The organism is Brevibacillus brevis (assembly GCF_022026395.1).
Lineage (GTDB): Bacteria > Bacillota > Bacilli > Brevibacillales > Brevibacillaceae > Brevibacillus.
On record NZ_CP041767.1, the window covers coordinates 5,267,672 to 5,383,014 of the forward strand.

At 47.7% G+C, this 115,343-nt stretch carries 111 protein-coding genes, 1 pseudogene and 1 riboswitch (2 of these 113 running past the window's edge); of the genes and pseudogenes, 18 read left to right on the top strand and 94 right to left on the bottom strand.

Annotated elements, in window-relative coordinates; translation table 11 throughout:
• The 30 genes from FO446_RS24985 to FO446_RS25130 form a co-directional block, all read right to left on the bottom strand.
• A protein-coding gene (locus tag FO446_RS24985; protein WP_237899406.1) for a DUF2634 domain-containing protein crosses the window boundary here: on the bottom strand, nucleotides 1–121 show its start. The gene continues 314 nt to the left of window position 1, outside the view; the window shows 121 of its 435 coding nt (coding positions 1–121); it begins with the start codon at nucleotides 119–121; its stop codon lies off the left edge, out of view.
• Nucleotides 121–369: a hypothetical protein gene (locus FO446_RS24990; RefSeq protein ID WP_106785453.1), complete on the bottom strand. Its 249-nt coding sequence runs from the start codon at nucleotides 367–369 to the stop codon at nucleotides 121–123. The genes FO446_RS24985 and FO446_RS24990 overlap by 1 nt, the downstream gene beginning before the upstream one ends.
• A 3-nt stretch (nucleotides 370–372) precedes the next feature.
• Complete coding sequence (locus tag FO446_RS24995) at nucleotides 373–1,326, bottom strand: XkdQ/YqbQ family protein (RefSeq protein ID WP_237899408.1); 954 nt, start codon at nucleotides 1,324–1,326, stop codon at nucleotides 373–375.
• A gap of 15 nt (nucleotides 1,327–1,341) precedes the next feature.
• Nucleotides 1,342–1,932, bottom strand: coding sequence for a hypothetical protein (locus FO446_RS25000; protein WP_237899409.1), 591 nt, complete (start codon nucleotides 1,930–1,932; stop codon nucleotides 1,342–1,344).
• Nucleotides 1,929–4,307, bottom strand: a complete 2,379-nt coding sequence (locus FO446_RS25005) for a hypothetical protein (RefSeq protein WP_237899410.1) — start codon at nucleotides 4,305–4,307, stop codon at nucleotides 1,929–1,931. The genes FO446_RS25000 and FO446_RS25005 overlap by 4 nt, the downstream gene beginning before the upstream one ends.
• Nucleotides 4,308–4,534: 227 nt before the next feature.
• Nucleotides 4,535–4,921 (bottom strand): phage tail assembly chaperone, encoded by a 387-nt coding sequence (locus FO446_RS25010; protein WP_047069578.1) that lies wholly within the window; start codon nucleotides 4,919–4,921, stop codon nucleotides 4,535–4,537.
• A gap of 15 nt (nucleotides 4,922–4,936) precedes the next feature.
• A complete protein-coding gene (locus FO446_RS25015) occupies nucleotides 4,937–5,389 on the bottom strand; it encodes a hypothetical protein (protein WP_007723453.1) in 453 nt (150 codons plus the stop codon).
• Nucleotides 5,390–6,727, bottom strand: a complete 1,338-nt coding sequence (locus FO446_RS25020; protein WP_221868319.1) for a phage tail sheath subtilisin-like domain-containing protein — start codon at nucleotides 6,725–6,727, stop codon at nucleotides 5,390–5,392.
• 2 nt (nucleotides 6,728–6,729) lie between these two features.
• Nucleotides 6,730–6,921, bottom strand: coding sequence for a hypothetical protein (locus FO446_RS25025; RefSeq protein ID WP_173611183.1), 192 nt, complete (start codon nucleotides 6,919–6,921; stop codon nucleotides 6,730–6,732).
• The gene (locus tag FO446_RS25030) at nucleotides 6,921–7,418 is read right to left on the bottom strand and encodes a hypothetical protein (RefSeq protein WP_229088171.1); all 498 of its coding nucleotides are present in this window, start codon (nucleotides 7,416–7,418) and stop codon (nucleotides 6,921–6,923) included. Before FO446_RS25030 ends, FO446_RS25025 begins: the two co-directional genes overlap by 1 nt.
• A 21-nt stretch (nucleotides 7,419–7,439) precedes the next feature.
• The gene (locus FO446_RS25035) at nucleotides 7,440–7,577 is read right to left on the bottom strand and encodes a hypothetical protein (protein ID WP_173611182.1); all 138 of its coding nucleotides are present in this window, start codon (nucleotides 7,575–7,577) and stop codon (nucleotides 7,440–7,442) included.
• 200 nt (nucleotides 7,578–7,777) lie between these two features.
• Complete coding sequence (locus FO446_RS25040; RefSeq protein ID WP_173611181.1) at nucleotides 7,778–8,431, bottom strand: hypothetical protein; 654 nt, start codon at nucleotides 8,429–8,431, stop codon at nucleotides 7,778–7,780.
• Nucleotides 8,432–8,681: 250 nt separating this feature from the next.
• Nucleotides 8,682–8,879, bottom strand: a complete 198-nt coding sequence (locus FO446_RS25045; RefSeq protein WP_173611180.1) for a hypothetical protein — start codon at nucleotides 8,877–8,879, stop codon at nucleotides 8,682–8,684.
• The gene (locus FO446_RS25050) at nucleotides 8,876–9,103 is read right to left on the bottom strand and encodes a hypothetical protein (protein ID WP_017251813.1); all 228 of its coding nucleotides are present in this window, start codon (nucleotides 9,101–9,103) and stop codon (nucleotides 8,876–8,878) included. The genes FO446_RS25045 and FO446_RS25050 overlap by 4 nt, the downstream gene beginning before the upstream one ends.
• Nucleotides 9,049–9,387: an RNA polymerase sigma factor gene (locus FO446_RS25055; protein WP_173611179.1), complete on the bottom strand. Its 339-nt coding sequence runs from the start codon at nucleotides 9,385–9,387 to the stop codon at nucleotides 9,049–9,051. The genes FO446_RS25050 and FO446_RS25055 overlap by 55 nt, the downstream gene beginning before the upstream one ends.
• 374 nt (nucleotides 9,388–9,761) lie before the next feature.
• Nucleotides 9,762–10,238 carry a DinB family protein gene (locus FO446_RS25060; protein WP_173611178.1) on the bottom strand — a complete coding sequence of 159 codons (477 nt, stop codon included), beginning with the start codon at nucleotides 10,236–10,238 and terminating at the stop codon, nucleotides 9,762–9,764.
• A gap of 28 nt (nucleotides 10,239–10,266) precedes the next feature.
• Nucleotides 10,267–10,824 (bottom strand): DNA-3-methyladenine glycosylase I, encoded by a 558-nt coding sequence (locus tag FO446_RS25065; RefSeq protein ID WP_237899411.1) that lies wholly within the window; start codon nucleotides 10,822–10,824, stop codon nucleotides 10,267–10,269.
• A 123-nt stretch (nucleotides 10,825–10,947) separates the two neighbouring features.
• A complete protein-coding gene (gene map, locus FO446_RS25070) occupies nucleotides 10,948–11,691 on the bottom strand; it encodes a type I methionyl aminopeptidase (RefSeq protein ID WP_173611177.1) in 744 nt (247 codons plus the stop codon).
• 136 nt (nucleotides 11,692–11,827) lie between these two features.
• Entirely contained in the window at nucleotides 11,828–12,643 is an 816-nt protein-coding gene (locus tag FO446_RS25075) for an alpha/beta fold hydrolase (protein ID WP_173611176.1), read from the bottom strand.
• 94 nt (nucleotides 12,644–12,737) lie between these two features.
• Entirely contained in the window at nucleotides 12,738–13,067 is a 330-nt protein-coding gene (locus tag FO446_RS25080) for a DUF2085 domain-containing protein (protein ID WP_173611175.1), read from the bottom strand.
• A 5-nt stretch (nucleotides 13,068–13,072) separates the two neighbouring features.
• Nucleotides 13,073–13,288: a hypothetical protein gene (locus FO446_RS25085; protein ID WP_217367232.1), complete on the bottom strand. Its 216-nt coding sequence runs from the start codon at nucleotides 13,286–13,288 to the stop codon at nucleotides 13,073–13,075.
• Between the two features lie 104 nt (nucleotides 13,289–13,392).
• Entirely contained in the window at nucleotides 13,393–14,916 is a 1,524-nt protein-coding gene (locus FO446_RS25090) for a YcdB/YcdC domain-containing protein (RefSeq protein ID WP_237899412.1), read from the bottom strand.
• A gap of 70 nt (nucleotides 14,917–14,986) precedes the next feature.
• Entirely contained in the window at nucleotides 14,987–15,808 is an 822-nt protein-coding gene (locus tag FO446_RS25095) for a PepSY domain-containing protein (protein WP_221868315.1), read from the bottom strand.
• A 12-nt stretch (nucleotides 15,809–15,820) separates the two neighbouring features.
• Nucleotides 15,821–17,185, bottom strand: coding sequence for a HAMP domain-containing sensor histidine kinase (locus tag FO446_RS25100; RefSeq protein WP_237901093.1), 1,365 nt, complete (start codon nucleotides 17,183–17,185; stop codon nucleotides 15,821–15,823).
• 3 nt (nucleotides 17,186–17,188) lie between these two features.
• Complete coding sequence (locus FO446_RS25105) at nucleotides 17,189–17,875, bottom strand: response regulator transcription factor (protein ID WP_173611173.1); 687 nt, start codon at nucleotides 17,873–17,875, stop codon at nucleotides 17,189–17,191.
• Between the two features lie 96 nt (nucleotides 17,876–17,971).
• Nucleotides 17,972–19,312, bottom strand: a complete 1,341-nt coding sequence (locus tag FO446_RS25110) for an SLC13 family permease (protein WP_217367241.1) — start codon at nucleotides 19,310–19,312, stop codon at nucleotides 17,972–17,974.
• Between the two features lie 56 nt (nucleotides 19,313–19,368).
• Nucleotides 19,369–20,553 carry a glycerate kinase family protein gene (locus tag FO446_RS25115; protein WP_237899413.1) on the bottom strand — a complete coding sequence of 395 codons (1,185 nt, stop codon included), beginning with the start codon at nucleotides 20,551–20,553 and terminating at the stop codon, nucleotides 19,369–19,371.
• 144 nt (nucleotides 20,554–20,697) lie between these two features.
• Nucleotides 20,698–21,696 (bottom strand): ABC transporter permease, encoded by a 999-nt coding sequence (locus FO446_RS25120; protein ID WP_173611170.1) that lies wholly within the window; start codon nucleotides 21,694–21,696, stop codon nucleotides 20,698–20,700.
• Between the two features lies 1 nt (nucleotide 21,697).
• Nucleotides 21,698–23,188, bottom strand: a complete 1,491-nt coding sequence (locus FO446_RS25125; protein ID WP_237899414.1) for a sugar ABC transporter ATP-binding protein — start codon at nucleotides 23,186–23,188, stop codon at nucleotides 21,698–21,700.
• Nucleotides 23,189–23,281: 93 nt separating this feature from the next.
• The gene (locus FO446_RS25130; RefSeq protein ID WP_173611168.1) at nucleotides 23,282–24,304 is read right to left on the bottom strand and encodes a sugar ABC transporter substrate-binding protein; all 1,023 of its coding nucleotides are present in this window, start codon (nucleotides 24,302–24,304) and stop codon (nucleotides 23,282–23,284) included.
• 383 nt (nucleotides 24,305–24,687) lie between these two features.
• Nucleotides 24,688–24,807: riboswitch (SAM riboswitch) on the bottom strand.
• A gap of 201 nt (nucleotides 24,808–25,008) precedes the next feature.
• Here FO446_RS25130 and FO446_RS25135 point away from each other — a divergent pair.
• Nucleotides 25,009–26,262: an ATP-binding protein gene (locus tag FO446_RS25135; RefSeq protein ID WP_173611167.1), complete on the top strand. Its 1,254-nt coding sequence runs from the start codon at nucleotides 25,009–25,011 to the stop codon at nucleotides 26,260–26,262.
• Nucleotides 26,263–26,420: 158 nt separating this feature from the next.
• Here FO446_RS25135 and FO446_RS25140 read toward each other — a convergent pair whose 3' ends face one another.
• The 4 genes from FO446_RS25140 to FO446_RS25155 all read right to left on the bottom strand — a co-directional run bounded on the left by FO446_RS25140 (nucleotide 26,421) and on the right by FO446_RS25155 (nucleotide 31,053).
• On the bottom strand, nucleotides 26,421–28,130 hold the full coding sequence (locus FO446_RS25140; RefSeq protein ID WP_173611166.1) for a hypothetical protein: 1,710 nt from the start codon (nucleotides 28,128–28,130) through the stop codon (nucleotides 26,421–26,423).
• A complete protein-coding gene (locus FO446_RS25145) occupies nucleotides 28,114–28,659 on the bottom strand; it encodes an RNA polymerase sigma factor (RefSeq protein ID WP_069851796.1) in 546 nt (181 codons plus the stop codon). Before FO446_RS25145 ends, FO446_RS25140 begins: the two co-directional genes overlap by 17 nt.
• A 21-nt stretch (nucleotides 28,660–28,680) precedes the next feature.
• Nucleotides 28,681–30,210 (bottom strand): hypothetical protein, encoded by a 1,530-nt coding sequence (locus tag FO446_RS25150; RefSeq protein ID WP_237899415.1) that lies wholly within the window; start codon nucleotides 30,208–30,210, stop codon nucleotides 28,681–28,683.
• Between the two features lie 99 nt (nucleotides 30,211–30,309).
• Nucleotides 30,310–31,053, bottom strand: coding sequence for an IclR family transcriptional regulator (locus FO446_RS25155; RefSeq protein ID WP_221868310.1), 744 nt, complete (start codon nucleotides 31,051–31,053; stop codon nucleotides 30,310–30,312).
• A 187-nt stretch (nucleotides 31,054–31,240) separates the two neighbouring features.
• Between FO446_RS25155 and FO446_RS25160 the strand changes: the two genes are divergently transcribed.
• From FO446_RS25160 to FO446_RS25175, 4 genes are all read left to right on the top strand, one after another.
• Nucleotides 31,241–32,116 carry a dimethylarginine dimethylaminohydrolase family protein gene (locus tag FO446_RS25160; RefSeq protein ID WP_237899418.1) on the top strand — a complete coding sequence of 292 codons (876 nt, stop codon included), beginning with the start codon at nucleotides 31,241–31,243 and terminating at the stop codon, nucleotides 32,114–32,116.
• A 223-nt stretch (nucleotides 32,117–32,339) separates the two neighbouring features.
• Nucleotides 32,340–32,594, top strand: a complete 255-nt coding sequence (locus FO446_RS25165) for a FeoA family protein (protein ID WP_173611162.1) — start codon at nucleotides 32,340–32,342, stop codon at nucleotides 32,592–32,594.
• The gene (locus FO446_RS25170) at nucleotides 32,591–33,322 is read left to right on the top strand and encodes a FeoB small GTPase domain-containing protein (RefSeq protein WP_237899419.1); all 732 of its coding nucleotides are present in this window, start codon (nucleotides 32,591–32,593) and stop codon (nucleotides 33,320–33,322) included. The genes FO446_RS25165 and FO446_RS25170 overlap by 4 nt, the downstream gene beginning before the upstream one ends.
• Nucleotides 33,300–34,706: a ferrous iron transporter B gene (locus FO446_RS25175; protein ID WP_173611160.1), complete on the top strand. Its 1,407-nt coding sequence runs from the start codon at nucleotides 33,300–33,302 to the stop codon at nucleotides 34,704–34,706. Before FO446_RS25170 ends, FO446_RS25175 begins: the two co-directional genes overlap by 23 nt.
• Before the next feature lie 84 nt (nucleotides 34,707–34,790).
• Here FO446_RS25175 and FO446_RS25180 read toward each other — a convergent pair whose 3' ends face one another.
• The 3 genes from FO446_RS25180 to FO446_RS25190 form a co-directional block, all read right to left on the bottom strand.
• Nucleotides 34,791–36,170 (bottom strand): hypothetical protein, encoded by a 1,380-nt coding sequence (locus tag FO446_RS25180; protein WP_173611159.1) that lies wholly within the window; start codon nucleotides 36,168–36,170, stop codon nucleotides 34,791–34,793.
• Nucleotides 36,167–36,733: a sigma-70 family RNA polymerase sigma factor gene (locus tag FO446_RS25185; protein ID WP_370646716.1), complete on the bottom strand. Its 567-nt coding sequence runs from the start codon at nucleotides 36,731–36,733 to the stop codon at nucleotides 36,167–36,169. Before FO446_RS25185 ends, FO446_RS25180 begins: the two co-directional genes overlap by 4 nt.
• A gap of 111 nt (nucleotides 36,734–36,844) precedes the next feature.
• Complete coding sequence (locus FO446_RS25190; protein ID WP_173611157.1) at nucleotides 36,845–37,585, bottom strand: GNAT family N-acetyltransferase; 741 nt, start codon at nucleotides 37,583–37,585, stop codon at nucleotides 36,845–36,847.
• Nucleotides 37,586–37,728: 143 nt separating this feature from the next.
• Between FO446_RS25190 and FO446_RS25195 the strand changes: the two genes are divergently transcribed.
• Together FO446_RS25195 and FO446_RS25200 are read left to right on the top strand one after the other, a co-directional pair.
• A complete protein-coding gene (locus FO446_RS25195; RefSeq protein WP_173611156.1) occupies nucleotides 37,729–38,901 on the top strand; it encodes an NAD(P)/FAD-dependent oxidoreductase in 1,173 nt (390 codons plus the stop codon).
• A 46-nt stretch (nucleotides 38,902–38,947) separates the two neighbouring features.
• Entirely contained in the window at nucleotides 38,948–39,814 is an 867-nt protein-coding gene (locus FO446_RS25200; RefSeq protein WP_173611214.1) for an RNA polymerase sigma-70 factor, read from the top strand.
• Between the two features lie 65 nt (nucleotides 39,815–39,879).
• Here the strand turns inward: FO446_RS25200 and FO446_RS25205 are convergent, their stop codons facing one another.
• The 8 genes from FO446_RS25205 to FO446_RS25240 form a co-directional block, all read right to left on the bottom strand.
• A complete protein-coding gene (locus FO446_RS25205) occupies nucleotides 39,880–40,446 on the bottom strand; it encodes an SMI1/KNR4 family protein (protein WP_173611155.1) in 567 nt (188 codons plus the stop codon).
• A 30-nt stretch (nucleotides 40,447–40,476) separates the two neighbouring features.
• The gene (locus FO446_RS25210) at nucleotides 40,477–41,049 is read right to left on the bottom strand and encodes a histidine phosphatase family protein (protein ID WP_173611154.1); all 573 of its coding nucleotides are present in this window, start codon (nucleotides 41,047–41,049) and stop codon (nucleotides 40,477–40,479) included.
• A gap of 101 nt (nucleotides 41,050–41,150) precedes the next feature.
• Entirely contained in the window at nucleotides 41,151–41,297 is a 147-nt protein-coding gene (locus FO446_RS25215) for a hypothetical protein (protein ID WP_173611009.1), read from the bottom strand.
• A 653-nt stretch (nucleotides 41,298–41,950) separates the two neighbouring features.
• Entirely contained in the window at nucleotides 41,951–42,793 is an 843-nt protein-coding gene (locus tag FO446_RS25220; RefSeq protein WP_173611153.1) for a PRD domain-containing protein, read from the bottom strand.
• Nucleotides 42,794–42,964: 171 nt separating this feature from the next.
• Nucleotides 42,965–44,344, bottom strand: a complete 1,380-nt coding sequence (locus tag FO446_RS25225; protein ID WP_173611213.1) for a sucrose-specific PTS transporter subunit IIBC — start codon at nucleotides 44,342–44,344, stop codon at nucleotides 42,965–42,967.
• Nucleotides 44,345–44,513: 169 nt separating this feature from the next.
• Nucleotides 44,514–45,815: a glycoside hydrolase family 68 protein gene (locus FO446_RS25230; protein ID WP_173611152.1), complete on the bottom strand. Its 1,302-nt coding sequence runs from the start codon at nucleotides 45,813–45,815 to the stop codon at nucleotides 44,514–44,516.
• Nucleotides 45,816–45,895: 80 nt separating this feature from the next.
• Nucleotides 45,896–47,236, bottom strand: coding sequence for a glycoside hydrolase family 68 protein (locus FO446_RS25235; RefSeq protein WP_173611151.1), 1,341 nt, complete (start codon nucleotides 47,234–47,236; stop codon nucleotides 45,896–45,898).
• Between the two features lie 33 nt (nucleotides 47,237–47,269).
• Nucleotides 47,270–48,592, bottom strand: coding sequence for a glycoside hydrolase family 68 protein (locus tag FO446_RS25240; RefSeq protein ID WP_173611150.1), 1,323 nt, complete (start codon nucleotides 48,590–48,592; stop codon nucleotides 47,270–47,272).
• Between the two features lie 754 nt (nucleotides 48,593–49,346).
• Here FO446_RS25240 and FO446_RS25245 point away from each other — a divergent pair.
• Both FO446_RS25245 and FO446_RS25250 read left to right on the top strand, forming a co-directional pair.
• A complete protein-coding gene (locus tag FO446_RS25245) occupies nucleotides 49,347–49,916 on the top strand; it encodes a DoxX family protein (RefSeq protein WP_173611149.1) in 570 nt (189 codons plus the stop codon).
• Nucleotides 49,917–50,149: 233 nt separating this feature from the next.
• On the top strand, nucleotides 50,150–51,781 hold the full coding sequence (locus FO446_RS25250) for a peptide ABC transporter substrate-binding protein (RefSeq protein WP_173611148.1): 1,632 nt from the start codon (nucleotides 50,150–50,152) through the stop codon (nucleotides 51,779–51,781).
• 55 nt (nucleotides 51,782–51,836) lie between these two features.
• On the opposite strand, the gene FO446_RS25255 is transcribed toward FO446_RS25250, so the two are convergent.
• The 20 genes from FO446_RS25255 to FO446_RS25350 all read right to left on the bottom strand — a co-directional run bounded on the left by FO446_RS25255 (nucleotide 51,837) and on the right by FO446_RS25350 (nucleotide 74,323).
• Nucleotides 51,837–54,050, bottom strand: a complete 2,214-nt coding sequence (locus tag FO446_RS25255; protein WP_237899421.1) for an AAA family ATPase — start codon at nucleotides 54,048–54,050, stop codon at nucleotides 51,837–51,839.
• 13 nt (nucleotides 54,051–54,063) lie between these two features.
• Nucleotides 54,064–55,272: an MFS transporter gene (locus FO446_RS25260; protein ID WP_237899422.1), complete on the bottom strand. Its 1,209-nt coding sequence runs from the start codon at nucleotides 55,270–55,272 to the stop codon at nucleotides 54,064–54,066.
• A gap of 1 nt (nucleotide 55,273) precedes the next feature.
• Entirely contained in the window at nucleotides 55,274–55,753 is a 480-nt protein-coding gene (locus FO446_RS25265) for a DUF6530 family protein (RefSeq protein ID WP_173611145.1), read from the bottom strand.
• Between the two features lie 23 nt (nucleotides 55,754–55,776).
• Nucleotides 55,777–56,136 (bottom strand): GIY-YIG nuclease family protein, encoded by a 360-nt coding sequence (locus FO446_RS25270; protein WP_173611144.1) that lies wholly within the window; start codon nucleotides 56,134–56,136, stop codon nucleotides 55,777–55,779.
• Between the two features lie 229 nt (nucleotides 56,137–56,365).
• Entirely contained in the window at nucleotides 56,366–56,830 is a 465-nt protein-coding gene (locus FO446_RS25275) for a GNAT family N-acetyltransferase (RefSeq protein WP_237899423.1), read from the bottom strand.
• A gap of 12 nt (nucleotides 56,831–56,842) precedes the next feature.
• On the bottom strand, nucleotides 56,843–57,973 hold the full coding sequence (locus tag FO446_RS25280; protein WP_173611142.1) for a mandelate racemase/muconate lactonizing enzyme family protein: 1,131 nt from the start codon (nucleotides 57,971–57,973) through the stop codon (nucleotides 56,843–56,845).
• Nucleotides 57,970–59,469: a serine hydrolase domain-containing protein gene (locus FO446_RS25285; protein ID WP_232773994.1), complete on the bottom strand. Its 1,500-nt coding sequence runs from the start codon at nucleotides 59,467–59,469 to the stop codon at nucleotides 57,970–57,972. The genes FO446_RS25280 and FO446_RS25285 overlap by 4 nt, the downstream gene beginning before the upstream one ends.
• Before the next feature lie 8 nt (nucleotides 59,470–59,477).
• Nucleotides 59,478–61,118, bottom strand: coding sequence for an ABC transporter substrate-binding protein (locus tag FO446_RS25290; protein ID WP_173611141.1), 1,641 nt, complete (start codon nucleotides 61,116–61,118; stop codon nucleotides 59,478–59,480).
• 154 nt (nucleotides 61,119–61,272) lie between these two features.
• Entirely contained in the window at nucleotides 61,273–62,586 is a 1,314-nt protein-coding gene (locus tag FO446_RS25295) for a helix-turn-helix domain-containing protein (protein ID WP_173611140.1), read from the bottom strand.
• Nucleotides 62,587–62,606: 20 nt separating this feature from the next.
• Entirely contained in the window at nucleotides 62,607–63,611 is a 1,005-nt protein-coding gene (locus FO446_RS25300) for a dipeptidase (protein WP_173611139.1), read from the bottom strand.
• 17 nt (nucleotides 63,612–63,628) lie between these two features.
• Entirely contained in the window at nucleotides 63,629–64,735 is a 1,107-nt protein-coding gene (locus FO446_RS25305; RefSeq protein ID WP_173611138.1) for an aminopeptidase, read from the bottom strand.
• Nucleotides 64,736–64,756: 21 nt separating this feature from the next.
• On the bottom strand, nucleotides 64,757–65,719 hold the full coding sequence (locus FO446_RS25310; protein WP_173611211.1) for an ABC transporter ATP-binding protein: 963 nt from the start codon (nucleotides 65,717–65,719) through the stop codon (nucleotides 64,757–64,759).
• Nucleotides 65,716–66,705 carry an ABC transporter ATP-binding protein gene (locus tag FO446_RS25315; RefSeq protein ID WP_173611137.1) on the bottom strand — a complete coding sequence of 330 codons (990 nt, stop codon included), beginning with the start codon at nucleotides 66,703–66,705 and terminating at the stop codon, nucleotides 65,716–65,718. The genes FO446_RS25310 and FO446_RS25315 overlap by 4 nt, the downstream gene beginning before the upstream one ends.
• Before the next feature lie 37 nt (nucleotides 66,706–66,742).
• Complete coding sequence (locus tag FO446_RS25320) at nucleotides 66,743–67,597, bottom strand: ABC transporter permease (RefSeq protein ID WP_221868297.1); 855 nt, start codon at nucleotides 67,595–67,597, stop codon at nucleotides 66,743–66,745.
• 1 nt (nucleotide 67,598) lies between these two features.
• Nucleotides 67,599–68,534 carry a nickel ABC transporter permease gene (gene nikB, locus FO446_RS25325; protein WP_173611135.1) on the bottom strand — a complete coding sequence of 312 codons (936 nt, stop codon included), beginning with the start codon at nucleotides 68,532–68,534 and terminating at the stop codon, nucleotides 67,599–67,601.
• Between the two features lie 232 nt (nucleotides 68,535–68,766).
• A complete protein-coding gene (locus FO446_RS25330; RefSeq protein WP_237899424.1) occupies nucleotides 68,767–70,653 on the bottom strand; it encodes an alpha/beta fold hydrolase in 1,887 nt (628 codons plus the stop codon).
• 59 nt (nucleotides 70,654–70,712) lie between these two features.
• The gene (locus FO446_RS25335; protein ID WP_237899425.1) at nucleotides 70,713–71,285 is read right to left on the bottom strand and encodes a TetR/AcrR family transcriptional regulator; all 573 of its coding nucleotides are present in this window, start codon (nucleotides 71,283–71,285) and stop codon (nucleotides 70,713–70,715) included.
• 308 nt (nucleotides 71,286–71,593) lie between these two features.
• Nucleotides 71,594–72,439, bottom strand: coding sequence for a DUF2785 domain-containing protein (locus tag FO446_RS25340; RefSeq protein ID WP_237899426.1), 846 nt, complete (start codon nucleotides 72,437–72,439; stop codon nucleotides 71,594–71,596).
• Nucleotides 72,436–73,164 (bottom strand): alpha/beta fold hydrolase, encoded by a 729-nt coding sequence (locus FO446_RS25345; RefSeq protein ID WP_237899427.1) that lies wholly within the window; start codon nucleotides 73,162–73,164, stop codon nucleotides 72,436–72,438. Before FO446_RS25345 ends, FO446_RS25340 begins: the two co-directional genes overlap by 4 nt.
• On the bottom strand, nucleotides 73,145–74,323 hold the full coding sequence (locus FO446_RS25350; RefSeq protein ID WP_232773996.1) for a DUF4272 domain-containing protein: 1,179 nt from the start codon (nucleotides 74,321–74,323) through the stop codon (nucleotides 73,145–73,147). The genes FO446_RS25345 and FO446_RS25350 overlap by 20 nt, the downstream gene beginning before the upstream one ends.
• Nucleotides 74,324–74,459: 136 nt before the next feature.
• Between FO446_RS25350 and FO446_RS25355 the strand changes: the two genes are divergently transcribed.
• Complete coding sequence (locus FO446_RS25355) at nucleotides 74,460–75,563, top strand: suppressor of fused domain protein (protein ID WP_237899429.1); 1,104 nt, start codon at nucleotides 74,460–74,462, stop codon at nucleotides 75,561–75,563.
• 172 nt (nucleotides 75,564–75,735) lie between these two features.
• On the opposite strand, the gene FO446_RS25360 is transcribed toward FO446_RS25355, so the two are convergent.
• The 6 genes from FO446_RS25360 to FO446_RS25380 all read right to left on the bottom strand — a co-directional run bounded on the left by FO446_RS25360 (nucleotide 75,736) and on the right by FO446_RS25380 (nucleotide 82,693).
• Entirely contained in the window at nucleotides 75,736–77,703 is a 1,968-nt protein-coding gene (locus FO446_RS25360; RefSeq protein WP_237899431.1) for a M6 family metalloprotease domain-containing protein, read from the bottom strand.
• A gap of 354 nt (nucleotides 77,704–78,057) precedes the next feature.
• Nucleotides 78,058–78,183: a hypothetical protein gene (locus FO446_RS28975; RefSeq protein ID WP_255688830.1), complete on the bottom strand. Its 126-nt coding sequence runs from the start codon at nucleotides 78,181–78,183 to the stop codon at nucleotides 78,058–78,060.
• Nucleotides 78,184–78,371: 188 nt separating this feature from the next.
• The gene (locus tag FO446_RS25365) at nucleotides 78,372–80,060 is read right to left on the bottom strand and encodes a YcdB/YcdC domain-containing protein (RefSeq protein WP_237899433.1); all 1,689 of its coding nucleotides are present in this window, start codon (nucleotides 80,058–80,060) and stop codon (nucleotides 78,372–78,374) included.
• Nucleotides 80,047–80,595, bottom strand: coding sequence for an RNA polymerase sigma factor (locus FO446_RS25370; protein ID WP_137032335.1), 549 nt, complete (start codon nucleotides 80,593–80,595; stop codon nucleotides 80,047–80,049). Before FO446_RS25370 ends, FO446_RS25365 begins: the two co-directional genes overlap by 14 nt.
• 84 nt (nucleotides 80,596–80,679) lie before the next feature.
• Complete coding sequence (locus FO446_RS25375; protein WP_237899434.1) at nucleotides 80,680–82,203, bottom strand: YcdB/YcdC domain-containing protein; 1,524 nt, start codon at nucleotides 82,201–82,203, stop codon at nucleotides 80,680–80,682.
• A 109-nt stretch (nucleotides 82,204–82,312) separates the two neighbouring features.
• On the bottom strand, nucleotides 82,313–82,693 hold the full coding sequence (locus FO446_RS25380; RefSeq protein ID WP_173611127.1) for a winged helix-turn-helix transcriptional regulator: 381 nt from the start codon (nucleotides 82,691–82,693) through the stop codon (nucleotides 82,313–82,315).
• A 174-nt stretch (nucleotides 82,694–82,867) separates the two neighbouring features.
• Here FO446_RS25380 and FO446_RS25385 point away from each other — a divergent pair, with 174 nt between their 5' ends.
• Nucleotides 82,868–83,530 (top strand): NAD(P)H-dependent oxidoreductase, encoded by a 663-nt coding sequence (locus tag FO446_RS25385; RefSeq protein WP_173611126.1) that lies wholly within the window; start codon nucleotides 82,868–82,870, stop codon nucleotides 83,528–83,530.
• A gap of 117 nt (nucleotides 83,531–83,647) precedes the next feature.
• On the opposite strand, the gene FO446_RS25390 is transcribed toward FO446_RS25385, so the two are convergent.
• On the bottom strand, nucleotides 83,648–84,847 hold the full coding sequence (locus tag FO446_RS25390; protein ID WP_221868290.1) for a hypothetical protein: 1,200 nt from the start codon (nucleotides 84,845–84,847) through the stop codon (nucleotides 83,648–83,650).
• A 175-nt stretch (nucleotides 84,848–85,022) separates the two neighbouring features.
• Between FO446_RS25390 and FO446_RS25395 the strand changes: the two genes are divergently transcribed.
• Entirely contained in the window at nucleotides 85,023–86,339 is a 1,317-nt protein-coding gene (locus tag FO446_RS25395) for an MBL fold metallo-hydrolase (protein ID WP_221868289.1), read from the top strand.
• Nucleotides 86,340–86,539: 200 nt separating this feature from the next.
• Nucleotides 86,540–87,190: a hypothetical protein gene (locus FO446_RS25400; protein ID WP_173611123.1), complete on the top strand. Its 651-nt coding sequence runs from the start codon at nucleotides 86,540–86,542 to the stop codon at nucleotides 87,188–87,190.
• 55 nt (nucleotides 87,191–87,245) lie between these two features.
• Here the strand turns inward: FO446_RS25400 and FO446_RS25405 are convergent, their stop codons facing one another.
• On the bottom strand, nucleotides 87,246–88,013 hold the full coding sequence (locus FO446_RS25405) for a hypothetical protein (RefSeq protein WP_237899435.1): 768 nt from the start codon (nucleotides 88,011–88,013) through the stop codon (nucleotides 87,246–87,248).
• Between the two features lie 176 nt (nucleotides 88,014–88,189).
• Here FO446_RS25405 and FO446_RS25410 point away from each other — a divergent pair, with 176 nt between their 5' ends.
• The gene (locus FO446_RS25410) at nucleotides 88,190–89,047 is read left to right on the top strand and encodes an SDR family NAD(P)-dependent oxidoreductase (protein WP_173611121.1); all 858 of its coding nucleotides are present in this window, start codon (nucleotides 88,190–88,192) and stop codon (nucleotides 89,045–89,047) included.
• 37 nt (nucleotides 89,048–89,084) lie between these two features.
• Here the strand turns inward: FO446_RS25410 and FO446_RS25415 are convergent, their stop codons facing one another.
• On the bottom strand, nucleotides 89,085–89,594 hold the full coding sequence (locus FO446_RS25415) for a DUF2165 family protein (protein ID WP_173611120.1): 510 nt from the start codon (nucleotides 89,592–89,594) through the stop codon (nucleotides 89,085–89,087).
• A gap of 272 nt (nucleotides 89,595–89,866) precedes the next feature.
• Here FO446_RS25415 and FO446_RS25420 point away from each other — a divergent pair, with 272 nt between their 5' ends.
• Nucleotides 89,867–91,330 (top strand): MocR-like pyridoxine biosynthesis transcription factor PdxR, encoded by a 1,464-nt coding sequence (locus FO446_RS25420; protein ID WP_173611119.1) that lies wholly within the window; start codon nucleotides 89,867–89,869, stop codon nucleotides 91,328–91,330.
• Between the two features lie 221 nt (nucleotides 91,331–91,551).
• On the opposite strand, the gene FO446_RS25425 is transcribed toward FO446_RS25420, so the two are convergent.
• From FO446_RS25425 to FO446_RS25460, 8 genes are all read right to left on the bottom strand, one after another.
• On the bottom strand, nucleotides 91,552–92,508 hold the full coding sequence (locus FO446_RS25425; RefSeq protein WP_237899436.1) for a carbon-nitrogen hydrolase family protein: 957 nt from the start codon (nucleotides 92,506–92,508) through the stop codon (nucleotides 91,552–91,554).
• A gap of 67 nt (nucleotides 92,509–92,575) precedes the next feature.
• Complete coding sequence (locus FO446_RS25430) at nucleotides 92,576–93,148, bottom strand: SCO family protein (RefSeq protein ID WP_173611117.1); 573 nt, start codon at nucleotides 93,146–93,148, stop codon at nucleotides 92,576–92,578.
• 15 nt (nucleotides 93,149–93,163) lie between these two features.
• Nucleotides 93,164–93,490, bottom strand: a complete 327-nt coding sequence (locus FO446_RS25435) for a c-type cytochrome (protein WP_173611116.1) — start codon at nucleotides 93,488–93,490, stop codon at nucleotides 93,164–93,166.
• A gap of 121 nt (nucleotides 93,491–93,611) precedes the next feature.
• Complete coding sequence (gene cyoD, locus FO446_RS25440; protein ID WP_237899437.1) at nucleotides 93,612–93,944, bottom strand: cytochrome o ubiquinol oxidase subunit IV; 333 nt, start codon at nucleotides 93,942–93,944, stop codon at nucleotides 93,612–93,614.
• Complete coding sequence (gene cyoC, locus FO446_RS25445) at nucleotides 93,945–94,541, bottom strand: cytochrome o ubiquinol oxidase subunit III (protein WP_173611115.1); 597 nt, start codon at nucleotides 94,539–94,541, stop codon at nucleotides 93,945–93,947.
• Entirely contained in the window at nucleotides 94,541–96,514 is a 1,974-nt protein-coding gene (locus FO446_RS25450; protein ID WP_237899438.1) for a cbb3-type cytochrome c oxidase subunit I, read from the bottom strand. Before FO446_RS25450 ends, cyoC begins: the two co-directional genes overlap by 1 nt.
• Nucleotides 96,515–96,549: 35 nt before the next feature.
• Nucleotides 96,550–97,455, bottom strand: coding sequence for a ubiquinol oxidase subunit II (gene cyoA / locus FO446_RS25455; protein ID WP_173611113.1), 906 nt, complete (start codon nucleotides 97,453–97,455; stop codon nucleotides 96,550–96,552).
• 200 nt (nucleotides 97,456–97,655) lie between these two features.
• The gene (locus FO446_RS25460; RefSeq protein WP_173611210.1) at nucleotides 97,656–99,113 is read right to left on the bottom strand and encodes an aminotransferase class I/II-fold pyridoxal phosphate-dependent enzyme; all 1,458 of its coding nucleotides are present in this window, start codon (nucleotides 99,111–99,113) and stop codon (nucleotides 97,656–97,658) included.
• Nucleotides 99,114–99,342: 229 nt separating this feature from the next.
• Here FO446_RS25460 and hisC point away from each other — a divergent pair, with 229 nt between their 5' ends.
• Together hisC and FO446_RS25470 are read left to right on the top strand one after the other, a co-directional pair.
• On the top strand, nucleotides 99,343–100,458 hold the full coding sequence (gene hisC / locus FO446_RS25465) for a histidinol-phosphate transaminase (RefSeq protein ID WP_237899439.1): 1,116 nt from the start codon (nucleotides 99,343–99,345) through the stop codon (nucleotides 100,456–100,458).
• Between the two features lie 190 nt (nucleotides 100,459–100,648).
• Nucleotides 100,649–101,944 (top strand): MFS transporter, encoded by a 1,296-nt coding sequence (locus FO446_RS25470; RefSeq protein ID WP_237899440.1) that lies wholly within the window; start codon nucleotides 100,649–100,651, stop codon nucleotides 101,942–101,944.
• A gap of 75 nt (nucleotides 101,945–102,019) precedes the next feature.
• On the opposite strand, the gene FO446_RS25475 is transcribed toward FO446_RS25470, so the two are convergent.
• Both FO446_RS25475 and FO446_RS25480 read right to left on the bottom strand, forming a co-directional pair.
• Nucleotides 102,020–102,202 (bottom strand): hypothetical protein, encoded by a 183-nt coding sequence (locus tag FO446_RS25475; protein WP_007723975.1) that lies wholly within the window; start codon nucleotides 102,200–102,202, stop codon nucleotides 102,020–102,022.
• 12 nt (nucleotides 102,203–102,214) lie between these two features.
• Nucleotides 102,215–103,045: a hypothetical protein gene (locus FO446_RS25480; RefSeq protein WP_173611111.1), complete on the bottom strand. Its 831-nt coding sequence runs from the start codon at nucleotides 103,043–103,045 to the stop codon at nucleotides 102,215–102,217.
• Between the two features lie 563 nt (nucleotides 103,046–103,608).
• Here FO446_RS25480 and FO446_RS25485 point away from each other — a divergent pair.
• Nucleotides 103,609–103,905, top strand: a pseudogene (locus FO446_RS25485) (hypothetical protein); the annotation flags it as partial.
• Between the two features lie 69 nt (nucleotides 103,906–103,974).
• Here the strand turns inward: FO446_RS25485 and FO446_RS25490 are convergent.
• The 10 genes from FO446_RS25490 to FO446_RS25535 all read right to left on the bottom strand — a co-directional run.
• Nucleotides 103,975–104,553: a DUF5050 domain-containing protein gene (locus tag FO446_RS25490; RefSeq protein WP_229088176.1), complete on the bottom strand. Its 579-nt coding sequence runs from the start codon at nucleotides 104,551–104,553 to the stop codon at nucleotides 103,975–103,977.
• Between the two features lie 140 nt (nucleotides 104,554–104,693).
• The gene (locus tag FO446_RS25495; protein WP_173611110.1) at nucleotides 104,694–105,668 is read right to left on the bottom strand and encodes an ABC transporter ATP-binding protein; all 975 of its coding nucleotides are present in this window, start codon (nucleotides 105,666–105,668) and stop codon (nucleotides 104,694–104,696) included.
• Complete coding sequence (locus FO446_RS25500; protein WP_237899441.1) at nucleotides 105,665–106,711, bottom strand: ABC transporter ATP-binding protein; 1,047 nt, start codon at nucleotides 106,709–106,711, stop codon at nucleotides 105,665–105,667. The genes FO446_RS25495 and FO446_RS25500 overlap by 4 nt, the downstream gene beginning before the upstream one ends.
• Entirely contained in the window at nucleotides 106,687–107,667 is a 981-nt protein-coding gene (locus FO446_RS25505) for an ABC transporter permease (protein WP_173611108.1), read from the bottom strand. Before FO446_RS25505 ends, FO446_RS25500 begins: the two co-directional genes overlap by 25 nt.
• The gene (locus tag FO446_RS25510; protein WP_173611107.1) at nucleotides 107,664–108,635 is read right to left on the bottom strand and encodes an ABC transporter permease; all 972 of its coding nucleotides are present in this window, start codon (nucleotides 108,633–108,635) and stop codon (nucleotides 107,664–107,666) included. Before FO446_RS25510 ends, FO446_RS25505 begins: the two co-directional genes overlap by 4 nt.
• An 86-nt stretch (nucleotides 108,636–108,721) precedes the next feature.
• Complete coding sequence (locus tag FO446_RS25515; protein ID WP_173611106.1) at nucleotides 108,722–110,467, bottom strand: peptide-binding protein; 1,746 nt, start codon at nucleotides 110,465–110,467, stop codon at nucleotides 108,722–108,724.
• Nucleotides 110,468–110,671: 204 nt separating this feature from the next.
• On the bottom strand, nucleotides 110,672–111,727 hold the full coding sequence (gene ltaE, locus FO446_RS25520) for a low-specificity L-threonine aldolase (RefSeq protein WP_173611105.1): 1,056 nt from the start codon (nucleotides 111,725–111,727) through the stop codon (nucleotides 110,672–110,674).
• A complete protein-coding gene (locus tag FO446_RS25525) occupies nucleotides 111,724–112,980 on the bottom strand; it encodes an ATP-grasp domain-containing protein (protein WP_173611104.1) in 1,257 nt (418 codons plus the stop codon). The genes ltaE and FO446_RS25525 overlap by 4 nt, the downstream gene beginning before the upstream one ends.
• Nucleotides 112,955–114,007 (bottom strand): PLP-dependent cysteine synthase family protein, encoded by a 1,053-nt coding sequence (locus FO446_RS25530; RefSeq protein WP_221868283.1) that lies wholly within the window; start codon nucleotides 114,005–114,007, stop codon nucleotides 112,955–112,957. The genes FO446_RS25525 and FO446_RS25530 overlap by 26 nt, the downstream gene beginning before the upstream one ends.
• Nucleotides 113,997–115,343, bottom strand: partial view of an argininosuccinate lyase gene (locus FO446_RS25535; protein ID WP_237899444.1) — the 3' portion only. 180 nt of this gene lie beyond the right edge of the window; 1,347 of the gene's 1,527 nt are visible here — the last part of the coding sequence; its start codon lies off the right edge, out of view — the gene reads right to left on this strand; its stop codon occupies nucleotides 113,997–113,999. The genes FO446_RS25530 and FO446_RS25535 overlap by 11 nt, the downstream gene beginning before the upstream one ends.

Genomic DNA, 115,343 nt, shown 5'->3' on the forward strand with positions numbered 1-115,343 from the left:
AACGACCATCTGGCCCCTGCATCAATTGTTTAGTGGTCCAGTCGAATTTATATGTCCATGGAATCGGGTTATCTGGAGATTGAACCAGTTGTATTTCGTCTCCGTTCAGCTCTGGAAACATTACTCCACCACCCCAAGCAGGAGGTATTGTTCGTTGTTGCATCGCAACAAGGCTACTTTTTTGCCCACATCTTCTGGCAACAATCGGGCAGAACGCAGTACAGACAGCTCATACGGCTCCAAGGGTGTAGGGTCCTCGTCCAACTTTACAGACAGAGGCGACAGCGACAAAAGCTTGCCAAACTCCCCTTGCGTATTCTCAATGCCGTCCTGCGCGTGCCCTCTCAGTTTTGCAATAACGGAATGCATCCCTTACGTCCTCCTTTCCAATTGGAGATCCATTGTGTATTGACCGCCCTGCCAGCGTACCTGGCAGTTAGTGACGATCCAATCTGTGATGGTTTTATTGTCTTTTTCCATGATTTTTATGAGCCAACCAGCGCGTAGTCTAGCAGCATTCTCATCCTCGTGCCTAACCGAAATGGAGCGTGTCTTGGGAATTTTGGACAACTCTGCAAGCTGCTTGGCTGCCATTCCCGCTACATTTTTGTCCTCACCTGCGTCGATGACTTTTTGCATGCGACCGATTTGTTTGACCAAGCTATCATTAGATTTCGTTGCACTGCTCACGACCCGATCATCCCGGTAGCGCTCTACTGTTACAACGGTGTATACATCCTCGATACTCTCTCCCGTCGAGCTACTTGCGAGTAAACTAGCCTTGAACATCGGGATAATACTGTTTTTCCCCTCAGGCAGTACCGTCAGCTTATCGCGCTGGTATTGCACGAAATAGCGGATGCCCGTCTTTTCATAGGCTTGCTCTGTCAGTGATGTAAAGAGAGACGTGTATGATTGTGATGAGATTCTCTCTTTGACCGTAAAGCCGAACGCCGGGCAGCTAAAATTGATACCTGCCGACTTGATAATTCGCGCAAGCTCTGTCCCTGCATCCCCGTCCAGCTTGAGTCTGGAAATTTCGTTTTTTTGCAAATACCAGCCGAGCTCGTATGCTGTTGCGGATAAATCTCCTGTCCGATCATCCCGGTCAAAACGAACGAGCGGGCCATGGAAAAGCTGCTGGGATTCTTTTAGCTCTGCACCTGCAAAGAGCATCAAAAAACCCGCCGATTGCAACGGCGGGCCTTCCTTGATTCTCACATCACAGTTTTGAGCAATTTGTCCCCTGGCCGAGGACCAGGAGAGCTCGGTAACGGCTGGGGTCAGGTCATAGCGGGTCTGTTCTTTTCCGTAAATGACTTTCATTTCGTCTGCCCTCCGTTACATTCTGTTTTCTCTTTCTAGCTTTTCGTGAATCTCTCTTTTCCTATCTTCCAACTTTTTGCTATCTATCCGTGGAGCCGCTTGCTGCTTCTTCGTCTTCTTTGCTACCTTCCCACTCGTGTTCGGGCGAGCTGGCTGCTGTTTCGTAATGACCGCCCCGGGGGATAGAAGCTGCGTCTGATTGCTCCACGTAATGAATTCGTCTTTGACAAACAGCGGCAGTTCAATCGTTCCGTGAAAATCGACGTTTTTTCCTTGGAATTTTCCGTCACATTGCCCGATGAGCACATTCCACGCCAAATCAAGCTCGTCTATAGTCAAAAGCGCTTCAGAGCCCGTTAAGCGATCCAATCCAGCAAGCCACTGTCTAGGCCCTTGATAGCCCTGTACCTCGATATAGGGAGCCGTGCTGTCTCCGGGTAAGATGAAGTCAAAGGAGATAGACTTTGGGCGTCTGGAAGAGATGCGGTTGCCGGACAATAATGTAATCGATGTCGTGCTTTCGATGTCGTTGCCATAGCCGCGAAACTGGATTTCCGCAGGTGTGACAGGAAATGTCAGCCTGTATTTGCCTTGAAGGCGGATCATGTCGTTACCCCTCCCCTCGTCTCTAGTGCATCCAGCAGGGAGCGCTCGATGATGTCTTTGATTCTCTGCGCGACAGATGGATCGCTGAGCATTTTCAACATGGTTGGGATATCCTGTAGTACGCCTTGTACGTGTAATGGGACTGAAATTTGCGGAATGGTGATGGAGACGGGCTGTTTTGGCATGCTGCTAACAGGTGAACGATTTGGCATCGAAGCAACTGCTGGGATTAAGGGTTGTATACTAACCGGTTGTGGAGGAGACGTGTCCTGCCACCATGATTTGACCCAATCGTATAGGGCTCCACCTGCCATTGATCCACCGATATTGCCACCGACACCACCAGCCAAACCGCCGACGAATGAACCAGCTCCAGGTGTAGCGAGTGAACCAAGGGCTGCTCCGGCGAGCATTCCCACTCTTCCTCCAGCCCAGCCACCGACGGTCTCCGCCCCAAAACGAGCGGCAACGTCAAGTTTGTTGTCCGATGTGAGAACTTCTTCGAGACTTGTTAAGGTTCCGAGGTAGGGCACCTTTTTCTGCCCGAAGTTAAACTTGTCCAGAGGCAAACGCTTGAACTGTTCCATAAATTTGTCTTTGAGTTTACCTGGGTGCAATTCTTCAAGCTTATTCATGAATCCATCCTTGAGTTGGTCGAATGACAAGCCCTTGAACTGCTCCACAAGCTTGTCTTTACCCAGCCACAATCCCTCAAGCCCAAGTCCTTTCATGAGTCCATCTTTGAGCTTATTCGGGTGCAATTCTCCAAGCTTATTCATGAACTCACCCTTGAGTTTGTCTAATGACAAGCTATTAAACTGCTCCATAAGCTTGTCTTTACCCAACCACAGTCCCCCAAGCCCAAGCCCAAGGCCCAACATGATTTTACCTGTCCGCCCACCTTTGAGCTTCCCCAAAGGAAAGCGTTTCATGAACTGGTCTTTTAACTGATCTGCTAACTGGTCTATGACCTCACTCGTACGTCGTCTCCTAGGAGTATTCGTGTTACGTCTATTTTTTGAAGAGGAACCTGATTTACGGTTATTACGGTTATTCCCCTTACAACAGCAGCAGTTTTTCCCGTCAGTTGCTCCTTGAGGAAACTTTTCTATCGTTGTCCGAAGATCTTTGAATTTTTTCAGTTGAGATGTCGTATGAATGTTCAGAGCACTACCAAGGAGTAGTAATCCTCCGGCAAAAATCGCAGTACCTTTTATCGACTCGTCCAAAGAGTTAAATGAACTCATTACTCCTTCAGCTGCTTCCGAAATCCCTGTATTTATCTCAGACATTTGTTCAGCGTACAGAGTCGCGATCTCCATGGCCTCGTTTCTCGCCATCGCTTGTGCCTGCCCAGGTTTGAAATAAACATCGTTCTGTGCAGACAGCTTATGCGCATTCACTGCTTCATTCCCTACTTTATATGCGCTCTCTTTCCCCATTTCCGGCACAAAAGCCCCTGTAAATATATCTTTTACTTCTCGCAGACCCTTCGCCACGTCAACTCCGGCATCGCCTGTCAAAGCATCGAATGCACGTTGTTGTAACGTTTGATCCTGGATGCTAGAAAAAGTCATCAGGAGTTTTCCAAGGGCGATATTTATTGTTTCTTTCTCCCCTGTTGCGAGACTTCGATTCAGCGTTGCTATATCTTGGGCGGCCTTGGCCTTTGCATCCTTCTTATTTTGAGCCTTGTAATGCTTCTCAAGAATTGCGGCGAGATCACCATTATCCGACATCTTCATTGCATTCTCATACAACGCACCATACGTTTTAAAATCATTCAAAAGGTTCCCTATTGAAACATAGGTAGCGGCCATTTTTTCAGGCGTATTCAGCAATTTGCCATTCTGAAGGTTGAAGTGAGCCAGAGACTCCACAAATTTTCCAGTCGCGGCTCCCCCTCCCTTGTTGCTTAAATACTGAACCGCATTTGACTGCCTAACGGTACTTTCATCACCAGTAGAAATCTCAATGGAGCTCATCATTTTCATGATGTCATCTTCCGTAAACCGCGTCGTGTATTTCAGCATGCCTGCTTTTTCTGCATACTTTAAACCATTGGTTGCATGCACAAGTTCAGCTTTGGCCATGAGGCTGTATGCTTGATCTTTCTTTATATCCGGGTTGAGTTCACGTATTTTTATGGAAGTCTCTTCTATCTTCAGGAGTTGCTCATTACCTTTGCCACCAGCTTCAAAAAGTGTCTTTTCTCTTTCTGTCGCCTGAGCTTCTTGGGCAACCGAACTCAGCGTTGTTCCAAGAGCTTTTTCGATCATCGGAGTTAGTGAGCCCAGAAGTCCTTTTTCGAATTCGTCATATTTACCTACTATTCCGCTATAAGCATCAAACGTTTCCATCATTGTTCCTGCCATTCTTTCACCTCCTTGTCCTCTCAGATGTCTACGCCCAGCAGAACCCGAAAAAAGCCGGGAGACCTACCCCCCAGCTCTTTCCTCATCCTCCGCCTCAATCATCTGACAAGCAAAAATAAACAGCTTCTGCTTGTACAAATCGACTTCGTACTCGAGTAGATCCGACGGGCGGCCTCGGCCTTTTAGAAAAGCGCGGCAAATATGCCAAGCCTCCCCGTCAGATCGGATTAGTTTTTTGCTTCTTCAATGGCTTCTTCTTCCGTCTGGGTTGCATTCACTTCACGGACCGCATTGAGCAGCTTGGTGTAGCCTTCTGGATTGTCGCGGAAAATTTTCTCGACGAGCTCGTACTTGGTGCCGACCTTGTACGCTTTCTTGAGCTCTTCCTGATTCCAAGGGAAATCGTGCTCGGTGGCTTTCACCAGACGTGCATCGTTGTACAGGAACCAGTCGGTTTTCTCGCCTTTGTCAGCCATGCGTTCGCAATCGCGCAGCTCGGACAAATTCAGTTGACGCACCTTCCACTCGTCACCGTCGATGGTTACGGTAATTTCTTTTCGCGGAGCTTGTTCATTAGCCTTGGCCAAAAATTTCTCGAGTTTGTTTTTGTTCATGTGGATTAAACTCTCCTATTCCGTGTAGGTTGGCAATTCATCGAGGTAGTCCGGCTTTTCGATGGACATCCCTTTCAGGTCGTAGGTCGCGTGATCGTTGCCGTCTGCTTTGGCTTCCCACAGCGTAATTTCGTCTGGGTTCAGCACGATATTGGAAATGCGGACGCGTTCGGAGTTACCGGCTTCCTTGTCCAGCGTCTCGCCGATCAGGAATGGGAGGACTGGGGTTTTGCCTTGAGTCAATTGATCGACGCAGTAGTATTTCAACGCAGCGTTGGTTGCGGTAATTTTCAATGTCACTTCTACATGCCAGTCGTTGACGGTCTGGATTTTTCCTTTTTGCAGGCGATTCGTGTCGCCGTACTCTACCTTGAGCACCATTTTTCCTTCCAGAGTACCGAAGATCGGGTCTCCGTTTTCATCGTAAATTTGGCAGTTCTTCAGTTTAATATCGCGTGCAATAGCCAATTACAGCACCTCCCAGTCAATGTCAAAGTATTCGATGGCATCAAGCGGCTTCGCAGACAAGAGGAAGCCACGGCGATCCCCGATGCCGTTCTTCTTATCCGTAAATGTCCAGCCCGTATCAATGGCGCCCTGCTGCTCGCGAACGGTCATGTACGCGTTGACGGCAGAGACAAATACCGCCCCGCCCAAATCGTTGTTGCCGAGCTTGCCTTTGTATTTCTTGCCGACTTGGCTGATGTCGTTGACGATCTGATCCAGCGTCATGCTCACACGGATTTTGCCGTAGTCCTCGCGCTCATGCGTACCAAGGACCGCCAGCGTATTGACGGCGCTCTCGATGATGTACACATCCCCGTCGCGGGTTGCGATCAGCGTACCGGAGCCGAGCGCACTCAAAATATCGGTGTGGCCCCAATCCTTGAGCGCTTTTTTCAATGGAACGACGACAGCCGTCAGCGATTCATGCGCAGGTGTCGCGGCGATCATACCCGCCACCCATGCTGCCCACTCCAGACTGCCGTATACTTTTCCGTTGTTGTGTTGACCAGCGATAGCACTGTTCACAACAAAACGGGCATTTTGCGCCACAGACCGCTCGATGTGCTTCGCCATGTTCTCGTCGTCCGTCGCTTTTCCGCCGATTACCAGTGTACTGAGCTTCTTGTTTTGTGTACGACGATCGCTCATGAATTGCTTCGCTGCCGCTTGTACAGCCGCATCGTCAAAAGGCAGATACATCGTGTCAAAATCAGCACCGGACACAGCCATGAACAGCTTAGTTGAGTCAGCTGCGGTAAGCGCTACTGTGCCACTTTTCGCTCCTGTCAGGGCTGTTTCTGGCACGATTGTAACGGCAGTCTCGCCCAGTTTTTTCACACGCACATAGTTGGATTGGCTCGTTTTCGCTGCCAACTCATTCGCATCCACAAACGAAAACTTCTCTGTTTGCAGCGGACCTGTTACCTGGAGTTCCTTCTTGCCTGGCTCGGACGTCGAGGCAGTAATCATAACCTTCAGCTCGTTACCTACCAAACCCGGATACAGAGCCTCGACTCTGATTGCATCCGCTTGCTCATACGCTGCTTTTGTGGCTGTGCCATTCGTCATGCGGTACGCGAGAATCGTCGCGCCGCCTTCTGCTGCCAGCTCCACGGTATCGACCTTGCCAAATGTGTGGGCAAGTCGCTCCTCAAAGCTCCCCAGCTTGACGAGCTCATCTGACGCGCCCCACTCTGCTTGATACGGAACCAGTACGACACCGCTCTTCGGTACTACACGTTCTTTTGCTTTTGCGATCAGTTCGACCGTTACACCCGGACGTTCACGTTGAATGGTCATGTTTACACCCCGCCTTTGTATTTGGTCAGTCGGCTCTTCACTTGTCCTTCTGCCAGTAGTTGATCATCTGCTTCAGAAAAAAGAGCACCTGCTACCTCGAACCGTTCGGCTCCAAGATAAGCGGCGCTCTTGATCCACGCTTGTTTGGTTTGCACAAGCTCTGGGGCCTGTGCTTGTTGTTCTTTTCGTGCCACTATGATCGGACCCCCTCTACATCAAATTCATTGATTTTTTCTGTGGCTGCTCTCTGCACCGCCACGTTGTAGGTGAACTGGAACGCGATCTCCGTCCGGTCCTTTTTATCCCGCCAAATACGCAAGGTGGAGCTGTCGATCTCGATGGACAATCCAGACGATTTGCCTTGATAGCTAAATTGATTTTGGCGAAGAAGCTCACGCAGCGGCTCAGCCGAAAGCGGCTGGTAGACGCCTGCTACCCTTGGATAGTGGAGGACGATGGCTGCTTCTGAGACAACCTGATAGGAAGTGAGGCTTCTTCCTTCTTCACGGACCCCTTGCGTCAAAAGAAACGCGATAGGCGGCTGAAATCGCTGCGCCATCCAGTCGTCCACATTTACAACAGTAGCCAGCTCTGGATACGCTTCCTTCACCAGTTCAATGAGAACGGCTAGCTCACGATCCATCCAGCTTCCACCTCCCATACTTGTGGTATTCTCTTCTGTCTTCGTCACATGACTCTTCCCCCCACTATTTCACTTCATTTGGCAAGGCATCCACGGCAAATACCCGCCGAGCAGGGAGCGAGTAGCCTGTAGCTTTGAACTCGCAACATCGTGTGGCGCCATCGCCATTTTCCCCGCTCGCCGGGCATTTGAGCCGTCGGCGTACATAAAAAGCCACCCGATAGCTTCTTCGGATGGCTCGTATCTCTCTTACTTGTTTCGCTTGACTCAAGTATAACTGATTCGGAGGAAAAACCGGGAAAATGACCCGATGTGTCAGGAAGTGTCAACCTTTGTCAACCTCAATCATACTTGTGAAAATGAAAAGAAGCTGTCATCTTCCAGACAGCTTCTCATCTATTAAATCATCATCCGGTCTGCTGAGCCTGATCACCATACATCGCCCATGCCATCTTCATCACCGCACTGCGCTTGATTTCATAATACCGCTGACGGGACACACCGATTTCTTTGGCAATCAGATTGTTCTTGTCGCCATCCAGCAAAGCCTCGACCACCAAGCGTTCCTGCTCCCCCGGAATCGTCTCTACCGCTTTATTGATCCGCTCAATTTTATCCTGCAAATTTTGCAGCCTTTTCCACTTTCGCTCCCGGCGTACAACCTCCGCGTGCGTCTTATCTCCCGTGGTGCCCTTTCCTTTTGGCATGCCTGCATCCAATCCATACTGAGAGACCATTCCTTCCCCCGCCTCGCGCAAAAAACGCTGGATACGAACGATCTCGATTTGCATGTAATTATAGTCGCGGATTTCTTCCTCGGCTTTCTGTAGAAAATCTACAATGGGTGCTTGCTCACTCAGCCGGACGAAGCCTTCTTTTCTAGCGGATACTGTCTTTTGCTGCCCTTTTGCCTCTTGATCCCGCATGTACTTGTCCCACTCCGGGCAAGAATCGATTTTTCCTACGTGCTTATCATGAACCTGACAATGTGATTTCTTTCCCCAGCACGTTGCCGGACAAACCTCGCATACTGCTTCCATGAAAATATCTTTGCTGATCAAGGCACTATTCCCCCTCGGTCATATATATGAAGTCCGTATGATTGCTTATCGGTTTTCGTTGACTCTTGCGTCTTTTCTTAATCTTTGAGACAAACCAATCTGTCCGATAATGACTCCGACCAATAAAACAGCTGCTCCGATTAATGCTGCTTCTATCATTTCGTACGTATCTCCTTTGCATCGTCATTTTCTTGTATAATGAAAGGGGGCAAAGAGGATACTCACCAGTTGTATTCTTTGCCCCAAGCATTCAACGGGGATTCCGATCGTCAGTCGGAGTCTCCTTTTTTTGTTCCAGTTGCTCTTTCTTTTTCTCTTTGTTTGCCTTTAATTGCAGATTGAACAGATTATTAATCCGAATCTGCAAATCCACCTGCTTAAACGTGACGATTAAAGCAAGGAAGCACACGACAACCGCGAGAACCTGAACGTAATCAATCGTCATCATAGCATCACTTCTCCACTGCGGATCGCTTCGAGCATCGCGGTTTTCATTTCTTGCATGCTCTCTTCGCGAGGTAGTTTGATAAAGGAAGCGAGGTACTCCATGTCAGGAAGCAGAAAGTCGAGGATCGTCAGTACAGCCCGATTATCTCCTGACTGTGCTTTTTGGAGGGTCAGGCTGAACGAGTCAGCTTCTCGGCCAATTGGCGCAAATATTTGTTTTTGCATTTACTCACTCCTTGTCTGGTCATATTCAGTTTTTTGGCTACCTGTTCTTCTGTCATTCCTTGTAGGACGACCTGCTTGATAATAATCCGGGCTTTTTCTGGGAGTTGCATCAACACCTCCTGAACATACAGATCCGACAGATTGTCCTCGATCGCTTCCGTTCCCCGCATCTCCTCTTTGATCACCGTCTCCCTGTACAAACGCTTCTTGGCGGCGTACTGCAATCGCCAAGCAATCCTCTTGAGCACTTTTCTGCAATGCTCTTTCAACTGCTCATCTGTCACTTGCTTCACCTTCTGTCTTTTTCATCCGGAAATAGGAACATTCGTTCTCTTGTAGTACAAGTATCTCATACTGATGTAATAAGTTCAAGTTCTTTCTACCAGATTTTTGGAGATGATTTTCCAGGTTGATCCACTGCATAATTTTCAGAAGAAGACATCAAAAAAGCACGTTCCCGAGTGGAGATCGTGCTTGTGTAGAAGTATGAAATTATCCTTATATAACTGATGTTCCCACTCTATAAAAGTACATAATTCTCATACTTTTTGGTTTTATCTGCCCATCACGCTTGAAATATCTTATAAAAATAAAAAAGCAAGCCCCTCTCGCATCCATAGCAGAAGAACTTGCTTGCTTTTCTATCTTTCGCACTCTCTTAATCCCAAATATTCGGACGTTCAACACCCATCGTTCTCATATAATCTAGCAGTTGACCGGTATGTACCGACTCATGATAAGCGATTCGCAGCAGCATGTCTCCAAGTGTGCGGACATAGCCTACATCGGATCGATCGATGCGGACACTCTCCAAGTCACTCTTGGACAGCCCTCTGACGAAGCGGAGAAACTCTTCTCGATACGGTTTCGCAAAGGCCAAATCTTCTTCTACGCTCGAAAACTCTTTGGTTTCATACGGATTGGGGATGTCAGACAAGGCGGCGCTTCCCCGTTGGATCAAAATCTGGTGATACAAAAACTCACCCTCGATGACATGGCGAATCATTTCTCCGCACGTGAACGCTTTATCGTCAGGCTTCCAGTTCAGCATTTCTGTAGGGATTGCCTTCCACACCTTGATGCTTCTACGTCTTACTTCCTCAAAGTTTAAGATTAAGAGATCATTTTCGTTCATGCCATTCTCCCCTCCCCGTAAGCTCGTCCTAGTTTTTTTGATAGAGATCACATGTCGCTACGTGATCATTGACCATGCCGACTGCTTGCATAAAGGCGTAGCAAATGGTTGAACCGACAAACGTAAAACCGCGCTTTTTCAGGTCCTTGCTCATCTTGTCGCTGATTTCGGTAGAAGCAGGCACATCCTTCATTTCCTGAAAATGATTATGGATCGGCTTTCCGCCTACAAACGACCAAAGATAGCTGCTAAAGGACCCAAACTCCTCCACAACCCGCAAATACGCGTGGGCGTTCTTCACGACGCCGCGAATCTTCAGCCTGTTTCGAACGATGCCTTCGTCTGTCAGCAATTGCTCAATTTTGGCTTCATCGTATTGAACGATTTTCTCCGCTTCAAAGTTATCAAACGCTCTTCGATAATTTTCCCGCTTCTTCAGGATCGTGTACCAGCTCAGTCCAGCCTGTGCGCCTTCCAAATTCAAACATTCAAAGAGCAACCGATCCTCATAGACAGGAACTCCCCACTCGTGATCGTGATAATCCATATAAATAGGGTCCTGATTCACCCAGCCGCACCGATTCATGGAAAGAAGCCTCCTCTACGAAATGCGAACATATATTCCTATATAAAGAATATACAATCATTGGGTATTCTGCAAGTTTTTCTTTACAAAAAAAGACCTCATCCATCTGAGGTCTCCCTGCAATCAAGCCGTTAAAATAATTGGCTTCCCTTTCGTCACAACGATGGTGTGCTCGTATTGAGCTACGTAACTCTTATCAGGCGTAATGAGCGCCCAACCATCCCTGCCATCGTCCACATATTCCGTCCCCGTTGAAATGAATGTTTCAATGGCCAATACGAGACCTTCTGTGAGCAAGCGTCTGTCCTTTTTGTCATAGTAATTCAAAATGTAAGCAGGCTCTTCATGCAAGCTTTTGCCGATGCCATGACCCGTAAGGTTTTTGACCACTGTAAAGCCTTTTTTCCTGGCCTCCTGATGAACAATGCGACCAATCTGGCTAAGCTTCGATCCCGCCTTTGCCGCATCCAATGCCTTGTACAGCGACTCCTCGGCGCATTCGCATAAGGATTGTTTCTCGGGCTCACCTTCCCCTACCACGATGGAAGCACCTGTATCGGCAAAATATCCATCCAGCTCCGCCGAGACATCAATATTGATGATATCGCCATTTTTCAAGACTGTATCATCAGGAATGCCGTGGGCAACAATGTGATTGACACTGATGCACGTATTCCCTGGAAAATCATACGTGATATTCGGTGCAGAACGCGCGCCGTATTTTGCCAAGATCTCTCCGCCAATCCGGTCGAGTTCTTTTGTTGTCACGCCTGCCCGCACTGCTTTTATCATCGCCTCTCTTGCTTCAGCGACAATACTACCGATCCGCTTCAAACAGATCAAATCATGTTCATTTTGAATTGACATGTGATTCCCTCCTGTCTACGAATGTAATTATTCCCCTTTTCTACTCCTACATTGGAACATTTTTCATCACCAATCGCAACCCGCAGAAAAAACAAAGAACCCCAGAAGCACCCTCTGCGGCTCTTATCTTACGAAGCTAGGCTGGATTCAGTGCATACATTCTGTGTGCTATTGTCGACTGCTTTTGAATAAACCCGATGGAGATTCGGTTAAATTCTTCCGGCTGATCGACATTGACGACATGACCGCAGTCAGCGACTAGACTCAACTGTGCATATTGCCTTTTTTTCACACGCATCTGGACGAATGGCAAAAACATATGGTCTTCGTCCCCCATAATGAACAAGGTAGGGATGGGAGGCTCTTTATCAAAGAGGGTTCCCAGGAAACGATTAATGCCTTTAGTCAGCTTGAACCATCTCTTGAATTCCTTTTGACAAAGCTTTTTGGCTTCGCGGATAAACAAGGAACGCGATTCTTTATGACGCTTGTTCGGCATGATCACCCATGCGAACAGTCGATACAACCACATGTACGGGATGAAATGTTTGACCATATTCCCCAGCGTGATTAATACCTGCGATCGAACGTTCATGTGCGTCACAGCCCCTGCCAAAACCATAGAACGCATTCTGTCCGGGGCCTGCTCCGAAATAATCTGCACAATAATCGTCCCCAAAGAAATCCCCACAAAATGGGTGGAAACGATTTTTAAATGATCCAAAACCTCAATGATATCTCTGCTGACATCATCAAAGGTGTATGTTTTAAACAGCTTGCCCGGGATGTTTTTAGATTTTCCGTGACCACGCATATCTACTAGAAGAACATTGAAATTCTCTTTGTATGCCTTAAGTTGTTTATACCAAATCGACGAGCTGCCCCCTGCCCCATGGACAAAAGTCACCCATTCGCAATCCTCACCACGTATGTATGTCTTATAATGGATCACTTATATCCCCCCACCAGTATTATATAGGAGGGATGTCCCCGGTGAAAGGATTAGCATAATATTGAAATTTTTGTGTACATAGAGGCATATCGCTTCACCCCAGTCTCTCTACTAAAAACCAAACGACATTGGAAATGAGCAAAGACTGTCCGATTCCAAAACTGAACCCTGTGAAAAAGCGCAGTTTGTTATTGCTTGTTCGCCACTTCCAATGTTGGGTAAAGCCATCAATCAGCATGGGCAATAAAAGCAGTCCAATGAAATAGTAAGAGGTCACGATATGCATTCCTGCAAAAACAGGCGCCAGCAAGTATCCAGCTAGGATCGAAACACACCTGGCACATAGCGGCATTTTCTTGCCACCGATAGAAAAGGAACGATCTGCTCGTCGATGACAGGGAATCCACTGCGTATTCATTTTCATCCCCCTCAATCTGGCTTGCAATCGCAATCGGTTGCATCACAATTCGGACAATCAACGGGAAGATGGCTGCAATCTGGCGAGCAATTTTTACGCTTTTTCCGGTTTGTCGAATAATAGAGGATCATGCTAATCAAAACAAGCAAACCAAGTATGATCAAGACTCCTCCTGTAACATAATCCCCTTGATACAGAAATACGCCTCCCGCTATCCATGCGATCATGCAAAGCGTTAATCCAAGAAAAAACAGATACACCCTCTCCCTTCTTCTCTTTCTACGAGAAAGCGTACCTGCAGTTTCACTGTGCGTTACGAAAGAGAGTGAAGTCATCGACCCGGCTGATTAGTTATGGCGTCGACATATTTATACCGCTCTGTACGTGCGTATGTAAGCCGATAGACGGGGATCGGAACAGATGCTTTTTCTCTTCTATTTGTATCTCTGTCCTCAACCTGCACATATTCCAGTTCCACATCAAATAAGCCTACGAAACTCTCCGCGGCTTCCCGAGCAGACACACAAGTGACTGGATCGGGAATCTCCTTGTTTTGGCGTACATCGTGCTTGTAAAAACCCGTTACCTGGCCTGTCCAAGGATTCACTTTTACGTTGTAAACTCGATTGGTGAGAACAATCCCTTGTCGGCGCTCATAGAAGTAATAGGTATTTCCGGTACCGCGCAAATAAAAAAGCTCAAAATAGTGCAGCTCGGTTATTCCCCGCTCGATGTATTTCTCCAAAAAGCTCTTTGCGATTTGCAAAGCATCTTGGAATGAAAGGCGCGGCGTTTCATATTCCATTTTTTGATTAACTGTAAAGGCAAGTAACTCGTTGGTCGTTTGATTGAGTGTAACGCACACAAAATCAGGGTCGTAAATGGTTTCAGCGTCCTCAGCTTCTGGTAAAGGCCAGTAATAATGAATAGTAGGAGGCCACTCAGGATCTGACGCAGCGTCAACGAATTTGAAAGATCCACTCCTTGGATAGTAAGTTATTCCATCCTCATTCGGAGTCACGATTGTCGCTCTTTTAATCTCTGAGTGAGTTACATCTATTTGAAAATGTTCCTTCAGCCATAGCTCGATCTCCTGAATGTCTGTGAAAAAAATAGATTCCCCTTGAGGAACTACGGGAATAACCTCGGAGTGGTTCTCTACAAGTCGTCTGCCCCCTATGACTGTCTTTGCTGGTTGTCCTGTCTCCGCATGAATGACTGCATAGGCTAGCGGTACCTCATCAGGAATGTACTTTAGCTGCCCTTCCTCCTGTTCATCGCATATGAGCATCATGTTGTTCTGAAATAAAGCTAGGTACGCTTGTTTCGCCTCATCCTTTGTTATGATTTGCGGCTTAGTCGGTTTATCTTTTCGATCAAAATCATGAAATCCGCGGTAATAGATACCTACTAAATTTCCGAACTCGTCTAAAGCTATCCGCAAATGTACTCCTGAGAGCGGAATCCCATGAAAAAAATAACGATAGTACAGCTCCCATTGTTTTTTCTTACGATACTCTCTCAAATTCGCTGTATGATCGCTCACCATCTCTTTCAGATGATCCCCGTATAATTTTTCCGCCACTTCCATAGCTCGCTCGGTTGCCGACTCGGCATCGATCCTCTCACCATATGCAATCGACTCTCGGTATGTTCTATCCAAGTCGAATTCCATCACATATCCCGTTTCTTTGTCTATTTCCAGTTCTGTGTCATCATGACCTACTTTTATCTCCCAAGTTCTCCACTTATCGTACGTTTCGATTTGCAGATGAGACATTTCACGCAACTCTGGAAACAAACCAAACCATCTCTCCATCGTCTCCCGAACTGCTTCTGTTGGAAATGTAATCATTTTTTTCCCTCCCGAACGAAAAAACCGTCAATGCAGACACTGACGGCTTTCTCTATTTAAATGTGTAATCCTAATCATCATCACCATCATCAAGATCATCGTCGTCGGTGTCATTGGTGTTCGTAGCATCACTTGAAGATATATCCGCCGGAGCACTGCCGTTTTTATCCGCTGGTGTCTGATCATCATCGTCGTCATCATCGGTAGAGCTATTGTCGATAGTCGTAGTCGAGAGCACTTTTCCGGTAATAGCATGTATGCGTACGTCTACCGTTTTCGAGTCTTTTTCCGTGATCACCCGATAGACGGCTCCACTCTTTGTCTCGATCAAATCAACATCATCGATCTTGCCGCCACTTGTTCTTTCTGTCGCAATCTGTTTCGCTTGCTGTTCCGTAATTTTGGTCTGTGACTGCGCTGGTGGATTCGAGCCTTGATTTGGCTTCGGCTGCTGCTGTGTTGGGGTTGTAGCTGGCTTGGTCGCGTTGCCAGAAGCATCTTTCCCAGCGTTATTAGGTTGCTGTGCTGTGCTGGCTGTCGGAATTGAACCCGGCTGTATTGGATTCGTCGTCGTTTCGTTTGCCTTCGGCTGCGCAGTGGCTGCGACCAAGGATAGCTCCTTCAAATCAATAATTTCGCCCGTATGTGCATTCACCATCACACTATATGTTCCACGCTCATTGAGGAGCTGGAGATTGTAAATGCTGTTTTCTCCTACATTTGTCATGGAGATTGATTCAATCTTCCCCGGGTAGCGGGCCGTCACGATCTGTTTGACTTCCTCCGCTGACAATGACCGCAAATCCATGCTCGCGAAGATCCGTTGCATGCCAAATGCTGTAGTGACCAACAGAAAACTCGCCAGCAGCCCTATTTTCCACTTTTTATTCATACGTACCTCCTGCTATTTCTTTGCCTGCCCTGGCAGAAAAACGGTCACGAGCGTCCATTTCCCTTCTTCGCTATCCAGGGCAATATCGCCTTGATGGGCATCGACGATCTGTTTGGCAATGGAAAGACCGAGTCCTACGCCCCCTGTTTCACGGCTGCGGGCTTTGTCTACACGGAAGAAACGATCAAAAACATGCTGCAAATCTTCCTTGGGAATCCCCATTCCGTAGTCCTTCACTGAGAAAAATGGACGCTCCCCTTGAATCCCCACCTCAACCTCAATTTCATTGGAGCTGTATTTCATCGCATTGTCGAGTAAAACGACGAGCACTTGTTTTAGTTTTTGTTCATCGGCCATCACCGGAACCGATTCGTGGCTTGCGCCCAGTTGAAAGGCTCTGCCATACGCATTGGTCAATTGTGCAATGGTCGTTTGGCACATCGGGATCAAGTCGATTTCTTTGACATCCAGATTCCATTCGGCACTATTGTTTGCAAGAAGGAGCATTTGATTGGTCATATCCTTCATGCGCACGGCTTCGGAATAGATCGCTTCCACCGACTCTGCCAGAACCTCCGGCTTTTTCGTCCCCCAACGCTTCAATAGCTTTGCATAGCTTTCTACTACGGTCAGCGGCGTTTTCAATTCATGGGAAGCATCAGAGACGAACTGCTGCTGCTTCTCGAAGTTTTGCTGCAATAAATCCATCATCTTGTTAAAGGTACTTCCTAACGCATGCAATTCATCCCTGGATGTGTGCTCAAGCGGTATTTTCTTAAAAATACTGCGCGCTTGAATGTCTTCCATCGTTTGAATCATCGAGTTGACTGGTCGCAAAATCAGGTTGCTCAACATATGCCCTGCAAAAAAAGCAGGAATCAGCACGAACAACGAAGCAAATAGCAGAACATTTTGCAGCAGGCTCAAATTTTCTTGCAAACCGGCAATACTTTCAATGACTTCTAACGTGACAATTTTTCCATTCGTCCAAATGATCGGGACCTTGACGTATGCGTATTTCGCTCCGTTGACATCGAAGACACCGTCACTCGTTTTTCTATCAAAAATGGGCTTCGGTGCCGGGATTGGCTGCGTGCTGTCTACTTCCTGCGTGACGATCGCTCGCGATTGTTGATCGATAATCCGGATCATCCCGTTCGGTGGCAAATACGGCTGCAAGAGCGTAGCAGGGTCGAAACTTTCTACACCAATCTGATTGAGTCCACTCTGAATGTGCAGAACTTCTCGTTGCAGACGATCCAGTTCTCCGTCTGTTGTCACTTTGTAGAACATGAAGTAAATGAAGCTGTTGACCATGAGCAACAGAAGCAAGAGTGCGACCGTGGAGAACAAATGAATTTTATTTTTGATTTTCATCATCTACCCCTTCAGCATATAACCAACGCCTCGTACTGTATGCAAAAGCGGGGTTTCATACCCTTGGTCCACCTTTTTACGCAAGTAACGGATATACACGTCAACGACATTTGTGTCTCCGAAATAATCAAATCCCCATACATGTGTAAGAATCTGTTCACGATTCAGAACTTGGTTTTTATTCTGCATCAAATAAAGCAACAAATCGAATTCACGCGGCGTCAGCTCGATCTGGCTGGACCCTCTCGTCACTTCCCGCGATTTTTCATCCAGGCTTAAATCCGCTACTTCTACCTTGGAGCTGGCTTCCACTTTTCTTGTCATCTGGGACAAGCGGAGGCAGGAACGGATGCGAGCCAGCAGTTCTTCGATTTCAAAAGGTTTCGTGATGTAGTCGTTCGCTCCTTGATCGAGTCCATTTACTTTGTCTACGACAGCATTCCTGGCCGTCAACAAAATGACTGGCGTCGCGGAGTCCTTTACCCGAATCCGACGAAGCACTTCTATGCCTGACAAACCTGGCAGCAGTACATCGAGCAAAACCAAGTTCCATCCGCCTTGGTTGTATTGTTCCAGCGCCTCGAGCCCTGTTTTTGCGATCTCACTTTCGTAACCTTCGTATTCCAGTTCTAATTGAATCACACGAGCAATTTTCTCTTCATCTTCCACAATTAATATTCGCTCCGACATGTAATCCTCCTAAGCCTTGCTCCATTATCCAGATGAGTTTAGCAAATATTGGCTGTGGATCAAAGAGTAATCCGTACGAAAGATATCATTTTTTACTTATATCGATAACCCCACCCACTGCCAGTACGCGTAATAAAAGACGATCATCAGAATTGCGTGGGCTGCCCCTGCATACAAGCTCAACCGCAGCAAATCCTTAGGCAAAAAGGTCTCCTTGCCGCTTTCCTGGAACATGAGCAATGCTTTGGAGCTGACATGGAAGGTCAGGCAGTAGTTCATGCCGACGATTCCTAAGAACAAAATGGTCACTTCATTCAAATCAAGGCTGCTCGCAAAGTAGAGAAGCGGTGGTACAAGAATGACGGCTCTCGTTGTATGCGATGTAATGTACAGATGGGAGGTCAGTGTCAGCAAGGTAATAACCACAATGATCAGAAGGGATGATTCCCCTTCCAGATGCTCTGTGATCGTGAACAGCTTTTTCATGATCCACTCTGCCGCGCCGCTCTCCAACAACGACTTTCCGAGTGCAATCGCTGCCCCTACAAACAGAATCAGATTCCACGAGACAGACTGTACGCCATCCTTCCATTTCATGACACCCACATTCGGCAATGTCAAAAGAAAGGCGCCAACGACTGTCGTAGTTGCAATCTCGATTCCGTGAAAACGCTCTGTCAGCCAGAAAATGACCATCGCCCCGATCACGGCAACCGTATATTTTTCGTTGCGGGACAAGGTAAGGGAGAGCTTTTTGCTCGCGAGTGGGCGCTGCATCTCGTCTTTGGTGAGAAACAGAGCCAGAACAATCCGGCAAGTCACGATGCTGGCCACTACTCCAAACGGCAGTCCCCACAACAGCCATTCCGCGAAGCTAATCCCTTCCCCATTGAACTCCTTCAGCATATCGAGCGCGATAAAATGGGAGCCTGCTCCGATCATAGTGGAGCTCGTCGATACTAAAATAATCGTCGGAATCAGGATCGCCATGGCTTTCGTGATTTGCTTGTTCCCGATTTCGGAGGTCAGCGAGTGAAAAACAGGCAGTAGCACCGCTGCGCGTCCAGAAGTAGACGGGATAAAGAAAGCGAGAAATTGAACGACGACCGTCAAGAGCCAAAACAAGCTTTTGACATTCTTTGCGCGGCTCACAACCAGATCTGTTAGTTTCCCTGCCAAGCCGGTCACTTGAAGCGCACCGCCGAGAATGAACGAGCCAATCATTAACCAAATGACATCGGAGGCGAGCGAGTCGAACAAAATTTCCTGGTCAGCCGTTCCTGTCACGACGAGGAGTAATACGGAGCCAATCGCTACATAGGCGGAGTTCAGCGAGGTGGTCGTCCACAGGATCACGGCGACACAGAAGCAGAACAAGCTCCATTTGGCTTCCAATGTCAGGGAAGACGGCAGCATAAGCAGTAATTCAACGAACATTATCAGGACAATCGGAAGGACCCAGGCAGGTCTTTCCTTTGCGACGGTCTGTGCAATCACGATACTTGCTCCTTCGCCATTAAACGATTTGCGAGCTGCAAGCCCACCATGATGGTTCGCATGGAGCTTTCCGAGCAATCGGTCAACCATTTCTGTGCATGTATAAATGCTTCTTCCAACGTAGACGGCATCGGCAAAATACTCGTGTACGCGTCAATTCCGTGCTCATAATTAAGTCGGGCACCTTTGCCAACAGTCCCCACCAAAGCCACTACCGGCAGGGCATGCTTCTTCGCCCGCTTCGCCACTTCCACCGGAATTTTTCCACGCGGTGTTTGAAAATCAATGCTTCCTTCCGCCGTAAACACAAGGTCTGTCTCTTGAAGCATCCGATCCAAATCAATGTACTTCATGATGATGTCGTAGCGTGGATAAAGATTCGCACCCGTGAGAGCATGCAGTCCGGCACCCAAGCCACCCGATGCACCACTGCCCGGCATTTCTCTGACGTCGATCCCGAAATCCCGCTTAATGATAGACGCGAATTGTTCGAGTGCTTCTTCCAGCTCAACCACTTGCTCAGGCGTCGCTCCCTTTTGCGGTCCAAACACACGGGCGACTCCATTATCCCCACACAGTTTGTTAAACCAGTTGCAAGCCACATCGATTTGCACCTGCTCGAGTCGTTTGTCCATCCCGGAAACATCGATTTTCGTTACTTTTGCCAGCGAGATACCGCCTTCAATATCGATTTCTTGACCGCTTGCATCCAAAAATCTCGCGCCAAGTGCTTGCGCCATGCCTGCCCCGCCATCGGAAGTACCAGAATCGCCGCAGCCTAGCAAAATACGCTCTGCCCCCATGTCCAGCGCCGCTTTGATCAATTCACCGACGCCATGTGTCGTCGTTTTGCGCGGGTCACGCAAGCTCCTTGGAACCAGTCGTAGTCCCGCTGCTGCCGCCATCTCAATCACAGCCGTTTGACCTGTCGTCTTTGATCCGAATATTCCGAAATGGGAAGGAATCTTTTCCCCTACAGGGCCTGTTACTTCCTTATCGATTATCGAGCCATTCGAAATTTTCACAATCGCTTTTGTAAAGCCTTCTCCTCCGTCTACCATCGGCAGTGTCTGTACTTGGGAGAGCGGGAGCACGCGCAGAATTCCTTCTTTCATGCACTCAGCGGCTTGCTCAGCATCTAAGCTTTCCTTAAAGCCCGAAGGCACAACGAGTATACGCATAAAAACAACATCCCTTCTCTTTATTTGAATTTGCTTTCACATTGGTCTCACTTGAGTAAGACCAATACTAAGCTTCAAAAAAGAGAAGGGAATAATAGGAAGATGAGAAGTTGATGAGAGAAAAGCAAGAAGAACGTTACGATTCTAAGCGTTTCGTTTTCTGCGCAGTTGATAATAGGTCACAGCCAGGGCAAGCGCCAAAACCGTCCCCTTAATAATATCGTAAGCATAATACGGCAGATTGAGCATCGTCATGCCGTTGAGTAGTACTCCGATCAGAATGGCTCCCACAAATGTACCGAATACGTTTGGCTTTCCTGCACCGAAAACGGAGAAGCCTACGAAAGCAGCCGCTACTGCATCCATCAGCATGGAGCCGCCACTGCTCACCTGCCCGGTGCCGATCCGTGCTGCCAAAAGCATCCCGCCCAAGCCTGCAAAAAGAGCAGAAAGCACATATGCCAAGGTACGATAGCGATTCACAGGAATCCCCGACAGACGGGCTGCTTCCAAATTGCCGCCTGTCATGTACAGCATCCGTCCCTGTCTCGTATAGGTCAAGTACACATGCGTGATCGCGACAAGTAGAAAGGTCAGGATAACCGGAACAGGAACGGAGAGAATTTCTCCTTGGCCCAGCCACAGGAACCATTCCTGAAATTTTCCCGGAGCTTGCGAGCCGTCCTGCATCGGCATGTTTGCGTAGATCGAGTAGCCTTGGGAATACGTCATATGAATACCGTTGACGATGTAGAGCATCGCCAGAGTAGCCAGCAAATCAGGAATGCGAATTTTCACGACCAAGAACGCGTTGATCAGCCCGACGAGCAAGCTGAGTACAATCGGAACAACCAGTGTCGGGAAGACTCCCTGTTCGTACCAAACCATCATCGAAGCAGAAACGACCGTGGTCAATGAAACCGTCGATCCTACAGACAAATCAAAGCCTCCGACAATCAGCGAAAACGTAACGCCAATCGCGACAAATGTCACAATCGAGATGGAGCGAAGAATGTCCGTCAAGTTGTCGTACGTGAAGAAATACGGGTTAGTCAAGCTGAATAACAACATGACAATAACGATGACTGCAACCGTTCCGTATTTGTAAACAAAATCAAATAAGCTAAACTTTTTATCTGCCACGTTACTCACCTCCGCTTGCGTAGTACATAATCAACTCTTGTGTTGCTTCCTCGCGACTCAATTCCTTCACGATCTTGCCCTCGAACATGACGAGAATCCGATCTGCGATCCCGATAACTTCCTGAAACTCACAGGAGAAATACAGGACGCCCTTTTTCTGCTCGGCAAGATTTCCGATCAGGCGGTAAATATCGCTTTTCGCTCCGATATCCACTCCTTTTGTCGGCTCGTCAAACATAAAGAGGTGAGCGTTTGTATCCAGCCATTTACCGATCGCGACTTTTTGCTGGTTTCCGCCGCTGAGAAAACCGACCAACTGCTTGATATCGGCTGCTTTTACACCAAGGCGCTGCACCAGCTCTTTTGCGTTAGCCGCTTCCGCCCCTCTTTTGATAAACCCCAGCCAGGATTTCTTTTTCAACGAGGCGACTGACAGATTGTTCTGCACGGACTCCTCTACAAAAATGCCCTCTTTGCGCCTTTCCTCCGGGACGAGTACGATTCCGGCATCGACGGCGTCTTTTGGCGAGTGCAGTTGGATACGTTTTCCATGCAATCGAATGGCTCCAGCCTTTGCTTCATCTGCACCGAAGAGCAATCGGGCGAGCTCAGTCTTCCCTGCCCCGACTAGACCGACGACACCCACGATCTCTCCCTCGCGCACCTGCAGGTCGACTCCGCGTACTTTGCCGCCAGCCACACCTGACGCCTCAAAAATCGTTTCCCCAATCGGCACTTCGAGCTTCGGGAACTCCTCGTCAAAGCTTTTGCCCAGCATGTTCGCAATCACTTCGTCCATGTTGGTATTCACCGTGTCTGTGGTCATGACGTGCTGTCCATCGCGCATGATCGTGATCCGATCACAGATTTCAAAGATTTCCGGCAGGCGGTGGGAGATATAAATGATCCCGACTCCAGCTTTTTTCAACTGCGCAATGATTTGAAACAGCCGCTCGCTCTCCTTCGTGCTCAACGGCGCTGTCGGTTCATCGAAAATAACGTACTTCCCCTTTTGGACGGTCGCCCGTGCAATCAAAATCAATTGCTTTTCCGACAGCGTACATTCCTCGACGAGCATCCTCACCGGAATGGAAAAGCCGAAGTTTTTTAAAATCTGCTCCGTTTCGTTGTACAAGCTCTGCCAGTTGATCAGTCCTTTGGTTTTCGCCTGGACGAGCTGGTCCGCCAATATGTTTTCGGCGACGCTCAAATACGGGATCAAGGCGGTGTCCACTTCCTGATATACACATTGGATGCCCTGTGCTTTGGCATCCTGCGGCGAATTGATCGTCACAGCCTGTCCATCGATGGTGATCGTACCGCCATCTGCCTGATACGCTCCCGTGAGGATTTTCATCAGGGTACTCTTTCCCGCGCCATTGGCTCCGAGCAGTGCGTGAACCTCTCCTGCACGCACCTCAAAATTGACGGATCGCAGGGCAGGAACCCCAGAAAATTGCTTCGCCATCCCTTTCATCTGCAATGTGGACATGTTTCACACCTCCTGTTTACCTGCGTGTTCCCACCTCTATAAGGAAAAATCCCGTTGACGGTTACAGCTCAACGGGAAAAGCCAATTTGGTTCTTACTTGCCCCACTCTTTTACGTATTGGGACAGGTCGCCCATCGTTACTTTTTTATCCTTCGGCAGGTCCTCTTGTTTCACCAGCACTGGGGTTAGCTTCACGTTGTCTGGCACCTGCTCGCCTTTGATTTTTTGGAACACGGTTTGGGCATGGATGCGTCCGATATTGGATGGGTCTACTGCTGCCGTCGCTGCCCACGGAGAGTTTTCCGCCTGGATCATTTGCAGATCCTCATCGCTCAAATCGATGGAGTATACTTTGATTTCCGTACGGCCTGCTTGCTGGATGGCGCGTGTCGCCCCTTTGGCAAATTCATCCCATGCCGCCCATACCGCTGTGATGTCGCCTTTGTTCGGATACTTTTTCAAGATTGCTTCCATCTGCGTTTGTGTATCGAGGGCCGTATTGTTGGTAGCAGAACCGAATGCCGCAATCTCTTTCAAATCCGGATATTTCTTCTGGAAAGCTTCATAGGTCACTTGGCGCTTTTCCATAGGCGCAAAGCCAGCTACCCAAATTTTCACAATATTGCCTTTGCCGTTTGTATCTGCCGCCAGCTTCTCCAGGCTCAGCTCTGCCAACTTGTTGTCATCCTGCGCCACAACTGGCACACCCGGAATGTTGATGTCTGTATCAAACAGAACGACCGGAATTTTTTTATCAACGGCCTTTTGCGTGCCCTGCTGCAGCGCTTCCGCCGTACCATGATCAATCAGAATGCCGTCGAACTTTTGGTTCACAGCCGCATCGAGATTGGACGCCATTTTTGCCAGATCGGTATCTGCATTGAAAACGGTCAACTCGCCGCCGTTTTTCTCCACCTCTGTCTTCACGCCATTGATGTATTGTGCAGAAAACGTTCCTACGTTCTGACGCATGATCAATGCGATTCTCTTCGCCTTCTCTCCCGAAGCACCGCCGTTTGTGCTGCCGGTTCCCGTTGTTGCCCCGCTGCCGCATGCCGTCACAAGAACAGATGCTGCCAAAACAAGTGATGTGATCAGACCGAGTTTCTTTTTCATTGAGATGTTCCCCCTTTTTCTTTTTAAAACACATAACAAAATTAAAAATTTTGTTTCCCCTCATTCGATCGAAGCTTCTTTTGATTTCACTTTCAAAAAGGAAAAAAACTTCGTAGAAGAAGCGCATTTCCAGTCCAAGCGCCTCTGGAGCCCATCTCAGCGTAGGAAGAAATAGCGGGGAATTTCAGCTTTTATTACATACAAAAACGCATTCGCGTTTTCAGGTTTGAAGCGCTCCCGCTATTTCTTCCGAAGCGGACAGTCTTCACTCACAGCGGGGCGGAGGCCGAAGCGTAGACTGGAAATGCGCTTCTTCCCCGCGACAGCTACGCAAAAAATCCTCTTTCACAGAGAAAGAGGACAAAAATCGACAAGATTCTCGCCTCTTATCTGTCAGGTATTCTACCTGTTGGAGTTAGCACCTTGGCTCGAAAGAACGCATTCTCTCGTGCTAGGTTGCCGGGCTTCATTGGGCCATTCCCTCAGCCTTCTCTTGATAAGAGTTGTTTCTATTTTCAAAACGTTTGTATAAGTATATACAGAATATAATCTGGCAATTACCTATCTGTCAACTAGGTTTACGAAACAATTTTCTTGATAAATATTCCAGTTTCTTCTGTAACATCAAGAGGGATTTTGTTGTGTCTTGTCGAATTATCGTAGATTGATACAAGCCTAGCAAATATTTGCGATGGGGATGCTACATGAGTCTATTAAAAGAAGTCATTCTTCAATGGTGTTTCGCCATTATCCCGTTTGTGTTTTTCAACATTTATTACCGTGACAAAATGAGGAACTACAGCCGTTCCTTTATTGTCATCACCAGCTCAGCCTGCATGTTTCTCGCGATGACCTTCGCCCCGAGTGTCACGAATGGCATGTTTTTTGATATCCGACATGTCATCATTCTTTTCGGACTGGTTTATGGCGGAGTCGAGATTGCCTTGCTCCTTCTGATTGAAGCCTTGGTTTATAGGTACTACCTCGGTGGCGAAGGAACATGGGTTGCCCTGCTGATCCTTACAGTCAATTTTGTCATATCACTCTTTTTGTATCGACACTACAAAGCCAGTTATCGGAAAACACTGTATCTTTTTATGACGAGTGCGATTTTTTCTACGGTTGCTTTAGGGACTACCTATTACTTTTTTCCCACCTATGTAACTCAACACCTCGTTTACTACACCATAGTGATTCCTATTCAAAACTTTTTCGGCCTCTGGTTATTAATGTCGCTTTTCAGCAAATGCGTTTCGGATAAGGAGCTGTTTATCCGCCACGCGCAAAACGAAAAAATCCAGACGATGAGCCATGTTGCTGCATCGCTCGCACATGAGGTTCGCAATCCGCTGACAGCAGTCAAAGGCTTCTTGAAATTAATACAGGAATGTCCGGAAAATTTGGTAAAAGTCGATCAATACATTCGGATCAGTCTCGATGAAATCCAACGGACAGAAGCCATTTTGACCGAGTACCTTGCGATTTCCAAGCCGCTCAAGGAACGGCATGAAATCATTAATGTCAGTGAGCATCTGCATGCCATCCGCGAAGTGATGCTCCCCTTTGCCAATATGCATAACGTGGAGCTTACGCTGCAAGACTTTGAGAGACCTGTGACGATCAAGGCCAATCCAGATGAGTTCAAGCAAGTGTTGGTGAATTTCATCAAAAATGCCATTGAGGCATGCTCAGATATTTCGGACGGAAAAGTCTCCCTGGACTTGCTCATCGAGCGAAACAAAGCCCTATTGGTCATCAAGGATAACGGTGTCGGCATGGATGCAGGACAGATCAGCCGCCTCGGAACGATTTACTTTTCTACGAAAACAACCGGGACCGGTCTTGGATTGACGTACTCCTATCATGTCATCCATGCAATTGGCGGAACGGTCAATGTATCAAGCAAACCGCGAGTAGGAACCAAATTCACCATTATGCTCCCGTATAAGGCACAGTGACTTCATGCAGCTTTTGCAGAGGGACTGTGCCTTTTTCCATTCGATCGATAATGATGCAAATGACGGTCGGTTGCCCTTCCCCTCACGCTTTACTATGCAATTTCCGGGAAGACATTACGCAAAACAAAACACCAGGAGTTTCCCCCTGGTGTCTCTCTTTATTGGAATGGTAGCCATTCTCCCGTAATGGCATCCACATCCCCGTTGCTTTTCAGTATCTCCGCCGAATAGACCAAGATCGGTTGCTCTTGAATCCTATTGTTTTCAAGCGGGAATAGATAACGGGGACTGAGTGATTTATGTTGGAGATAAACCCGCGCCGCCTCTTCTGCTGAAATCACCTTGGACGCATCTGGGAAGGTCTCCTGCTCATGCGGGAATGTTAAATTCACCCCGATAATTTCTCCTGTCTGCCCGTCGATCGTGACCTTATAATACTGATCCGGCACCATTACGCCGTTTACTTCTCGGACAAATTTCAATTCAACCTGTCTGCCCATCACATAAATTTGCTCCTGCATCCGAACAGTCTTCACCCGTGAATCCAGATACGGCTCCAAAAACAAGATCGCTCGCTCCTGCAATTCTGCGACGGCAAGTGTCGGATCACCTTCTCGCAGCTCCGGATAAGATATCTTGAACGCTGCTGCCCGATTGTTGACAGTAGTCAGCTGCATGAATCGCTCTCCTTTTTTGGCCTGGTATTCCCGTTCGTTGTCTCCCATCATATAATCGGGCACATTACTCCCGGTAAATGTGAAGCCCTCCACCTTCTGACCGAAGAACTCCATGGCGGCCGCAGCCTCTTTTGCCGATGCAACCATTGTCTTCTTGCCTCCGGGATTGACGGCAATACTGTCGCGAAACGACTCCCCGCGCCACAAGGTCGTTTTCACTTCCTTGCCAGTACGAGCGTCGAGATACCCGGAGAAGTTTTCCGTATAACGAAGAACGTAGTCCACGTCCTTCTTCCCGCCTCTCTGATACGTCAGTTGCATGACTTCTGCAAGTCCGCTCTCCGTTTTCTTCGGAGAAGGCCGCTCAGCAATTGAAGGAAACTGCCCGGTGTCCAAATTCATTCCCGTTGAATCCCCTGAATTGACATAGCGAATATGCCCGGCATCACTCATGCCGATCCCATAGTTATCTCCCTCTACCTGCACGTCATTCACGTAGCGTTGCAATCGGACGGCTTCATGCGAAACGGTATCTGCTCCCTCTTGCCCATCTACTTGTTCGATCCGATACTGTTCCAGATTTTTGCCCAGAAACGGTTCCATAAATGCCTTCGCCTGTCGCTCTATTCTCTCCTTGGAAGGCACTCCTTCGACTTTCTCTTGCCCTGGAATCTTTTCCAGGTCGAACCCGAGCAAGAGTCCGCTTTTGGCGTCCAATTTCGCTCTGGCATATAGCGACACTTCTGTTCGATCTTTGTTGCTGAACGTGCGAAAATCTATGTTGTACACCTCGCGAGGAGCTTTGGTTACGTAGACCCTCTTTTCCGCTTCCCGAAAAGGAGGATATTTCTCGTACAGCTTTTCCAACGTTCTAATCGCCGCTTGGCTTAGCTCGCTTTCTGTTATTTCTGTCGATGAGAAGGAGCGGGGTACCAGATGCGCTTGTGATTCAAACCGAGATTGCTTGAATATCTCCGGGGTTACCCCCATCATCCATACTGCTGCTGCCACCGTCGCAGCGGAAACTGTCCATGTTGCCAGCTTGAGGACGATTCTTTTCGGACGATTCGTTTTGGTGCGTGCCCGTTGCACCAGCTTTGCTTCCAGCGCTTCGACGAATTCGCTCCTTGGTTCCGCATCCTTTGACCGAGGAAGAGCCGCGAAGAATTGCTCGTCATTTGGAGTATTCATTGGCCAACCCTCCTATCCAATCGACATGCAAAACTTTTTTGAGTTCTTTTGTTGCCCGATGAAAATCTACGCGGACCTTGGCTTCGCTTGTCCCGAGGATTTCTGCCGTTTCCCGAATACTGTAGGCCTTGATGCCACGCAAAATCAGTACATTCCGATGATGCGTCTTCATTTTCTGCATCGCCTGCTCAATTTCCAGCTGTTCTTCCTTGGAAGCCAGCTCCGCTTCCGGCCTTCCCAGAAGAGAAGGCAGCCCTTTTAACAAATCCATGCCAAAAAGCGTTTGCACCCGCCTCTTCCGGTAATCATCGATGGCGACATGCTTGGCAATATGCAAAATCCATGTCTTCACACTGGAACGCTCTTCATATCTGGCCAAAGCGTCCAAGACCCGGATAAACACTTCCTGTGTCAAATCCTCCGCATGCTCACGCTTCCCCGTAAAGTAGTAGAGATATTGATAGACATCACGGTAATGCTCGCGATAGATCGCTTTAATCCGCGCTTCGTAATCGACTGTGTCCTGCACTGGATTTCCTCTCCCTGCTCCCTACTTGATAAATTGACCTGTAACCGCGTCAACCTTTCCGTTTCTTTCTTTCGGCTCATAAACAAGGACAGGTGTTCCCTGGTACCGTCCGTTAAGGGAAGGAAACACGTAGCGCAGTGTAAGCGGATTAGCTTTCAACAATGCTTGTACGGCTTGCTCGGGCCCTACGACATTTGAGGCATCATCATAGGATAATTTACCAGTAGTTATTGGTAAACTGGCGGATACAATGTCTCCCGTATGCATGTCAACTTTTACTGAATAGCCCTGTCCCTCAACCATAATCCCTTGGTGTACAGGGGAAAATAGAAACGTTTGCTTGCCTGCTTCTCTGTTATTCATTTGTGGTACCAGCTCCATTTGTGGTACTAGCTCCGTTACCTCTGCGTCTACAAACGGTTGCAGAAACACCACTGCTTTTTCCTCGGCAGCTGCCTCTGTAATCACTTTCTGCTTTGGTGGGTTTTCAACTACATGGAAGTACGCAATCTGATCATTCACTGTCCTCACTGAGAACTTTTTGTTTCCAACCACGGCATCATACTCCTTTTCCCCTTCGAGAACTGGCGCACCTTTGGTTATTTTAAACTCAATTCCTTCAGGCAATGGAATAAAAGTGGAGAGTGCGGTGGCTATCTCCTCATTTGTTTTGGCGAAGACCCGCTGGTTGCCAGGCGTTATCGGGATTGGTTTCCCGTACTTATTTTTCTTGGTCCATCCGGACTCTACCTCGGCTCCTGATCGTGCATCCAGATATCCGGAAAAATTCAGGCTGTAGACTGGGCGGAAGCCAGCGCTTATGTCTCTTGCTTTTTGCTCATAGCGAAGGTGGAGCATGTCTTCTAATTGTTTGCCGAATTCGTCTGGATTCCTAACCCCTGACGGAGCGGCGAATTTACTTGCGTCCATCTGCAATCCTGTTGTGTTTCCTGCGTTTATATAGTCTAGCTCGCCTACTCCATTGATCCCTACTACGTAAAGATCGTCTTTTACCGAAATCTGATTCACAACCCGAACGAAACGCACATTTGCCACGGCCTCTGCACCCTCACCATCAACTGTTACCTCGTCTATTTGGTATTGCTTGATGGCGTCACCGATGAAATCCTTCAGAATACTTGGCGCTTTTTCTTTTCCCATCGCTTCCGTAGGACGTGCAGTCGGTTTCTTTTTGGGAATGTCGTGTGCAGAGAAGAATAACAGCATACCGTTGTTTGCATCGATTTTGGCATCCGCATACAGGGATACTTCCGTCCGCTCCTTGTTGCTGAAGATGCGGAATTGGATGTGGAAAACATCTCGCTCCTGATTGTTACGCGAAATGGTTTTTTCCGCATTTTTTAATTCCGGGTAGTGTTTGTTCAGCCTGTCTACGGTTTTTTGGGCTGCTTTGCTCAATTGGGGTTGTGTCGATTTGACTGCCGCGGCTTGTACAGATACTTGTGGTTGCGTAATCCACAATGGGCTTGAGAAGAGCAAAGCAGCAGCTCCTACTGTGATCATCAGCTTTTTGGTTGCGTATGGTTTCATTTTGAATTTCCTCCTGGCTTCCTCTTTTTTACGTTCTTAGCCCAATAGTCGGAAGCAAAAGGGAAATGTTACAAGGAAATCAAAATAAAAAAAGGCCAGTCAAGCCTTTGACAGGCCGCCTAGCCGTTGCGAGGTTTTGAGAGCGACATCCTTTACCCGTTCAATCAAATACTGGAGTCGTTCCTCCTTCAAATCATACGTAACAATTCCAATGCTTAATGCCCCGATTACCTTTTGTGTGTAATCAATCACCGGTGCTGCGACGGATGCCGTATTTTCCGTCCGCTCCGCAAAGCTGACCGCATGTCCAGCTGCCCTGATCTCCTGAAGCTTCTCCATAAAAGCAGGCACCTGCTCTTCACCCACTAGCTGCACTACGGTTTGTCGTGCTTCCTCCACAGGCATGTGGGCCAGCACGACTTTATTGGCCGCACCGATATGCATCGGAATCCGCAAGCCCAACTGGTCGTAGATGCGGATATTGTGCTGACTGTCTACGCGATCAACGACAATGGATTCGAGTCCGCTAGGCTGACTGAAATAAACACTTTCGTTCACTTCTCTGGCGAGCTCCTCGATCATCGGCTTGATCACCTTCCGATAATCGATCCGATCAAGCACGCGCAAGCCGAACTCCATCCATTTTATCCCCAACGTATATTGCTTGGTCGCAGCATCCTGCTCTACCAGTCCATGCTTCATCAACGTGTACAACAGTCGATAAATGGTGCTAACCGGGAGCTGACATTCCTTCGCTAAATCATTGATCGTCCACCATTTTCTATGTTCATCCGACGAAAGTGCCGTTGCAATCGCCATCGCTCGATCAAACGATTGAATCACGGTCATCCCCCCTTTTTTATCTATCTTCTCATATGAAACTATGTTAAACCATTTGCTCTAATTTTGTGAATCGCAAAAAAACTCCAAGGAATCACAGATTGACAGTCAGAAATCAGAATGTGTAAACTAATAATGAACATTTCGAAATATGAATAATATTCTGCAATGTGGAAAAAGGGAGGCAACTATGTTCCAAGGCAGCCAATCCATGGTCAAAAAGATGAAAACAGTCATCATCAAGCATCCCCATCAAGCATTTATCAGTCAAGAACATCTCGATCAATCGTGGAAAACCTTCAACTATACAGACCGCCCTGACTGGGACCGCGCTCTGCATGAATACGCCAAATTCGAATCGATTTTGCGCGAGCATGTGGAAAATGTCCTGCACTTGCCACAATCCGATAAAACCGGACTGGATTCCATTTACGCCCATGATCCGGTGAAATTTACTTCCAAAGGGGCAATCATCCTCAAATCTGGTAAAGAGCTCCGTCAGGGAGAAGCAGAAGTATACAAAGCTTTTTTAGAGGAAAACAATATTCCGATCCTGGGACAGCTCACAGGCGATGCCTTGTCAGACGGCGGCGATCTCGTCTGGCTGGATGAAAAAACACTCGCGATTGGCCTTGGCTTCCGGACGAACAAAGCGGCTATCGCTCAAATTACGGAAATGGTCAAGGATTTCACGGACGAAATCATCGTGGTACAGCTTCCGTATGATCGCGGCCCTGCGGAATGTTTCCATCTGATGTCGATTATCAGCATGGTCGATCATGATTTGGCAGTGGTCTACTCCAAGCTGATGCCTGTATTTTTCCGTCAACTGCTCATTGATAGAGGCATTCAGCTAATCGAGGTACCCGATCATGAGTACGATAATCTCGGCAGCAATGTTCTCGCCCTTGCGCCGCGTGTGTGCATGGTCGTGGCAGGCAACCCGATTACCAGGCAACGCCTTCTCGACGCAGGAGCGACTGTGTACGAGTATGAGGGCGAGGAGATTTCTTATAAGGGAACAGGTGGACCTACTTGCCTGACAAGCCCGGTGGAACGAATATAGCTGTTAACAAGCTGAACTGTACCTCCATTGTTAGATACCATTAACGATTGGCGGTGCAGTTTTCTAAGACCAAAAAGTTTCCTTAAGCAAAAACTTTGTTGCCTAGGAAAGAATCTTACCTTAAACTAAAATCATGAAGATATCGACTACGCGTACTTTTTTTTACCTTCATTTTTGCCCTAAGCCAACAGTTTGTCCTTAACGAAAAAGGAGAGTGAACATCATGCCATCTATCAGCATTCCTTTGTCTAATGCCTTGATTGGAAGCCACATCTGTCTGGATCGTATTGACGTTCAGGGTATACTGCGCAGGCGATTGCTGGATCTCGGATTCGTCCCCGGCAACATCGTGGAAGTCATGCAAAAAAGTCCGCTAGGCGATCCCATTGCCTTTCGGGTAAATAACACGATCATCGCCCTGCGCAAAGAAGAAAGCTCCCTCATATTCGGCGAGTACGTAGGAAGTGACGAAAAATGAGTTCATACACAATTGCGTTGGCAGGAAATCCGAATACCGGTAAGAGTACATTATTCAACACATTGACGGGACTGCGCCAACATACAGGAAACTGGGCAGGAAAGACAGTCGTAATGGCTGAGGGAGAATTCTCTCGGGGAAATACGACTTTTCGGATCATCGATTTGCCAGGTACGTACTCCTTGTATTCCAACTCGGCGGATGAAGAAGTGGCGAGAGATTACATTATCTTCGAGCAGCCTGACGTCACCATCGTGGTCCTGGATGCCACTTCATTGGAACGGAATCTCAATTTGGCCTTGCAGGTGTTGGAAATGACTCCGCACGTTGTCGTATGCGTCAATTTGATCGATGAAGCGAAAAGGCTTGGCATTCGTATTGATCTGGAAAAAATCTCGCAAAGATTAGGCGTTCCCTGTATCGCCATTTCCGCCAGAAATCAAATCGGGATCGAGAATTTACTCGATCAGGTGGAGAAGGTCGCAAACGGAACCATCGTGTCCAATCCTGTACAGATAACTTACAGTGAACAAATTGAAACCAAGCTGGCACAGTTGGAGCCTCTCATTGAGAAAACCTTGGGTAGCCGTTTTCCGACAAGATGGATCGCTCTGAGGCTGCTGGATGGCGATGAGAGTTTGTTGAATACCTTGCGGGAGCGAATGCAAGAGCCAGCTGAGTCTTTCGGAGAGGAGCGCTTGACCCATGGCCAAACCATTTGCCACTAATCCGTCCGATCCACTGGATGCGCTTCTTTCCGTGGCCCGCGCCTCAGCAGAAGGAAGTGAGATTCGGGACACGATTGTAAGTGACATTTACCGCACCAGTCGCAGTATTTGCAAGGAAGCTGTGACCTACGAAAACAAGCAAAAGCTGTCTAGCGCATACAAGCTCGATAAAATTGTGACGTCCAAAATATGGGGCTACCCGATCATGCTGGCGATTTTAGGCGCGGTATTTTGGATCACAATCGCAGGTGCCAACGTTCCATCTGGAATGCTTGCCGACATGTTCGGCGTTGTCGAGGGTTATCTGACTGCTGGCTTTCAAGCTGTGCACGCACCAGATTGGCTGCACGGCATTCTGGTTCTCGGATTCTTTCGCGGTACCTCATGGGTTGTCAGCGTCATGCTGCCTCCGATGGCTATCTTTTTCCCAGTCTTTGCCCTGCTCGAAAACTTCGGATATCTGCCGCGTGTTGCGTTCAACATGGATCGTCTGTTTAAAAATGCCGGCGGACACGGAAAACAAGCATTGACCATGTCGATGGGGTTTGGCTGTAACGCAGCTGCCATCCTATCAACCCGAATCATCGAATCTCCTCGGGAGCGAATGCTGGCGATTCTGACCAACAATTTCGTTCCGTGCAATGGTCGCTGGCCCACATTGATTTTATTGTCTTCGCTATTTATGGCGACCAGCGCGACAAGTGGATGGCAATCTTTGACTACTGCTCTCATTGTAATGGGTATGGTTATTTTTGGAATCGCTATCACTCTTACGGTTTCCTGGACACTATCCAAAACAGCTCTGCGCGGAGTACCGACACACTATACATTGGAGCTGCCCCCCTATCGCCGTCCGCAGATATGGAAAACGATCCTGATCGCAAGCAAGGATAAATCGTGGAGCGTGCTGAAAAGAGCTGTCATTGTGGCCGCCCCTGCCGGTATCATCACTTGGGTATTGGGTAATATCTATGTCGGTGGAGACAGTATCCTCGCCCATATGGCTGCCTTTTTTGATCCGTTTGCGCAAATCATTGGGCTCGATGGCTATATTCTCATGGCTTTCATTCTCGGTTTGCCTGCGAATGAAATCGTGCTGCCGATCCTTCTGATGGGGTACATGTCCTCCGGTGCCATGGTTGATGTGGAAGGGATCGACAATATCAAGGATGTCTTCTTGCAGCACGGGTGGACTTGGTTGACTGCACTCAACATGATGCTGTTCTCTCTGCTTCATTACCCTTGCGGCACAACCTTGTTCAATATTTACAAGGAAACGAAAAGTGTGAAATGGACAGTACTATCCGCACTCATTCCGCTCGCCATTGCTATCGGAGTAACGTTCTTGACTGCCCAGGTGGCAAGGGCACTCGGTTGGGTGTAAAAAACAGCAAAAAGCCTTTGCACAAAACCAGACCTCCTGGTTCGTGCAAAGGCTTTTTCGTGACTTTCCCAGTGGAATCGTACTTTATTTTGTAATAGGTATCACGCCATCCAATCTGACTCTCTCAAACTCTAGCCCGCCCATCTCTACCGTATACGTATCCTGTTTCGGTACCCTGAAAACAATGGAAACAGTTTCCAAATTCTCTGCCACAATCATATCCTTGTAAGCCTGACCCTCTACACGTAAGTTAATTTCTTCTGGTCCCTTGTTTGGAACGACAATGGACAGCTTGCCTTTGTCGTAATTTACCTTTTCAATGTCCAGCTGTTTCTTTTTTCCAAACGGAATCGTTTGCGGATATTTGGCATTCATATCAAGCACGAAGTTATCCTTTAGGGATCGCTTCATCGTCACTTCATCAAATCGCAGCTCCAGTTTTTCCGGGAGAGCCCCATAGAACAGCGACGGAATAAATTGCGCCCTATAGGTATCTGTCCCCTGCACATGCTCCACGTTTTTATTCACCTTGTCGTCTATCGCCTGATACTCTTTCCCGCTTCTATCCACCAATTTCATATTTTCTAATCGATGTAGAACAAACCCATCCTCAAACTTAGCCTCAAGCTCTATCTCTGTCACAGTAGGCGAAGCTATCATTCGGTTCACTTGTAAGCTCGTCACCAAACCATCTGTTTTAAGCACCGCATTTACATCTGAATCCGGTTGGATTACTTTTTCGGCTGCAGTGACAGACTGTGGCAGGGGCAGCAACAGCTCAGCGACCACTACATCATCTCCTGATTTTCGCATATCAACGATTTGCACTGGCAGGACAGGCTTGCTCTGACCCATCAGCGCCTGCATTTCTTTTTCGTCAATTCGATAATCCGACTTGATTATGAGATAATGCACACCATCGATCATTTGAAAATCCCTTGATCCATGACCTCTTTCTGACAGCTTCCCCAACTCTACACGAAGACTCCCATAAAGCATATCGCTTCTTGTCGATTCGTCCGGAATTCGCGCGATCTCCTCCATTTTTTCACCGGAGATTAACAGCGTAAACGTAATCCGTCTATGATCGACCATAGCATCCCTGATTTGATAAACAAAACCGTCCTTTTCCAATTTCACCTCAGACAAAATCGGATAGCCATTTTTCAAAGCATGCATGAAACCTTCATCGGGTGTGATCCATTCAAAAGCTTCCTGACCTTCCTCTGCCCCCGTCAGTCCCCACAAGCTTCTATCAAAGGGCTGTGCAATCTGGAAGAACAACGTCGCAGCAACTGCCACTCCTGCTGCCCAGGAGGTTACCTGCCAACGACGGCGACGCTTCTCACGCTGAATTTTTGTGAGTACTTCCTGCTCGAATTTTTCCAAATGAAACGGATATTTTTCACGAACGGATTGCTTTGCTGATTGACTCCATTCCCTCCACATGCGATCGTCGCTCATCCTTTTACCTCCTTCGACATGGTTTCCTTCAATTGCTTCCTGGCTCGATGCAACCGTGTACGGACGACCTCCTGCGAAACCGAGAGAATATCCGCCACTTCCGCAATCGACAGGTCTTCGTAATAATGCAGGAGGATAACCTGTCTGTATTTCGGTGCGAGGGATTGAATGTATGTGACGATCTCTTCCCGCTTCACCCGGTTCAAAATCTCTTCCTCTACCTGATTGTTTGCCTGCCGATCCATCAGGTCGCCCAAATGATCATCCATCGTCGGAAAAATGTTGCGGAACGACCACGACCGAAAATGCTTTTTGCTCTCATTCATCGCGATCTTGTAGAGCCAATGCTTGATCTCTCCGTCCCCGCGAAACTGATCGAGATGTCGATATGCTTGGATAAACACGTTTTGGGTAATATCGTCCGCCAAGGCATGATTCTTTACGGTGAGACTCACCAGATGAAAAATCTTCTCCCCGTATTGCTGCATCAGCCATTTCAGTCTGGCTTCCCGTGTAACCTCCAGACTCGCTGGCATTGTTTCTGCTTCGTTCAACCCGTTCACCTCATCCGTTAAATGCTTGCTATTAGGTATGATCCATCTCACAGCAAAAAGGTGACAGAAAATACAAAAAGAAACCGCTGTGGCTTCCACAACGGCTACTTCGCTATCGCTCTACAAAAAATGCTGCATCCAAATATTCGGCTCGATATATACCACTTCGTCCTTTTCCACGTCGACCTGCACCGGAACTAATGCGTCAGGAATGATGTACGATCCAGACTCGGGAAATTTCATCCCAGTCCAGCTTTCCCAATCCGTCAGACTTCCTCTGATCAGCATGGATTCCGGCGCTACCTGCATGATCGTCGCTCCCAGTTTCCAATGCGTGCGCACCCACGGATCAAACGGAGCGTCATCGGTTGTTTTCCACTGAACATACTTGTCCATGGGCGTGAGCGGGTACTTGTGCTTGAGCGATGGACGTACAGGTGCCACCAAGTGCACCAAGCTATTTTCCTTGGCGATATCCTTCATCGCCGTAACCATCTGCTTGCTCAGACCGAGTCCGCGATAGCGGGGATCGATGGAGATGGAGAGGGCCGATAACGCGTTAGGCTGTATTTCTTGGCGGTAGTCTTCAATCCCTTGCAGAAAGACATCATCCCAGCCTTTTGGCAGCCCTTCCGCAGTGCCATCCCAATAAAATGGAATCGCATTTCCTACAGCCATCACTTTGTCAGCCTCGTCTGTCAGCATAAATTGATAAGGAGAGAACCAGTCATACAGATGACTGTAATATTCATTAGCCACTTCGTCATTCAGCATGAAGGCAGACCAGCTTGCTTCAATTAGTGCATCAGCTTGATCGTTTAGATCTGATCTTTGCGCGAAAGTGTAGATGTTGTATGACATGCTTGGAATCCTCCTACAAACGCAGATGTCTAGCTTCCCATCTATTCCCTATTCGATTTTCTTCGACATTTTCCTCTTGGGATGTGTCACACAATCACCCCCTCTCTCGTTATATGGTCAAACCAAGCGAGGAGCTGATTGGTATGAAAGAGCAAACATGTGTGATTGTCGGAGGCGGGTACGCAGGTATCCACGCACTAAAAGCCGTTCGGGATACATGCAAAGGACACCCGATCCGCTTCATCTTAATCGATAAAGAACCTCATCACCTTCGAAAAGTCCTGTTGTTCAAACCAGCTGCTGCCAAAACGGATATTTCCATTCCGCTAAAAAACCTGTTTCCAGAGGGCGTCGAATTTGTGCAAGGTGCAGTCACGTCGATAAAAGGGAAGGAGAAAACCCTCTTATTCCGGAACAAAAACAGCCAAGAACAGGCGTTACCCTACGACATGCTCATCTTGGCAGTAGGAAGCGTCATTCGCCAACCGGAGCCAGAACAAGGCGGCATCGCTTTGACGGGCGTAGAGGCGGCCGAGGCAGCTCGGGATAAGTGGCTTGCCAATATGCGTCAAGCTGTCCAAGTGAAGCAGCCATCCGAACGTGAGCGATTGTTGACGCTCGCCGTTGCGGGAGCTGGCATCAGCGGGATGGAGACCGCTGCGGAGCTGGCTTTTGCCATGCGCGAGGAAGCGAAGAACTTGGGCATTCATCCTGATGAAGTCAAGGTCTATCTCGTCAACGCACAAAGTCGTTTGTTTACGGAAGGTCCTGCCAAAATGGGGCGTAAGCTGGAGAGTGCACTCACGGATGGCGGCGTTACCATTCTGCATGGTCAAAAGGCCCTTCATGAGCGGGACGGGGTGCTGACGCTAGACAGTGGTCACACGCTTGCTGTCGGGCTGTGCGTCTGGTCGCTCGGACTCCAGCCTAATCCAGCTTTGCGCAGCATGGGCCTGCCACTGACCACGCACGGACAGGTGGTCGTCGATGAATCCTATCGTGTAGCGGGAACGCCTGGGGTGTACAGTATTGGCGATTGTGCACGCATCGTAGATCCAACCAGCGGGCAAGCAGACACGATGACATGTAAGGAAGCCTCCGGTCAGGCAATACGTTTGGGCAAAATTGTGCTGGCCGACTTGGATGGAACCCCTGCCCCCACACACAAAAGCTACATGGACATGTACTGCGTCGGACTCGGCCCTGAACGCGGAATGGTTTGGACGAGAAAATGGGGACTGGATATCATTTTGACAGGGAAATTGGCGTGGAAGCTTCGCCAGTTCACCTGGAATATTGCCAGCATGATAAAATAGGAAAAAAGAGGGAAGTACGAAGACACAAGAGGAAGTGACACAGACCATGGAGGCTCTGTACAAACAATATAAGGGGCTCATGTTCCGCCTCGCCTATCAGATGCTTGGCTCGGCCACAGATGCGGAGGATATCGTGCAGGACGTATTCGTGAAGGCCCATGATGTCTCGCTGGAACAGATGCTTGAACCGAAGGCTTACCTGTGCAAAATGACCACAAACCGCTGCCTCGATTTGTTAAAATCAGCCCGCAAAAAACGGGAGCTGTATACTGGGCCATGGCTGCCAGAGCCTATCTCTACCCCTGATGCAGACAGCTATGATTCTGTCATTACCAAAGACTTGCTATCTTACGCCATGCTCGTCCTGTTAGAGCGACTGTCTCCCCCGGAACGAGCAGTGTTCGTCTTGCGAGAAGCCTTTGACTTCCAATACGACGAGATTGCTGAGCTGATTGGAAAAACTGAAGCGAATTGCCGCAAGATCGTGAGTCGGGCTAAAAAGAAAATGGGGATTGACCCAGAGGAATCTCATCTCACCGCAGACAAAGAGCTCGGCGAAGAATGGATCAGCCGTTTTCTGTCTGCGCTGGAGCACGGAAATGTCGAGAGATTGCTCACTCTGCTTGCCACAGATGCGGTATTGCTCTCCGACGGCGGCGGCAAGGTCACCGCAGCCCTGCATCCGATCTTATCTGGCAAACGCGTGGCATCCTTCTTACTCGGCTTGATGCGGGGCTTATCGAAGCGTCCAGATTTCGCTGTAGAGTTCGCACCTTTAAACGATCAGACCGGATTTGTAATCAGACTGGACGGCAGAATCGACACCGTGGTGTTTTTGCATATTGAACACGGAGTTATTCGTAACCTCTACTTTGTCAGAAATCCTGATAAGTTACGATTCATAGAGCCGTAGTCGGCTCTTAGCGTAGAACACAAAACCCTCTTTCCTATTTTCGTGAAAGAGGGTTTGATTTCGCGTCATGAACGTTCCAAAAAAGTGTGGTCAAAATAAGTTTTGAAATTCGGGTACAAAAAGACTAGTGACTCTTTCAGCTTGCTCCGATCCGTATTTTCTTCATCCATTTCAAACAAAATTTCATGGTCAATTTCATAGATTCCACACTTCTCTTCATCCAGACTTTCTTGCAAATCGATACATCGTATTTTTCCGTACTCTGTATCCCATGAAAAAGGAAGGTAGCCTAACTTGCAAAGCAATGGATTGTACATATCCTGAATACGATCGAATGGTTCATCAATCCCTTGTTCAGGAATGACGTCGAAAAAATGATGATAAGTAGAAATGAAGGCTTTATACCACTCCGGAAATGTCAACCCAAATTCTCCTTCGAGTGCAGCCACATCCTCCTGACTTACGCTAGAAGGAACCAGCTTCCATCTGGACCATTCTTCATCGACATCAGCTACCTTCATGACATCAGGGACGTCTGGCCGCATCCATCTGCAAAAACCTTCTTCTGTCACTTGGTTATATCGAGCGTAGTAAGCTTCAAAACCATTCTTGATATACTCTCTTATTTCCATATGGTAAGCCTCCTTTTTCCTAATAGGAAGTCAGTTCTTCCATAATCGCTTCGTTTCCACGAGTACTTCATCCTGAAACTCCATCTTGTAAATATCAGGCTTGGACGTCGTCCATAAAAAATCCAAGTCGTACTGACTGTCAAAGTATCCCATCATTAATGTCATAACAGCACCATGTGTTCCGATTACAACTTTCTGCTCTCTGTATTGCTCTAAAATGTTTCGGAACGTTCTTACCACACGATTCCGGCAAATTGTGATGGACTCTCCTCCAGGTAAAGAAAAGTCTGGCTCAGTAAACATCTTCTTTACTAATGGATACAACTCGTTATCGGCCATGGTCTGATTGTTTCCGATAAAAACGAGTTCTCTCAGCTCTTCAAAAACCACGATCTCTTTCCCTACGGATTGGGCTAATTCTTCTATGGTTGCCATTGCTCTTTTATACGGACTTGAAATGAACGTATCTATCGCCTCATCTTTCAACAATTGCGTAATGATACGGGCATCTGACTTTCCTTTCTCAGTCAGTCCTCGTGTTCTTTCGTCCCCTTCGTTTTTTGGTGATTCTCCGTGCCTGACCATGTAAATAAAGGTTTTCATACATACCCTCCGTGGAAATTTTTTATTTTCCGCCCATCATCCTTCCTGCAAATATATTACAACAAAAACCCCTTTCCGTTTTGACCAGAAAGGGGGCACTCTTAGATTTTGAACCGATGCACGATCTCTTCCATCGTCTCCGTCAAGCCGACATTTCGCTCGGAAATAGCCGCGACCTGTTGGTTGTTATCCGCAATAATGCGGGATTGCTCAGTGATCGCCTCTGCCAACAGGTTGATTTTTTCCATCGATTCCTTCGAGTCAGTGATCGCAATTTCCGTTTATTGGTTCCAAAAGTGAAATAGCAGGATTACAGCAAAGCGTTACAAGCAGCGTTGCAACTGCTGCAGGTTCCCGAAGGATATCAATTAAAGAGTGCTCAGGAGCACAAGCAGAATCAGGATCTAGTTTGGGTATTCCGGTACAAAAAAATTTCCAGGGACAACAACGGGCTTGGCGGTGAACATTTTTCCTTGTTGTTGAGAAAGACACACCGGGTTTGTTCGAAAAATTGGAGAACTTGTGGATTGACAATCATGACGAAACAATCGATGTGACTAAAGGGGATAAGCATGAATCGGTGACCATCTCGGATATGAAATACAAATGCTACCTTCCGGAAGAGAATAATTACGCGTTGGTGTAGAAAAAGACAATCCCTTCTGAGATGAAGCCTTTCTTTTATTGTTAACGGATGTGTAGTCGTGCGCAGTCTTTTTCCCTGTGCTGTTTCTTACTGTGATCTTCTCATCATGTTTGTCGAGCTTATCAAACAATTCGGGCTCCACTATATTTAGAATTTCCCGGGACCTCTTTCTGGTCTCCTCCTTGCATGGATAATGTTCATGGGTACTTGAAAAAAACTCGCTTCCTTAGGGCAAGCGAGTCGCATTCGTATGGGTTAACCACTCAACACTCTACTATAAATCCTTTGAATCTGCATCGTGATGTAGACCAATTCCATCTCGGGGAACTCAAAATCATATTCTTTTTGCGCAAATTCACCTACTTTTTGTGCGCATAAATAAGATTCCTCGTACTGTTCTTTTATGATCTGGGACATTTCCGGTTCTATATCATGAAACGATTCGCCAAACTCCGCCCGTTGTACTGCAAAGCGCAAATGTGTGACTAATCGCTCATAGGAAACCGTTTTCTCCTCAATCTTGATTTTCAAACTGCTTTCGATCAGATCGATCATATCCCGTATCATAGTGGTCATATCCATTGTTTTTGCCATATCTCCCGCGTTTATCCTGGCAGTGTGGATATGCAATGCAATATAACCGACCTCATCTTCGGGAATTTCTATCCCTAGCTTTTCTTTTATCAATGCTTTCGCCCAGCAACCGATCTGAAATTCTTTTGCATACAAAATTTTGATTTCGTTCAGCAAGGTATTTTTAATGACCATTCCCTTCATTAATCTTTCTAGGGCGAAGGACAAGTGGTCGGTCAAAGCGATATGAATATGGTCATGCAAGGTTATCCCTAGTTCTTTTTCCGTATGGGAGATAATTTCCTCAGCCACTTGGATATGTTCTTCAGGAAGTGTTATTAATATCTCTTCGAACTTTCCGTACTCTTGCCATTCATTCATGACAAATACTTTTTCTATCTTTGAAATGTCTACCAGATCATTCTTTTTTTTCTGGAAAGCGATCCCTAAGCCCATAACGATCTTTTCTTCTCCCTGATCCTGGACAACGACCGCGTTGTTATTTAAGATTTTTTTAATTTTCATGGTATCCCTCCTGTCTATCCTCCCGTCACCTTCCCCATTTACTAGGTGAACCATGATGAGAAAAATTACATCTGCGAGGAGCTCCATTACCTTTCATTTTACCGTAACCATCACCCATATAACGCATCCAATTTGGACCAGGAAAACCTTCTCCCGGGTCATCAGAATGATTTATTCCTCTTCGGTAAATCTAAGTATCCATGTCGAGGTGAAAGCGGTAGTAACCGCAATAGCTAGACCAATAAGATAATGGACTGCGTTTGATATTCCTAATGGAGTCACGAGCGCAAGCATGGGGATTCCGGTTAAGCCATATGCGTTGGCAACCACGTGAGCACCTACGACATATGCCCCGCCCACCCCCCCTCCAATGGCCGCTCCTATAAAAGGGGTGACTAACCTCAAATTGATGCCAAACATCACGGGTTCAATAATGCCAAAAAAGGACGAAAGAGCAGCAGGTATCGCAATCTTCTTCAGTTTGTCATTTTTCGATTTGAAAAAAACGGCTAAAGCAGCTCCACCTTGGGCCACGTTAGCCATGGACCAGATCGGCAGCAAAAAATTGACACCAACCTTCGGATCGGCTAGCAACCCTACCTCAATGGCGTGCAAACTATGATGCAAACCAGTAACGACGAATAGCGCATAAAATCCGCCAAACAGGAACCCTGCCACCAGTCCAGCATACTGGTAGACATATTCCAAGCTACCAGAAATCATCTCCCCGATCATCATGCCCAAAGGGCCAATCGCTACGAGGGAGACAATCCCAGTAAACGTAATGGTGATAAAGGGGATGAGCAATAAATCTAATGACTGGGGTATGAATTTTCGCAGGAGTTTTTCAAACCTGCTCATTACGTATACCGACAACAAGATAGGAATCACCGTACCCTGATACCCGATCAACGCGATTTCAAGCCCAAACAAATCCATATATTCCGGGGTGCTGTTCCCCAGCTCTGCAGGGTTTAATAATGACGGGTGGGTTAATATTCCCCCAATCACTGCACCTAAAATGGGATTGCTGCCAAATTCCTTGGCTGCGCTAAAGCCAATTAATATCGGAAGAATAATGAACGATGAGCTGGAAAACATGGTGAGCATCTTCATCCATGCGCTATCCATCGTGATCCAACCAAAAGCCTTCACCATACCAAGAAGCCCCATGAGCAAACCGCTCACTACGATAGCGGGAATAATCGGTAAAAAGATGTTGGATAGTGTCTTTACAAAATGAGTGAATGGATTCATCTTTGGCGCCTTCTCCATCCGCTCTTTGGATGGATTTGTCTGTGCGATCTCGATCGCCTCGACAAGTGCCTTGTACACTCTGTTTACTCTGCCGGTCCCAAAGATAATTTGGAATTGTCCGCGCCTGGAAAATACCCCTTCTACGCCATCCATTTTTTCGATGGCTGATATATCCGCCTTTTCTTCATTTCGAAGAAGCAAGCGTAATCGAGAAGCACAGTGGGTAGCGTCAGCAATATTTTCCTCACCCCCTACCAGAGGCAACAACTCTTGAACAAACTCTTTTGATTGCATCAGCTTTGCCATCGTCTGTTCCTCCTCTTTTGTATAAATAAGGGAATCGACTACGTCCCGCTTATCATTCCATGAAAACGAAAGAATCATGAATGGATGTCCACAAGAATAAAGACGCTCAGCAACTACTGAACGCCAAAAACTTTCTATTGCCAACCTCTCTTGTTTTTTAACGGAACACGCCTTGCTTTTTCTCATGAAGAATCCTAGTCTTGTCATCCGCCATGGAGATTTTTAGAGATGGTGCCAGCATTCCACCGAAATGCTCCTTTTGATAGTCTGGTGTTTGTTCGCCAATTTGCTGGATGTCTTTTCCCTCTACATGGACATAGTTGACAAAGCTAATAACCGTACCGTTTGGCATGACCATCCAAGAGTATGCTTGATACGGATTGTCTTTTGGATTGGAAATCACTAGTCCGCTTCCATTCAGGGGTTTATACCCGCCAAATAAGGACCCGGACACAAAACCGTATAATCCTTCCGGCGCATCGAGACCTGGCGCGAACTTTTCATGGTGGGTTTTTGCAAAAAGATAGTATTGATTGCCTTTTACAATAATGCTTGGACGCTCCAGCTCGTCATTTACACAGTTGGCTTCCAGTAAAGGGGGAAGAGCCTCAAATTCCGTCAGACTGTCAGAAGACGCTTTGGCGATGCCGATACTCGCATTATAAGGTTTTGAACTGTCAGGCTGACAAGCCCGCTCTGACAAGGTTCCTGCGGAGTTGGCCTCAAATAAAATATATTCTTGTCCGTTCTTTGGGTCTTGGAAGAAGTAAGGATCACGGAAGGCGTAAGAAGATTCACCTTGGTTGGACTGACTTTCTGTTTGATAGTATTCACCATCCGGTTCCAGGATAATTTTGTGTTCAGACCAATTTTTAAACGCCACAGAGGCATTGGTTGTTATGATATCAGCGGTAGCCGTAGCCAAACGCTGTTCGTATGTAAGTTTTTTTTCATTTTTACGTCCGGTCGCTGTATAAAAGATATGGACTTTTCCATCTTTGTCAATCATGGCAGAGCCTGCCCATTGCCTTGAACCCAATGCTTTTCCGTCATCAAACAAACGTCCGCCCAACTGCCAGCTCTTTCCGTCCTTTGCGTAGAAATAGCGGATTTCCGCCGTATCGTGGCGTTTGCCAGGAATCACGTCACTTGGCACCGTCAGAGCAAAAATAACCTTATAGCCATTGACAACTGCTGGATGGCCATTTCGGTCTTGCAGCGGCCATGTATCCCATACCAGAAAGTCCTCTGAAAGTTCCTCAAGCTCCTCCTTGTTGATGACAGGTGCTGTATTCTCTTCATTCATCTTTATTTTGCTGACATCTTCGCGCGTCCAATCGAATGTAGCTGCGGTTTCTTGGGCGAAGACGCTTGAACTGATAACCGGGGCTAGAATAGCCGAAAAACCGATAACTGCTGCTGAAAGCATTTTCCCGGCATTTTTTGTGTTCCAAAACATGTGTATGCAGCCTCCTACCGTCACTTGTTTTTAGAAAAGAATAGAAGGTCAACCGACAACTTTCGGTTGACCATTCTAATTTATTGCTTGATCCAACCTGGCTCGTACTCTTGTTCCAATTTTGTGCGATCGTCTTTGATCGACAGCTTCACCGTCGGAGCCAATGTTCCGCCAAAGTGGCTGAATTGGAATTCCGGAGTCTGATTGCCGACATCGCCGATGGACATGTTGCCCAGATCGCCAAAATGGGCGAAACCGACCACGTTCAAGTTCGGAAGCACCAACCAGGAATATGCTTGGTATGGATTATCAGCCGGATTGGCCAAGACCAAACCGCTTCCGTTCAGCGGCTTATATCCGCCGATCAGCTTGTCTGAAACGAATCCGTACAGTCCGTCCGGTCCGGTGAGTCCATCCGCATATTTATTGATGTGGCTGTCGGTAAACAGATAATACTTTTTATCCTTCACCACAATATGCGGGCGCTCCAGTTCTTCATTTACGTAGTTGGCTTCTACGAGCGGAGGAAGCATTTTGATTTTGGAAAAATCGCCGCCCTCCACCTCAGCGATGCCGATGTTGCCGTTAGCGTGTACGGCACCTGAAGGCACGTTTTGCTGCCCGGCAAATTCAGGACTGCCGACATATTCCGGTTTCAACTTGCGGTCGGCAGCAGAGCCTCCAGAATTCCCTTCAAACAGCAGGTATTCTTTTTTCGTCTGCGGGTCTTTGAACCACATCGGATCGCGGAAAGCGTACCCCCCGCCTTCACCCTGCTGCGCTTGTTCTTTGGTCTGATAGTATTTTCCGTCCGGCTCCAAAATGATGTGGTGATTGCCCCAATTTTCGAATCGGACTCCGCTGTTGTCCGCGACGATATCGCCGGTAGCCATGGCCAAACGTTGTTCATAGGTCAAACGCTCTTCGCCTTTGTGTCCGGTTGCGGTGTAGAACGCATGGATTTTGCCGTTATCCATCATAGCCGATCCAGCCCACTGGCGGGAACCGAGCGCGGATCCGCTCGGGAACAGCTCGCCACCCAGCGTCCAATCTTTTCCGTTTTTCGAATAAAAGTAACGGATCGTGGCAATGTCGTGCACTTTGCCCGGCAGCACATCACTCGGTGCGGTAAGCGCGAATATCACTTTCCAGCCTTTGATCGAGGCTACATTCCCGTCACGGTCTGTCAGTGCCCACGTATCCCACATGTGATAGCCCGGCGCCAATTTCTCCAGTTTGCTGATGTCAGTGTACGGCAAGGTATTGTCTTGATTCAGCTCGATTTTCGATGCCTGCTCGCGGGTCCAGTTGACCGTTTGCTCACCGCCCTCGGCATACGCCGAGAGCGCAGTGAGGCCGGAAGCGACAACGCTTGTTGCCAAAGCCAGCGCGGTCAATGCTTTCTTGTTTTTGCGGATCATGTTACCGCCCCTTTCCTTTATGGCTATGCGTGCTTAGCGATTCGGGCCGAACGGTTTGATTTCACCTTGTTTTCCCTCTTTGGTAATGACCGATTTGTCGCCTTCCAGGTTTACCTTCAACGTTGAAGAGAAGGTACCGCCGAATTTCACTTCCCCGTTCTCATCTTTTGGTTCGTTAATGAAGCTGATCACCTGTTGGTTCGGAAGCACCATCCAGGAATACGCTTGGTAACCGTTTTCCGCTGGATTCCCGATAACCAAGCCGCTGCCGTTCATCGGTTTGTAATCACTTCGCAGACCCTTCCCGACAAAACCGTATACGCCGTCTGGGCCGGTCAAGCCAGGTGCGTAGGTGAAGGTATGGCTGATCGTGAATAGGTAATAATCATCGCCATTCACCACGACGTGCGGACGTTCCATCTGATGGTTGGCCCCAACTGATTCGAGCAGCGGAGGCAGCAGTTTCAATTTGGTGATGTCGTGGTCAAGTACTTCCGCGATGCCGATATTTCCGTTGTACAATTCCGCGCCTGCCGGAACCGAATGGGTTTTACGGTATTCTTCGTCACCGATGTTTTCCGGCTTCAAAGAATAGCCACCGCCGGCCTGGCCTTCGAAAATAATGTACTCTTTGCCGGTGTTCGGGTCTTGGAAGAAGAACGGATCACGGAACGCCGTGATGATATTGCCTTTGAACTGATCAATCGTTTCGTAGTACTTGCCGTCTGCTTCAAGAATGATCTTGTGTTCACCTTCGTTCGTGAGATGCACGCCATCTTTGTCGGCGCCGATATCGAACGTAGTTTTGGCGATGCGCTGCTCAGCCGTTTGAGCCCATCTGGATTCGTCCCAATTGTTTTTATCCCCGGTTGCCGTATAGAAGAGGTGGACTTTGCCTTTCTCATCCAGCATGGCTGTTCCGGCCCATTGCATATGACCTAACGCTTTGTCTTTGTTATAGGGAATGCCGGCGTATGTCCAGTCTTTGCCGTTTTTCGAGTAGAACATTCCGATGCTTGCTTGCGTATGACGTTCACCCCAACCCAGAGAGCGCGGAGCGACCAAGGCGAAAGCGACTCTGTAACCTTTGACAGTTGCAAGGGAACCGTCTCTGTTCTGCAGGGGCCATGTGTCCCAAACCCATTGGTCCGGTGCGACGAGCTTGAAATCCAAATCGACCGGTGGAGCGGTTGTCTCTTTCGTGAGAGCAACTTTTTCCGCTTGCTGGCGCGACCAAATCGAAGTGTGATCATCACTGACATCGGCGGCTAATGCTGGGATGGCTGCAAGCAAATTGGCAGCTATCGCTGTGGATAAAGCTAGATTCCTAAACTTAGGTTTGCTGGATTTTCTCATTTTCTTAAATCCTCCCTTTACATCATGAATTGCAGCAAAGTTACCTATTATGGGAATATTGAGAGATTGAAAACTCTGCTCTTCTCCATTGACAGGACACAAAAAAGACCCAAAACGCGTAAGGGACTGTATAGCGATAGCCATACTTCACCCATCTCACGTCTCAGGTCTTGCCTGCTTAGCAGTAACAATCCTGCGGTATTTTGTTCGCATCCTCATTCTATTGTCTGCGAATTACGATTTCAATAGTCAAAAATACCCTTTCCTACAGATCGAAACAAAGGAGAATATTCCCGGACTGTAAATAGCACCTTTCTAATTGGAACCTTAGTTAATCGTCCGCTTGGATCGGATATTTTTTCTTTTGCTATTACTCTTGATCTACATCTCTTCCTTAATTCTTAACGGTTCAGCGTGACCTCTCTCCTGCATTCTCGCCTCCAGCAGACGATCCAAATGTACGATAACGGAGCTAATAAACATGATGATTAATAAAGAGTAAAAACAGAGAAATAACAATAACCAACAGTAACATCACCACTCGTTCATAATTTACCACATCTTAACTTGTCAATCCTTTCATGAGTTTACTGTACTTTGGCAATATATACACTAGGATTTACCATTAACACCGTGCTTATAGTGTCAATGAACACCGTATGAACTTATGCCCAAAACCGCACTGTACCGCCATTTGTTATGTTAAAATCGGCTCGAACAAAGATGTGCAAAACGTATGTAGGAGGACACCCACATGCAAAACCGTCAAAACGAAATTATTATTCCTGAAAATCCTGTTTCACACTTTCTGTTCACCAGCACAAAATCCGCTGCGATCTGGTTGATTATCAGATTGTATGTCGGCTATTCATGGATTACTGCTGGATGGAAAAAAGTCCAGTCAGATAGCTGGACGGGAGATGCGGCTGGCGGAGCGATTCAAGGGTTCGTAAAAGGCTCCTTGGCAAAAGCAGCCGAAGGAAAGGACGTAACCGGGTGGTACGCCTGGTTCCTGGAAAATATGGTATTGCCAAATGCCAAGGTGTTCGGCTTCCTCGTTGCTTATGGTGAGGTACTCGTCGGACTCGGCTTGATTCTCGGCTGCCTGACAGGGATCGCAGCGTTTTTCGGCGGCTTGATGAACGTCAGCTTTCTGTTCGCAGGAACGGTCAGCACCAACCCACTTCTTTTTGTTTTTGCTACTTGGCTCGTTCTGGCTTGGAAGGTTGCGGGCTGGTATGGTCTTGACCGCTGGGCGCTTTCTTATCTCGGAACACCTTGGACGAGAAAAACGCGCGATGGTGTTTTGCCGATGAACAAGTAATATGTTTTTCCTCTCGAATGACAAAGCCACCTATTTCGGGTGGCTTTTGTTGTCCCTTCAGCTAGATAATTAATAAAGTAACGGACAAATTGTATGAATTTATTCCAACATGTACCCGTGATTTCCAATGAATATTTATACATGATGTTGAATGACTGTCTGATTGCTGTGCATTATTCTTTTGAGGAACTATAAATTTTCTCATTTTTCTAATAATTTAACAGGAGGACAGTATGAACAAGTGGCTACTAGGCATTTCTACTGCTGTTTTGTTGTTTAGTCTCTCGGTCGGCTGTAGCTCGAAGCCCGCCGACAACCTCCCATCCCCTCCAACGGAAGCGACAGCAAAGCCTACTACATCAGAGCCAATGGTCTTGCAATGGAGCATCACCGGGGAGCCGTCTACGATGGATGCCGGCATTGCAACAGATTCGACCTCAATGGACATGATCAATCTCACCTTCGAAGGACTGACCACCGTCGACCGTCAAGGCCAGATGATCAACGCCATCGCGGAGAGCTACACGCATACTCCTGACTTCACTCATTTTACTTTTATCATTCGAAAGGACGCCAAATGGAGCAATGGCGACCCTGTTACCGCTCACGATTTTGAGTACGCCATCAAGCGCAATCTCGACCCCAAAACTGCTTCCGGCTACGCGTATCAGCTCTTCTATATCAAAGGAGGCGAGGATTTTTACTCTGGAAAAGGCAAACCAGAAGACGTCGGGGTAAAGGCAAAGGACGACTACACACTCGATTTCACCTTGCGCTCACCAACACCGTTTTTCCGCGAATTGACCTCATTCACTACCTACTATCCGCTTCATAAAAAAACCATCGAGAGCAATCCCCAGTGGGCAACAGAAGCGAAAACAATTGTCGGCAATGGACCGTTTATCATGGATACGTGGGAGCACAAATCCAAGCTCTCTTTCAGCAAAAGCCCTACTTATTGGGACAGCGCCAACGTCAAGCTGGACCAGATCCATATTGTCATCATCGAGGATAACAACACCGCCCTGTCCATGTTTGAAAATGGTGACCTGGATTGGGGAGGCTACCCTTCCTTTGGCTTGTCTCCGGATGCAGTCGGTCAGATCAAGGAAGAGGGCAAGCTGCTCGTCGCAGATAATCCCGGCACCAAAGCTGTCATTTTCAATACAGAAAAGCCCCCTTTTACCAACAAAAAAATTCGTCAGGCGTTTTCGTATTCGATCGACCGACAGCAATTGGTGGATAACATCCTGCAGACCGGCGTCCCACCCGCGTATGGCTGGGTTCCCGTTTCCATGGGGTTGAACCCGGACGGCTACTTTAAAGAGGATGTAACGAAGGCGAAGCAGCTTTTGGCAGAAGGCATGAAAGAGCTCGGGCTGACTCAATTCCCTAAGGTCACGTATTACTACGACACTGGAGAAACGGACAAGAAATTGGCTCAAGCACTCCAGGACGAGTGGAAGAAAACATTGGGAGTCGACATTGACATTCGCACCTCGGAATGGAAAGTGTTTAACGAGGATGTCCAAAATGGCAAATACGACTTCGGCATCTGGCTATGGGGGGCCGATTTCAACGACCCGATCAATTTCCTCGAAATGTACAAGGACTTGGGTGGCAACAACGTCGTTCGCTTCGACAACAAGGAATACCGCGATCTACTCAATAAGAGCTACTATGAGACCGACGAGCAAAAGCGCAAGCAGTTGATGTTTGACGCCGAAAAAATTCTCATGGAAGAAATGCCACTAGCACCGCTGCACTTCCGCGGCAATGCTTATGTAAAAAACGACAAGGTGAAGGACTTTGTGATCTTCCCTCTCGGCGGTTCCTACTTTAAATACGCGTATATTGAAAAATAACAGAGCGCGGGCATCCTCTCTTTGCGAAACAGATAGAGAGAGATGCCCGCTTCCATCATAAATACCGAGCGATTATCCGAACTAATTTTGCAGGGAACTCATGTAAATTGGTAATATCCAAAAATCTTTCATTCCCATAGATTTCACTAATCACATCCTTGTCTTGACCGATTGCGGCTGCAAGAAATGTGACTCCTTTTCGTTCATATTCCTGGATGGTCTGTTTCATATCTGTAACAGCGTAACTTCCGGTGTAGTCATCCATTGCTTTCGGTTGGCCGTCACTTATGCTAATCAACAGTTTTGTCTTTTGGGGTGAAGCGGCTAACCGTTCCGCCATTATTCGAAGAGCCATGCCATCGCGATTATTGCTTCTGGCATGAATTCTCATTAATCTGAAGCGATCATTGGCATCCGCTTTATTAAAGTCGGCATAGGCAAAGATCGACATTTGCTCCAATCGGGAAACATCCGCTGTATCGCCGTAGATCAAAATGGGGATATGACAAAGCTGACAATATTCATATACCGCGATCACTGCTCGTTTTGCTGCTTCTAATCTCCCGTAAGCTGACATAGATGCGGATTCATCAACCCTAAGACCAACCACAAGAGAAGGGGATTCCGTTGGAGGACGTTTCTTGGCAAAATACTTGTAATCCCTGTAAGCAACGCTGTCTGCCTGAAATTTGCTGCCATAGTAACGATTTCTCGCAAAGTCGGATGATATCTCATGTTCCAGATACGGAAGTGTCTTTCTCGCAATCTCTTGCACAATCGGCATGAGTCCCTGACAAAGACAAACATATTCCTGTTGGTTTTCCTCATCGTAGTCTGGACGGTGAACAATGAGCTTCACTTTTTTATGAATCGAATCGGAAATGACCTCTCTTGCATCTCGATTCAGCTTTTTACGGAAATCTCGTTCCTTTTGCTTCGCTTCCTCTGACATGGATTCAGGATTTGCCTGATGATAGTTGGGATCGCCATCTTCACCCAAACCTGAACGTTCCATATGGGTAGAGTCATCAGAGACACGGGAAGAGCTGCTATCGGCAGATTTTTTCAAGGCGATTCCTTTTTCCTCTCGATGGTTGTCCTTGTCAAAATCCGTATCGTCTATATCTCCCCATGTCCTGATCTCTACGGCGTCGTCAAATTTTCGTTTTTTTTTTAGTTCAGTCTCGGCTTCTTCCAGGCTGGCAAGCAAACCATGATTTTTTAGTGCTTCTTCCAGAAGTTTTATTTCTTCCGAATCGGTTGTGATCTTGTAGATGACCTTATGATAAAGAGATTCTTTGGCGGAGGCTCCTGCGGCAATTGCATCTGCCCAGTAGAAAAAGGAACGCATTCCAGCCACGCCCTTGATCGCATTGGCCCGCGCTGTTCTGTCTAAAACCATAATCACATCCGCTAAAATACCCAACATCTTGCCATCTTGAAAACCGGTTTTGGCCATTACACGTTCGATCATGATTTCTTTAGTCGGCAGGTCCATCTTTTCCGTATGCTGAACCCTGTCGCGCAGCGCTTCGTTTAACGGTCTGGTTCCCGCATAACTGCGGTTTGTTGTGATAACCGCGATGAAGTCTGGGTGCCTGCGTATGATCTCAGTAGGAAGATTGATGCTGCCATCCAGCTCCAAGGCAGAGTTTAATGCCATTAACACCGCAGCATCGCGAATAACGTTTGGTTCCTGGATTTCCAGCAGGTAACCCTTTTGATAGGCTCTGACGATCTCCGAAGGGTAAAATCGGTACTCAATCGCTTCACCATCGGTGTTTTCCGCTGCTGCACGCTTCAGTAATTGCTTCATCTTTAAGGCAGCCCGTTCCTGTGTAATCCCCAGTGCATCCATTAAAATTTCAGATATGCTTTGGAGCCCATCGCTTTCATATAAAGCTTTCCATACCGCTTGCTCGGCAGGCTCCATTTTCTCGAGACGTTCAGAAGAAATGACAGGCAATATAGCGCCAATAATATCCGATTTATCCATATCAGCAAAACAAGTCACTTTCGTATACGGCAGCCCGAAATTAGCCGATAATGCTTTGGCTAGTTGTGTTTTCCCAGAACCGGCGTCACCTTCTAACAATATATTGGCGATCTTCATTTCCCCGCGATTCCAGTTGCGTTTGATTTCTTTACTAATGCGCCGTTCTTCTTCACTGACCCTATGCGTGATTGGCTTTTTCCAAACGAGCTTTTTTTCTGCATCTGTCAGCTGTCTTTCGGGTGACAAATGATCGTTTTCATTTTCGGTCATCATATTGCTCCTCCCCTCATAGTACGGAGTCCTTCACATCTTTGCTCCCTTTCTCAACAAGAAGAGGCAACAGCAAAGCAGCACCGATCATAATCAAAACCCCGCTCACCACATATACCGCAACCAGCGAGAACGTCTCCTTTAAATAGCCGGAGATAAACATGCCAATCACCATCATCCCCATAAAAACAGGGGTGATCGCACCAGATACCCGGCCCATAAATGCCCCTTCTGTGTTCCGTACAATCAGCGTCTGGATTCCGCTTTGAATACAAGGGAAAAAGAAACCACTGATCACTAATAGAACAATCATCAACCAAATCGTTGTGGTAGCCCCTACTACCATCGTGCAAACCGCAGAGACAAGCAAGCCTACCATGAGCAGCATCTGTGGCCTTACCTTTTTGGCTATCCCGATAATGATTGCTCCTCCTGCCAACATGGCTAACCCGTTGGTCATAACCAACCACTGCAAAAATTGTTTGTCCTGTCCCAAATTCTCGATGACAAGGAAGATTTGAAGCGGCTGTGTCAGACCTGACGCCAATCCGACAACGAAGAAAGTCAAACAGAGAATTCGCAAGGATTGATTGGACCCGATGTAGCGCAGTCCGGCCTTCAATTCCTTGATGAAGCCGCCAGCATCCTCAGACTTCGGTTCCTCCGCGTCACGTGGAAGCGTCGCTAATATCAGGGAAGAACCCAGGAACAAAACGGCTGTCAAAATCAGAGAGACTGTAATTCCAAACTGGATGAAAATAAACGTGCCGATGACCGGACCTAAAACCGTAAAGACAGCAACAAGCGTTTGGGACATGGCCATCGCGCCCTGCAGTTGTTCAGCTGGCACATGACGCTTGTACAGTTTCATGGCCGAGGGCTGAGAAAACTGAGACAAGCTGGCGGAAATAAAGGTTCCGATGAGCAGTGCCATCCATCCCCCATTCATAAGTGCAAGCAGCACAGCCCCGACGGACACGGCAGACAGCAGATCGCTCAAAACCATTGTCCGCTTCGGTCGCCATCGGTCAGCAAAAGTTCCGCCAATCAGGCCGAATAAAAAAATGGGTGCGAATTCCGCGACCGAAATCAGTGATACATAAACCGGATTATTATTCGTCATTTCGCTAACGAAAAGAAGAACGGCATAATTCCGGATCCAAATCCCCAAATGCAGCAGCACGCGGGAGAGGACAATCGTTCGAACATAAACATTGGAAAACATTTCAATACCCCATATCCTTTAATAGTCTTGATAATGTGCGCAGACGTTCGCCGATCATCTCACCGTCGTTGCTCAGCGCTTGGCTGAACAGCTTAATGTCTTCATGAAGACTCTCATTGTCCGTACATATCGCTACGTTCATTGCATCCCCTTGCAGGGCAACCCGGTCAATGACGGGCTCCTGCGGATCATAATAATGCTCATATCTGTATGCGTCGCGAAAATGGGCCAAAGACCGACAAATCAATATGGACATGTCCAGAACGCGATGGAGAGGCAGTTCCTCCGATTGTTTTGACCATTCTTCTCCCGTGTGTCTCCATACTTTGGCCAATAGATCGACCTTCCTTCTGGAGTTGCCCTCTGCCACTCCCAGAGAAAGTGCTTTCGCATCTGTATTCCTGGCTAATCTGCCATCAACGCGCTCATAGTTATCCGACACCACAACAGGCTTATGGTTCAAGGTAGTAGGTATTTTCATTTTCTTTCCCTCTTTTCATTTGATTACTGTTCTTTCTTTTTTTCCTGGTGGTATCCGCGCTCTCCGTATGGCTGGAGCTGGTCGAGCCATTTTTGTTCCAGTTTCTTCAGGGCATCCTTTTCATCAAAGAATCCGTCTTCCTTCTTTTTCAAAACCTCCAACACTTCAAAGACGAATGCCTCTTCTCCGTATTCATTCCATTCCTGTTGAAGCTGTTTGTTTATGTGCGAACCCATTTTGAGAGTGAACAGCTTTCCGTTCATCGTCTTGAGGTTGCGGGTGGCGCTGATCCATACTTTTTGGTTTTGGGTGTTTTTGATCTGATACACCCCTGCCTGCGTTTCCGACTCTTTATACTGTTGTTTCAGTTCTTCGCGATTCATTGTGTTCCCCTCACTTTTCAATAACTGATATTAAATAGACAAAATCCGTTTTTGTTTATTATTTAATAAACATAATGAATCATTGTTTTGTAATTGTCAAGCACACAAAAAAACACCGGAACATGTCCGGTGCCTAATTTCTGTTGGGTTACAACGAGTACAGGGCCAATAAATCTCCAACAAACAAAAGAGAAAAATGTCTACGCTTATGTTTGTAGCGACTCCCCTTCTATAGCGTTTTCACCATATAATAGCGATCGTTTCCACTTCCATATTCCGCTATCCGTGTCTCGATAACCGCAAAGCCTGCTTTTTGATAGAGTCCGACTGCTCCAGTATTATCTGGGCTTACCGTCAGGCAAATCTGACGAAACCCATCCTCACGCAATTTCTCCAGCAATCGGTTCAAGAAAGAGAACCCATAACCCATTCCTTTCCGATCTGCTCGGATGTAATACCCATACATGTAGCACTTGTCCGGCTGACGAAAATCCCTCAAGAGCTGGCACACCCCAACAGGACGTGCCTCCTCTGCTTCCATGAAAAGTGCAACGCAGCCATGTCTCGCCAGTGGTACGAGCACCCATTCATCAATCGCTCCATATGGGCCAAAGGCCTCCTGCTCCATTGCCTTGATCATCTGAAGCTGGCTCTCTGTCAATGCCTCGACAATTTCTATGCGCGTATTTTGCATTCAGTCCTCTCCCTATACGGGTTGCCGCTTCGCTCCGATGACCTGCTCTGACTTATCCGTTATACCGGCAAGCACCGCTTCGTCTAGCACTAATCCTAAGCCCGGCTGATCTGTCACGACTATTTGACTTCCATGAATCGCAAGCTGAGCTACATCCCGCGAAATGATCGTAGGTCCTGCCAACTCGTTGGAAATGATGTTTTTTTTCGCCAGTGACAAATGTGCACCAGCTGCACTGCCAATCGAGGACTCCAGCATCGAACCGATTTGACACTCCATCCCGGCCATTTCCGCCTGATTCACCAATTTGAGAGCAGGATAAATCCCTCCACTTTTCATCAGTTTGATGTTTACTTTATCTGCAGCTTTCTTCGCGATGACTTCCCGCATTTCCTTCGTCCCGTGCAATCCCTCGTCTACCATAATGGGAATGGTCGTTTGCCTGCGAATATCCGCCAGCGCATCGAGATCATCTGCCAAGACAGGCTGCTCCATCCAATCAATGTGACAATCCTCAATCTGTTTCATAACAAGCAAGGTGTTCGCACGGTTCTCCCAACCTTGGTTGGCATCCACCCGCAGTCCTACATCAGGGCCAACCGCCTGCCGAACAGCCCGGATTCGCTGGATATCTGTCCGAAGATCAGCTCCCACCTTTATTTTGATCGTGTCATACCCATCTGCCACTGCTTGCCTAGCTTCAGCTGCCATGACCTCTGGCTCTAATATGCTTAACACATAGGGGAAGGAAAGAGTCGTGTGATATTTTCCGCCCAAGAAATGATAAACAGGTTGACCAGCAGCCTTGCCCATCAGATCGTAGCAAGCGATATCGATGGCGGCTTTTGCTGCTGGGGCTCCCCAAACAGCCTGGTTCATCTTCTCGTGGATTCTCTCGATATCAAATGGATTCTCACCGATCACAACAGTCGCCAGGTTTTGAACGAGCATCGTATAGGTAGACTCCCACGTCTCTCCGGTGACATTTTGATCCGGTACCGCCTCGCCTAATCCGACCAAACCATTGTCTGTCTCCACTTTTACAATAATGGACGGCATATCCTCATATGAGGCGTACGCGATAATAAATGGGCGTTTTAGCGGCAACCTGATGGCATGAACGCTTACAGATGTTATTTTCATATTCGACTACCCTCCGTAGCTGCTACTCGTGGAATAATTCGATAATAAAGGGACATGGCTTTTACAGAGCCGTCTTCGCCTTTTACAAAGCCAACTGTCAGCTCGCTTCCCTCTCTATCGGTAATAAATTGATGCTCTCCAATTGGTCGCAATGGATAGTTCAGTTGTTTTCCACCAAACGCATCCGATGTCTTATCTATCATCATCAGGACACCCTCTACCACATATACGATGATATCCATTCCTTCCCCACTGACGTATCGACCGACATACTCTCCTAACTGGGCAAGAGGGACGCTGTATGTCTCGAATTGGTACTGCGGCGTATTCAATGGACGCCCTTCTAAGGCATGCAGTGCAGTCAGAGTGGCTTTTTCGACGGGGCTTCCGACCAAATTGGCCAAAGCCATGGATGTAATACCCCGCTCCGGAACAATCGCTAGATGGGCGGCGACACCTTTGATTGCTCCACCGTGCTTGATCAAGGTACCCCCATAGTAGTCGGGTTGAATGGATAAGCCATACCCGTAGTACCTGCTGTAGCTGTTCTGGACATGCGGGTAAATCATTTGTTTGACGCTCTCCTCCGATAAAATCCGTTCCTTGCCCACACATCCGCCTGTACGAAAAATTTCAGCGTAGTTCAACATGTCATGCACGGTTGAATTCAAATGCCCCGATGCCGCTACGAGTAGCCCATCCTCCCAATTGGGATCAGGGTAAATCTCGGATACGCCATTGCTCTCTTTGAAATGATAGATGGTCGTTACATCCGGCAGGTGTGGCAGATCGCTCAGAAGAAAGGTGCTGCTCTTCATGGCTGCTGGTTCCAAAATATGCTCTTTGACATACTCGTCATACGACTTCCCACTCACTCTGGCTATGACCGCTCCCAAGAGAGAGTAGCAATCATTCGAATAGCTGAACAATTCCCCTGGAGAGCCCACCAGCTCATATTCCGCCAGGGCAAGAGCTTCCATTAGCTCTTCGAATGTGTAGATCGGTTTCTGGTACTCCTTTTTCAAGTACCGGTGAATCGGGTTATCCTCGTCAGGCATGTCATCGAGCATGGAGTTGCGAATTGCCAGATTATCAATCGGCAGAGGCGGTATGCCCGTCGTGTGCGTCATAAAATGGTGGATCGTCATCTGCTCCGTTTTTTGACGATCCGGGGTACGAAATTCGGGTAGGTATTTGATCACCGGATCATGAACAGAGAGCTTCTTCGCTTCCTGTAGCTGCATGATCGCCATGCATGTAAAGGACTTCGTAACGGAGGCCAAACCCATCACGGTATCAGGAGTGATTTCGAGTTCCTTTTCACGATCACGATAGCCAAAGCTCTTGCGAAACAGGCTCTGTCCATTCAAATTCACACCCATGACGAAGCCCGGAACTCTGCCTTCCTTCATTTCTTTTTCAACCAGTTCTCCCCACTCTGCTAACCAGCCTGGCTGTCTCATTTCTTCCACCTCTTTCGAATGTTGTCTTGTCATGCCATGCCCTACTCGTTCACCCACATGTCCTGAATAATCAAAGATGCTAATGGATTTGGCTTGACGCCTTGAATCCGGTTACTGACGACCACGAATGTTTTTGCAGAATAGAGCGGAATCCAATAGGCCTGTTCCACGATTCTTTTTTGAATGTCCGCAAAAACCTGCTGTCGCAGTACTTGATCTGTTGTCGTTCGTCCTTTATTTAGCAGGCTATCGAGCTGTTGATCACTGAGGCGAAAGAAATTTAAGCCCCCGATCTGACTCGAATGCAGTAGCAAGTGCAAAATATCTGGATCGACGCTGCCATGACTCGTTGAGAACAAATCGAACTCGCCCTTCAGTGCCTGTTCAAGAGCTGTCGCAGATTCATACTTTTGGATATGCAATTCGACGCCAATGTCTTTGAACATGCTTTGCACCAGCTGATGCCCAGGATTTGAATCTTCGATGAGCATCGTCAGGCTGAGCGTTTCCCCATTCTTTTCCCTTATCCCTTGCGCGTTTGGCTTCCATCCTGCCTCTTCCAGCAGTTGTCTGGCTTGATCAGCATTGTACTTGTAGCCGTACTGCTCTACTGCCGCATCGTATCCGATCATCGTTGGCGGGATCGGTCCGTAGACAGGCACCCCCTCTCCTTGCAAATCCGCTATGATCAATGCGTCTTTGTTGATCGCCAGGTTCAGTGCCTTTCTCACGCGGACATCTTGCAACGCTTTATTTTCCAAATTCATCCCAATAAAGTACTCTGTAGGCTGCATTCCTTCCAACACCGTAAAATCTTTGTGATCCTTGTATTTCTTCGCATTTTTCGGGGGTACAGTGGCAATATCAATCGTCCCACTGTCGAGAGCAGCCATCATGGTCTGGTCGTCTTGAATAAATTTCAGAACGAACTTGTCGGGTCTCACAGGTCCTTGATTCAGAGCAAAAGGAGCTGCCCACTTATACTCGTCGTTTCGTACCAGTGTGATTGATTCGCCTGTTTTCCAGCTCTCGAATTTCCACGGACCTACCCCGACAGGATTGCGCCCCAGCTCATTTCCGTATTTATTCCGTGCCTCTATGGAAATGGGTTGCTGGTAGCCGCCATATGACAAGTTAGAAAGTAATGAAGCAGAGGGCTTATCTAAATGAAAGATCAATGTGGAGTCATCAGGAGCTGAAATAGATTTGATCGAAGATACATCCGGTCCCGTAACCGGCGAGGCTGTTTTCGGATCGAGAGCACGTTCATAGCTTTGCTTAAAAACTTCCGCAGTGAGCGGTGTTCCATCATGGAACTTCACGCCAGGACGCAACTTGAACGTCACGGTCTTGCCGTCGTCCGAGATTGTATACGATTCAGCCAGATGCGGCTTCAACTCCAGCGTAAAAGGATCGAGGATCAGCAAAGCTCCCCCCAACATGCCCCCAACAAAATTTCCCGCTGGCAACGACGTCTTTTGTGGGTCCAGCGTATCTGGCTCCATCTGGTAGCCCATGGTGATCGTCCCACCCTTTTTGGGCTGGGAGACTTTTGCTGGTTGATTTGCTTGCTTCTCATCTGTAGCCGGAGTGGGAGCAGAGCTACAGCCAACGATGGAAAAGACGAGTACTCCCATGAGTAAAACGATGCGAATTTGGCTCTTTAACTGTTCTGATAGCATGTCGCGACCTCCATTTTTCGAGTCTTTTCCATTCGAAGCCTACTTACGTCGGTATATAGTCGCTAATTAGGTCGGATTGCTTCTTACATGAGGGGGGGCCCGGATTGCCTTCGCAAACGGAAATCCGGGACAGGTTGATGTTACATGAGGAGAATCATGGATGATTAAGGCGATACACAGCCCGCGGGCGTCCTTGCTGATACGGCTGTTCTTCTCCGACGATCTCTACGACCTGATGCTCGATCAGCTTTTTCAAGGTTCTTTCTGAGCTGCGGCGACTGATCTGGAGGTACTCGGCTAAATCGGAAGCGGTGAAGCGGTTATCGCGGCGAAGCTTGACATACTGCATGATTTTCGTGATAGTAGCGACACTTGCGCCAGTCTTCTCCGCGATCTCCAGCACTTCCTTGTTCTCGCTTTTTAATTGGAAGCTCTTCGATTCGGTGTTCAACGGCCCAATCACTTCTTTTTCATCCGTCACCAGATACGCACTGCTTTCCTTTGTTTTCTGGGCATGATAAATCGCAATGCGCGCGTTGGCCTCAGCCTCTTTCGCGGTTAGGCCAAAACCAAACCCGATAGCAACCGTCACTTTGGCAAGCAGGTCGACATTGCCCACTACTTGCATGATCTTCCCGAATTCAATCATTTGCTCGATGCTGCCTCTCGTACCATAGATGATGAATTGATCCAGTCCCAATTTTTGAATGGAAGCGTCCGTCTCTTTGACTAGCTCCAGCAGCTCTTGCAGCAAAATAATCGTCGCATCCTGCCATTGTGTTTCTACTGGCGGGCCATCATTTTGCTGGATCGCTGCAATTCCCACGGCGATTTGCGAGTTTTTGCTAATTTTCAATTGACCATAAGCAATGGCTTGATTGACGGCATCGCGAATATTTTTATCGGGACTGACGAGCGATGCGGAAGGAATGTTCATCTCACGCAATTGACGATATACGTAATCAACGCCAGTTAAAGCAAAATGACTCTGTTTCTGTTCCCAAAGCTCCTTGTGGAACTGAATAATCTCCTCTACGTCAAATTTCGTCCCGCCTTCTTCGATAATCTCACTGTAGTCTTTTACATACCAAGGCGTAAAAATAATGCCCAATTCATCAGCGACCTTCTCAATATACTCCGCTTTTGGCAAATCTATCGAGATGCGGTCCAGTCCTCCTGGTACGTTCAGCAAGGTATGAAACAAAGAGAGGGAAATGGTATATTCATCGATCGGGATGTACACAGCAGGCAGCTTCTTTTGCTCTACCTTTTCCTTGGCAAAAAAATAAGGAAGTGGGCCAGCAAAAAGCAGCACGTCGCAGTCATGGATTTGATCAAGCAACGCAACGCTCTCTTTTGGATTCTGGTATGTATACGAGGTCAGTTGAATGTAATCGATGGATTGGGTATGCTTCAAGATCCTTGGCAAAAATTCTTCCGAAGAGATTACCGCTATCGTAATGGTCAATGTTCCACTCCCTCATCTCTCTATGATTTCCACACATCCTTGAACACGCGGATGAAGTTTTTTCCCAAAATACGCTCAATCGCTTCATCCTTGTATCCTCTTTTGGCAAGAGCACGCACAAGCTCCAGAACCTTGGTATGTCCTTTTACGACATCAAAATCTTTGCGTCCTGCTTGGATAAACACGCCCGGAGAATCGTATTTCATAAATGGCTCGATAATGTCCAGACCCAGTCCGACGTGTTCAACACCAACCAGCTTCACGATGTGATCGACGTGGTTGATCATGTGCTCAATATCAGCCTGGTCGTCTGTGTCCCCTACGAACAGATTGACGCCATTGATGCCAATAACGCCATTGGTGAATGCGATCGCCCTGATTTGCTCATCTGTCAGATTGCGCATGGAGCTCGCTAATGTCCGGCAATTGGAATGAGAAGCGATGATGGGCTTACGCGCTACCTCGATCAGATCCCAGAACCCTTCGTCATTCAGATGGCTGACATCAATGATGATCCCCATTGCTTCTGCCTCTTCGACGACGCGGATGCCGAACTCGGTGAGCCCGCCCTTGCGTCCTTCCCGTACCGGACTAAAATGACTGCCATCTCCAACGAAATTCCGCCTGCTCCACACGAGACCCATAAGGCGCACGCCCAGCTCGTAAAAAACACGGAGCATACTCAGATCATTATATAACGGTTCCGCGCCTTCCAGAGAGAGCACAAAACCAATTTTCCCCTGTCGCTTCGCGGTCTCGATATCGCTCACACTTTTGCAAACCATGATTTTATCAGGCGATTCATCTGCCTCTGCGTGCAACGCGCTGATTTGTTGCAGTGCTTTTCTCAAGCCCATCTCCGGCAGGAATTTGTTGTCAATAAAAATCGCTGCGACAACCGTATCCACCCCGCCCGCCACGAAATCGGGCAAGTAATCCGTTTCAATAACTTTTCGCCTGCCATGCTCGCGTTGAATAGCGACATCCAGCAAAAGGTCAAAATGCGCGTCGATTCCATGTGTCATGCCTCATGCTCCTCCAGTTACTTCAGGTTTTCCGGGTTAAGTGGTGCAAGCTCCGGTAAAAGAAAGCGTCCGTCTCTGCGAATCAAGTGGTCATCGAACCAAATCTCACCGCCACCGTACTCCGGGCGTTGAATCATGACCATGTCCCAATGGATGTTCGACTTGTTGCCATTGGATGCCTCGTCATAGCATCGTCCCGGGGTAAAGTGGAAGCTGCCGTCGATTTTTTCATCGAATAAAATATCCTGCATGGGCTCCCGAATGAACGGGTGCACTCCCAAAGCAAACTCCCCAATGTACCGGGCACCTTCATCTGTATCCAAAATGTTGTTCAAGCGCTCCGTATCATTGGCTGTGGCGTGAACGATCTTTCCGTCCACAAACTCCAGCCGTACTTTTTCAAAGGTAAAGCCTTGATAAGGCGAGGGCGTGTTAAACGATAGGACACCGTTCACCGAATCGCGAACAGGGGCCGTAAATACTTCACCGTCTGGTATGTTGTAGTGCCCCGGACACGGAATGGCTGGAATGCCTTTGATGGAGAAGGTCAGCTCTGTGCCAGGTCCCGTGATTTTCACGCGGTCAGTTCGCTCCATCAGCTCCTTGAGCGGCTGCATGGCTTTTGCCATTTTGGCGTAATCCATTGTGCAGACATCGAAGTAAAACTGTTCGAACGCTTCTGTACTCTTATTCGCCAGCTGTGCCATGGAAGGCGTCGGATAACGGAGATAGACCCATTTCTTTTTGAGACGCACGATACTTACTTCTTTGAAAAAGGATGTAGCCAGCTTCATTTGCTCATCAGGGACATCAGACACTTCATTGATGTTCAGCCCACCCTCGATGATGATGCACGCCTGCATTTTTTCCATTCGTTCTTTGTCCATCTCTGCCCCTAAACGGAAATGCTCCTCTGTTCCCGCTAGCAATAACTGACGACTAATCGAGGATTCACGCAGGTTCACAAAAGAATGCCCGCCTGCTCGCGAAACTGCTTTGATTAGCTCCTTTATCAGAGCAGCGTCCACCTCCATCGCATCGATCAGCACATTATCTCCCGGCTGCACATTCGTCGAGTAATTTACCAGCACATTCGCCAGCTTCGTAAGGCGTGGGTCCAACATCTATCTATCACTCCTGTTCCCTTATTTTTCATAGAGATGACACGCAACCAGTCTGCCGTCTGCTTCTGTTAATAGAGGGGCTTCTGTCTTGCACACGTCCATGCACGCCCAACAGCGCGGATGAAACTTGCAGCCCTTCGGTGGATTGGATGGAGACGGCAGATCTCCTGTTAACATGATCCGCTCTTTTTTCTCGTCAGGATCCGTGATAGGAATGGCGGAGAGAAGCGACTGTGTGTAGGGATGCATCGGACGTTGAAACAGCTCTTCTTTTTTCGCCAGCTCAATCACTTCTCCCAAGTACATCACTGCTACTCGATCGGCGATATGCTCGACGACACTCAAGTCATGCGAGATAAAAAGATACGTGAGCGAAAACTGCTCCTGCAAATCCTGAATCAAATTGAGAATTTGCGATTGGATCGATACATCGAGAGCAGACACAGGCTCGTCAGCTATGATGAGCTTTGGCCTGAGCATCAAGGCGCGAGCGATCCCGATTCTTTGCCTTTGTCCCCCGGAAAACTCATGTGCGTATCGCGACAAATGACTATTGTTCAAACCGACGATCTCTAGCGTCTCTTCGACCATGGCTGCTCGCTCGCGCTTTGGGATACCATGGGCAATCAACGGCTCTGACAAAATGTGCTGGATCGTCAGCTTTGGATTGAGCGTATCAAATGGATTTTGAAACACCATTTGCATATCACGCCGCAGCTTTTGCATGTCTGCCTTCTGTAAGCCGCGGATATTTTGACCCTCGAACACGATCTCGCCGTCTGTCGGCTCGACCAAGCGCAAAATACATCTGCCCAGTGTTGACTTGCCACAGCCTGACTCTCCTACGATCCCCAACGTTTCACCTGCGTTGACAGTTATGTTCACTCCATGGACGGCATGCACGTAACTCGGCTGCTGAAACCACCCTTTGCGGACAAGGAACTTCTTATTCAGGTTCTTCACTTGTAAAAGAGGCGTCTTCATCCATTCACCGCCGGACTTTCCCTGTTCTCTCGATACAGCCAACAACGGCACTCCGACTGTTGATCCACATCCAGCAACGGGGGATTTTTTTCTAAACAGACAGCCATCACCTTCTCGCATCGCGGAGCAAAGCGGCATCCCTGCGGATAACGATCGGGGGTCGGCACACTTCCCGCGATACTGTGCAATCTCTTCTGACCTTTGGCATTATGCGGCGTTGATTTGATCAAGCCCATGGTGTACGGATGCTTGGGGCTACGCAGCAGTGTGCGAACATCAGCCGCTTCAATGACCTGCCCCGCATACATCACCAGTACCCGGTCACATGTCTCGGCGACGACGCCCAAATCATGCGTGATCATGATGAGCGACATGCCCAACTCTTTTTGGATTGTTTTCATGACATCCAATATTTGCGCCTGGATCGTTACGTCTAGCGCCGTCGTCGGTTCGTCCGCTATCAACAGCTTTGGATGACAGGCAATCGCCATCGCAATCATCACACGCTGCCGCATCCCCCCTGACAGACGATGCGGGTACTCGTGATAAATTTCATCGGCACGTGAAATGCCTACCTGCGTCAACAGCTCGAGCACTCTTTGTCTCGATTGGACTCGGTTCATTCCCTCGTGCTTTTCCAGCCCTTCGCTCAATTGCTTGCCGATGGTCAGTACCGGATTCAATGAAGTCATCGGCTCCTGAAAAATCATGGCGATCTCTTTTCCTCTGATCTTCTGCATCTCTTTTTCGCTATAGCGCAAGAGATCGGCTCCGTCCAGTTGAATACGGCCTTCAATGCTTCCGTTTTTACTGAGCAAGCGCATCATGGATAGGGAGGCAACGCTTTTTCCACAACCTGATTCTCCGACGATCCCGACCGATTCACCTTTTTTGACCTGCAAACAAAGATTGTCCACTACTTTGAAAACCTTTTCATTTTTTGAAAACGTGGTAGTCAATCCTGTCACTTCCAACATATTTGTCACGTTACTCACTCCTTTTTCGGGAACGGAAGCTCGTCAACTATGCTTTGGGATCAAAGATATCGCGCAATGCATCCCCGAGCAGATACACCGTAAAAACGACCGCCGTAATCGCAAGACCGGGAAAAGTAGCGAGCCACCAAGCCTCTCGCAAGTAATTTTTCCCTTCATTCAGCATCGTTCCCCACTCCGGTGTAGGAGGCTGCGCACCCAAACCGATAAAGCCCAGTGCCGAGGTCCCCAAAATCGCACTGCCTATAAACATGGTCGTATAGACGATCAGCACATTGGAGATGTTCGGAATGAGCTGGCGCGTAATGATCCACCAATTCGAGCTGCCGATGGAGCGGCTTGCTTCCACATAGCCGGATTGCTTGATCGAGAGTGCCGCACCACGGATCAGAATCGAAAAGGCCGGAATCGATGATATTCCAATCGCGATCATCGCATTTTCCTGACTCGGTCCGAGTACAGCTACAATGGCGAGAGCCAGTACAATGCCGGGCAACGCCAGCATGATATCCATGATTCTCATGATCAGATTGTCGACGATTCCTCCGAGGTAAGCACATGTCACACCAATCAGCGTTCCTGCTACAAACGTCATGACAGACGCCAGCACAGCTACGGTCAGCGTCACTCTAGTTCCGTACAGCATCCGGGATAAAATATCGCGGCCAATCGCATCTGTCCCTAGCCAAAAGTCTTTCGACGGGCCTTGCATAAACGCTTCGTAGTACGCTTTCGTAGGGTCATGCGGAGCAATCCACGGCCCGATGATTCCCAGCAAAACAATGCAGAGCATCATCAGGAAGCTGTATTTCGCTTTCTTTTGCTGCATGATCTTCTCCCATAATTCCAAACGAGGCATAGACCATTGTCTGCTCCAGAACATGCTACACCCCCTCCTTCGCGGCATAGTCAATGCGGGGATCGAGAAGCGCGTACAGGACATCAATTAAAATGACAACGAGGACATACACAGCTCCGATAAACAGCGTCGTTCCTTGAATCATCGGAAAATCCCGCGAGCTAATCGCTTGAATCGCCAAAGTCCCCACTCCCGGCCAGCCAAAAACCTGCTCGATAATCACAGCCCCGCCAAGCAAGCCAGCCAGTTCCAGACCAATGACAGCCACAATTGGAATCATCACATTGCGAAAAGCGTGCCGTAGCAGCACAACTCGTTCATTCATCCCTTTGGCACGTGCTGTTCGGATATAGTCATTGGACAAAACCTCTACCATACCAGCACGAGTGAGTCGGCTGAGTGCCGTCGCCAGCAATGTCCCCAAGGTAAACGCTGGAAGAACCATGTCTTTTAGCCCCGTCCCTCCCGCTATCGGAAACCAGCCCAAATGAACGGAGAATACAAGTATGACGAGTAAACCCAACCAAAAGCCGGGTATAGACATCCCAAAGGTGGAAAAGGTCATAATCGCTCCGTCGATGGGTGTATCCTTGTATTTCGCCGCTAGGACACCCAACCCGATACCGATCACAACTGCTACTACAAGGCTGGCTACTGCCATTTTTGCTGTCGCGGGAAAACGATCCGCAATTTCTGTGCTGACAGGTCGGCCCGTTTTCAGGGAAGTACCGAGATCCCCTTTTAAAACGCCGGAAGCATAGTCGAGATACTGAACGACTAATGGTTTGTTCAAGCCCAGCTCTCCGCGAAGCGACTCGATTTGTTCGACAGTCGCCCGCTGCCCCAGCATGATCCGCACAGGGTCACCAGGGATGAGATGAATGAGCAGAAACGTAAAAACGGAGAGTCCAAACAGGACAATGATGCCCGACAATAGGCGCTTCACGATGTACTGCTTCATGAGGTCTTCACCCAGATGTAAGAAACGGTATGAACTTGCTTCTTCTTGTTGTGTTCCTGCACTTTGCTCTCCTCCCTCTTTCTCCACTAACGACACTTGTCGTTATAGTGTCGTTATTAGTTAAAAATAGTCTATTCCAAATTTACAGAAAGTTCAACTCGTTTTTTTCTTACTTCATTCAAAAAGAGCATGGTCCCTTTCTACCATGCCCTTCTGAAGAATCGTTCCGTCCTCATTCCTTGCCGTGCCTCATCTGTAGCAATACGTTTGCCGTTAGCTGTGGATGGCTGAGCGGAAAATGATGCGCGACGGAGAGCCTTTCGATCTCTACATTTGCTCCCCTGAATGCACCCTCTGTTCCTTTTGTCATCTGATACGTTTTATCCTGTGTCCCCCATACGATCTGGACTGGAAAAGGGAGAGGCTGTGTCGCTACCGCCATTTGCCGGAATTCGTTCATAAAGTAGCGCAGCACGTCTGTATGCGTCTTGCTGATGCGCGGGGATTGCAGGAGCTTCCCTGCCTTTTCTACATAGCCTTTTGGCATTTCATACGTAGACTGAAATACCCCTTGCTCAAGCATTGCTTTTTCCAATTTGGCTGACGTTAACTGCTTTTGCAAAAAAAGCTGAAGGAGGGCTGGACTCTTCCCCAATCCCGCCTGCAGCCGAGAATACTTCGGGGCATGCAGGGGTGGCTGCAAAAGGTATAGCTTCTCGATTTTTTCCGGTACTCGCTTTGCTGCCTCCCATGCCAAAAACCCGCCAAATGAATGTCCTGCAAGATGAACCGGAGATGGCAGCTGTCGCAATGCCTCGGCCACTGCCTCGATAAAGCCCTCGATCGGTTTTTCGTGATGGTGATAGGGCGATCTGCCAAATCCGGGCAAATCCAGTAACCATACTTCCTGTTCACCCAGCTGTTCAGCGAGCGGGAGTAAATCGCTCATCTCACTGAAAAGCCCGTGCACGAGCAGCCACGGAGTACCCGAGCCTTCTTTCTTGTACGCGGCCATGCCTGCGATTTGCTCTCGGTGAAAGTGAGGAGGTACTTTCTGATCCTTGACCGACAAACGGTAGTCGAGATCGGCAATCACACTGGGAAGATACGCCGCTACGTCGTATGCATCGATGCTTTTTTTCGCTTTCATTTGCTGAAAGGGAGCGAGCGGGAAGTCTTTCTTTACGAGAAAATCCATCGAATTGGCAGGTACCCCGAGCAAGCGGCTGCCGCCGTTATGGAGAATTTTTTTCAAGACCGATACCGGGAAAGGAATGGTTGGTGGCTTCATCCGTAATTCTTTAGCCATCAACGAAATCAGCTCTGAAAAAACTGGCGTGGCACTCCGCTCATTTAAGGCGTAATACGTTTGATGCTCGATGTGATTTGTCTCTACAATCCCCACAATGACCTGGGCAAAATCGTCGACGGAAAGCAAGGGCAGCCACCACTCCTTACCACCGGGAAGAACAGGGATCTTACCACGCCGCATGGAGCTGATCACGAGCCCGAATCCATCTGTTTGTTCTGTGTTCCCGGTGCTTCGCGGGCCTATGATCGTACACGGATTTACCACGACCAGCGGCATTCCTTTTTGATACGCCTCTTGTCTGAGGTATAGATCTGCCAGAAACTTGTATTTCTCGTAGCCCCCTGCCTCTCGATAAAAATCGGTTGGCGCAAAAACATCTGTCGCCAGCTTTCCACTCTCATCGTCAAACGGACTCATGTAGCCAACGATATGAATCAGCTTTTGTAGACGCTGTTGTTTATGCAATTCGTTCGCTAGTGCTGCAAGGTGACTTGCTCCTTGTAAAATCAATTCCCTCGCCACCGTTTCATCCAGCGAAATATCCATCGGGGCACCTGCATGGATGATAATAGTTGCGCGCAATACCTGCTCGTAATCGCTCGCTGATAATCCCAAGCCCTCCTTTCGCAAATCACCCCGCACGGCCTTGCAATTAGACCTCTCTGTAGGTGTCATCTGCATCAGCAATTCATCCCACTTCTCGGGCGAACGAACCAGCGCCAGTACGGTATGACCGGACCGGGCCAGCTGCTTTGTTACCTCCTTGCCGATAAATCCAGTCGCACCTGTTACAAAAACGACAGCCATTGTTTCTGCCTCCTTTATATTTATAGAACTAGTCAGTACTAATTCACTTCAAAAAAATCCTACACTTGAATCAAGTGTAGAAGTGTCTGACCTGCGCCTACGAGTACCTGTGCATGACCCTGCGATTCAGCCATGAGCATCGCTCCCTCCATAATGGTCACGAACAAGACTGCCGTTTGCTGAATCGAGATATTTTCCTTGAATTCTCCACGGGCGATTCCCTCCACGAGCAGCTTTTCCGCTAGGTTCTGCCATTCGATCAGGAACTCGTTGATTCGCGCTTTGACCTCTGGTATTTGTGCCGACAGCAAGGAAAGGATCGGACAGCCTCCTACACAGGAGCGTCCCTCCAGTTCTTCTGCGATGGTGGTAAAAATCAGCCCTACCCGTGCGGAAACAGACAGGTCTGTCCGTTGCAAGATGGCTTCCAGTGCTCCTCTCAGGACGTTGATTCTGTAGCCGAGTACAGCTACGACGAGCTCCTCCTTGCTTTTGAAGTGGTAGTAAATGTTGGACTTGGAGACTTTGCTCTGTGCTACGACGTCATCCATGCTGGTATTCATGAGTCCTTTTTGCAAAAACAAATTGGATGCAGTGACGATGACATGGTCACGGTTTGAGGTTCGTTTCATGATTAGTACTATATAGTACTAGTAAGGGATTGTCAATCAGTGGAGGAGAAGAAAAAGCGCAGTTCTCTTCGACTCTGACACGCCCGCAAGGAAGATTGACTGTCCGTCTCCACTTCAAAAAGGGGACCGTCGAGCCAAAGCCACCCTACGGGCGGAAGGTTCTCAAAGAAGAAGTGTTCGACAAGCGCGGTCCCCTTTTTGAAGTTCCGACTGGGTAGGCAGCTTTGTTGGTTCAATCGCTACCTTTTAAAACCTCGTATAAAAAAGAAAAGGTTGATGCCGTCTAATACGGTATCAACCTTCATTCATTAACTGATCGCAAACCTGTTACATTTCGTTACAGCAGCAAGCATGGCAATCACCAGCTCATTTTCACGGCTATCTCTTGCCCTTCTGAAATAGAGACAGCGCAAAAAGTTCTTGCTGTTCACCCGAGCGATAACTTGAGTACGACTTTTTGGCAGCTCGGCACAGCTTGCTAGACTATTGATCCAGTCAATGAGTTCCTGTTCTGGAAGCAAGTCTTTCTCCATCATCGTATCTACGATGCTCGCGAGACGTTCGTCCTCTTCGTCATTGAAAATGTGCTTTCCGTTATGCAGCACGCCCTGGATCGCTTGAAGAACGTCTCGCTGTACGGCTTCATCACTCTCTGGGCACTGCACCAGTTCTACGAATACGTCTGCACCGTGCGCAGTACTGTGAGCCCAGCCTCCCTCGGACAAATAGCCACGCAAATCCTGTTCCTCTTGAAAATAGCGGAGCATGGCATTTTTGACGTGCTGGAAATCGGCAAGCTCCAAAAAGGACTTCTGTCTGTGACGGCGCAAAATCAAGGCAATCGGCAACGAAGAGAATGTCCTCGTAAATACAGATGGATCACCCTCGCTGCCGATCTGATAGAACAAATGCTTTTCGTCGGTCAGTTCTCGCAGGAGGCTGCGCAATTGCGCCTCCGTCAGCTTGTCCTCGTCGAGAATCCAATAATAAAATGCCGGGTAGATGAGATTATCCCGCAATTCCGGGTCAGGGTCCCCAATGTATTGCAACAATCGTCCGACGAAATCCTCCAGTTGTTCCCCTTCACGCAGCTGGTACTGTTCCTGCTCCACTCTTTGCAGATCCAGAACAAGCTGGGTTCTTGTATCGCTCACTTGTTCATCCCCCTTACCATAATCAAAATTTCCTCAATCACCATTTCCGGTTCATCGTGATGAATATAATGCCCGCTGCGAGTAGCTATTCTTTGCTTGCTTGAGGTTGAAAGCCGCTTGAAATCGGCTTGCAGCCGTTGTTCGATTGTTAAGATTTCCTCGTTCGGCCATTCCTTGTCCCACACGTCCGGCAAGCCTCTCGTGATAATCGAGACAGGTATATCACTTTGCCGAAAATAGTCAACAATCTCTTGATAGCTCCGTATTTTATCGATCTTCTCGCTGTTTCGCATCGGATTCTCGTAATAGTCTCGATTGGCTGCGATCAGGTTGTCAGGTAAAACCTTTTCATAGGCGAGCTCCTTATATTCAGGAGCAGCGTCCACCAAAACCAGCCCCGAAACAAGCTGCGGATACAGGCTCGCAAACAATCTGGCAACCAAACCGCCAAAAGAATGTCCGACCAAAATACAAGGCGTCTCCACCTTTATCTCTTGCAGCAAGTCATACAGCTCCTCGACCAGATCACGGCATGTCCGGGGTACGACTTCTGGCGCTGGACTCCTGCCAATCCCCGCCCGATCATAGGATAAGGTAGACGCTTCCTGCGAGATGCGGTCTTGAACGATCTTCCATGTCTCACCGCTATCGCCCATTCCTGCTAGGAAGATCACACTAGGTGTCCCACATTTTCGCGAATACAGCCTATGTATCCATTGAGACATGATCCCAGTCGTCCTCCATGTAACGAACCAGCCAATTCAATGCTCTGTGTCTTTCCACAACTACTTCGTCATTCAAACCGCCTGCAACCACACGATTGTTGATACGCGCATCCACACATGCCCAGTCATAGCGGTAGATTAAATCTGCCTGGTCGAGAATCTCTTGCTTGCTCCTCACAACCGCATTGCTGTAGAAGGTGTCATAGTCACCTGCGCTTCTGAGAGCGTCAATCGCCGTATTCACATCACAAATCTCATCCGGGAAATGGAGCTCGTCCACATAGCCGAGTGCCCACAGCAGTACCCAGTAGCATTCGTACATCCAAATCATCTGAATCATATCGGTTCGGTCTGGCTGTGGATCATTCAAGAAGTCTCTCTCTTTTTCCGTAAAGAATTCAGCAGCGCCAAACTGCTCAATAATGCCCTCGATGAACTCCCGCTCTTCCTTGAGTTGTCCGTTTTCGGCAATCCCGCCGGCATATACCGCAATCAAGCACAGGGCAATCGCTCGCTGAACAATCTCATCCTTGCTCCTGATGACAGCGTCCTCATCCCCTACGATGACAGGAAGATGCGGGATGTACGGAATGCCTTGCTCCTGCAATAGCTTGATGCTCCGCTCCTTGCGAGCTTCTCCTGACTGGGAGGGCTGAATATGTCCATCGATCAGGTCTACACTGACCGTCACCAGAAAATCGTCTACTTCGGATTCTCCTGCTGTATTGAGAATCAGCCTTCCTTGTTTATCGAGCATATCTCCGGTAGGGAGAAAGACGATCCCATGTACTTCTTCGGCAATCGCCATAATGGACGCAAACGTCTTCTGATCGATTTCCTTGCTCGCCACGATTCCTACCGCCACATTAAGCGCTGTGATTTGGTACAACAGCTTTTGCTGGACCTTCTCGTGGGTTGTTTCAATCTGTGCGAAGTAGCCGTACATCCCTTTTTTCATCTGGAGAAACTCTTCTTGGTCATCGTCCTCGCGCATAAGATTGAAAGTAATCTTGCTCTTGCTAAACCATTTTTTATCGGTCACGGTCACGGCCCGCTCGTCTGCGGATACCTCTACCAATTGATCACGAAAAGCCTCGACAATGGCATCGACAACTTTCTCGCATTGTTGGATGGAGACATAGATGGTGCATTGATTCATCTGGCAACCTCCTTTGCTGGGCAAACATTTCTAAAGTACTGAATTTTGTAATCAATAGTAAATTATGGTATCCTAACCCTGTTTAATCAAGCACAAATCTTTTTAGTTATCGGCAAATCTATCACGACGATTGAAGGTGAAACCTTTGAAAAACATCCTATTAGAGGAGTTTTCCCCCATTTGTCCGATTCAAGCTATTGTGGAAGAGGATGAGAACGGCGTCTTTTTTTATTTGTGGGATTATCCCGGTGAGGAGCATGCCAGCATTCGCTCTTGTTGGGTAAGAAATTACGGACCTGCACCGGACTCGATCGATTTCGCTGCCATGGAGGATGGTCAAGCTCCCATGCTTCCACGCGATTGCTGCGCTCATCCGGATGGAGCAGAGAGGCTGAACCCGGAGCAGCTCTCGATCGTTTGGCTGGAGGAAGGCGATGCAGCGGCACTTTTGTATGAGGATGAGGTGCTGTGTGTAATTCCCGGCTGGGCTGGTCCTTCCCCGGACGGCTCGCACTTTCCTTCGTATGCGCGAGATTGCACCGGAGAATCTGATTTATGCTTTCCGCTGGGAACACCAGAAACGAACGCCATGTTTGCCCGCATCGAGGCTGCCCAGCATTTTTGGGCGAGCTGGGATGGCAACCCTTGGCCTGACATCCAGCACCAGTTCATGGACGCGATTACCTCGACTCTTGGCCCAATTAAACAGTATTACGGCATCGACGGCGGACACTGGCCCCCGAAAGCATTGGTGACCATCGAAAAAGGCGACGTTACCTATGCGATGACCCTCGGCGTATCCATTTTGCGTCAGCCAAAAGTCGAGCAGTATACAGAAGAACCGGAGCAGTTGCGACGATTCGAGCTGGCCTTTGCCTGCGAAACCAAATGGCTCGCCCAAAACGAACAACAATTGCTGGCCTACATCAGCGGCCAAACCTCTCTACCGTGGTCGTATATGACCTTCCTCGCACAAGGTCACACCATTCCATGCCAGGAAATCAGTCAGATTAATAGCCGCTTCTCCTCTATGCTGCTGGCAAAACCTGAGAATGCACCGACCATTCCGTTTCCGCTCATGGCTGGCGATTCTGTAAATCTGTTATGGATGATTCCGATTACCGCAGAGGAACAGCAGTATGCAGAAATGCATGGGTCTGAACAATTGCTTCAGCACTCTGCGGGAGATGGTGCAAGTTGGATTTTTAACGGGGTAGCGAAGTTTATGAAGGAAGCATGAAGTTTGAAAACAGTTTCTGCGGAATACATTCTGCGGGGACTGTTTTTTGTTGTCTCGACACTGTGGATTGGTATCGAATAAAAAGGTTATCAAATGCCGAATGAAACTTTCAGCAGATGATAACCTTTTTGGGTAGCGTATCCCTGATTGCGATAGCTACCCTCACAATACATTATTGCCCAAATACATTGAGTTCAGCAGCACTTGTCCATGGGTTATTGTTTACCTCGCTTAAGGCACGCAGTTTAATGTAGCGACCTGTCTTGGCTGCAAAGCTGACTTCTTTCAACGTGGTATCATTTGCAAAGGTACCTGTGGCTACAGCTGTTCCCCAATTCACTCCATCACTGCTGACGTAGAACTCATAGTTCTTGATCGTTCCGTTCACTTGACCATCTTGTCTGGGCATGTAACTAAATTTGGAAATGCTATACGTTGCACCCAAGTCAATTTGAATCTCGTGGGGCATTGGAGCTACAGGGCTCCATTTCGTGTGCCAAAACGTGCTGTTGTTTCCATCAAAGGCTTTCGGAGCTTCATTGTACAATTCATCGCTGTCTACGTATTTTAGCGTCCAATTCGTTTTCGGAATCTGACCGGCTTCTCCTGCTGTGACTGCCACATTCATGGCAGAATTACTTGTGCTTGTCGTCGTAATCGTTACTCCCGATTTTTCTCCCGTGTAGGTATTGCTGTTCGGATTGGTGTCTGGACTAAAAGTAGCAGCATGATTATTATTCGTGTAATAGAATGGGTCTTGGTATTCACTCACGGATTGCTCTATGTCAATGAAAGGATGAGGATCATTCGTGCTATTACTCATGGATTCATCAATGTGCCAAACCGCGATGCCTCCAGAAACTGTTTGCAAGCTAGCATCATATCCAACTTTTTCACGATTCTCAACTAAAAAATACGTATTATCCTTTAAAGGAACCTTTAAAACATTATAATTATTCGGGATGGCTTGTAACGTAAAATTGTTTGTGGCATTTACTACAGTTGGTGTTACAAATCCTAATTTTGCTTTTGACCAGGCATCCATATGAGTGGGTGTCGTTCCAGGTTCTTCTCCTTGGAGATTATTCCAGGTTCCATTTGCCATTATACTTAGACCACCCACATGATTATTAGCACCATAGAGATCCGGAAGGCCCAAGGAATGACCCAATTCATGAGCAGTGATACCCATCGTTGCCATATGACCAAATTGCTTTTCACCCTGCGTCGTATACATACCTGATACTGTAACACCATCATGATTGGTGTTGGGAGCATACCACTGATGTGCCCAAATATTTGGCGCTGCACCACCACTAGCCTCTTCATTACCAGCAAGAACAGTTACAATGTAGAAGCTATCTTTAGAGTCGATGACTTGATCATTATTGGTATCAAAACTAGCAAAGTTCACCACAGGATCCGCTTTATCCAGTGCATCTGTTATAACCGTCCTAATGTCTTTTCCCGATGTATCCGGATGAGCGTAATCTAATCTTACTTTCACAACTCCATCATTTTGCGTACCATATATTTCGGATGCTGGGGTGATCTGTGCTTTTCCATTACTCACTTCATTATAGTAATTCTTTACCGACTTTTGATTTGCAGAAAAGAATTTGTTGCTCCAATCGTTATCGTTATAGGCGATATCAACATCTGTAAATCCAATTAACAAAACAAGCAATTTTTGGGTTCCTGAAACTGGCGTGATACTTCCGTCAATATTTTTTTCTGGCGATCCCGAAAATTCTTGTTGAAGCTCATTCATGAACTCCTGTTTTTTAGTTGCTTGAGGGTCGTACTCATTTATCCATTCCATCAAATTTTTCTCATTTACCGCTTCTGAAGGCTTTTCGTCAATTTTATATTTTATCCCCGTCGATTGCAGATCATCTGATGTGAGTTCAGCGTAATTCCAATATCCCTCCTGATCTTGTAAAAGTACATCACCATCCTTTGTACTTGCCCAATGGAACCATTCATCCCCATGCATCACGGCTTGAAACGATTCACCAGAGGGTTGCTTCATTTTGACAACTCCATCGTATGCGGGTGCGGCAAAAACATCCGTTTGAAAGTACAAAACACAAATCAAAGAAAAAACAGACGTGAACAGGCCTTTAAAACTTCTTTGCATAAATGTTCCTCCCGATTTAGAAGTTGTTATCCTGTTGGAATGGTTTCCTCTATAGATTCATGAAGATCGCCCCCCTTTTTAATGGCATGCTGAATATTCCGTTGATAAATGGACCTGATTCATACGTAGAATGAATCGACAGATCATCTATACAGAACTACCAGAATGCCCTTACCTACATTATTGGAAATTTTTGGTAACATGTTAACTTTTTCTATAAATCGGGGATTTTTTTTTATCATTAACTAATAAACGCCCCCGTTCGGGACTTTCACCCTAGAGACGACGCCCATGCTAGGCGCACTAAAAAAGCCGATATTGCTCCGAGAGCAAATCGGCTGTTAGTTATGTCATTTATTGGCGGGACACTTTGACGAGCTTCCCTGTCGAAGCATCGATAAAGCTATAGCCATTCTTCCATTTGCGTTGATAGACTAGTTGCGGTTCGGGAGCTCTTTGACCATCATACTGCTCCCACACGTAGACCAGCCCCAGGTCAATTTGTTTGACCTTACCAATGGTAAGACGGAGGGAAATTATTTACGTTACATATTATTCCATTTTTTCATATAATCCCTTAGCTCTTGGGTAAATACGGATTGCTATTTTACTTCCCCCGAGCCACTAAAAACCCCGCCCCTCTTGATGAGAAGCGGGATCACCTATGCTTATTTGAATTCCTTTCCTGTTACTGCATCCAGCCTAAAGCCAGAAATCGTGTCCACCGTATAAACCAGAAGCGGCTTTTGTTGCGGCTTCCCATCTGCTATCGGTAGCACATACCCCAATTCAACCGGATGGCTCTGCAAAAATTGCTTGGCTGCTTCTTTCCTCGATATGACTGTATCCAATTCCGGGAAGGATTCAGTCGGACTCGTGAAATAGTCCATGAAATTGACGATCTCCCCAGTTTGCCCATCCACATTGACGAGGTATTGCTGATCAGCAACAATCACCCCATTATGAAGGACGTAAAAGGTGAAGCTGTACGCCGTTGCAGAAGGCATCGACATCTCGGTTTCGTCGGTCTTCAACTCCTTCACACGGCTGTCCAGATAAGGCTGCAAAAACTGAACGGCTTTTTCCTTGGCCTCCTCATAGCTAAGCTGAGCATTTACTGGATTGTTCTGATGCTGTGTAGATCTGGCCGTCTCTGTACCACGACGCACCTGAAAACCTGTAATTACCCCGTTGTTTGAGTAGACGGTGACTCTGCCTAGCCCTTTCTTGGCCTTATAGGTCGTCATCTGCTCGCCCTCCATCGTCTTCTTTCCACCAGTGAGGATAAATTCGTCCAGATTCACCTGAAACTGTTCCGCCATAGCCTTCGCCACTTCTTCCTCCATTTGCACAGCGACCTTCTTGCCTCCAGGCGTTACCGGGATGGGAGCGGAGTACCGGCTTTTATGCGACGCTTCCCCCCATACCTCTTCTCCTGTCACCGCATTCACGTATCCAGTCGTCTGAAGAGAGTACGTCAGCGATGGCTTCCCAGTATGTCTCGCACTCGCAAAATAGGTAAGCTCCATGAGCGACGCCACTTTCTCTGAGAGCTCTTCTTCGGAAAATACAGCGTCTGGTTCGGCAAACTCCCCCGCAGATATTTGCAGTGGCGCGGCTTCGAACGTATTGACATACGTCACACCATTACGATTGACGCCAACGACATATCGGTCTGAGAAAATGGGCAGCCCATTTGCATAGCGTGTATAGGTCACCGCATCCCAATCATTGCCGCTGGTCTGACTCGCTTGGTATTGCTTGAATTCGTCTCCCAACAGCGCTTGTAAAAAGGCAGCAGATACTTGCTTCACTTGTTCTTCGGTAGGCGAAGGGGCTCCTTCATTCATCGCTTTCTCATTTTCGTAACGACTCATTTTCCCCGTGACTGCTACCATCTCGACAGATATGTACCGCTGTTCCCTTCCTTGCTCCTTTTGATAGAAGACAATCTCATAGATTCCATCTTCTTTTCCGATGACTTTGGGTTCCATCGTCTTTAGTTCCGGAACGAGATTGAACAGCTTTTCCAATGTTAGCTTTGCGGCAGGTGATACTTCCGCCAGCTTTAGCTGCTGACCCTTCAACACGAGAGGGGCTTCTGGCTGCATCGTCATGATGGATTCCGGATTGGTAATCAGCCGGGTAAAAATCGGCGCCAGGAAAAAGACCGCGAGCAGCACAGCTGCGGATAATCCCAGTCGAATGGTCGTGCGTCGCGTTTTGCTTCTGCTGCGATGCTGTTGATCGACCTCGACCAGCTTTCTTTCCAATATGTGCAAAAACTCGCTCCGGGGGACTGCATCCGGCCTGTTCCGAAATTCCTGTAACACTTCTTCATCGCTAGGAAATTTCATGCACACCAGCCCCCTTTTCATAAATGTGTAACGCCGTTTCTTTTACCATCTTCATCGCGCGGTGAAAGTCTACCTTGACCTTCGCCTCTGTGCAGCCGAGAATTTCCGCTGTTTCTTTCACCGTATACTCTCTGATTCCCCGCAATACGATGACGTTTCGGTACTTGGGCTTCAGTTGCAGCAGCGCTTTTTCAAAATGAGTACGTTCCTCTTTATCCTGCAGCTCCTTTTCCGGCAAACCCTCCGAGCTGGGCAACAGCTTTAGCAAGGTCCCGGCAAAAATCGTTTGCAGCCGTTTCTTTCTGTATTCATCGATAGCAACATGTTTGGCAATATGCAAAATCCAAGTGCGCATACTCGAGCGCTCCTCAAATCTGTGCAAGGATTTAATGACACGTACAAACACTTCTTGGGTCAAATCCTCTGCAGCTTCCCGACTTCCGATAAAATGATAGAGATACTGATAGACTTCTTTGGAATACATCCTGTATATCCCTGATATGTCTTGCTGACCTCGATCTTCTCGAGCATCCAAGGCTGCTTCCTCCTCTTCTCGCGACAGGACATGTCTACATGATGGAATCCCGCCCCTCATGGTGGGAAGCGGGATCGAATACAATTATTTGAATGACTTTCCTGTTACAGCATCAAGCAAGAAGTAAGAAACCGTGTCGATGGAATAAACCACACTTGGCTTTGTTTGGACCTTCTCATTCTGAACAGGGAACATGTACCCGAGCACAGCAGGACGGTCTTTCAAAAAGTGCTTGGCGGCTGCTTCTTTGGAAATGGCGGTCTTTTTGTCCGGGAACGGAGCAGATGGCTTCGTAAAGGAGTTCATGTAATTCACGATTTCCCCAGTCTGTCCGTCTACGTTGACGAGGTAATTCTGGTCTGTAACAATCACGCCGTCATGCAGCGCGTAGAAGCTGAAGCTGTATGACGTTGCAGATGACATCCTGATCTCTTTTTGATCGATCTTCAGCTCTTTCACACTAGAGTCGAGGTACGGCTGTAAAAACTGCACCGCTTTTTCCTTGGCTTGCTCGTACGAAAGCTGGGCATTTGCCGGTTTGTTGCCATGCTGTATGGCATTGGCCATCTCGACTTTCCCGCGGACCTGGAAGCCGGTCACTTCGTTGTTGTTCGTATAGACTGTGATTCTTCCATCTCTTCCCTTGGACCTGTAAATCGTTTCCCCTTCCCCTTTCATTTCCGCCGGGGTATGCGTATCCGTCTCTAACGTGATTCCATCCATCTGGATTTGAAATTCTTCTGTCAGCACTCTCATAGCTTCATCGGCATTGCTGGCTGTGAGCTTTTTGCCGCCTGGCTTGACCGCAATGACATCCGAGTAACGGCTTTTAAGGGAAAAGGCACTCTCGATTTCTTCTCCTGTCACAGCATCCAAGTATCCGGTCGACTCTAGCGAGTATTTCAAAGCCGGCTTTCCTGTCTCCTTTTTATGCGCGGAATACGTAAGCTCCATGAGCGAAGCTACTTTCCCCGTCACTTCTTCTTTGGACATTACCTTTCCTGGCTTGGCAAACAAGGAAGAGGCTGCTCGGAGCGGGGCGCCTTCAAATGTGTTCACGTACATGACACTCGAACCGTTGACGCCAACGACATAACGATCGGTGAAAACAGGTATACCATGCTCATGGCGCGTGTAGGTAACAGCATCCCATTCACCTTTTGTTGTCTGAGTGGCTTTGTACTTTTTGAAATCATCTCCCAAGAGCTTTTGCAAAAATGCCGCAGATTTTTGTTTGGCCACCGCTTCCGATGGCTGATTGTTTTGCTTCTGCATTTCCTGTTCGTTTTCGTAGCTATGCAAGGCACCAGTTGTTGCATCCAAGCCCACCATGGCATACAGTTCCATCTTGTCTGGGGCTATTCTTTTGCCAAAGCGCAGCTCGTACACACCGTTTTTCGGCCCGTTCATCTTTTTGTCCATATTTTTTAATTCTGGCTGGATGGCGTAGAGCGTCTGGAGTGTTTTTTCTGCTGCAAGTGAGAGCTTCACCTGCCCTTGATTGTCCGCAGCTTGTACGGTCATTGTCGGGTGTTGCAGCCATAACGGAGTTGTCGCCAACAGGCTTGCCATTAATAACGTGCTTGCCAATTTCTTTGTATGTTTCACAGTTGTTCCCTCCCAAGGAATTTTGTGTTTGTTTTTTGTCCTATGTAATAGTCGGAAAAACCACTGGGAGGTTACAAAATAAAAAAACCACCCTTTCAGGTGGCGATTTTCATGACCCGTGAGCAGTAGATAGAGACTCATCTGGTGCCTCTGTATGAAAATGTTCTCCCCATTCTCGCAAATACTCAATGACAGGCCCCAAGCCTTGGCCCAGCTCGGTCAACTCGTACTCTACTTTTGGCGGAACGACCGGATACACTTCACGCTTGACGATCCCTGCTTCCTCCAACTCTCGCAATTGCTCTGCCAGCATTTTATGATTCACACCAATTATATTTTTCTTTAACTCTCCGTACCTTTTTTTCCCTTTGAACAGCTGACAAATGATTGATACCTTCCATCTTCCCGCAAAAACCGAGACGGCAAGCTCGATCGGGCAAGGATATTCCTTGCCATTTAATAGGTACCTCATCGCTGGTTTCTTCTTCATCCCACTCACTTCCCTTTTCGTAAGTATTAACCGAAAAAGTGCGTACTTACTTTTCTTTAGTGTATTCGGTATGCTCAGTTTTGTAAAACACTTTTAAGGGAGAGACCTCGTTGAGGAAATCACCCATTTTCTATCAACGGTTTCATAAACTTATGCGAAAGAAGGACTGACATCATGCGTAAAGATCAAATTATAGAAGCTTATCAATTCAGACATGCCTGCAAGGAGTTTGATGCAGCTAAAAAAATTACGGCTGAAGACTTTGACTTTATTATGGAGACAGCTCGCCTGTCGCCCAGCTCCTTTGGTTTTGAACCATGGAACTTCCTCGTGCTGCAAGATCCGACTCTTAGAGAGAAGCTGTTACCGGTAACATGGGGTGCGCAAAAGCAACTGCCGACCGCAAGCCATTTCGTCATCGTACTGGCGCGGACCAAACAAGAAATGGCCGCGGATTCCGAATATATCCAGCATATGATGAAAGACACGCAGGACTTGCCGGAAAACGTCGTACAACAAAAAGGCGCTGCTTACGATCACTTCCTGAAAAACGATTTCACCCTGTTTGAAGACGAGCGAGTCATGTTCGAATGGGCATCCAGACAGACCTATATCGCGCTTGGCAATATGATGACGTCTGCTGCGATGATCGGCATTGATTCCTGCCCTATTGAAGGCTTTGCAAAAGAAAAGGTCGAGGATATCCTTGCGGCGGAGGGGCTCCTCGACAGAGAGCGCTTCGGCGTCGCTTGCATGGTGGCTTTTGGCTACCGGAAAAATGAACCTCGTGTGAAAACCCGACAAGCGAAAGAAGAGATTATTCGTTTTATCGGGTAAAATTCAGGATTGGTTACACGTAAAAAGCATTCGTATTCCGAATGCTTTTTGGCGTTCATCTTGACAAAAAAAGTAGTCGCCCGCAAAAGCAAGCGACTCTCTTCCCTACCGATTTCCTTACTTATCCGTATACTGAAAACCTACGATGCGCCCTGCTTCATCCACGGAGATCGTGATTCCCTTGCCTGTGGCTGGACGGAACGTCACGTCTGCTGTCACAAAGCTATAGTCATAGTCTTCAAAACTGACACCGCCACCGCCCCGCTGCACCTTTGCCTCTACTTTATACTGGCTTGCTTGATCGCCCACCAGCTGTTTCAGGAAAGCGGCTGCTTTCTCTTTTGCCACCTTCTCGGCAGGGAGCTTTTTCGAAACCCAATCTGGATTTTGGATCATGACTTTGCCCAATTCGTTTGTACGGGCATCCATGATAACGTAAGCTTCTGCCCGAGGGGTCGGACTGTACACTCGTTTTTGTGCTTCAAGCATTTTCAAGAGTTGCCAGTTACCTTCGATGCCGTAATCATCATAATCGGAAAACTGTGCCGTGTCCGGGAAAAGCTTCGTCACCTCGGCTACTCCCTTTTCCACCTCAGGGGAAAACTTGCTCTGCTCCACACCTGCTGGAATGCTCACTTCGAATGTTTTCTCATCAAAGTCGGGTTGGAAATCCACCTTGTCTACGGTGTACGAAAATGCTTGTGCTTGATTGTGAGAGAAGGTGCGTTTGAGAAGCAGCCCTGTTTCTTTGTCGATCCACAGGTCATCCTGGTAATGATGAGGCTTGCCAATGATTTTTGCCTCTTCTTTTTTCGCGACGTGATACACAGCTCGATTCAACAGTTGTGCTTCCTTCACGGTGATCGCTACCTTCGAATCTGGCAGCGCCACTTTCAATCGACTTAGCTCTCGCTTCGTCTTGTTGATTTCATTATCGTATGTGCCAATCGTTGCGGAGTGGATAAATCCTCTGCCGCCTTCTTGATACGCTGCCACCTGTCCCGCCTTCCCTACGGCATGCTGAACCCTTTTCCCATCTGAGATTTCCTCTCTCCATTCTCCTTTGATCGTGTTATCCCATGTTTTTGCCTTTTGGGTCTGGGTGCCCTGCTTCACTTTCGATGTGTGCGTGGATTCGATGTACATGGAGACAGGCTGTTTTTTATCCATTTCTTTGACGAGCTGATCAAAAGTGATCGCTTGTGCTTTATTCGCAGCGGCTACCATGTTGGTTTGTGCCTGTGCGATCCCGAATGGGGATACTGCTGAGAGAAGGAGTGCTACCATGCTAACGGTAACAAGTGCTTGCTTTTTCATGTCAGTTCATCCTTTCGACTCGTTGATTGCTGTTCACTTGTTACGATCCTCCTCATGCACAGCTTGTGACACATCCCCCAGAAAAAATATATTTTTCAAATTCCTGTAACGTTTTCCTCCCCGGCAGGATCATCCCTTTTAGCAAATCGCTAGTATACATAGGGAGACAAACCACATGAAATTTCAAATGATCAACCACGCTTCGTTTCTATGGGAACACGATTCCATCAAATTATTGACCGATCCTTGGTTTACGGGAACTGCCTTTGATAACGGCTGGGGCTTATTAGCCAAAACCCGCTTCACATCTGAGGATTTTGCCGAGATTACGCATATATGGTTTTCTCATGAGCATCCAGATCATTTTCATCCACAGAGCCTGCGAACCATACCCGAGGAGTATCGCAAGCGAATTACGATCCTCTACCAGCAGTCAACCGATAAAAAAGTGATCGATTGGTGCCGTGCCTTTGGCTTTCAGCAAGTCATTGAGCTCTCCCCGGACAAATGGTACTCCTTGTCCGACGATATCTCTGTTTTATGTCGGCCGTTTCCTGTCGGCGATTCCTGGCTGTGCATCAAGACAGCTGATATGACAATCCTGAACCTGAACGATTGCGAGGTCAGCACCACACAAGAAGCCAAGGATATCCTGAACCGTGTTGGTGACATCGATCTAGTATGGACGCAATTCTCGTATGCGGGATGGGCTGGGAACAAGGAAGACTTCCTGCTCCGCAAAAAACGTGCTATGGAAAAGCTCGCCCGGGTGAAAAAACAGGTGGAAGTCCTTCAACCTCTCTACGTGATTCCCTTCGCCAGCTTCGCCTGGTTTTGTCACGACGAAAACTATTACATGAATGATGCGATCAATAAAGTAGACAGTGTGTACCGCCTATTGCGGGAGGAAACGGATGCCGAACCAATTATTTTGTACCCCGGGGATACGTGGACGCCACATGAAGCGCATGATCCTGCGAAGTCGCTCGCCCTCTACGCACGCGACTATGAGAAGATGGCTTCCTCTCCTCCTCTTCTTTCTTCGGTTAAAATCGAATGGGACATGCTACTCGAGGCAGGCTTGGACTTCAAGGAACAGATTCGAAAAAATAATCATTCGCTGTTTCTCTCTATCGTTAGGCCCGTTACCTTTTATTTGTCAGACTATCAAAAGACATTTCGCTTTTCCCTAGCAGATGGGTTGATCGAATCCCCATGCGATCCACTCGATTGTGATGTGGAGCTGTCATCTGAGGCTCTACATTATTGCTTCACCCATTTGTGGGGATGGAGTACGCTACGCATCAATGGCAGACTGCAAGCGCCAAAAGGTCGGAATGCCCGTTTCAAGCGCTTTGTCATGCTCGGTCATGTTGCACAGCTAAACAATTTCGGAATTTATATGGGGTGGAACGGGGCATTTTTGCGTTTTGCGTTAAATTATTTGAGAGAGAAGGTTCGCAACCGTTATATTACGACAAAAAATATATGAAAATAGGTAATTTTACTCATTTTACTACAGTTTAAATAGGTGTATTTTATCCTAGTTCCCTTGGGTATGTAAGAGAGGGTGGTATTATTCGAATATTCGCAATCAACCTCCCGTATTCCCAATATTATACACCTCATGATAGAATCGGAAAGGAAATTCCGCACATTTCCAATTATGTATAAAAAGGTGGATCAATTCAGATGAAAAAACTAGTATCCGTAGCTTTGCTGCTCTCCATGTTGGCTGTTTCTGCTTGTTCGAACAAACCAGCTGATACAAAGCCAGCTGAGCAAAATGCAGCACAAACCACAGAAGCTGCTAAAACAACTGAAGCTCCAAAAACAGATTCTGCTACACCAGCTCCAACTGCAACAACAAACGACAAGCTGGAAGCAAAAAAGGTTCTGAATGACAAAGTGGAAATCTTGATTCCAAAAGGCTTTACTGTCATGTCCGAAGAGATGGCAAAAACAAAATACCCGATGGAAAATCGTCCTACCCTGATTTATACCGATGAAAAAGGTTCCATTAACATTGCGTTTAGTCATACAGAAACTCCTATTCAGGAGGACAGCCTCATCAAAGACCTGAAGGACCCGATGAAACAAGCGTTTTCCAATATGTACAAAGATGCGACCTGGTATCGCGATGAAGTAATCCAAATCAACGGGAAAAACGTTGGTGTGTTCGAACTGCTGACTCCTGCTGCTGATACGAAAATTTACAACCTCATTTTCTTTACAGAGCTCGACGGCAAAATGCTGATGACCACTTTCAATTGCACCGAGGCACAAATGGAAGAGTGGAAGCCACTCGCACAAGAAATTTTGATGTCTTATAAAGTGCAATAAGGAAACAACGATTCCCTCTCATACAGAGTAAAAGCACCCGCCAATGGGTGCTTTTTTAGCTTTTCCTGTTTGCTCCATCCAACTCCTTTTTCCAACGAAGCAAAGCCTCCCGAGAAGGATACGGATTGGGAAACTGCAATGCTTGCTCAATAGATTGAAAAGCTTGAGCATGCATCCCTGCTTTTCTTTGCGCGTCTCCCAAGTAGTACCAATACTTCGCCAAATCGCTCCCTTCGAGGACAGACTCATAGTAGGCAACCATCTTCTGAAAATAATAGGGATAGACATCATCTGCGATTACCAGATTTCCTGCGTCCCACCTATACACCTCTACTTGAAACGCTTTTCCGCTATCATGTAGCCACAGCGCAAGCTCTGCGTAGCCATCCATTCCATTAACCCCTGGCATGTCCTCCACCTCAACCCTGCTTGTTCGTGTCTCTTGATGGAGCATGTGCATAAATCCATTCGCTGACCACTGCAAAATGTCTATGTTTGACCATACCCCGCCTATCTGCCACCCAATCAATAAGCTATTCATGTGGGCGTTGACAATCGGAGCAGCCACTAATTCGGAAACCGTATAGCCTTGTCCTTTGAAATTGCCGATTGGGTGCCAGCGATCCTCATCCTGCTTGGCGACCATGACGTACATTTCGCCCTTGTTGCGATAAACACAGGCAATCTCCTGATGATTATCTCCATCGAGATCAGCGACGATAACCGCTGGTTGATCGTGCGGCTTTGGCATGACCACTAGTTCTGACGTAGGAGGGATCAAGCTGTTTATGGCGCTCCAATGCTGCGTTCCGATTCGCTTCATATTGGTCTCACCCATCTTTCAAGTCTCAACAAAAATATATGCTCCTTTTTTCACCACATGCTCGCAGTATCCTCAATTGCACTTGTACGAAAATTTTATAGACATTATTACGAAATGTCTATTATAATCAAAACATCATTTTGATACGTTTGCATTCCCTTTGAAGGAGGCCTATCATGAATCAGTTTGAAAACAAAGTAGCGGTCATTACCGGAGCGGCCAGCGGTATCGGTCGTGCATTGGCAATGCGCTGTGCTGACGAGCAGATGAAGGTTGTTCTTGCCGATGTGGAAGTAGCAGCACTCCAAAGAGTGGAGCAGGAGTTAAAGACAGCAGGAGCAACTGTCCTCGCCGTTGTAACGGACGTTAGCAAAGAAACAGATATCCAGACGCTCGCACAAAAAACGCTAGACTCGTTTGGTTCTGTCCATCTATTGTTCAACAATGCAGGGGTTGGTGGAGGCTCGACAATCTGGCAAAGCACCCTCGCTGATTGGCAATGGGTCATGAATGTGAACTTGTGGGGGGCCATTCACGCTACAAAAATTTTCGTTCCCACGATGTTAAAACAAGGGACTGAATGCCACATCGTGAACACCGCCTCTCTGGCTGGCCTTGATACTGGACCTGGGAATAGCATTTATCGTGTAAGTAAGCATGCGTTAGTCAGTCTGTCGGAAACCCTCTACCACGAATTGAAAATGATCCAATCCAAAATCGGTGTTTCCGTTTTATGCCCCGGCTTTGTTCAGACGCAAATATGTGACGCCCATCGCAATCGGCCAGCCGAGTACAGCAAACCAGGAGATATCGTAGAGCCCTCACCAATGACTACCGCCATTGACCAGTTCATTCGTTCAGGTGTCGAGCAAGGAATTTCTCCAAAAGAGGTAGCTGACCACACCTTCCTGGCGATCAAGAGCAATCGCTTTTACATTCTGCCGGATCCCTCTTATAAAGAAACGTTGCGCCAGCGAATGGAAGATATTTTGAACCAGCATAACCCGACGTTCGTAATTCCCTCGCATATTTAACAAAAAGCCACGCTCTCAAAGGAACGTGGCTCTTGTATTAGCTATCTGTTAATTCTCGATCTCGCAAGGAAACCAAAATAACGAATCCAATCATCACTTCTGTTATGTTAAACGCTACCTGCTGACCATTCCATACTTGTGATTGCCACATAGCGAACCACTCTGCACCTACAATGGCAAATCCGAAAAACCAGATGCAAAAGGCAACCATGTAAGCGATGTACGCGAATGTTTTCGAGTTATTGAACGTTTTCGCATCCTTTTTTACATGACGCAGCATATTTCCTGTAGCGACCCAACCAAAAAGTGAGAATAATCCTTCCGCAATGATAATTCCGATATAAGCTATGGTGTGAGCAGTAGGATCAGTAATCGCTCTCCACATAAGTGCGTTCCCCTCAAACGTGGTATCCATGGACAGAACATGTTGAACAAATTGATAGTTGGATTGATAGTCCATAAGATTCCCTAAGAAAATGGATGTTCCAAATGCTGCGGATAATGCTACAACCAAAACCTTTACATATCGTAACGTCAAATTACTCAATGATGCTCACACCTCTTTTCCCTATTCCCTATACTGTCTTTACTCATTCTCGATCGGATTGACTCCCCCTTTCTCTTTGTAAGAAAAATCTATCTATTTTTATCACGAGTATTCATATCCATTAGATGGAAACCTAATCATACTCATTCGGAAATGGAACTTACCCATTCATGATTTTTACCCCATCCATGTTCAACAGTTTGGAACGGTTTTGTCACATGTATTTTTCTTAACAATGTTATGATGAAATGGACTCCCCCATATAACAAACAATGAATATGTGCAAGGTTGTGATTATCATTTGGAAGCCTGATCGGTCGAGCAGTCAAACTTTATACCACCAAATAGCCGATGAGATTGAACGCAGAATTTCATATGGAGAGTTCCCCCCTGGGAGCCTGCTCCCTTCTGAGAGAAAACTGGCTGAGCAATTAGGAGTAAACCGAAGCACTGTTATTCTGGCGTACGAGGAACTTCGGGCATTAGGCATCATTGAGAGCAGAACAGGAAGCGGTACTCGTGTGTGTAAAAATAAATGGGAGGCAACTCCGAAGCATACACCGAATTGGCATCGATATGTAGAAGGTGGTCAATTCCTCCCGAATTTGTCTTATCTGCGTCGGATCAGAGAAGCCTTGCAAAAAGACAGCAGCCTCATCGATTTTGCGAGTGGAGAATTGTCTTCCCAGCTCTCACCAAGCAAGGAGATCAGTACCCAGATGAAGGAAAACCCCTTCACCGAATATTTGGGATACGACAATCCGCAAGGCTTTACGCCATTGCGTGAAGAGCTGGTCTCGTATTTGTCACGATACCGCAATGTGCAGACAACGGACTCTTCCATTCTGATCACGTCGGGTTCTCAACAATCTTTGTATTTGATCACCCAGTGTCTGCTTGCACCCGGCGATGCAGTTGCCATCGAAGATCCCTCTTATTGTTATTCGTTGCCTATGTTTCAATCTGCTGGTCTTCGTCTGTTCCGCCTTCCCGTCAGCACTAACGGAATGAACCCAGAAGATATTCGCGTTTTGTATAAAAAGCATCGGATCAAGATGATCTTTATCAATCCTACTTTTCAAAACCCTACAGGGGTTTGTCTTGATCCCGCACGACGCGCGCAGCTGTTGGATGTAGCAAGCGAGCTCGGTCTTCCGATTGTAGAGGACGATCCTTTCAGTCTCACTTCCTATGACGGCAAGCCTCCACTGCCACTCAAATCATTGGATCAGCTTGGCTCCGTTCTCTACATCGGTTCCTTTTCCAAAATTGCTGCATCCGGCTTACGAGTCGGTTGGATGGTGGCCCCTCATTCCGTTGTCGAGCGTTTGGCAGATGCCCGCCAGCAGATGGATTTTGGCCTGAGCGTGGTGCCACAAAAAATCGCGGCCCAGTTTTTGCATTCTGATAACTTCCTGCCGCATTTAGAGCGGTTACGTATGCATTTACAGTACAGAAGAGATTTGCTTGTGGAGGCACTGCAAAAAGAGTTGCCCAATGAGCTTTCATTCACCATTCCCCAAGGCGGATTACACTTGTGGTGTAAAATTAACCTGGATGTAAACGACAACCAATTATTTGAAGAAGCCCTTCGCAGAGGCGTGGTTTTTGTGCCGGGGAGTGTGTATGGTTCAGACTCCGGCTACATTCGCTTTACCTTTGCGCGACCAAAAGAAGAGGAAATTACGCTTGGTGTCGCTAAATTTGCGGATGCCTTGAAGGCTGTTTTGTCATAACGATGGTTGTCCACGAATGATTGTCGTCGGGGGTTACATTCGGCTAATTATTAAATAGCTGCGTAGGTAGAAGCGCATTCCCCCTTTCGGGGAGTAGGCCGAAGCAGTAGGCCGAAGCGCAGACTGGAAATGCGCTTCTTCCCCCACCACAGCAACTTATAAAAGACGACCTCCACGGCTTTTATCAAGCAATGGAGGTCGTCTGCATTTTACAAAAGGACTTACTTCATCCATTTCACATTCTCTTTTTTCTCTTCATTTACCAACAATGTAAAAACATCCGGTCGCGAGTAATGTCCAACGACATCAAAATCGAATTGGCTATAAGCGATATCGCGCATGTCCAGATCAGCGTAGAGAATCTCCTCCCGACCAAAAACAGGCTCGACGATATAGTCACCCAATGGCCCTACAATCGCACTTCCACCTCTGCTCATCTCGTCTGGTGAAGAGATCAGATCGTCGTAGCAGGCCAAATCAGTCGGATACATATCTTTTGTTACGTACTGATTGCTCGATAAAACAAAGCATCTGCCCTCCAATGCGATATGCCGGATGGTAGCTTGCCACGCATCCCTCGCGTCTGCTGTAGGTGCGATGTAGATTTGAACGCCTTTTGCATACATCGCTGCTCGCGCTAGCGGCATATAATTTTCCCAACAAATCAGGGCCCCGATCTTACCGTAAGGAGTATCAAATACCGGCAAAGTACTTCCGTCCCCTTCGCCCCAAATCAACCGTTCGGATGCAGTCGGCTTCAGCTTGCGATGCACGCCGAGCAACTCACCATCTGGTCCGAAAAATAAGACGGAACAATATAAGGTGCCGCCGCTATTTTCATTGTCTCTCTCGATCACACCAATGACGAGATACACGCCAGCCTTGCGCGCTGCCTCCCCGAGCCTGTCTGTCTCTTCACTCGGGACGACAATCGAATTGTCCCAATAACGAAACCAGTCTTTACGCCCCTCAGCGGAACGACTGCCTACTTTTGCTCCAAAAGCAAGGCCTCTCGGATACGCAGGGATAAAAGCTTCGGGAAAAACGACGATTTTCGCTCCTTTTTCGCCTGCTTCCAATGTCAGTGAAACTGCCTTCTCCGTACTTCCCTCTCGATCCATTATGACCGAAGCAGCTTGAACAACGGCTACTCGTACGTTATGTTGCTGGATTGACATGTTACATCCCTCCCAAATAGAGCATCTGCCTTGCTTTCCTATTATTCGGCGTACCCGACTGGCTCCCCTACTCCTGCAACGCTTTTATATCCTCGATAATTTGATTGTAAGGCACGTCCGTCATTCCTTCATAACGGTTAACCACTGTTCCCTTTTGATCGACCAAGTATAAAAACGTGTCGTGGATGATTTGATCGGAATTAGGGTCCTTTTCTATCGGAGTCTTGAATGATTTGAGAATAAATGTTTTGATCTCTTCAAATCCATAGCCAGTCAATGCATGCCAATTGGAGAAATCCGCATTGAATTTACCCAGATAGGACTTCAATGCCTCTGGCGTATCTCTTTCTGGATCAACCGAGAAAGAAACAAACTCCACATCCACACCAGCTTCTTTTGCTTTTTTCTGCAATTCAGCCATGTTTGCTGTCATCGTAGGACAAACGGTTCCGCAATACGTAAAGACAAAGTTAGCAACCCATACCTTATTTTCCAGATCTTTTGATGAAAAAGGCTTCCCTTCCTGATCCGTATAAGCAAATTCATTGACCGGATAGTTGTAATCATATCTTGCTGGACCACACGCAGTTACCAAAACCATCAGGATACTGAGCATGATCAACCAAGCTGTTTTTTTCATTGTACCACCCCTCTCCTATTCTTTTTTCTCAGAGAGCCACTTCGCTAACTGGCCGATTTCTTCTGGGCTGAGTACATTTTCATAACCAGGCATGCCATTTGCGCCGGCCGTAATGATTTCAACGAGTTTTTCCTCCGTCATTTTCGAGCCAACTTGCTGCAAGCTTGGACCCACCCTACCGGATAAATCGTTACCGTGGCAGCTCATGCAATTATTTTTGTATAGCTTCATCGCACTTTTATCTGCATCTGCAACTTCTGTTTGCCCTTCCGTCGCGCCATTGCTGCATGCAGATGCAACCAGGAACAGCGAACCAATGAAGAGATACTTGATGGCTTTCACAGAACCCCCCTACCTTTCCTACGGGAAAACCGTTACCTTACAAAAAGGGACGGCCTGCTGTATCCGCTAGACCAAGAATCAGGGCGTACAGCAGTACGCCCCCGATTAAATTCGCTCATGATTATAGCGCGACCATGTTGTACATCATGATCCAGATAGAGCCGATCACGATGAGGAATACGATAAACAACCCGAGTAAGAGCGACATCAAGTTGTAGCGTGGTTTATCCTCTTCTTTCAGGTGCATGAAGAAGAATAACTGGACAATAAACTGGAACAGAGCCGCTCCTAAATAGATGATGAGTCGCTTATCACTATCCAGCCAACCGTTTTCTAGTGCCATAATAGGAATGATTGTGAATACAAGCGACAAGACGAAACCAATCACATACGATTTCAAAGAACCATGACCGCCGTGTTGTTCTGTCGTGCCATGCACAGATTGCTTGCTCAATTAATTCACCCCCATCACATACACGATGGTGAAGACGAAAATCCAGACCACATCAAGGAAATGCCAGAACAAGCTGATGATGTTAACTTTTCGTTTCGTTACGGGTGTAATCCCGTGCTTCGCGATTTGCATGATGACGATGATCATCCACCCCATACCGAGCGTCACGTGCAAACCATGCGTTCCTACCAATGTGTAAAAGGCAGTCAGGAATGCGCTCGTTCCAATCGTTGCCCCTTCACTAACCATATGAATGAACTCGTTGATTTCCAGGAACAAGAAGGATGCTCCCAAAAATATGGTAACTCCCAGCCAGTTCATCAAAGCAAGACGATTTCCCTTATTCATAGCGAGAATCGCAAGACCGCTCGTAAAGCTACTGGTCAGCAAAATAAACGTACTCGCGTAAATCCCATTCATCTGGAACAGATCTTTTGGACCTGGACCACCATCCGTGCTCCCTTGCAGTACGATATAAGTCGCAAACAAGGTAGCGAACAAGATGACATCCGTCATGAGGTAGATCCAAAAGGCAAACGTGCGCAATTCCTCTTGGTCTGGATGATGATCATGATGTCCAGCATTCACATTAGCCATTACGTAATCACCCTCCCTGCTTCCGCCTCTGTACGTTTAATCTCTTCCACCGTGACGTAGTAGTCCGTGTCGTAGTTAAACGAGTGAACAACCATACATGCAATCACACTGATAAACCCTGGTACAGCCATCCATAACCAATCAAAAATCAAACCGAATCCGACAAAGAACCAGAACATGGACATCACAATCGGAATACCGGAGTTTTTCGGCATATGAATCGGTTCCAGTTCTACTTTCGCCGGCTTTTCCAAGCCTTGCTCGATGCGCAGCTTTCTTTCATGCCAATCATCTTGAGACGTTACCTGCGGCATGACGGCAAAGTTATAGAACGGAGCGGGAGAAGGAATCGACCACTCCAATGTACGAGCATTCCACGGGTCGCCTGTTGTATCTCTCTTCATGTGTTTGATGCTGTGTGCAATATCCCAAATTTGGACAAGGAATGCAGCACCCATGATTACGGCACCAATCGTAGATACCAGGTTCATTTCGAACCAGCCTTTGTCCCAGCCGTACGTGTAAAGACGACGTGTCATCCCCATCAAGCCCAATGCGTATTGTGGCATGAAGCACAGGTAGAACCCGATGTTCCACAGCCAGAAAGCCCAACGGCCAATCCGCTCATTCAGCTTGAAGCCAAAAATTTTCGGCCACCAGTAGTACAAGCCAGCGAAGAATCCAAACACGACACCCGCAATAATTACTTGGTGGAAGTGTGCAATGAGGAAGTAGCTGTTGTGATATTGAAAGTCAGCAGGTGCCACTGAGAGAAGTACACCCGTCATCCCACCAATGACGAAGTTCGGGATAATCCCGACCGTCCACAGCATCGGCGTCTCGAACGTAATTTTTCCTCGGAACATCGTAAACAGCCAGTTAAACACTTTTACACCAGTCGGAATCGCAATCAACATCGTCGTGACGGCGAAGAATGCATTGACGTCCGCACCGGAGCCCATTGTGAAGAAATGATGCGCCCATACGAGGAACGAGAGAACGCTAATGATGATCATGGCGAATACCATGGATTTGTAGCCAAACAGCTTTTTGCGTGAGAACGTCGCAACGATCTCGGAGAAAATCCCGAACGCTGGCAAAACGATAATGTAAACCTCCGGGTGACCCCACATCCAAATCAGGTTGATGTACATCATCGGATTACCGCCGCCATCCAAGGTGAAGAAGTGCCCACCCAAATAGCGGTCGATAAACAGCAGTGCCAATGTTACCGTCAAGATTGGGAATGCGAAAACGATTGCGATACAACTCGACAAAACTGACCAGGAAAACATCGGCATTTTCATCAAAGTCATACCTGGAGCACGCACTTTCAAGATCGTGACGATAAAGTTAATCCCGGTCATCAAACTACCAATACCTGAGATCTGAATCCCCCAAATGTAGAAATCCTGACCCGGTCCCGGGTTAAAGGCTAGCTCCGAATACGGCGGATAAGCCAGCCAACCTGCATCAGGAGAACCCCCAATGACGAAGGACAAGTTAAACAGCATCGCCCCTGAGAAAAACAGCCAGAAGCTGAGCGCATTCAAAAACGGAAAGGCTACGTCACGTGCACCGAGTTGCAGCGGCACGATAACATTGAACAATCCAAACATAAGCGGCATCGCCATAAACAGAATCATAATGACGCCATGCGTCGTAAAAATCTGGTTGTAGTGATCCCCACTCAAAAACTGCATCTCAGGCATGACGAGCTGTGCCCGCATCAGGAGAGCATCTACCCCTCCTCGAAACAGCATGAGAACGGAAGCGAGAATGTACATAATACCGATCTTTTTGTGATCGACAGTTGTCAGCCATTCGCGCCAGAGCCATCCCCATTTTTTAAAGTAAGTCAGCACTGATACGATTGCGATGATACTGAGCACAATGCTGACGTCCGCACCGTAAATAAGTGGATCGCCTGTTACGAAAAATTCAGAGGCGAATTCTTTCACACTCTCCCACATCGTTGTTTCTCTCCTCCCTCTTCCAATTCAACCGACTATTCTTTCACCCTCGCTGGCGGTTGCACTCTCGTAGATAAGCCGTGATTGTGTGAAGCAGCGTACTTGGTCACAGTCATCTCGTACAACCCTTCAGGGAAAGCGGAGAAATAACGCACATCCGATGTTCCTTGTTTAGTCAGCTCTTTGTAACCATCCAACGTCAGCTCAGGGGAAGTATGTTTCACCTGATTCACCCATTGATCAAAGTCTTCTTGGGAAGTCGCATTCGCCGTGAAAAACATCTTCGCAAATTCTTTTCCGGTAAAGTTCGCACCTGATCCCATGTATTCACCCTGTTCATCTGCTTGCAGGTAGAGAGTCATAGACATGCCAGACATGGCATAAATCTGACCGCCTAGCTGTGGAATCCAGAATGAATTCATCGGAGCGTCAGATGTCACTTCGAAACGTACCGGCACATCCTCTGGGAACTGCACATAGTTCACAGTGGCAATGCCTTGTTCAGGATATTGGAACAGCCACTTCCAATCCAAATTCGTCACTTGAATCGTGATCGGTTTCTTTTCGGATTCCAACGGCTTGGATGGCTCCAACGAATAGGTGTACCGAACTGTCACGATCCCAATTAACGTAATAATGATGATGGGAATGCCCCACCAAATGATTTCCAGTTTCGTACTGTGTTCCCAATCAGGCGTGTACTTCGCCTTTCTTCCTTTTCTGTCACGGTATCGCCATACAATGACAAAAGTAAGAATTAGTACAGGAACAATCACGATTAGCGTTAAAAGCGTGGATAAAATCATTAAGTCCTTTTGCTGTTCACCAATGGGTCCTTTCGGATCGAGCACGATATAGTTATCAGCGCAACCGGTCGTCAAGAACAGCAGGATGAACATGAACAAAAATGACATACAGCGTACTGTCTTGGACGTCTTCATGTCCTTGTCCTCATCTCCTATCACCATGCACGGGGTACTATTGAAACAAGTCTTACTCTAAAGCCGGACCGATGGAGTGTCACCAGCCAATGACAAAGTGGATCAACCAGCCATGTTCAAGAATCCGCTGCATTTTGGACACTTTTTAGACATAAAAAGAAAAAGACCACCCCAAGGCGGCCCTTCCTCCTATTATTTGGTTATTCCTTGATGACACGTATGGTCTGTAGCGTGGGGTCTTCGAAGCCCTGAACAGGCAAACCTGCCTCGATGTTTTTCTTCGTATAGATGAGGTTCTCTTCCGAAATGATTTCCCCCGGGATAAAGATCGGAATACCTGGTGGATATACCATGACAAACTCCGCGATAATTCTTCCCACGGATTGTTCGACGGGAATCATCTCTGTCGGTGCGTAAAATGCATCGCGTGGGGTGACAGCGAGTACCGGTATTTTGGGAAGCTGCATTTTCGGGCGAGCTTTTCTGTTTCCTTGATCCTCGGACCCGGCAGCCAGCTCCTCCAAGGCATAGACAAGGATTTGCAAATCTTCTTTCGTATCACTTGGTGTGATAATGCACACGATGTTGTACAGGTCAGATAGCTCTACCTCTATGTTATAGCGATCGCGGAGCCATTTTTCAGCTTCATATCCCGTAATGCCGAGGTCTTTTACCGAGATGACCAGCTTGGTCGGATCATGAGCAAACGCTCCATTTGTCCCGATAATTTCTCTCCCAATGCAGTACAAATGATTAATTTTATTGATTTGTGCCCGTGCTTCATTTGCCAATTGAATCGTTTGATCCAATAGCGTTTTCCCCGATGTAACCAACCGCTTTCTCGCCACATCGAGCGAAGCAAGCAGTAAATAGGAAGTGGATGTCGTCGTGAGCATGCTATAGATAGCTTGTACACGCTGAATCGAAACGAGATTTCCCTGAATGTTCAACAACGAACTTTGCGTTAGGGAGCCTCCTAATTTATGCATACTGCTTGCTGCCATATCTGCACCAGCTTGCATCGCCGATAGTGGGAGCTTGGGATGGAAGTGAACATGTGAGCCATGCGCTTCATCTACGAGTACAGGCACCCCTCTGGCATGCGCAACTTGAACGATGCCCTTCAAGTCACCAGCAATTCCGAAATAGGTCGGGTTGATGACGAGAACTGCCTTTGCATCAGGATGTTGTTCCAATGCTTTTTCCACAGCTTGTGGTGTAATTCCATGTGAGATCCCGAAGACAGGGTCTATTTCTGGATGTAAAAAGATAGGAGTCGCACCGGATAAAACAATTCCGCTCATGATAGATTTGTGTACATTCCGTGGCACGATGATCTTATCGCCGGGATTACAAACCGCCATAATCATGGTCATGATGACTCCGCTCGTACCTTGAACAGAAAATATGGTGTGATCAGCGCCAAAGGCTTCAGCAGCCAACTCCTGCGCTTGTTTGATAATCCCTTTTGGTTGATGCAAATCGTCCAATGGTTCAATGTTAATCAAATCGATGGAAAGTGCATTTTTTCCCATGAACCATCGAAATTCAGGATCCATCCCTTTCCCTTTTTTATGACCTGGTATATGGAATTGGATTGGATTCTTCTGGGCATGCTTTCTCAGCCCGTTAAAGAGCGGCGTTTGCCCTTGAATCAACATTTTTCCCACCTCACTATCCTTCCGTGTTGTTTGAATGAGTGATGTTTCTGGGCTGATTATAAAGGAAGCGGCTCCTTCCTTCATGATCCAATCTTGACTTTTATGAACCATCCAATTTGTGCCCTTCCTCGTAATTGGTCTGTTTCATCTTTCGTAAATTGGCTGGTTACAGTGCCGGAGATTTCCCTTACAGTGTTGCTACCATGAAGTTTTGGAGGCTATATAGATGAAACAGCTGCCCACGATCCCATCACGCAAAACACTAGAAAAGATACAATCCTATCAACCTGGAATGCCGATTTGGGAGATAAAAAAAATGTACGGACTCTCTTCTATCATGAAATTAGCCTCAAATGAAAATCCACTCGGCCCATCCCCCAAGATCATCCGCGCCATTCTCGGTGCGCTCCCGGAGCTGCATCGTTACCCGGATGCCCATGCAACGACGCTGAAAGAGCATTTGGCAGATCATCTTGAGTTAAGTCCGGAGCAATTAATCATCACGAATGGCGGCGACGAACTGATCAAGCTCATCTCCGAGACCTATCTGGAGCCCGAGGACGAAATCGTCGTGACTTCGCCGACCTTTTCTGAATATGAATTCGGCGCGCATCTCATGGGAGCTGTCATCAAAACGGTTCCGCTTGATACCGATTACGCATTCAACGTCTCAGCAATTTTGGCAGCGATCACAGATCGAACAAAGCTTGTCTACCTTTGTTCCCCAAATAACCCGACAGGCACCTATTTGACTCATCAGGACTTGACGGCATTGCTAGACCAATTGCCAGATGAGGTGCTTATTGTACTCGACGCTGCTTACAGTCACTATGCAACGGCTGACGATTACACAACAGGTATTGAATTTGTCCGCCAAGGATACCCTGTTCTCGTCTTGCAAACCTTCTCGAAAATTTACGCGCTTGCAGGTATTCGCATCGGATTTGGTGTCGCTCACCCCTCGGTGATCCAAAAAATCCTGAAAGTAAAAGAACCGTTTAACGTCAATTCCTTGGCACAAATAGCCGCCATTACCGCTCTTGGAGACGTAGAGCATTTTGAAAAATCCCTCACAGAAAACACCAAAGGCCGCAAGCAGCTCTACGATGCATTCGATGAAATGAATATTCCTTACACCGTGAGTATGTCTAATTTTATCTTGGCAAAATTCGGGCCAAATGCGGGTAGGATTTATCAAGAGTTGCTGGAAAGAGGAATCATTTTGCGGTACGGAGAGACCTGGGGGTTACCGGAGCATATTCGAATCAGTGTAGGTACGCTGGAAGAAAATCAAATTCTCATCCAAAACCTCCGTGAGCTATTGCCTATCGCAGGAAAATGAACAAAAAACACCGGCTAGAAAATGTCCGGTGTTTTTTCTTTTGCAAAGTGTTTATGAAGCTGAATTCCCCTTGTGTTTACCCGTCGCCAATACTATACTGAATGCAAATTCCCCAGTCATTTCCACCGGCAGGAATGACTGAAATTTCATAACTTCACGAAAGCTTGCATTCAATAGAAAGGTGGATCAGATGTCACTCAAACCTGAAAATTTACAAAGCTACATCGACTCCCCAGATAAACAGCAACGACTATACAAACGAACGCTCTGGATTGTCGTCATCTCACAAATTTTCGGCGGTGCAGGACTTGCGGCAGGTGTCACCGTAGGGGCTCTCCTCGCCCAGGATATGCTGGGTTCGGAAAGTCTCGCGGGCATCCCTTCCGCATTGCTCACGCTTGGCTCTGCTGTGGCTGCATTGCTGGTGGGTCGGCTCTCTCAACGCTTTGGACGCCGTTTGGGGCTCGCTAGCGGCTTCTTAGCCGGAGGGATTGGCGCAATTGGGGTGGTTATCGCAGCTGTCGCAAACAGTATTGTCCTTCTGTTTGCTTCCTTAATTCTGTATGGGGCTGGCACCGCTACTAACCTGCAGGCCCGCTATGCAGGCACAGACTTGGCAAAGCCTAAACAGCGCGCGACTGCCGTGAGTATTGCCATGGTCTCCACTACATTCGGGGCTGTTGCAGGACCAAACCTGGTGGAAGTCATGGGACGATTCGCTACTTCCATCGGTGTCCCCGCACTTGCTGGTCCTTTCATCTTGGGTGCCGCTGCCTTCATCCTCGCAGCTCTCGTATTTTGGGTACTGCTTCGTCCGGACCCGTTCATCGTTTCGAAAGCAATCGCCGAAGCGAAACAGGTGGATCAGAGCTCCCCATCCTATCTGAATGAGAACCAGCTTGCAAGCAACAACCGGGGAATCATCGTGGGAGCCACCGTCATGATTTTGACGCAGATCGTCATGGTCGCCATTATGACAATGACACCTGTACATATGAAGCATCACGGACATGGTCTCTCTGAAGTAGGCATCGTCATCGGTTTTCATATCGGTGCGATGTACCTCCCTTCGCTCTTGACAGGTGTTCTCGTTGACAAGATCGGTCGCTCCACCATGGCCTATGCTTCTGGTGTCATACTGCTTGCAGCCAGCCTGACTGCAGCTTTTGCGCCAGTCGATTCGATGCCGCTACTCATCACCGCTCTTGTGCTGCTCGGACTGGGATGGAATTTTGGACTAATTAGCGGCACAGCGCTCATCGTGGATGCAACGCAGCCCGCCACTCGTGCGAAAACGCAGGGAACAGTTGATGTCTTGATTGCCTTGGCTGGCGCATCCGGTGGTGCCCTGTCCGGTATGGTCGTCGCCAATGCCAGCTTCGCAACGCTTTCCCTTGCTGGAGGCGCATTATCGCTGTTGCTAGTCCCTGTCCTGATATGGTCCCACAGAAAGAGCAAACACCGTGTAGAGATCTCCCAAAACTAAAGCCACCCTCATCAGGTGGCTTTTTCTCTATTCCAAGTACCTCAAAACAAAAAATAACACTGCTCACAGGCAGTGTCATTTTCCTCCAACCACTTTATTATCATGTCGCTCATTTGGACTATGCTCATCTACAATCTGTTTTAAGCTAGCGAAGCCAGGAGTAAATTTGCTGTTGGGAATCTTCTTCTTGGAAGAGAGATTTTTCGAGTAAACAGCAGTTTCGTTGCCTCTTTTCGCGAAGAACTCAGCTAATTTCATCGTATCCCACTCCTAACTAGCTCTCTTTAAGGTTTTGACCTTGTTCACAAACTTGGTAACAAATCCTAATAATAACATATACGTAGTCAACCGCTCGAACTCCTGCATATTTTCGGGAGTAAATGTGTCATTCTTGTAAACAGCGACCGCAAATCCAAGCCTGAACTTGCCAAAATTTTTTACAATGGCAAATTGTTCAATGTCCGTGTTTTGAATACGTCCCTTTACTTGTTTATCGGCAATTCTGCAATCCTCTTGAAGCATGGAAGACAGTAGTAGCGTACGTACGGTGTCAAAATCTTTCAACTCGGTTAAGTAAAACACTTCAAACTGCTTGTCATTATTCGTAGGGACGATCCAATAGCAGCATAGCTCGTCCGGTTTCAATCCATAAATCGTCTTTACTTCCATTTCAAATGCCTTCATAAAAGTGATCGCATTCGCATTAATAATAGCTGATGACTGACCACTTCCATCCAAGCTGTAAATCGCATTGGCCAATTCTTTCTCACAATACTTCACTTCCATCTGGAACTCGATCTCGTTTCCTCTAACCTTGTTGCAGATGAACAAAACGATGAATATCATTCCCGCCAAAATAGCGGAATACAAGATAGACAAGCCTAGAACAGAGCCTAACGAAGCTAGTTTGTTTTCCTCATGTGGCGGTGCTAGGATAAACAGCCATTCGATCGGTTGAAACATCCACTTATGTATGACTGCTATCAAATCTGGCAGCAAACCTTTCAACAATTCAAATACGAGCCATGAGACCAGAACGAACAAGATGCCAAGAACAGAAAACACGATCTTTACATGGCTCTGCACGAGATTCTTTAGCACCTGTAAACCTCTCCTTCTGGTAAAGTTTTACATTATTTTAACATTTTATTCAGATTCTACAAATAGGAAAAAACTACCTACATTTAGGTAGTTTTTTAGGCGTTTCTATCGTAATCGTACTGACTTTTTGATTACCTATGTACTGTATCGTCTGCTGTACAATCTTGCTGTTTTCTTCGATTCTCTTTAACGGTTTAAATGAACTCAACAATTGCATATTCCCCCTATCGGTATACTGGGTGTACTTCGTAGCAGAACGCTCCTTTATTGGTCTGCCCATTTTTCACCTCTATCAAACACGAAATGCTCATCATGGCCTTCATCCGTCTTGGTAATACCCCATACATTATGCCGTTCTGATTTTGTTTAGACCCCTCTTCTGGGTGCTGCTTTTCCACTGTTAGTGACGGTTTTGTTACAGACAATGTTGCTCCCATTGTCACAATTGACATCCACAATCCTTGCCATAATAAAGGATAATCCAAGCGAAAAGGAGTTAGTCAGAATGAATTCAATAAGAGCGAAGAATGAAACCATTCTTTCCTACATCATTGCCATCGCGCGGATTTTCGATAGATCAAGTAGACTTGCCCTACCTCGAACCATCCCATGCCACTGGCTTATTACCTCTGGTCACGAATGCGGTTGAATGGTTTTTTCATGCTTGGCGTTCTCGCCTTCAAACTGAATGGCGGCCTGGAGAAGAAAGTGAAGATACCGTATCAGTATATGCTCGTGTTCTTGATTGTGACTTTCGCATGGATTGGTTTATGTTGGATGCTGATTACCCACAGTTAGTAGCTATTCCCATTCTCGTCGTTGTCTATGAATCTCTTCACAAGCCTCTATACAAAAAGCGGGAGAGAAAAAGTCCCCCGAGAATTAGCCCATAACATTAAAGCCACCCGCCAGGGGTGGCTTTTTTATCCTTACTTCGCCTTTGGGGTTACCTTTTCCACTTTGTTTTCGCCTATCTTCACTTTGAATATATCTTGTTCATCGTAAAAAAAGATGAAATCTTCCACCACGTACAATCGGTGTACGTTATTGGGGTCCCCTTCAGTAAGACTACCACTTTTGATAACTGTTTTCGAACTGCCATCTGTCTTTATTTTAAAGAGCTCCATCGTATCTTCATACGTATAACTGATCTCGTAATTGGGCATCTCAAGCTGATAGATTTCTTTCAAGGGCTTATTGCGCGTATAGTAAATCCAGTCACCTACAACATTCAGATTATGGGCCCAATCACTGCTCAACTTTTGAAGAGAGCTTCCATCCTTTTTGATTTTGTATAAGCCATCGTTGTTATAAAAAATCCACTCTCCTTGAACGGCGACAAAGCTTCGGTGTGAATTGATATTGACAGGATCGCTGCCAAAAACGTTTATCACTGGTTTTTTTGTGGGCGCAGTCTCCATTGTTTGCTGATTACCAAAGCCAAGAACTACAATCAGGCATACTGTCATCACAATGGAAATCATCCATTTCCCTTTATGTTGCATCATGCATCGCTCCCGTTCATGGCCTAATAAAGTACATCCGGCAACACTGATTTATATGTACCAAAACGAATTCGTTTTGTCTGTCTTAATTTGGATTATCTAGAAAAACTAAGAAGCCACCCGTCATAGGTGGCTCTTTCTCTCTATGCTAAAGGGAAATGACACGCGACCTGCCGATCCTGCCCAACCTCTATGAGCTCGGGAATCTCCTTGCTGCATCTCTCCTGCGCCATTGGACAACGAGGATGAAAACGACAACCTGACGGCGGATTGGCCGGAGATGGTACATCCCCTTGCAGGACGATCCGCTCTTGTCGCCGATGCGGAGTAGGCTTCGGAATCGCCGACAACAATGCCGCTGTATACGGATGCAGTGGCTGTGCAAACAAGTCATCCGTTCGTGCAATCTCCACCATTTTCCCCAAGTACATCACGCCTACCCGATCAGAAATATGGCGTACCACATTCAGACCATGCGCGATAAATAGATAGGTCAGCCCCATCTCTTTTTGTAATTTCATCATCAGGTTCAAAACCTGTGACTGTACGGACACGTCCAGCGCAGAAACAGCTTCGTCCGCCACAATAAACCGTGGTGAGAGTGCAATCGACCGCGCAATCCCGATCCGTTGCCGCTGTCCGCCGGAAAACTCATGCGGATACCGATTCCGTCTCGAAGGATCGAGGCCCACCAGACTCATCAGCTCGACTACCCGTTCATCCATTTCCTTTGCAGATGCGCGCAGATGAACCCGCAACGGCTCTCCAATAATATCGCTTACCAAAAATCGTGGATTCAACGAACCAAACGGGTCTTGAAAAATAATCTGCATATCCCGTCTCAGCTTCAAATTCTCTTGTCTGTTCACCTGATGGATATTGGTTCCGTCAAACAGCACTTCTCCGCTCGTCGCCCTTTGCAAATTCAACACGACACGCCCCAGTGTCGACTTCCCGCAACCGGATTCTCCTACGAGCCCAAATGTCTCCCCTGCCCGAATTCCGAAAGACACATCATCTACGGCTTTTACATGACCAACGACACGGCTCAACAAGCCCGCCTTAATTGGAAAATACTTTTTGATATGTTTGGCTTCGATCAAATATTCCCGGTTCATTGGCGGTTCACCTCTGCTTTGCTTCCAGCGACTGAATTTGCACGCTGATTTATTCTGAAGTGATTGCTGACATCTTCGTTCAACCAGCAAGCCACTTGTTGTCCCGTAACAACCTCGCGCAAAATTGGCTCCTCTTTTCGGCATTTGTCAATCGCATGCGGACAACGCGGGTGAAAACGGCAGCCCGTCGGCAATTGGGTAATGCTCGGGATAGTGCCTTGGATGGTGTACAATTCTCCGCCGCGCTCCCCTTCAAATCCGGGAATGGACTGCAGCAAGCCAATCGTGTAAGGATGCCGGGGCTCGTCAAATATCCGTTCGACCGTTCCCTCCTCCACAATCGTTCCCGCATACATCACCGCGATACGATCCGCCATCTCTGCTGCTACCCCCATGTCATGGGTGATCAGCAAAATCGACATACCCAATTCCTTTTGCAGCCGTCTGAGCAAATCCAAAATTTGCGCCTGAACCGTTACATCAAGAGCAGTAGTTGGCTCGTCTGCTATCAGCATTTCCGGGTTGCAGGCCAAGGCCATCGCGATGACAACACGCTGGCACATCCCTCCAGACATTTCGTGCGGGTACTGTTTCACTCGTACTTCTGGCGCCGGAATACCAACCAGACGAAGCATCTCGATCGCTTTTTTGAACGCATCTGTCTGGTTCATGTTTTGATGCAGCATCAAGCTCTCCGCAATTTGATCGCCTACCGTAAATACCGGATTGAGAGCCGACATCGGGTCTTGGAAGATCATCGCAATTTTGTTTCCGCGAATGTTCATCATTTCATCCAAATCCTTTGCCGCCAGATCCTGTCCGTGAAACATGACATTCCCACTCTGAATAAATCCGCCCGCATAATCAATCAGTCGCATGACTGCAAGTGACGTCACACTCTTTCCACTGCCGGATTCCCCTACCAAGCACACCGTCTGTCCTTTGCCAACGTTGATGCTCACTCGAGCCGTGGCCTTGACCGTGCCGTCATCCGTAAAGAAGCAAGTGGTCAAATTTTTTATTTCGAGGATGTTGCGTTCCACTTGTTCAGCCTCCTTTTCGGGTTCTTCTTTTTCTTCCTTGGGTCAAATGCATCGCGGATGCCGTCTCCGACGAAGTTAACCGCTAGCACTACGAGCAAAATACAAAGACCGGGATAAAGTGCTTGCAAAGGATCGACCAGCATGAATTCCTGTGCCTTGCTCAACATTAATCCCCAGCTTGTTTCTGGCGGTTGAATTCCCAAGCCTAAATAAGAGAGACCGGACTCTGACAGAATGGCCGAACCAACCATGAGAGTCGCGTACACAATAATCGGGGCCATTGCATTGCGTACCAGGTGACGCGTAATAATGCCCCAGTGTGATACGCCGATCGCTCTCGCCGCTTCCACATACTGCATTTCCCGTAGCTGCAAGAACTGCCCGCGCACTAGGCGTGCCACACTTGTCCAGCTCGTCAGCGACAAAATCAGGATCATATAGACAAATTCCGCTCCGAAGAGAGCCAAAACCAGAATGTTAAAAAACAGACTCGGAATGGAATTCATCACGTCCACGAGACGCATGAAGCAGGTATCAATCCAGCCGCCAAAATAACCAGAAATCGCTCCAATCAGCGTCCCGATGACGACCGCAGCAAAAGCAACGCTGAAGCCGACCAGCATAGACACCCGGCTGCTATGAATGAGGCGGGACAAAATATCACGACCGAGCTCGTCCGTTCCGAGCACATGCCCTTCTGTTCCAGGAGGCAGGTTGGTAATCATAAAGTCAACCTTTGCCGGATCATGCGGTGCAACCCAATCGGCAAACACAGCAATCCCAATAAAAAACAGGAGCACGATCAAGCCACTAACAGCATACGGATTGCGCATGAATTTTCTGCCCGCAGTTGTCCATAGCCCAGGAGGCTTTTCGCCAGCAGGGTTTGTTGGAAGCTGTCCACCCGGTCGATTCGTTTCAACAACAGTGTCATCTTGAAGCTGTACTTGACTCATGCTGCCCTGCCTCCTTTGCGTCCAAGCTGCACTCGTGGATCAACCAGTGCGTAGATTAAATCGGCTAGCAGGTTTCCGATAATCACCATCAGTGAAATCAGCAACGTGATCGACATCAGCACAGAATACTCACGGGCTACAGCCATTTCGACAAACAGACGGCCCATGCCTGGCCAGTTAAATACACTCTCTGTCAATGCTGCGCCTGCTACCAGAGTCGGCAAATCCAATCCGATGATCGTCACGACAGGGATCAATGCGTTCCGCAGAGCATGGCGGAAAATCACGCGTCTTTCCTTCATTCCTTTGGCACGCGCCGTCCGAATATAGTCCTGCTCCAAAACCTCCAGCATACTGGCGCGCGTATATTTGACATAGGCTGCGATGTTCACCAGTGTTAACACTGTAACAGGTAGAATCAAGTGCAAAATGAGGTCGCTTACCTGTCCCTCTTTCCCCATCGTGTACATGTCAGATAGTGGAAGGAGATTCAACTGCATCGCGAAATACTGTTGTAGCATAATCCCAAACCAGAAGGTCGGCATCGCGAATCCGAGATAGGCAACGATGGAGGCGATCTGGTCAGACAGACCGTATTGCTTTGTGCTGTTGTAGATTCCCCACGGGATGGCGATCAGCATGGAAAGCCCCCACGCTACAGACATGAGCACAAACGTATTCCAGACCGTCGGCCACAAAATATCACCAACAGGAACGTTATTTTTAAAGGTATGGCCCAAATCTCCTTGCAGCAAATTACCGACCCATTTCATGTATTGAATATAGACTGGCTGATCCAACCCCATATTTTTCATCTGGATGAGCTGTGATTCAGGAGACATTCCCGGTGAGAGCATAACTTTTAGCGGTCCTCCGGGTGCTGCATGCATGAGTCCGAACGAAACCACTGTGATCAAAAATAAAACAAGCACGGCTTGTAGTACGCGGCGTACTAAATATTCAGCCAATCAGCATCCTCCTTTCGTTTGAAAGGGGAAGGGACAACAAGGCTGCCCTTCCCCCTTTTCCTATTGCTAACCGCTACCAGCCGAGCTTATTTTTTGGTATCGTCGATCCACCAGTTCAGGAAGCCAAAGGTCTCCCCATATGGAATCATGGATACTGGTTTAAACTCATCCTTATACTTGACGCGAGAAGTCATGCCTCGTGGCGTTCCGTACTGATACATGAATACGTATGGCAGGTTCGTCGAGATTTCTTTTCCGACTTCTTTATAGATCGCTGCGCGTTCCTCTTGTTTAACCGTGGATACAGCTTTTTCCCAGAGCGCATCCAGCTTCGGATTGTCGTACCAGCCAGCGTTGTTGCCAGGAGGGAATGCCTTTTTCCCGAAAGTAGAAATGCCATCCGGGTCTGGATCAGACAATTGCCATCCGAGTAACAGAACCTGGAATTTACCAGGGTTGGCATACTGATCGACAAGAGCCGAGAAGTCTAATGCCTTTGGCTTCGCTTCAATTCCGACCTCTTTCAGGTTTTGTTGAATAACGACTGCTGCCTGTTCACGACGACTGTTCCCCGAGTTGAAAATGAATTCAAAGGAGAAACGATTGCCGTCTTTGGCAAGAATTCCATCTGCCCCGGCTACCCATCCGTCTTCTTTCAGCAATTGTTTTGCTTTCTCTGCACTATATTCGTAATGGACTGCTGCATCGCCCGGGTCTGCCCATGTACCTGGCAGGAACGGTGCATCCATAATTTTTCCGGTTCCTTTCAAGATATTATCGATAATACCTTGACGATTGATTGCGTGGGCAATGGCCTGACGCGTTTTTTGACCTTCAAACAACCCGTAGTTGTTCGGGAAGTTCTTCTTGTCGAAGTTGAAGGCAAAGTATTCATAGCTAGGACCTGGCTCCGTCGAAATGTTGATCGTTCCTTTCGCCTTCACCGCTTCGAGCTGCGTGACAGGAATGGAATCTACCAAGTCAACGTCGCCTTTCATCAAAGCCTGTACTTGTGTGTTTTGATCCGCATAGATTTTGTACACAACCTTTTGGATATGCGGCTTCTTTTCCCCCCAGTAATCTGGGTTAGCATCTAGCACATGGAATTCCTTTTGTTTCCACTCTGACCATTTGAACGGCCCGGAAGTTGGTGTCTTGGCTGGATCTTTTCCGTAAGAATGTGCTTGCAATTCTTTAAACGGTACGTCTTTCAACACGTGGGCTGGTGCCAACTGTTGCATTAATCCAAAAGCAAATGGAGCGTACAATTGAGTCAATTTGATTTCTACAGTGTAATCATCCAATTTTTTCATTTCTTTGACTTTATCGTATTTCGTTATTCCTGGTGCGCCTGTCTCAGGAGCTTTGATTGCATTTATGGTATAAATCAAGTCATCAGCCGTGATTGGCGTTCCATCCGACCATTTCGCATTATTTTTCATCTTGATTGTGTAGGTTAATCCATCTTCGCTTACTTTTGGCAGTTCAGCTGCAAGGGACCAAGGGTAAACCGCTAAATCAAAAGACGGGTTCCGATTGTACAAATACGCTTGGGTGTACTCCATAACGTCGCCGGATGCCGTGTCATTTCCGAAAATCGGATTGATCGTGACGATGTCAGACGTGGTAGAATGCGTGAACGTTCCACCGTCTATTGGTTTCTCATCATCCGTACTGGTCGCCTGAGGAGCTACCTGCTCCACCGGTTTTTTTGCTGGTGCTGGTGTTGTAGTTCCTGGCGAAGCGTTGTTCCCGCTTGAGCAACCGACCAACAGCGCGCCGGTTAAAGAGAGCAACGCCAACGGCTTCAACCAACCTTTCCCTTTTTTCAAATCATTTCCCCCTCTTTCACATGTTTTCAAGCCTTTTCCATAATGGGCAATACATCCCAAGGCCTGTCTTTTTAATATTAAATAATTTTCTGTTATTTGAAAATATTTTCCCTTTAAAAGATTTGAAAAAATCAGATCATTTTATATTCCTTTATAAACCTTAATAATAAATCCCCCTTCCACTGAAGGGGGAGCGAGTCTGCCCTATACTGTTTGGAACTGCAACAGTTCACGTATGATGCTTAGCGCCTTGTCGATATCCGCTGTCTCAATACCGGAATGAGTGACCGCTCGAATTCTGCCGTGACCGAGCTCCGCTACGCGCACCCCATGTGCTTGCGCTGCTTCTATGAAGGTCTGCCACGTATGGACTGGGTGTTCAATCCGGAAGAACACAATATTGGTCTCTACATCTTCCACATGAGTCACGATTCCTGGAATCTCCGCCAGACCACGTGCTAAACGAAGAGCGTTTGCGTGATCAACTGCCAATCGATCCGTCATTTGCTGCAAGGCAACCAAACCTGGCGCTGCAATAATCCCTGCCTGACGCATACCGCCACCCAGCATTTTGCGCAGACGATACACTTTCTGAATAAAGTCTTCTGTTCCGACGACAAGGGAACCAATCGGTGCTGACAACCCTTTCGACAGACATATTTGCACGGAATCGGCATAACGCGCAATCTCTGCCGCATCCACGTCAAGAGCAACGGCGGCATTGAACAAGCGTGCACCGTCCATATGAACGGGCACAGCCTTTTCGTTTGCAAATGCGCGAACCTCTTCCAAATAAGACAGCGGAAGGACACGTCCCCCCATCCGGTTATGCGGGTTTTCCAGGCAGATCAAGGAAGGCAATGCGAATTGTGGATCTTCTGGCTCCAACGGAAATACCCGCGCCATATCCGCGATGTTCAACCTTCCATCTGGCTGTGTCGGAATCGGCTCGTACATAATGCCACCGCACACAGCCGCGCCACCCGCTTCATAGATGTAAATATCCGTCTCATTGCCTACGATTACTTTGGAACCGCGAGGACAATGCGCCATTAAGGATGCCAGATTGGCCATTGTTCCACTCGGCATGAGAATGGCTGCCTCTTTACCCAGCTTCCGGGCCGCTTCTTGCTCCAATTGGCGAACCGTAGGATCTTCTCCGTAGACATCGTCACCGAGTACCGCCTCTTGAATGGCTTCCATCATCTGATTTGTCGGCAAAGTGAATGTATCGCTTCTCAATTCTATCAACGGTTTCATACCCCACTCTCCAATTGCTGACCTACTTGTACACTCAGGCAGTCTTTCACCTGCTCGATCAACTCAGCGGTCTCACTGTAATGCTTGCCTTCCACGATGACATAGCCGAGACGATGCGAGAAATTTTGCGGAGGCTGGACGTTTTGTCCGATTTTCGCATGAATCGCCACTTCAGCAATCCCCGGCAGGTTGCGAACGGTATCCATTCCCTGTATCCCGCCATAGGTTCCCTGACGCTCAGACACGAGAAAATGAATGCCTGCATATTGTCGTTCTTCGACTGTTTGAGATAATTCAGGCGCAAGTCCAGCCGCACACCTGATTTGTTGCAAAAGCAGATCAATCCCTGTTGAACGGCGAACCAACTCTGGAATCATTCCACCAGCAAGCCTTGCGTTTACTTCGATGACAACACAACCTGCTGATGTCCACTTCACTTCTGTATGGGCAGCACCGAACTGGTAGTTCACCGCCTCTAACGCCCTTTCCACCGTTCGCTCGATCTCCTGTTTCTCTTCTGCCGACAACGGTGCAGGGAAAATATGTCCTGCTTCCACGAAAAATGGGTATCCCGTTAACCGTTTCTGGGTAATGCCGATGACAAAGCATTGCCCTTGCCACGAGAACGTCTCCACGCTAAATTCAGGGCCCTCGACATACTGCTCGAGAAGCACTGTCCGAGCTGTTTGCTGACCGCGCGCATTGTACTTGATCGCAAGGATTTCCTTTGCCATATGCTCCACTTCATCCCAGCTAAAGCACAGGCGCACGTTATTCGACCCGCTATCGTCAGCAGGCTTCACCACGCAGGGCAGAGAAATGCAAGAGCGTGCTTCCGTCAATGCCTCCATAGAGTTTATTGCCAAAAATTTAGGCTGAGACACTTGATACCCCTGAAGCTTCTCGCGAAATATCGCTTTATTACGGCAGGCTTCAATCGCCTCCAGCGAATTGCCTGTCCAACCGAATTTCCGGGCCAGCTTGGCAACCGCCTCGAGGTAATAGTCGCTTGTCGACATGATTCCGGCTATCTCTCTGCCTTCCTTAATTACTTGTGCTACACTGTCAGTCAGCTCTGCTTGGGAATTCGTGTCGGTCACGACTACGTGACATTCCAACTCATTCAAGCCGTGGTAACGTTCAGGCTTCTCTGTGAAAAATACGGGCGTAAACCCCAATTCGCGCGCTTTTTTAATAGCGAGCATACCTGTCCCCGTCGTATTCGCTTCAACGAACAGAAAGTGTTTGTTCATTCGGATACATCCCCATCAATTTGGAATAGGACCAGCTAGTCACGACTGTCTTTGGTTCCACACATTGTGGCGTGTCTCGCAGGTTCGTTTGTATCAGACCCTTGCTCTCCCGGTAGGAGTGGCTATAGATCGTATCGACATACCGATCCCCTCGATCCGGCAATATGGCCACGATATTGCACTCACTCCCGACCTGGCTCGCTAACCAGTTGGCTACGGCGTATACGGAGCCCGAGCTGTTGCCAGCAAAAATATGCTCATTACGGGCCAACCGCAGTGTAGCCGCAAATGCCTCAGCATCGTTCAACCAATGCACTTCATCGATCATGGAAAAATCTACGTTCTTTGCGATCAAACTGTTTCCCAAGCCACCTTGCAGACGTGTCGGCTGATCGGGTTGTCCGAATATCACACTCCCCGCTGCATCCACCGCCACGACGCGCAGCTCCTTATTATGATGCTTCAGTTCTCTGGCGGTCCCGGACAAGGAACCCCCACTGCCGACTGCACCAACGAGTACATCAATTCGATTGAGGTCCTGCATCAGCTCGGATGCCAGCGCAGCATATGCACGCGGATTTTCCGGATTATCGTATTGTCGAGGCCAGAACGCTCCTGGATACTCCCTCATTAACTCTTGGAGTCGCTCCAGTCTGGCGCTTTGCCACCCTTGTTTTCCCATCTGCGAAACTACGTGAACATGGCAGCCAAGCGAGGTCAGCTTGGCATACGTAATCGGGTCAATTCTCGGATCAGTCACGATGTGTACGTCGTGCCCCAACTGACGCCCAACCAAGGCCAACCCGCAAGCCAACGTTCCTGACGAGCTCTCGATAATCGGCATGCCCTCCTGAAGTTCTCCTGACTCTATCGCTGCCAAAATCGACTGCTTGGCCACACGATCCTTCATGCCGAACGGATTCATTAGCTCAAGCTTTGCAAATACGGAGCCCACTGCCCTATCATCAAGTCTCAGCTTGACCAGAGGGGTATCCCCGATTGAATCTGCCAGCTGTTCATACCGCATCTACGCTCACATCCTTCCCTTGCTTGCCAGAAAGAAGCCTCTTCATTACCCTCTCCCGCCTTTCTTCGATCGCCTGCAATTGCCCTTGTCGATCTTGCCACTCCCGTTGCAGCTTTTCTGCATGCTCCCTCTGTGCTGTCAGCATCTGCTGTACTTCCTCCGGGTTCGTGGAGCCCGTTGATTTTTTCGCGTACAAGCCCCCCTGCACATCGAAGGAAGCAGCGAGGAGTGAAGCCGTATCCGGCACTTGAAAGCCTGCTTCCGCGCAAGCTTCATAGAGTAACCGTGGATCTCCCGGCTCCGGCGATACACCGTGTTCCAGCGCGCGAACGATGTACCTGCCTGCGATTACCTGAGCTGTTCGGTACGGAATCTCATGCTCCAAGGTCAGCAAATTCGCAAGAGTAAATCCTCCAAAAAAGTCTCGTTTACATATATGGAGCAAACGATCCTCATTGAATTGCAGATGATCGATCACCGCTTTTAACAGGCGCAAGAGCGTTTTGGTTTGTTGAAACAACGACAGAAGATGAGTGCCTGCCTCTTTAGACGTCTCTACCAAATTCGTGAAGGCTGTATTGCGCTGAGCTAGCACCATATCCATATAAAATCCGGTTAGATGCGCACTCTTCCCCCGGATACGCTCCAGGATCGGGAAGTTTCTTTTCTGTGGCATGGCAGAAGATATGCCTGATAGCTCATCCGGCAATTGGAGGAAGTTCATCTCGCTGCTGCCCCATTGAATCAAATCTGTTGTAAACCGGGAGATCAACACTGAGAAGGTGGACAGCTCTCCTGCAATTCTCAAAACCCATTCCCGAGACGCGACCGCCGACAACGCACTCATTCGAGGCTGTCGAAACCCAAGCAGCTTGGACAACCGTTGACGATCCCACGGCAGTTCTACCCCAGCCATGGCCCCTGCCCCAAGTGGGCACTGATTCATGTCGTCATAGATTTGTATCCATCGATTCATGGCTTGCAAAAATTCGTTGTTAATAGAGGAAAGATAGAATCCAGGGGTAATCAATTGTGCGGATTGGTAGTGGGTATATCCTGGCATGGGAACCGAACGATATTGAACAGCCAGTTTATCCATCGATTGAATAAGCTGTCCCAATTCTCCTGTCGTCTCCAGCCATTGCGCACGACCAAACATTACCTGTGCGCACGCTTGGACATCATTGCGGCTGCGATCCATATGCCAACACGGTACCGGTCTCGGGAGCAACCCTTCAATATAACGCTCGAGGGCAAAAGAGATATCGGACATGTTCTGTCCGGGGTCAGGAGCGATTGTTTCGGGTGTAGCGGCCTGAAGTGCCTGTGCGATAGG

Coding starts and splice junctions, on each gene's coding strand:
- FO446_RS24990 (WP_106785453.1), bottom strand. CDS start 369: ATGCATTCCGTTATTGCAAAACTGAGAGGGCACGCGCAGGACGGCATT.
- FO446_RS24995 (WP_237899408.1), bottom strand. CDS start 1,326: ATGAAAGTCATTTACGGAAAAGAACAGACCCGCTATGACCTGACCCCA.
- FO446_RS25000 (WP_237899409.1), bottom strand. CDS start 1,932: ATGATCCGCCTTCAAGGCAAATACAGGCTGACATTTCCTGTCACACCT.
- FO446_RS25005 (WP_237899410.1), bottom strand. CDS start 4,307: ATGGCAGGAACAATGATGGAAACGTTTGATGCTTATAGCGGAATAGTA.
- FO446_RS25010 (WP_047069578.1), bottom strand. CDS start 4,921: ATGAACAAAAACAAACTCGAGAAATTTTTGGCCAAGGCTAATGAACAA.
- FO446_RS25020 (WP_221868319.1), bottom strand. CDS start 6,727: ATGACCATTCAACGTGAACGTCCGGGTGTAACGGTCGAACTGATCGCA.
- FO446_RS25035 (WP_173611182.1), bottom strand. CDS start 7,577: ATGTACGCCGACGGCTCAAATGCCCGGCGAGCGGGGAAAATGGCGATG.
- FO446_RS25045 (WP_173611180.1), bottom strand. CDS start 8,879: ATGATGACGATTGATTACGTTCAGGTTCTCGCGGTTGTCGTGTGCTTC.
- FO446_RS25050 (WP_017251813.1), bottom strand. CDS start 9,103: ATGCAAAAACAAATATTTGCGCCAATTGGCCGAGAAGCTGACTCGTTC.
- FO446_RS25060 (WP_173611178.1), bottom strand. CDS start 10,238: ATGAACGAAAATGATCTCTTAATCTTAAACTTTGAGGAAGTAAGACGT.
- FO446_RS25065 (WP_237899411.1), bottom strand. CDS start 10,824: ATGAATCGGTGCGGCTGGGTGAATCAGGACCCTATTTATATGGATTAT.
- map (WP_173611177.1), bottom strand. CDS start 11,691: ATGTCAATTCAAAATGAACATGATTTGATCTGTTTGAAGCGGATCGGT.
- FO446_RS25080 (WP_173611175.1), bottom strand. CDS start 13,067: ATGAAAATGAATACGCAGTGGATTCCCTGTCATCGACGAGCAGATCGT.
- FO446_RS25085 (WP_217367232.1), bottom strand. CDS start 13,288: ATGATCGCATGGATAGCGGGAGGCGTATTTCTGTATCAAGGGGATTAT.
- FO446_RS25090 (WP_237899412.1), bottom strand. CDS start 14,916: ATGATTACATTTCCAACAGAAGCAGTTCGGGAGACGATGGAGAGATGG.
- FO446_RS25095 (WP_221868315.1), bottom strand. CDS start 15,808: ATGAATAAAAAGTGGAAAATAGGGCTGCTGGCGAGTTTTCTGTTGGTC.
- FO446_RS25100 (WP_237901093.1), bottom strand. CDS start 17,185: ATGAAAATCAAAAATAAAATTCATTTGTTCTCCACGGTCGCACTCTTG.
- FO446_RS25105 (WP_173611173.1), bottom strand. CDS start 17,875: ATGTCGGAGCGAATATTAATTGTGGAAGATGAAGAGAAAATTGCTCGT.
- FO446_RS25110 (WP_217367241.1), bottom strand. CDS start 19,312: ATGTTCGTTGAATTACTGCTTATGCTGCCGTCTTCCCTGACATTGGAA.
- FO446_RS25115 (WP_237899413.1), bottom strand. CDS start 20,553: ATGCGTATACTCGTTGTGCCTTCGGGCTTTAAGGAAAGCTTAGATGCT.
- FO446_RS25125 (WP_237899414.1), bottom strand. CDS start 23,188: ATGTCCACATTGCAGATGAAAGGGATGGCGAAGCAATTTTCTGGGGTT.
- FO446_RS25130 (WP_173611168.1), bottom strand. CDS start 24,304: ATGAAAAAGAAACTCGGTCTGATCACATCACTTGTTTTGGCAGCATCT.
- FO446_RS25135 (WP_173611167.1), top strand. CDS start 25,009: ATGAGTCTATTAAAAGAAGTCATTCTTCAATGGTGTTTCGCCATTATC.
- FO446_RS25140 (WP_173611166.1), bottom strand. CDS start 28,130: ATGAATACTCCAAATGACGAGCAATTCTTCGCGGCTCTTCCTCGGTCA.
- FO446_RS25150 (WP_237899415.1), bottom strand. CDS start 30,210: ATGAAACCATACGCAACCAAAAAGCTGATGATCACAGTAGGAGCTGCT.
- FO446_RS25160 (WP_237899418.1), top strand. CDS start 31,241: ATGTTCCAAGGCAGCCAATCCATGGTCAAAAAGATGAAAACAGTCATC.
- FO446_RS25165 (WP_173611162.1), top strand. CDS start 32,340: ATGCCATCTATCAGCATTCCTTTGTCTAATGCCTTGATTGGAAGCCAC.
- FO446_RS25170 (WP_237899419.1), top strand. CDS start 32,591: ATGAGTTCATACACAATTGCGTTGGCAGGAAATCCGAATACCGGTAAG.
- FO446_RS25175 (WP_173611160.1), top strand. CDS start 33,300: ATGGCCAAACCATTTGCCACTAATCCGTCCGATCCACTGGATGCGCTT.
- FO446_RS25180 (WP_173611159.1), bottom strand. CDS start 36,170: ATGAGCGACGATCGCATGTGGAGGGAATGGAGTCAATCAGCAAAGCAA.
- FO446_RS25190 (WP_173611157.1), bottom strand. CDS start 37,585: ATGTCATACAACATCTACACTTTCGCGCAAAGATCAGATCTAAACGAT.
- FO446_RS25195 (WP_173611156.1), top strand. CDS start 37,729: ATGAAAGAGCAAACATGTGTGATTGTCGGAGGCGGGTACGCAGGTATC.
- FO446_RS25200 (WP_173611214.1), top strand. CDS start 38,948: ATGGAGGCTCTGTACAAACAATATAAGGGGCTCATGTTCCGCCTCGCC.
- FO446_RS25205 (WP_173611155.1), bottom strand. CDS start 40,446: ATGGAAATAAGAGAGTATATCAAGAATGGTTTTGAAGCTTACTACGCT.
- FO446_RS25210 (WP_173611154.1), bottom strand. CDS start 41,049: ATGAAAACCTTTATTTACATGGTCAGGCACGGAGAATCACCAAAAAAC.
- FO446_RS25215 (WP_173611009.1), bottom strand. CDS start 41,297: ATGGAAAAAATCAACCTGTTGGCAGAGGCGATCACTGAGCAATCCCGC.
- FO446_RS25220 (WP_173611153.1), bottom strand. CDS start 42,793: ATGAAAATTAAAAAAATCTTAAATAACAACGCGGTCGTTGTCCAGGAT.
- FO446_RS25225 (WP_173611213.1), bottom strand. CDS start 44,344: ATGCAATCAAAAGAGTTTGTTCAAGAGTTGTTGCCTCTGGTAGGGGGT.
- FO446_RS25230 (WP_173611152.1), bottom strand. CDS start 45,815: ATGTTTTGGAACACAAAAAATGCCGGGAAAATGCTTTCAGCAGCAGTT.
- FO446_RS25235 (WP_173611151.1), bottom strand. CDS start 47,236: ATGATCCGCAAAAACAAGAAAGCATTGACCGCGCTGGCTTTGGCAACA.
- FO446_RS25240 (WP_173611150.1), bottom strand. CDS start 48,592: ATGAGAAAATCCAGCAAACCTAAGTTTAGGAATCTAGCTTTATCCACA.
- FO446_RS25245 (WP_173611149.1), top strand. CDS start 49,347: ATGCAAAACCGTCAAAACGAAATTATTATTCCTGAAAATCCTGTTTCA.
- FO446_RS25250 (WP_173611148.1), top strand. CDS start 50,150: ATGAACAAGTGGCTACTAGGCATTTCTACTGCTGTTTTGTTGTTTAGT.
- FO446_RS25255 (WP_237899421.1), bottom strand. CDS start 54,050: ATGATGACCGAAAATGAAAACGATCATTTGTCACCCGAAAGACAGCTG.
- FO446_RS25260 (WP_237899422.1), bottom strand. CDS start 55,272: ATGTTTTCCAATGTTTATGTTCGAACGATTGTCCTCTCCCGCGTGCTG.
- FO446_RS25265 (WP_173611145.1), bottom strand. CDS start 55,753: ATGAAAATACCTACTACCTTGAACCATAAGCCTGTTGTGGTGTCGGAT.
- FO446_RS25270 (WP_173611144.1), bottom strand. CDS start 56,136: ATGAATCGCGAAGAACTGAAACAACAGTATAAAGAGTCGGAAACGCAG.
- FO446_RS25275 (WP_237899423.1), bottom strand. CDS start 56,830: ATGCAAAATACGCGCATAGAAATTGTCGAGGCATTGACAGAGAGCCAG.
- FO446_RS25280 (WP_173611142.1), bottom strand. CDS start 57,973: ATGAAAATAACATCTGTAAGCGTTCATGCCATCAGGTTGCCGCTAAAA.
- FO446_RS25285 (WP_232773994.1), bottom strand. CDS start 59,469: ATGACAAGACAACATTCGAAAGAGGTGGAAGAAATGAGACAGCCAGGC.
- FO446_RS25290 (WP_173611141.1), bottom strand. CDS start 61,118: ATGCTATCAGAACAGTTAAAGAGCCAAATTCGCATCGTTTTACTCATG.
- FO446_RS25300 (WP_173611139.1), bottom strand. CDS start 63,611: ATGACACATGGAATCGACGCGCATTTTGACCTTTTGCTGGATGTCGCT.
- FO446_RS25305 (WP_173611138.1), bottom strand. CDS start 64,735: ATGTTGGACCCACGCCTTACGAAGCTGGCGAATGTGCTGGTAAATTAC.
- FO446_RS25310 (WP_173611211.1), bottom strand. CDS start 65,719: ATGAAGACGCCTCTTTTACAAGTGAAGAACCTGAATAAGAAGTTCCTT.
- FO446_RS25320 (WP_221868297.1), bottom strand. CDS start 67,597: ATGTTCTGGAGCAGACAATGGTCTATGCCTCGTTTGGAATTATGGGAG.
- nikB (WP_173611135.1), bottom strand. CDS start 68,534: ATGAAGCAGTACATCGTGAAGCGCCTATTGTCGGGCATCATTGTCCTG.
- FO446_RS25330 (WP_237899424.1), bottom strand. CDS start 70,653: ATGGCTGTCGTTTTTGTAACAGGTGCGACTGGATTTATCGGCAAGGAG.
- FO446_RS25335 (WP_237899425.1), bottom strand. CDS start 71,285: ATGAAACGAACCTCAAACCGTGACCATGTCATCGTCACTGCATCCAAT.
- FO446_RS25345 (WP_237899427.1), bottom strand. CDS start 73,164: ATGTCTCAATGGATACATAGGCTGTATTCGCGAAAATGTGGGACACCT.
- FO446_RS25350 (WP_232773996.1), bottom strand. CDS start 74,323: ATGAATCAATGCACCATCTATGTCTCCATCCAACAATGCGAGAAAGTT.
- FO446_RS25360 (WP_237899431.1), bottom strand. CDS start 77,703: ATGCAAAGAAGTTTTAAAGGCCTGTTCACGTCTGTTTTTTCTTTGATT.
- FO446_RS25365 (WP_237899433.1), bottom strand. CDS start 80,060: ATGAAATTTCCTAGCGATGAAGAAGTGTTACAGGAATTTCGGAACAGG.
- FO446_RS25380 (WP_173611127.1), bottom strand. CDS start 82,693: ATGAAGAAGAAACCAGCGATGAGGTACCTATTAAATGGCAAGGAATAT.
- FO446_RS25385 (WP_173611126.1), top strand. CDS start 82,868: ATGCGTAAAGATCAAATTATAGAAGCTTATCAATTCAGACATGCCTGC.
- FO446_RS25390 (WP_221868290.1), bottom strand. CDS start 84,847: ATGAAAAAGCAAGCACTTGTTACCGTTAGCATGGTAGCACTCCTTCTC.
- FO446_RS25395 (WP_221868289.1), top strand. CDS start 85,023: ATGAAATTTCAAATGATCAACCACGCTTCGTTTCTATGGGAACACGAT.
- FO446_RS25400 (WP_173611123.1), top strand. CDS start 86,540: ATGAAAAAACTAGTATCCGTAGCTTTGCTGCTCTCCATGTTGGCTGTT.
- FO446_RS25405 (WP_237899435.1), bottom strand. CDS start 88,013: ATGAAGCGAATCGGAACGCAGCATTGGAGCGCCATAAACAGCTTGATC.
- FO446_RS25410 (WP_173611121.1), top strand. CDS start 88,190: ATGAATCAGTTTGAAAACAAAGTAGCGGTCATTACCGGAGCGGCCAGC.
- FO446_RS25420 (WP_173611119.1), top strand. CDS start 89,867: ATGAATATGTGCAAGGTTGTGATTATCATTTGGAAGCCTGATCGGTCG.
- FO446_RS25425 (WP_237899436.1), bottom strand. CDS start 92,508: ATGTCAATCCAGCAACATAACGTACGAGTAGCCGTTGTTCAAGCTGCT.
- FO446_RS25430 (WP_173611117.1), bottom strand. CDS start 93,148: ATGAAAAAAACAGCTTGGTTGATCATGCTCAGTATCCTGATGGTTTTG.
- cyoC (WP_173611115.1), bottom strand. CDS start 94,541: ATGGCTAATGTGAATGCTGGACATCATGATCATCATCCAGACCAAGAG.
- FO446_RS25450 (WP_237899438.1), bottom strand. CDS start 96,514: ATGTGGGAGAGTGTGAAAGAATTCGCCTCTGAATTTTTCGTAACAGGC.
- cyoA (WP_173611113.1), bottom strand. CDS start 97,455: ATGAAGACGTCCAAGACAGTACGCTGTATGTCATTTTTGTTCATGTTC.
- hisC (WP_237899439.1), top strand. CDS start 99,343: ATGAAACAGCTGCCCACGATCCCATCACGCAAAACACTAGAAAAGATA.
- FO446_RS25470 (WP_237899440.1), top strand. CDS start 100,649: ATGTCACTCAAACCTGAAAATTTACAAAGCTACATCGACTCCCCAGAT.
- FO446_RS25475 (WP_007723975.1), bottom strand. CDS start 102,202: ATGAAATTAGCTGAGTTCTTCGCGAAAAGAGGCAACGAAACTGCTGTT.
- FO446_RS25490 (WP_229088176.1), bottom strand. CDS start 104,553: ATGATGCAACATAAAGGGAAATGGATGATTTCCATTGTGATGACAGTA.
- FO446_RS25495 (WP_173611110.1), bottom strand. CDS start 105,668: ATGAACCGGGAATATTTGATCGAAGCCAAACATATCAAAAAGTATTTT.
- FO446_RS25505 (WP_173611108.1), bottom strand. CDS start 107,667: ATGAGTCAAGTACAGCTTCAAGATGACACTGTTGTTGAAACGAATCGA.
- ltaE (WP_173611105.1), bottom strand. CDS start 111,727: ATGAAACCGTTGATAGAATTGAGAAGCGATACATTCACTTTGCCGACA.
- FO446_RS25525 (WP_173611104.1), bottom strand. CDS start 112,980: ATGAACAAACACTTTCTGTTCGTTGAAGCGAATACGACGGGGACAGGT.
- FO446_RS25530 (WP_221868283.1), bottom strand. CDS start 114,007: ATGCGGTATGAACAGCTGGCAGATTCAATCGGGGATACCCCTCTGGTC.